Annotated in this window: 102 protein-coding genes and 3 tRNA genes (1 of these 105 only partly in view); 52 read left to right on the forward strand and 53 right to left on the reverse strand. The window is 68.3% G+C overall.

The features are described 5' to 3' along the window. Window positions 1–148 precede the first annotated feature (148 nt). The 8 genes from KOF26_RS16055 to KOF26_RS16090 form a co-directional block, all read right to left on the reverse strand. The gene (locus KOF26_RS16055; RefSeq protein WP_216327484.1) at window positions 149–367 is read right to left on the reverse strand and encodes a hypothetical protein; all 219 of its coding nucleotides are present in this window, start codon (window positions 365–367) and stop codon (window positions 149–151) included. 98 nt (window positions 368–465) lie between these two features. Next, window positions 466–1,152 (reverse strand): fumarylacetoacetate hydrolase family protein, encoded by a 687-nt coding sequence (locus tag KOF26_RS16060; RefSeq protein WP_216327486.1) that lies wholly within the window; start codon window positions 1,150–1,152, stop codon window positions 466–468. 34 nt (window positions 1,153–1,186) lie between these two features. Continuing rightward, window positions 1,187–2,200: an inorganic phosphate transporter gene (locus KOF26_RS16065; protein WP_216327489.1), complete on the reverse strand. Its 1,014-nt coding sequence runs from the start codon at window positions 2,198–2,200 to the stop codon at window positions 1,187–1,189. 7 nt (window positions 2,201–2,207) lie between these two features. Then, window positions 2,208–3,308, reverse strand: a complete 1,101-nt coding sequence (locus KOF26_RS16070; RefSeq protein WP_253201529.1) for a DUF47 family protein — start codon at window positions 3,306–3,308, stop codon at window positions 2,208–2,210. Window positions 3,309–3,434: 126 nt separating this feature from the next. Next, the gene (locus KOF26_RS16075; protein WP_216327492.1) at window positions 3,435–3,704 is read right to left on the reverse strand and encodes a hypothetical protein; all 270 of its coding nucleotides are present in this window, start codon (window positions 3,702–3,704) and stop codon (window positions 3,435–3,437) included. Window positions 3,705–3,792: 88 nt separating this feature from the next. After that, complete coding sequence (locus KOF26_RS16080; RefSeq protein ID WP_216327495.1) at window positions 3,793–4,680, reverse strand: NAD(P)H-hydrate dehydratase; 888 nt, start codon at window positions 4,678–4,680, stop codon at window positions 3,793–3,795. Beyond that, complete coding sequence (locus tag KOF26_RS16085; RefSeq protein WP_216327774.1) at window positions 4,677–5,450, reverse strand: histidine phosphatase family protein; 774 nt, start codon at window positions 5,448–5,450, stop codon at window positions 4,677–4,679. Before KOF26_RS16085 ends, KOF26_RS16080 begins: the two co-directional genes overlap by 4 nt. Window positions 5,451–5,452: 2 nt before the next feature. Next, complete coding sequence (locus tag KOF26_RS16090; RefSeq protein WP_216327498.1) at window positions 5,453–6,361, reverse strand: iron-containing redox enzyme family protein; 909 nt, start codon at window positions 6,359–6,361, stop codon at window positions 5,453–5,455. Between the two features lie 275 nt (window positions 6,362–6,636). Here KOF26_RS16090 and mazG point away from each other — a divergent pair, with 275 nt between their 5' ends. Further along, a complete protein-coding gene (gene mazG, locus KOF26_RS16095) occupies window positions 6,637–7,392 on the forward strand; it encodes a nucleoside triphosphate pyrophosphohydrolase (protein WP_363182280.1) in 756 nt (251 codons plus the stop codon). 133 nt (window positions 7,393–7,525) lie between these two features. On the opposite strand, the gene hflX is transcribed toward mazG, so the two are convergent. The 7 genes from hflX to dusB all read right to left on the reverse strand — a co-directional run bounded on the left by hflX (window position 7,526) and on the right by dusB (window position 16,716). Next, window positions 7,526–8,830, reverse strand: coding sequence for a GTPase HflX (gene hflX, locus KOF26_RS16100; protein WP_216327504.1), 1,305 nt, complete (start codon window positions 8,828–8,830; stop codon window positions 7,526–7,528). Beyond that, the gene (gene hfq, locus KOF26_RS16105; protein ID WP_216327506.1) at window positions 8,827–9,345 is read right to left on the reverse strand and encodes an RNA chaperone Hfq; all 519 of its coding nucleotides are present in this window, start codon (window positions 9,343–9,345) and stop codon (window positions 8,827–8,829) included. Before hfq ends, hflX begins: the two co-directional genes overlap by 4 nt. Before the next feature lie 78 nt (window positions 9,346–9,423). Continuing rightward, entirely contained in the window at window positions 9,424–10,812 is a 1,389-nt protein-coding gene (gene ntrX, locus KOF26_RS16110; protein WP_216327508.1) for a nitrogen assimilation response regulator NtrX, read from the reverse strand. A gap of 1 nt (window position 10,813) precedes the next feature. Continuing rightward, on the reverse strand, window positions 10,814–13,081 hold the full coding sequence (locus tag KOF26_RS16115; protein WP_253201530.1) for a sensor histidine kinase: 2,268 nt from the start codon (window positions 13,079–13,081) through the stop codon (window positions 10,814–10,816). Between the two features lie 73 nt (window positions 13,082–13,154). Beyond that, complete coding sequence (gene ntrC / locus KOF26_RS16120) at window positions 13,155–14,624, reverse strand: nitrogen regulation protein NR(I) (RefSeq protein ID WP_216327513.1); 1,470 nt, start codon at window positions 14,622–14,624, stop codon at window positions 13,155–13,157. Next, window positions 14,624–15,739 carry a two-component system sensor histidine kinase NtrB gene (locus KOF26_RS16125; protein ID WP_216327515.1) on the reverse strand — a complete coding sequence of 372 codons (1,116 nt, stop codon included), beginning with the start codon at window positions 15,737–15,739 and terminating at the stop codon, window positions 14,624–14,626. Before KOF26_RS16125 ends, ntrC begins: the two co-directional genes overlap by 1 nt. After that, entirely contained in the window at window positions 15,715–16,716 is a 1,002-nt protein-coding gene (gene dusB / locus KOF26_RS16130; protein WP_216327517.1) for a tRNA dihydrouridine synthase DusB, read from the reverse strand. The genes KOF26_RS16125 and dusB overlap by 25 nt, the downstream gene beginning before the upstream one ends. A 101-nt stretch (window positions 16,717–16,817) precedes the next feature. Between dusB and KOF26_RS16135 the strand changes: the two genes are divergently transcribed. Next, window positions 16,818–17,981 (forward strand): bifunctional 2-C-methyl-D-erythritol 4-phosphate cytidylyltransferase/2-C-methyl-D-erythritol 2,4-cyclodiphosphate synthase, encoded by a 1,164-nt coding sequence (locus KOF26_RS16135; RefSeq protein ID WP_216327519.1) that lies wholly within the window; start codon window positions 16,818–16,820, stop codon window positions 17,979–17,981. Continuing rightward, entirely contained in the window at window positions 17,974–18,510 is a 537-nt protein-coding gene (locus tag KOF26_RS16140) for a CinA family protein (protein WP_216327521.1), read from the forward strand. Before KOF26_RS16135 ends, KOF26_RS16140 begins: the two co-directional genes overlap by 8 nt. Here the strand turns inward: KOF26_RS16140 and KOF26_RS16145 are convergent. After that, window positions 18,435–18,932, reverse strand: a complete 498-nt coding sequence (locus KOF26_RS16145) for a type II toxin-antitoxin system RatA family toxin (RefSeq protein WP_216327524.1) — start codon at window positions 18,930–18,932, stop codon at window positions 18,435–18,437. The two genes, KOF26_RS16140 and KOF26_RS16145, sit on opposite strands and share 76 nt — an antisense overlap. 1 nt (window position 18,933) lies before the next feature. Beyond that, entirely contained in the window at window positions 18,934–19,851 is a 918-nt protein-coding gene (gene lipA, locus KOF26_RS16150; RefSeq protein WP_216327526.1) for a lipoyl synthase, read from the reverse strand. 62 nt (window positions 19,852–19,913) lie between these two features. Between lipA and KOF26_RS16155 the strand changes: the two genes are divergently transcribed. Beyond that, entirely contained in the window at window positions 19,914–20,546 is a 633-nt protein-coding gene (locus KOF26_RS16155; protein WP_216327529.1) for a carbonic anhydrase, read from the forward strand. Between the two features lie 70 nt (window positions 20,547–20,616). Continuing rightward, window positions 20,617–21,060: a hypothetical protein gene (locus KOF26_RS16160; RefSeq protein ID WP_216327532.1), complete on the forward strand. Its 444-nt coding sequence runs from the start codon at window positions 20,617–20,619 to the stop codon at window positions 21,058–21,060. A 147-nt stretch (window positions 21,061–21,207) separates the two neighbouring features. Here KOF26_RS16160 and ettA read toward each other — a convergent pair whose 3' ends face one another. The 3 genes from ettA to KOF26_RS16175 form a co-directional block, all read right to left on the reverse strand. Beyond that, complete coding sequence (gene ettA / locus KOF26_RS16165) at window positions 21,208–22,887, reverse strand: energy-dependent translational throttle protein EttA (protein ID WP_216327535.1); 1,680 nt, start codon at window positions 22,885–22,887, stop codon at window positions 21,208–21,210. Between the two features lie 129 nt (window positions 22,888–23,016). Next, the gene (locus tag KOF26_RS16170; RefSeq protein ID WP_435876868.1) at window positions 23,017–24,297 is read right to left on the reverse strand and encodes a glycoside hydrolase family 130 protein; all 1,281 of its coding nucleotides are present in this window, start codon (window positions 24,295–24,297) and stop codon (window positions 23,017–23,019) included. Between the two features lie 97 nt (window positions 24,298–24,394). Further along, window positions 24,395–26,710 carry a glycosyltransferase family 4 protein gene (locus KOF26_RS16175; protein WP_253201532.1) on the reverse strand — a complete coding sequence of 772 codons (2,316 nt, stop codon included), beginning with the start codon at window positions 26,708–26,710 and terminating at the stop codon, window positions 24,395–24,397. A 259-nt stretch (window positions 26,711–26,969) separates the two neighbouring features. On the opposite strand from KOF26_RS16175, the gene KOF26_RS16180 reads away from it, so the two are divergent. Beyond that, window positions 26,970–27,215, forward strand: coding sequence for a hypothetical protein (locus KOF26_RS16180; protein WP_216327538.1), 246 nt, complete (start codon window positions 26,970–26,972; stop codon window positions 27,213–27,215). Window positions 27,216–27,307: 92 nt separating this feature from the next. Here the strand turns inward: KOF26_RS16180 and KOF26_RS16185 are convergent. Both KOF26_RS16185 and KOF26_RS16190 read right to left on the reverse strand, forming a co-directional pair. Then, window positions 27,308–27,384 (reverse strand) — tRNA-Pro (locus KOF26_RS16185). Window positions 27,385–27,431: 47 nt separating this feature from the next. Next, a tRNA-Ile gene (locus KOF26_RS16190) sits at window positions 27,432–27,506 on the reverse strand. Window positions 27,507–27,619: 113 nt separating this feature from the next. Here KOF26_RS16190 and KOF26_RS16195 point away from each other — a divergent pair. Beyond that, window positions 27,620–28,099 carry an Lrp/AsnC family transcriptional regulator gene (locus KOF26_RS16195; protein ID WP_216327540.1) on the forward strand — a complete coding sequence of 160 codons (480 nt, stop codon included), beginning with the start codon at window positions 27,620–27,622 and terminating at the stop codon, window positions 28,097–28,099. A 121-nt stretch (window positions 28,100–28,220) separates the two neighbouring features. Here KOF26_RS16195 and KOF26_RS16200 read toward each other — a convergent pair whose 3' ends face one another. Then, the gene (locus tag KOF26_RS16200) at window positions 28,221–29,477 is read right to left on the reverse strand and encodes a tetratricopeptide repeat protein (protein WP_216327542.1); all 1,257 of its coding nucleotides are present in this window, start codon (window positions 29,475–29,477) and stop codon (window positions 28,221–28,223) included. Window positions 29,478–29,640: 163 nt separating this feature from the next. Here KOF26_RS16200 and yaaA point away from each other — a divergent pair, with 163 nt between their 5' ends. After that, window positions 29,641–30,396: a peroxide stress protein YaaA gene (gene yaaA, locus KOF26_RS16205; RefSeq protein WP_216327543.1), complete on the forward strand. Its 756-nt coding sequence runs from the start codon at window positions 29,641–29,643 to the stop codon at window positions 30,394–30,396. Here the strand turns inward: yaaA and hisI are convergent. Next, window positions 30,393–30,749, reverse strand: coding sequence for a phosphoribosyl-AMP cyclohydrolase (gene hisI, locus KOF26_RS16210; RefSeq protein WP_216327545.1), 357 nt, complete (start codon window positions 30,747–30,749; stop codon window positions 30,393–30,395). The genes yaaA and hisI overlap by 4 nt on opposite strands. A 93-nt stretch (window positions 30,750–30,842) precedes the next feature. On the opposite strand from hisI, the gene purF reads away from it, so the two are divergent. Beyond that, complete coding sequence (gene purF / locus KOF26_RS16215) at window positions 30,843–32,300, forward strand: amidophosphoribosyltransferase (protein ID WP_216327547.1); 1,458 nt, start codon at window positions 30,843–30,845, stop codon at window positions 32,298–32,300. After that, a complete protein-coding gene (locus KOF26_RS16220; RefSeq protein WP_216327549.1) occupies window positions 32,300–33,043 on the forward strand; it encodes an SDR family NAD(P)-dependent oxidoreductase in 744 nt (247 codons plus the stop codon). Before purF ends, KOF26_RS16220 begins: the two co-directional genes overlap by 1 nt. Window positions 33,044–33,097: 54 nt before the next feature. Here KOF26_RS16220 and KOF26_RS16225 read toward each other — a convergent pair whose 3' ends face one another. Together KOF26_RS16225 and KOF26_RS16230 are read right to left on the reverse strand one after the other, a co-directional pair. Then, window positions 33,098–34,342 (reverse strand): SAM-dependent methyltransferase, encoded by a 1,245-nt coding sequence (locus tag KOF26_RS16225; protein WP_216327551.1) that lies wholly within the window; start codon window positions 34,340–34,342, stop codon window positions 33,098–33,100. 43 nt (window positions 34,343–34,385) lie between these two features. Beyond that, complete coding sequence (locus tag KOF26_RS16230) at window positions 34,386–34,808, reverse strand: hypothetical protein (RefSeq protein ID WP_216327554.1); 423 nt, start codon at window positions 34,806–34,808, stop codon at window positions 34,386–34,388. 139 nt (window positions 34,809–34,947) lie between these two features. Between KOF26_RS16230 and KOF26_RS16235 the strand changes: the two genes are divergently transcribed. The 3 genes from KOF26_RS16235 to KOF26_RS16245 all read left to right on the forward strand — a co-directional run bounded on the left by KOF26_RS16235 (window position 34,948) and on the right by KOF26_RS16245 (window position 37,595). Beyond that, window positions 34,948–35,430, forward strand: a complete 483-nt coding sequence (locus tag KOF26_RS16235; protein ID WP_216327557.1) for an RNA pyrophosphohydrolase — start codon at window positions 34,948–34,950, stop codon at window positions 35,428–35,430. A 3-nt stretch (window positions 35,431–35,433) separates the two neighbouring features. Further along, window positions 35,434–36,534 carry a DUF481 domain-containing protein gene (locus KOF26_RS16240; RefSeq protein WP_216327560.1) on the forward strand — a complete coding sequence of 367 codons (1,101 nt, stop codon included), beginning with the start codon at window positions 35,434–35,436 and terminating at the stop codon, window positions 36,532–36,534. Window positions 36,535–36,596: 62 nt separating this feature from the next. Continuing rightward, a complete protein-coding gene (locus KOF26_RS16245; RefSeq protein ID WP_216327564.1) occupies window positions 36,597–37,595 on the forward strand; it encodes an arginine N-succinyltransferase in 999 nt (332 codons plus the stop codon). 12 nt (window positions 37,596–37,607) lie between these two features. Here KOF26_RS16245 and KOF26_RS16250 read toward each other — a convergent pair whose 3' ends face one another. Beyond that, a complete protein-coding gene (locus KOF26_RS16250; protein WP_216327567.1) occupies window positions 37,608–38,027 on the reverse strand; it encodes a response regulator in 420 nt (139 codons plus the stop codon). Between the two features lie 192 nt (window positions 38,028–38,219). On the opposite strand from KOF26_RS16250, the gene KOF26_RS16255 reads away from it, so the two are divergent. From KOF26_RS16255 to cysK, 6 genes are all read left to right on the forward strand, one after another. Next, window positions 38,220–38,996, forward strand: coding sequence for a pseudouridine synthase (locus KOF26_RS16255; protein ID WP_435876869.1), 777 nt, complete (start codon window positions 38,220–38,222; stop codon window positions 38,994–38,996). Then, window positions 38,993–39,538, forward strand: a complete 546-nt coding sequence (gene rsmD / locus KOF26_RS16260; RefSeq protein ID WP_216327585.1) for a 16S rRNA (guanine(966)-N(2))-methyltransferase RsmD — start codon at window positions 38,993–38,995, stop codon at window positions 39,536–39,538. The genes KOF26_RS16255 and rsmD overlap by 4 nt, the downstream gene beginning before the upstream one ends. Window positions 39,539–39,722: 184 nt before the next feature. Beyond that, window positions 39,723–41,999: an ATP-dependent helicase gene (locus KOF26_RS16265; RefSeq protein ID WP_216327587.1), complete on the forward strand. Its 2,277-nt coding sequence runs from the start codon at window positions 39,723–39,725 to the stop codon at window positions 41,997–41,999. A gap of 39 nt (window positions 42,000–42,038) precedes the next feature. Further along, the gene (locus tag KOF26_RS16270) at window positions 42,039–42,218 is read left to right on the forward strand and encodes a hypothetical protein (protein ID WP_216327590.1); all 180 of its coding nucleotides are present in this window, start codon (window positions 42,039–42,041) and stop codon (window positions 42,216–42,218) included. A gap of 54 nt (window positions 42,219–42,272) precedes the next feature. Continuing rightward, window positions 42,273–43,547, forward strand: a complete 1,275-nt coding sequence (locus KOF26_RS16275; protein WP_216327592.1) for an MFS transporter — start codon at window positions 42,273–42,275, stop codon at window positions 43,545–43,547. Then, the gene (gene cysK / locus KOF26_RS16280; protein ID WP_216327594.1) at window positions 43,544–44,464 is read left to right on the forward strand and encodes a cysteine synthase A; all 921 of its coding nucleotides are present in this window, start codon (window positions 43,544–43,546) and stop codon (window positions 44,462–44,464) included. Before KOF26_RS16275 ends, cysK begins: the two co-directional genes overlap by 4 nt. A 222-nt stretch (window positions 44,465–44,686) precedes the next feature. Here the strand turns inward: cysK and KOF26_RS16285 are convergent, their stop codons facing one another. Genes KOF26_RS16285 through KOF26_RS16295 form a run of 3 tightly spaced genes read right to left on the reverse strand, consistent with a single transcriptional unit; the run spans window position 44,687 to window position 48,011 of the window. Next, entirely contained in the window at window positions 44,687–45,748 is a 1,062-nt protein-coding gene (locus tag KOF26_RS16285) for a radical SAM protein (RefSeq protein ID WP_216327596.1), read from the reverse strand. A gap of 49 nt (window positions 45,749–45,797) precedes the next feature. Continuing rightward, entirely contained in the window at window positions 45,798–47,588 is a 1,791-nt protein-coding gene (locus KOF26_RS16290; protein WP_216327598.1) for an acyl-CoA dehydrogenase C-terminal domain-containing protein, read from the reverse strand. Window positions 47,589–47,606: 18 nt separating this feature from the next. After that, window positions 47,607–48,011 carry a MerR family transcriptional regulator gene (locus KOF26_RS16295; RefSeq protein WP_216327600.1) on the reverse strand — a complete coding sequence of 135 codons (405 nt, stop codon included), beginning with the start codon at window positions 48,009–48,011 and terminating at the stop codon, window positions 47,607–47,609. A 167-nt stretch (window positions 48,012–48,178) separates the two neighbouring features. Here KOF26_RS16295 and gyrA point away from each other — a divergent pair, with 167 nt between their 5' ends. Next, window positions 48,179–50,896, forward strand: a complete 2,718-nt coding sequence (gene gyrA, locus KOF26_RS16300) for a DNA gyrase subunit A (RefSeq protein ID WP_216327601.1) — start codon at window positions 48,179–48,181, stop codon at window positions 50,894–50,896. Window positions 50,897–50,929: 33 nt separating this feature from the next. Here gyrA and KOF26_RS16305 read toward each other — a convergent pair whose 3' ends face one another. The 4 genes from KOF26_RS16305 to KOF26_RS16320 all read right to left on the reverse strand — a co-directional run bounded on the left by KOF26_RS16305 (window position 50,930) and on the right by KOF26_RS16320 (window position 55,651). Beyond that, complete coding sequence (locus tag KOF26_RS16305; protein WP_216327780.1) at window positions 50,930–51,799, reverse strand: SGNH/GDSL hydrolase family protein; 870 nt, start codon at window positions 51,797–51,799, stop codon at window positions 50,930–50,932. Window positions 51,800–52,293: 494 nt separating this feature from the next. Beyond that, window positions 52,294–52,968, reverse strand: coding sequence for an orotidine-5'-phosphate decarboxylase (pyrF, locus tag KOF26_RS16310; RefSeq protein WP_216327604.1), 675 nt, complete (start codon window positions 52,966–52,968; stop codon window positions 52,294–52,296). Continuing rightward, window positions 52,968–53,291: a hypothetical protein gene (locus KOF26_RS16315; protein ID WP_216327608.1), complete on the reverse strand. Its 324-nt coding sequence runs from the start codon at window positions 53,289–53,291 to the stop codon at window positions 52,968–52,970. Before KOF26_RS16315 ends, pyrF begins: the two co-directional genes overlap by 1 nt. Window positions 53,292–53,344: 53 nt before the next feature. Next, the gene (locus KOF26_RS16320) at window positions 53,345–55,651 is read right to left on the reverse strand and encodes a patatin-like protein (RefSeq protein WP_216327782.1); all 2,307 of its coding nucleotides are present in this window, start codon (window positions 55,649–55,651) and stop codon (window positions 53,345–53,347) included. 183 nt (window positions 55,652–55,834) lie between these two features. On the opposite strand from KOF26_RS16320, the gene KOF26_RS16325 reads away from it, so the two are divergent. Together KOF26_RS16325 and radA are read left to right on the forward strand one after the other, a co-directional pair. Further along, window positions 55,835–56,539: a fatty acid desaturase CarF family protein gene (locus tag KOF26_RS16325; protein WP_363182283.1), complete on the forward strand. Its 705-nt coding sequence runs from the start codon at window positions 55,835–55,837 to the stop codon at window positions 56,537–56,539. A gap of 134 nt (window positions 56,540–56,673) precedes the next feature. Next, window positions 56,674–58,044, forward strand: coding sequence for a DNA repair protein RadA (radA, locus tag KOF26_RS16330; protein ID WP_216327610.1), 1,371 nt, complete (start codon window positions 56,674–56,676; stop codon window positions 58,042–58,044). Between the two features lie 33 nt (window positions 58,045–58,077). On the opposite strand, the gene KOF26_RS16335 is transcribed toward radA, so the two are convergent. Then, window positions 58,078–58,380 (reverse strand): hypothetical protein, encoded by a 303-nt coding sequence (locus tag KOF26_RS16335; protein WP_216327613.1) that lies wholly within the window; start codon window positions 58,378–58,380, stop codon window positions 58,078–58,080. Window positions 58,381–58,750: 370 nt separating this feature from the next. Here KOF26_RS16335 and KOF26_RS16340 point away from each other — a divergent pair, with 370 nt between their 5' ends. The 5 genes from KOF26_RS16340 (at window position 58,751) to KOF26_RS16360 (ending at window position 63,767) form a co-directional block, all read left to right on the forward strand. Further along, window positions 58,751–59,392: a phosphoribosylanthranilate isomerase gene (locus tag KOF26_RS16340; protein WP_216327615.1), complete on the forward strand. Its 642-nt coding sequence runs from the start codon at window positions 58,751–58,753 to the stop codon at window positions 59,390–59,392. Further along, window positions 59,389–60,621 (forward strand): tryptophan synthase subunit beta, encoded by a 1,233-nt coding sequence (gene trpB, locus KOF26_RS16345; RefSeq protein ID WP_216327617.1) that lies wholly within the window; start codon window positions 59,389–59,391, stop codon window positions 60,619–60,621. The genes KOF26_RS16340 and trpB overlap by 4 nt, the downstream gene beginning before the upstream one ends. Then, the gene (gene trpA, locus KOF26_RS16350) at window positions 60,618–61,442 is read left to right on the forward strand and encodes a tryptophan synthase subunit alpha (protein WP_216327619.1); all 825 of its coding nucleotides are present in this window, start codon (window positions 60,618–60,620) and stop codon (window positions 61,440–61,442) included. The genes trpB and trpA overlap by 4 nt, the downstream gene beginning before the upstream one ends. Further along, a complete protein-coding gene (gene accD, locus KOF26_RS16355) occupies window positions 61,439–62,293 on the forward strand; it encodes an acetyl-CoA carboxylase, carboxyltransferase subunit beta (RefSeq protein ID WP_216327621.1) in 855 nt (284 codons plus the stop codon). Before trpA ends, accD begins: the two co-directional genes overlap by 4 nt. A gap of 145 nt (window positions 62,294–62,438) precedes the next feature. Next, window positions 62,439–63,767 carry a bifunctional folylpolyglutamate synthase/dihydrofolate synthase gene (locus KOF26_RS16360; RefSeq protein WP_216327625.1) on the forward strand — a complete coding sequence of 443 codons (1,329 nt, stop codon included), beginning with the start codon at window positions 62,439–62,441 and terminating at the stop codon, window positions 63,765–63,767. Here KOF26_RS16360 and KOF26_RS16365 read toward each other — a convergent pair. Continuing rightward, window positions 63,752–65,068: an AmpG family muropeptide MFS transporter gene (locus KOF26_RS16365; protein ID WP_216327627.1), complete on the reverse strand. Its 1,317-nt coding sequence runs from the start codon at window positions 65,066–65,068 to the stop codon at window positions 63,752–63,754. The two genes, KOF26_RS16360 and KOF26_RS16365, sit on opposite strands and share 16 nt — an antisense overlap. 128 nt (window positions 65,069–65,196) lie before the next feature. On the opposite strand from KOF26_RS16365, the gene KOF26_RS16370 reads away from it, so the two are divergent. From KOF26_RS16370 to KOF26_RS16390, 5 genes are all read left to right on the forward strand, one after another. After that, entirely contained in the window at window positions 65,197–66,147 is a 951-nt protein-coding gene (locus KOF26_RS16370) for an EAL domain-containing protein (protein ID WP_216327629.1), read from the forward strand. 195 nt (window positions 66,148–66,342) lie between these two features. Further along, on the forward strand, window positions 66,343–69,216 hold the full coding sequence (locus KOF26_RS16375; RefSeq protein ID WP_216327631.1) for a S8 family peptidase: 2,874 nt from the start codon (window positions 66,343–66,345) through the stop codon (window positions 69,214–69,216). A gap of 82 nt (window positions 69,217–69,298) precedes the next feature. Further along, window positions 69,299–71,737: an ATP-binding protein gene (locus KOF26_RS16380; RefSeq protein ID WP_216327633.1), complete on the forward strand. Its 2,439-nt coding sequence runs from the start codon at window positions 69,299–69,301 to the stop codon at window positions 71,735–71,737. A 52-nt stretch (window positions 71,738–71,789) separates the two neighbouring features. Then, entirely contained in the window at window positions 71,790–72,179 is a 390-nt protein-coding gene (locus KOF26_RS16385; RefSeq protein ID WP_216327636.1) for a response regulator, read from the forward strand. A gap of 98 nt (window positions 72,180–72,277) precedes the next feature. After that, a complete protein-coding gene (locus KOF26_RS16390) occupies window positions 72,278–73,711 on the forward strand; it encodes a GGDEF domain-containing protein (protein WP_216327639.1) in 1,434 nt (477 codons plus the stop codon). Window positions 73,712–73,739: 28 nt separating this feature from the next. Here the strand turns inward: KOF26_RS16390 and KOF26_RS16395 are convergent, their stop codons facing one another. The 3 genes from KOF26_RS16395 to otsB are packed head-to-tail and all read right to left on the reverse strand — an operon-like array spanning window position 73,740 to window position 77,658. Next, window positions 73,740–75,128, reverse strand: coding sequence for an alpha,alpha-trehalose-phosphate synthase (UDP-forming) (locus KOF26_RS16395; protein WP_216327643.1), 1,389 nt, complete (start codon window positions 75,126–75,128; stop codon window positions 73,740–73,742). Then, window positions 75,125–76,921 (reverse strand): glycoside hydrolase family 15 protein, encoded by a 1,797-nt coding sequence (locus KOF26_RS16400; protein ID WP_216327646.1) that lies wholly within the window; start codon window positions 76,919–76,921, stop codon window positions 75,125–75,127. Before KOF26_RS16400 ends, KOF26_RS16395 begins: the two co-directional genes overlap by 4 nt. Further along, entirely contained in the window at window positions 76,918–77,658 is a 741-nt protein-coding gene (gene otsB / locus KOF26_RS16405; protein WP_216327648.1) for a trehalose-phosphatase, read from the reverse strand. Before otsB ends, KOF26_RS16400 begins: the two co-directional genes overlap by 4 nt. 211 nt (window positions 77,659–77,869) lie before the next feature. Here otsB and KOF26_RS16410 point away from each other — a divergent pair, with 211 nt between their 5' ends. Both KOF26_RS16410 and hpnN read left to right on the forward strand, forming a co-directional pair. Next, a complete protein-coding gene (locus KOF26_RS16410) occupies window positions 77,870–78,310 on the forward strand; it encodes a DUF2141 domain-containing protein (RefSeq protein WP_216327651.1) in 441 nt (146 codons plus the stop codon). A 4-nt stretch (window positions 78,311–78,314) separates the two neighbouring features. Next, the gene (gene hpnN / locus KOF26_RS16415; RefSeq protein ID WP_253201533.1) at window positions 78,315–80,936 is read left to right on the forward strand and encodes a hopanoid transporter HpnN; all 2,622 of its coding nucleotides are present in this window, start codon (window positions 78,315–78,317) and stop codon (window positions 80,934–80,936) included. Window positions 80,937–80,983: 47 nt separating this feature from the next. On the opposite strand, the gene KOF26_RS16420 is transcribed toward hpnN, so the two are convergent. Together KOF26_RS16420 and KOF26_RS16425 are read right to left on the reverse strand one after the other, a co-directional pair. Continuing rightward, window positions 80,984–81,793 (reverse strand): MlaA family lipoprotein, encoded by an 810-nt coding sequence (locus tag KOF26_RS16420; protein WP_253201534.1) that lies wholly within the window; start codon window positions 81,791–81,793, stop codon window positions 80,984–80,986. Beyond that, window positions 81,790–82,389 (reverse strand): ABC transporter substrate-binding protein, encoded by a 600-nt coding sequence (locus KOF26_RS16425; protein WP_216327658.1) that lies wholly within the window; start codon window positions 82,387–82,389, stop codon window positions 81,790–81,792. The genes KOF26_RS16420 and KOF26_RS16425 overlap by 4 nt, the downstream gene beginning before the upstream one ends. A 218-nt stretch (window positions 82,390–82,607) precedes the next feature. Here KOF26_RS16425 and ispH point away from each other — a divergent pair, with 218 nt between their 5' ends. Both ispH and hpnH read left to right on the forward strand, forming a co-directional pair. Further along, window positions 82,608–83,618, forward strand: a complete 1,011-nt coding sequence (gene ispH, locus KOF26_RS16430) for a 4-hydroxy-3-methylbut-2-enyl diphosphate reductase (protein ID WP_216327661.1) — start codon at window positions 82,608–82,610, stop codon at window positions 83,616–83,618. An 18-nt stretch (window positions 83,619–83,636) separates the two neighbouring features. Then, window positions 83,637–84,773, forward strand: a complete 1,137-nt coding sequence (hpnH, locus tag KOF26_RS16435; RefSeq protein ID WP_216327677.1) for an adenosyl-hopene transferase HpnH — start codon at window positions 83,637–83,639, stop codon at window positions 84,771–84,773. Here hpnH and KOF26_RS16440 read toward each other — a convergent pair. The 7 genes from KOF26_RS16440 to hpnA form a co-directional block, all read right to left on the reverse strand. Beyond that, window positions 84,708–85,346: a phosphorylase family protein gene (locus tag KOF26_RS16440; RefSeq protein ID WP_363182285.1), complete on the reverse strand. Its 639-nt coding sequence runs from the start codon at window positions 85,344–85,346 to the stop codon at window positions 84,708–84,710. The genes hpnH and KOF26_RS16440 overlap by 66 nt on opposite strands. A 138-nt stretch (window positions 85,347–85,484) precedes the next feature. Then, complete coding sequence (gene shc, locus KOF26_RS16445; protein WP_435876870.1) at window positions 85,485–87,452, reverse strand: squalene--hopene cyclase; 1,968 nt, start codon at window positions 87,450–87,452, stop codon at window positions 85,485–85,487. A gap of 9 nt (window positions 87,453–87,461) precedes the next feature. Continuing rightward, complete coding sequence (gene hpnE, locus KOF26_RS16450) at window positions 87,462–88,715, reverse strand: hydroxysqualene dehydroxylase HpnE (RefSeq protein WP_216327679.1); 1,254 nt, start codon at window positions 88,713–88,715, stop codon at window positions 87,462–87,464. Further along, the gene (hpnD, locus tag KOF26_RS16455) at window positions 88,712–89,554 is read right to left on the reverse strand and encodes a presqualene diphosphate synthase HpnD (protein WP_216327682.1); all 843 of its coding nucleotides are present in this window, start codon (window positions 89,552–89,554) and stop codon (window positions 88,712–88,714) included. Before hpnD ends, hpnE begins: the two co-directional genes overlap by 4 nt. Beyond that, window positions 89,551–90,381, reverse strand: a complete 831-nt coding sequence (hpnC, locus tag KOF26_RS16460; protein ID WP_216327685.1) for a squalene synthase HpnC — start codon at window positions 90,379–90,381, stop codon at window positions 89,551–89,553. Before hpnC ends, hpnD begins: the two co-directional genes overlap by 4 nt. Further along, window positions 90,381–91,508, reverse strand: coding sequence for a glycosyltransferase (locus KOF26_RS16465; protein ID WP_216327689.1), 1,128 nt, complete (start codon window positions 91,506–91,508; stop codon window positions 90,381–90,383). Before KOF26_RS16465 ends, hpnC begins: the two co-directional genes overlap by 1 nt. Beyond that, window positions 91,505–92,500 carry a hopanoid-associated sugar epimerase gene (gene hpnA / locus KOF26_RS16470; RefSeq protein WP_216327692.1) on the reverse strand — a complete coding sequence of 332 codons (996 nt, stop codon included), beginning with the start codon at window positions 92,498–92,500 and terminating at the stop codon, window positions 91,505–91,507. The genes KOF26_RS16465 and hpnA overlap by 4 nt, the downstream gene beginning before the upstream one ends. A gap of 62 nt (window positions 92,501–92,562) precedes the next feature. On the opposite strand from hpnA, the gene hpnI reads away from it, so the two are divergent. The 5 genes from hpnI (at window position 92,563) to KOF26_RS16495 (ending at window position 98,123) form a co-directional block, all read left to right on the forward strand. Beyond that, on the forward strand, window positions 92,563–93,723 hold the full coding sequence (gene hpnI, locus KOF26_RS16475) for a bacteriohopanetetrol glucosamine biosynthesis glycosyltransferase HpnI (protein ID WP_216327695.1): 1,161 nt from the start codon (window positions 92,563–92,565) through the stop codon (window positions 93,721–93,723). Beyond that, on the forward strand, window positions 93,720–95,147 hold the full coding sequence (hpnJ, locus tag KOF26_RS16480; protein ID WP_216327698.1) for a hopanoid biosynthesis associated radical SAM protein HpnJ: 1,428 nt from the start codon (window positions 93,720–93,722) through the stop codon (window positions 95,145–95,147). The genes hpnI and hpnJ overlap by 4 nt, the downstream gene beginning before the upstream one ends. A 245-nt stretch (window positions 95,148–95,392) precedes the next feature. Beyond that, window positions 95,393–96,220 (forward strand): hopanoid biosynthesis-associated protein HpnK, encoded by an 828-nt coding sequence (gene hpnK / locus KOF26_RS16485; RefSeq protein ID WP_253201535.1) that lies wholly within the window; start codon window positions 95,393–95,395, stop codon window positions 96,218–96,220. Further along, window positions 96,217–97,131 carry a ferritin-like domain-containing protein gene (locus tag KOF26_RS16490; protein WP_216327701.1) on the forward strand — a complete coding sequence of 305 codons (915 nt, stop codon included), beginning with the start codon at window positions 96,217–96,219 and terminating at the stop codon, window positions 97,129–97,131. Before hpnK ends, KOF26_RS16490 begins: the two co-directional genes overlap by 4 nt. Further along, window positions 97,128–98,123: a lysylphosphatidylglycerol synthase domain-containing protein gene (locus KOF26_RS16495; protein ID WP_216327704.1), complete on the forward strand. Its 996-nt coding sequence runs from the start codon at window positions 97,128–97,130 to the stop codon at window positions 98,121–98,123. Before KOF26_RS16490 ends, KOF26_RS16495 begins: the two co-directional genes overlap by 4 nt. A gap of 5 nt (window positions 98,124–98,128) precedes the next feature. Here the strand turns inward: KOF26_RS16495 and KOF26_RS16500 are convergent, their stop codons facing one another. Beyond that, window positions 98,129–99,532 (reverse strand): aldehyde dehydrogenase family protein, encoded by a 1,404-nt coding sequence (locus KOF26_RS16500; RefSeq protein WP_216327708.1) that lies wholly within the window; start codon window positions 99,530–99,532, stop codon window positions 98,129–98,131. 132 nt (window positions 99,533–99,664) lie between these two features. Between KOF26_RS16500 and dxs the strand changes: the two genes are divergently transcribed. From dxs to proC, 7 genes are all read left to right on the forward strand, one after another. Then, window positions 99,665–101,593, forward strand: a complete 1,929-nt coding sequence (gene dxs / locus KOF26_RS16505; RefSeq protein WP_216327710.1) for a 1-deoxy-D-xylulose-5-phosphate synthase — start codon at window positions 99,665–99,667, stop codon at window positions 101,591–101,593. A 24-nt stretch (window positions 101,594–101,617) separates the two neighbouring features. Next, the gene (locus tag KOF26_RS16510; protein WP_216327712.1) at window positions 101,618–102,964 is read left to right on the forward strand and encodes a pyridoxal phosphate-dependent decarboxylase family protein; all 1,347 of its coding nucleotides are present in this window, start codon (window positions 101,618–101,620) and stop codon (window positions 102,962–102,964) included. A gap of 6 nt (window positions 102,965–102,970) precedes the next feature. Then, on the forward strand, window positions 102,971–103,300 hold the full coding sequence (locus KOF26_RS16515; protein WP_216327714.1) for a hypothetical protein: 330 nt from the start codon (window positions 102,971–102,973) through the stop codon (window positions 103,298–103,300). Further along, window positions 103,297–104,031, forward strand: coding sequence for a TlyA family RNA methyltransferase (locus KOF26_RS16520; protein WP_216327716.1), 735 nt, complete (start codon window positions 103,297–103,299; stop codon window positions 104,029–104,031). Before KOF26_RS16515 ends, KOF26_RS16520 begins: the two co-directional genes overlap by 4 nt. Window positions 104,032–104,087: 56 nt before the next feature. Beyond that, entirely contained in the window at window positions 104,088–104,345 is a 258-nt protein-coding gene (locus KOF26_RS16525; protein ID WP_216327731.1) for an accessory factor UbiK family protein, read from the forward strand. A gap of 103 nt (window positions 104,346–104,448) precedes the next feature. Further along, window positions 104,449–104,964 (forward strand): type III secretion system chaperone family protein, encoded by a 516-nt coding sequence (locus tag KOF26_RS16530; RefSeq protein ID WP_216327734.1) that lies wholly within the window; start codon window positions 104,449–104,451, stop codon window positions 104,962–104,964. Beyond that, window positions 104,964–105,770, forward strand: coding sequence for a pyrroline-5-carboxylate reductase (gene proC / locus KOF26_RS16535; RefSeq protein ID WP_216327737.1), 807 nt, complete (start codon window positions 104,964–104,966; stop codon window positions 105,768–105,770). The genes KOF26_RS16530 and proC overlap by 1 nt, the downstream gene beginning before the upstream one ends. Before the next feature lie 87 nt (window positions 105,771–105,857). On the opposite strand, the gene KOF26_RS16540 is transcribed toward proC, so the two are convergent. After that, window positions 105,858–106,343, reverse strand: a complete 486-nt coding sequence (locus KOF26_RS16540; RefSeq protein ID WP_216327740.1) for a MarR family winged helix-turn-helix transcriptional regulator — start codon at window positions 106,341–106,343, stop codon at window positions 105,858–105,860. A gap of 76 nt (window positions 106,344–106,419) precedes the next feature. Between KOF26_RS16540 and KOF26_RS16545 the strand changes: the two genes are divergently transcribed. The 4 genes from KOF26_RS16545 to KOF26_RS16560 all read left to right on the forward strand — a co-directional run bounded on the left by KOF26_RS16545 (window position 106,420) and on the right by KOF26_RS16560 (window position 108,639). Further along, a complete protein-coding gene (locus KOF26_RS16545; protein WP_216327743.1) occupies window positions 106,420–107,517 on the forward strand; it encodes a branched-chain amino acid aminotransferase in 1,098 nt (365 codons plus the stop codon). A gap of 48 nt (window positions 107,518–107,565) precedes the next feature. After that, window positions 107,566–107,640, forward strand: a tRNA-Gln gene (locus KOF26_RS16550). A 201-nt stretch (window positions 107,641–107,841) separates the two neighbouring features. Next, window positions 107,842–108,084, forward strand: a complete 243-nt coding sequence (locus KOF26_RS16555) for a DUF6894 family protein (RefSeq protein ID WP_216327745.1) — start codon at window positions 107,842–107,844, stop codon at window positions 108,082–108,084. 99 nt (window positions 108,085–108,183) lie between these two features. After that, window positions 108,184–108,639, forward strand: a complete 456-nt coding sequence (locus KOF26_RS16560) for a hypothetical protein (RefSeq protein ID WP_216327748.1) — start codon at window positions 108,184–108,186, stop codon at window positions 108,637–108,639. A 111-nt stretch (window positions 108,640–108,750) separates the two neighbouring features. Here the strand turns inward: KOF26_RS16560 and KOF26_RS16565 are convergent, their stop codons facing one another. The 3 genes from KOF26_RS16565 to KOF26_RS16575 form a co-directional block, all read right to left on the reverse strand. Then, window positions 108,751–110,697: a glycoside hydrolase family 127 protein gene (locus tag KOF26_RS16565; protein ID WP_216327751.1), complete on the reverse strand. Its 1,947-nt coding sequence runs from the start codon at window positions 110,695–110,697 to the stop codon at window positions 108,751–108,753. A gap of 369 nt (window positions 110,698–111,066) precedes the next feature. Continuing rightward, a complete protein-coding gene (locus KOF26_RS16570) occupies window positions 111,067–112,752 on the reverse strand; it encodes a GH39 family glycosyl hydrolase (protein WP_253201536.1) in 1,686 nt (561 codons plus the stop codon). After that, window positions 112,752–113,721, reverse strand: the 3' portion of a protein-coding gene (locus KOF26_RS16575) for a glycoside hydrolase family 95 protein (RefSeq protein WP_216327754.1). It continues 1,373 nt past the right edge of the window; only the last 970 of its 2,343 coding nucleotides appear in the window; its start codon lies beyond the right edge, outside the window; it ends in the stop codon at window positions 112,752–112,754. Before KOF26_RS16575 ends, KOF26_RS16570 begins: the two co-directional genes overlap by 1 nt.

Consider the following 113,721-nt stretch of genomic DNA (forward strand, 5'->3'; position numbering starts at 1 on the left):
ACTACGACCCCGCCAAATACCCGACCTACCTCGACCAGCTCGGCATCAAATACCCCAATCTCGGCACCACCGCCGGCGATTGACCCACGACAACACACGCAGAACCACGCGGGTCGGACGGCGGGGGGGGGGCTGGGCCCCCTCCCCGTTACCGCGCCTGAGAGGCGTTGGTCGGTTCGCCGCTGGTATTGTCCTGAACCATCGCCGGATCCATGCCGCTGTTGAGCTGGCCGGCCTGATTGAAGTCGTCGCTACCTTCCGCGCCGGCCTGAACCTGGGCGTTGTTCGCCGCACCGCTGTTGCTGCCGCTGCATCCACACAATGTTATCGCTGCCGCGCCGATGCCTATGAAAACCAGTTTCGACATGCTGCTCTCCCTCGTTCCGACGATCTCTACGTCGAGAACCGTCCGGCGCGCCGAGGGTTGCCGTCGCTGCGTGCGGATATCCGCGGCACCGGGTTTCGTCAGCCCGCGATGGTCAGGCGCAGGTCGCCAACCGCATCGACATGGCCGGTGACCACGTCCCCCGGCACCAGCGCGCCGACGCCCTCCGGCGTGCCGGTGTAGATGAGGTCGCCCGGTTGCAATTCCATATAGGTCGACAGGAAGCTGATCACTTCCGCGACGCTCCAGATCAGCTTGGCGAGGTCGCTGTGCTGGCGGCGCTCGCCATTCACCTCCAGCCAGATCGCGCCGCGCGTCGGATCGACGCGATCCGCCGGCACCAGCGCGCTGCACGGCGCCGACCGATCGAAGCCCTTGCCCATGTCCCACGGCCGCCCCAGGTCGCGCGCCTGGATCTGGACGTCGCGCCGGGTCAGGTCGAGGCCGACGGCGTAGCCGAAGACATGGCCGAGCGCCTGCTCGACCGGAATGTCGCGCCCGCCGTGGCCGATCGCGACGACCAGCTCGATCTCGTGATGAAGGTTCGCGGTCCGCGGCGGATAGGGAATGGTGGCGCCGTCGGCGACGATGGCGTCGGCCGGCTTCATGAAGAAGAACGGCGGCTCGCGATCCGGGTCGAAGCCCATCTCGCGCGCATGGTCGGCGTAGTTCCGCCCCACGCAATAGATGCGGCGCACCGGGAACACGGCGTCGTCGCCGACGATCGACAGCGACGGCTGCGGCGGAGCGGGGATCGCGTAGGTCATCGGCACCTCATCCCTTGGCTGTGGTCGACACGCCCTAGAATAACCGCGTCAGCAGGTAGAACAGCGCGCCGACCGCCGCCGAAGCCGGAATGGTGATCACCCATGCGACCATGACATTGCCCGCCACCCCCCAGCGCACCGCGCTGGCGCGCCGCGCCACGCCGGCGCCGATCACGCAGCCGGTGATGGTGTGGGTGGTCGAGACGGGAATACCGAGCAGGGATGCGGTGAACACCATGATCGTGCCGCCGGCGGACGCGCTGAAGCCCTGATGCTGCGACAATTTGGTGATGCGCGAGCCCATCGTCTCGATGATCTTCCAGCCGCCGGTCAGCGTACCGAGCCCCATCGCCACATAGCAGCTGATCGCCACCCAGTGCGGCACCGCGAACTCGCCGTGCAGATAGCCGGTGGAGAAGAGCAGCACGGTGATGATGCCCATCGTCTTCTGCGCGTCGTTGAGGCCGTGGCTGATCGAATAGGTGCCCGAAGAAAGCAGGTGGAGGAAGCGGAAGGAGCGTTCCGCGGTGCGATTGGAGGCGCGAGCGAACAGCCAGCTCGAGATCAGCATGATCAGCATCGACAGGATCATGCCGAGCACCGGCGACAACACGATCGCAACCAGCGTCTTGTTAAGCCCGCTCCACTGGATGCCGCTGACGCCGGCATGGGCGACGCCGGCACCGATGATGCCGCCGACCAGCGCGTGGCTCGAGGATGAGGGGATGCCCTTCAGCCAGGTCACCACGTTCCAGAACATCGCGCCGACCAGCGCCCCGAATACCACGCCGGGCGTCACCAGATTCTTGTCGATCAGCCCCTGCCCCACCGTCGAGGCGACCGCGTGGAGGCTCGGAAAGGCGATGGTCAGGAAATAGGCGGCGAAGTTGAACACGCCGGCAAACAGCACCGCCTGCACCGGCTTGAGCAGCCGCGTGGACACGACGGTGGCGATGGAGTTGGCGGCGTCGTGCAGGCCGTTGAGGAAGTCGAACGCCAGCGCGACGACGATCAGGCCGACGAGCAGCGGAAGGGCGATCTGGTGCATCGGGTGATCAGGCGTTGTCGATCACGATGCCGTCGATCTCGTTGGCGACATCTTCGAACGCGTCGACGATCCGCTCGAGATGCTTGTAGATTTCCCGCGCGACGAGAAAGCGCAGCGTCTCCGTCTGGCCGAGCTCGACGAAAGCGCGCTTGACGCCGGCGGCGTGGAGATCGTCGGCATGGCCCTCCATGCGCACCAGTCGCTCGGTCAACTCGTGCAATCGCGTGGCGTTGCGGCCGACATCGCGGAGCAACGGAATCGCCTCGGCGGTGAGGCGGGCGGCATCGACGATGATCGCCGCCATGTCCTTCATCTCCTGCTCGAACACCCGCACTTCGTAGAGATCGATGGCGCGGGCGGTGGCCTGCATCTCGTCGATGGCGTCGTCCATCGAGCCGATCAGCGCGGTGATGGCGCTCCGATCAAACGGGGTGAGGAAGGTCTCGCGCACCGTCTTCAAGACCGCGCGGGTGATCTCGTCGGCGTCATGCTCGCGCTCGGTCACCTCGCGGATATGATCCGATGCCGCCGCCCCGCCCTGGATCAGCCGGGTCAGCGCATCGGCCGCGGCGGTGATCGTGCGCGAATGCGCATCGAACAGCTCGAAGAAATTGCCAGCCTTGGGAAGGAGGCGCTGGAACCAGGCGAACATGGGACTGATCCTCGATCGGGTGACGGCCGCGAAGCCGGTGCGGAGCGCGGCGGCCTTGAATTCGGTGGGGCCGAAGGAGCTGATGAGATCGCTGAGGTCGGCTTCCTCGACCATCCTGGCGGCCTCGGCCAGGGCCACCCAGCGGCGCTTGCGCTGTCCCTGCTCCTTCCAGGAGGGAAGCTCGCGGTGGACGGCGAGCGGGAAGACGTCGACGTCGATCATCAGCGACGCGCCATTCTTGCGGCGCTTGCGGTAGCGATAGGAGCCGAGCGGCGTCGGGCAGACCAGCCCCTGCACGCCGGCCTCCTCCTCCGCCTCCACGGCGGCGGCGTTATGCGCGGCAAGGCCCGGCAACGGATTGCCCTTCGGGATCACCCAGCGGCCGCTCTCGCGGGAAGTTATCAGCAGGACTTGGATGGGAGAGTCGCTGATCGCGCCCTCGAACCTGTACGGCAATGCCGCGATCTGCCGAATCTGACGATCCCATCCTGCGAGCCAATGACCGGAACGCGCTAGCCCAGCGAAGGGGGTTTTTCCAGTGTTACTCCGCGCCGCGCCCGGCACGCGACGTTGTGGCGCCGATCAATCCTCGTCCTCGCTCATCTCGCGGGCGGCGGCGTCCATGAAATCGCGCGCGGCTTCGCGATCATCCTCATCCTCGAAGGCGTCGTCGAGATCAGGCGCGACATCGAGCATATACATCAGGCACCACAGGGCGAAGCGCCGCCCGCTGTCCTTCTCCAGGCCGAACTGGAGACGCAGCGCCTCGACGCCGGTCACGATCCGTTCCGGCGGGAGCGTGGTGAAATCATCGGTTCCGAAGAAGCGCACGAGAAGCTGATCAAAGTCCATGCCCGCCACCCTAGCCGCCACGCGCGGCGCGGCCAAGCGTTCCCGCCGACCATCGACATCAGCGACAACTCCGCCGCGCCAGGCCTGCTCAGGGCGCCGACCTTGCCTCTTCGATGAGCGCCGGGACTTCGGCGGGCAACTCGCGAGCGAGGAAGCCGATCTCGCCGGAGAGCGCGCCGCGGCGCCGGCCGGCCTCGCCGTGCAGCCACACCGCCCAGGCGGCGGCGTCCTCGGGAGCCGTTCCGCGTGCGAGCAGGCCGCCCACTATGCCGGCGAGCACATCGCCCGACCCCGCCGTCGCCAGCCCCGGCCCGCCACCGGGAAAACGCAGTGGCTCCGCGCCCGGCGCGCAAACCCAGGTCTGCGCCTGTTTGAGGATCACCACCGCGCCGAAGCGATCGGCGGCCTCCCGGACGATCCCGCGCGGATCGGCCTTCACCTCATCCTCGTCGCGGTCCATCAGCCCGGCCATCTCGCCTGCGTGCGGCGTCATCACCCTTTTGCATGGGTGTCGACGCAGCGCCGCGGCGCAATCGCGCGCGCCCGCGATCGCCGCGGCATCGATGACCATCGCGCCGATCTCCTCGTCCGATGCCAGCAGCCGGCCGAGGATCGCCGCGGCGGCGGAGCCCCTGCCCATGCCCGGCCCGAGCACGATGCAATCACAACGGCCGATCAGCGGCACCAGCCGGTCGCCCGCTTCCTCGGCCAGCTCGCCCTCTTCGTTGGCGGGCAGGCCGAACACCGCCGCCTCCGGCATCGCCACGCCGAGCGCGATCGTCGCGGCCGCAACCGTGGCGAGCTGAATCTTGCCCGCCCCGGCGCGCAGCGCGGCCTCGCCGGTCAGCGCGATCGCGCCCGGCACGATTGACGACCCGCCGGCGATGAGCACCCGGCCGCGCGCATTCTTGTCGGTGTCGGTCGCGACGGGCGGCAGCGGATGCGCGGCCAGCCAGTCGCGGTCGATCGGGATCATCCGCGCGCCGCCACGATCGGATCGGGCGCCCGCGTCACCTCTGCCACCGGATCCTCCACGATCGGTGCCACCTCGTTATAACGGACCAGCACCAGCCCGCCGTCCTTGCCGGCGGCCGGATCGAAGCGATATTCGGTGACCGAGCAATTTGCGACGTCCGCTGCCCGGTCGATCGCGAGGATTTCTTCCTCGCCAAGATTCTCGATGATGTAGCGCAGGCACAGCACCACCACCTGATGGCCGACGATCATCACCCGCCGCCCGCCATAATGGAGCGACACGGTGTCGAGCAGGCTGCGCAGACGGAAGATCACGTCGCACCAGCTCTCGCCTCCCGGCGGCCGGTGATAGAATTTTCCGAGCAGCCGCCGGAACTCGGCCTGCTGCGGCTCGTGCGCGGCGATGCCGGCGGTGGTGAGCCCGTCGAGGATGCCGAATTCCTTTTCCCGCAGCCGCTCGTCCGAGCAGATCCGCTCGTCCGGCTCGGCGCCGCCGGCGTCGCGGAAGCGACGGGCGGTGTCCCGCGCCCGCAGATAAGGGCTCGCCAGGATCACGTCGGGCCGGCCATTGCCCGCCCCGCCTGCGAACCAGCGGCCAAGGGCGTCGGCCTGCTGCTCGCCGAGCCGCGACAGCGGCACGTCGACGTCGCGCACCGCGATCGGGATGCGTTCCAGCCCGGCGGCATGCGCCTCGTCGCGGGCGACGTTGCCGGCGCTCTGGCCATGGCGGACCAGCCAGAGACGCGCCGGCCAGCGGCTCGCACCCGACATGCTCACCTCTCGCCGTGATCGTTCCAAAGCGCCTCCCGATAGCGGGCGAAACATCGCGCGCCGCACGCCAGCCGGATCAACGCGCCTTCGGCCATTGCGGTCGCACGCGCCGGATCTTCTTCCACTGCCGGGCGGATCGCCTCGCGGTTCCAGTCGGCGCTGTGCTTCACGTCAAGGACTGCGTGGAGCGTGAAATAGCGCGCTTCCTTCGGCGTCAAGCCGACCCGCTTCAGGCCTTCGGCGACTTGCTCGGCGCGTCCCGGCGCGGTCAGCTCGATGACGCCGAGGGCGCCCACCGAATGCCAGGCATAGCGGCGGCTGGTGGCCATCGCCGTCATGGCATTGGCGAGGCACAGGCTCTCCCATACCGTGTTCTCGATCACCGGTTCGACGGCGAGCGTCTCGACAAGCGCGTCGAGCATCGGCCCGTGCATGCCCTTGGCGGTGCCGTGGCCCATCTCGTCCCAATAATTGCGGGCGAGCTCAAGCTTGGGGCGGACCGGCAACTTGACCTGCGTCATCGCGACGAGGTCGTCGAAGCCAGCTTCGCCGGCCGCCTCCTGTTCGAAGAACCAGCGCAGCTCGTCGCGGCTCGCCTCCTGCGCCAGCCATGGAAACAGCGCATCGCCCTGGCCGGGGCCGGTGGCGCTGAGATCTTCGAACCAGGCGATGAAGCCGTCCGCGTCGGTTGGCGCCTGAGCGGCCTGGGCGGCGACCTCGGCGCGCAGCTCCTCGAGAAACGCGCCTTCCAGCCGCAACATCTTCACGTCTCGCTCGAGACGCTTTTGCCAATCGTCGGAAGGAAAGCCCGGCGCCAGCCGCTCGCGATTCCAATGGGCAAGGCCGCGCTGAAAGCTGTCGGTGAGAAACTGGGAGGTCCGTTCGGGGCGTCGGTTGACCGAAGCCAGCATGATCATCTCCTGATGAGGAGCTCGCAAAACGACCCACCCACCCCCGGCGTTCCCGATTTAACCTTGATCAACAATTTGATAATGTTCGATTATCGCGGGAACGATCGCGGGCGCTCTGCATTGCGGGGCGCGATCCGAAGTCTGGGCCGTCCCGGCACTTGCCGAAATCCTCGCCCGCAATCCCGCCTATCCGCCAGCCGGTCGCAAGCGGCTTCCCCTATTCTGCGATTCCGCCATCGGCTATGGCCGCGGCGACCAGCGAGGAGCGAGGAACAGTGAGCGAAACGCCTGCCGCCGCGATCACGCGGCTGGCCGCGATCATGGCGCGGCTGCGCGATCCGGCAACCGGCTGCCCATGGGACGTCGCGCAGGATTTCGCGACCATTGCGCCCTATACGATCGAGGAGGCCTATGAGGTCGCCGATGCCATCGAGCGGCACGACATGGCGGCGTTGCGCGACGAGCTTGGCGATCTCGCCCTGCAGGTCGTCTTCCACGCCCGCATGGCGGAGGAGGCCGGCCATTTCGCGTTGACGCAAGTTCTGGACGGCATCGCCGACAAGATGGAACGCCGCCACCCCCATGTCTTCGGCGATGGCACCGGCGGGCATGAAAGCTGGGAGGCGATCAAGGCCGAGGAGCGCGCCGGCAGCGGCGTCGAAGGCGCGCTCGGCGGCGTCGCCCTGTCGCTACCCGCCCTGCTCCGCGCCGAGAAATTGCAGAAGCGCGCCGCCCGCACCGGCTTCGACTGGCCCGACGCGAATGGCCCGCGCGCCAAGATCGCCGAAGAACTGGCCGAGATAGAGGCGGCGACGGACGGTGCCGCCCGCGCCGAGGAGATGGGCGACCTGCTTTTCTCTGTGGTGAACTGGGCCCGCCACCTCGGCATCGACCCGGAGGCCGCGCTGCGCGCCGCCAACGGCAAGTTCGAACGGCGCTTCGCCGCGATGGAACGGGCGGCCGGCGGCGCGTTCGCAGAGCTGACGCTGGCGGAGAAGGAACGGCTGTGGGAGCGGGCAAAGAAACTCTGAGCCCGCTGCCGGGATTATCTTCGCCCTGAACCTGGTTCAGGGTTGATCCGGCCCCGAACTCTGCAGCCAGTGGCCGGCGGGAATGCGGAGACAGGCCTGTCCTGACCGAGTCGAACGCGTGGGCAAAACCGGCCTATTCCCGCGCCTCGAACCGGGCCCAGTCCCGCGGCGGCATGCGCACGTCGAGATGCAGCACGCCCTCGGCCTCGCTCTGGCCGATCACCTCGCCATGACGGTGAAGCCAGGCCAGCGCCGCGCCGTCCGTCACCGCGACCTCGACTTGCCGCCGCTCGGAGCCGCTGGTCAGCCGGTCGGACATGCGGCGCTGCAACGCCTCCAGCCCGTCGCCGGTCAACGCCGAGACGGCGACGACATCGTCCCGCCGTGCGGCCTCGCCGAGCACCGCCTCGAGGCCGTCCGCGTCGAGCGCGTCGATCTTGTTCCACACCTCGAGCACGGGGACGTCCGTGCCCTCCCCCTCGCCGATCGCGCCGATCTCGGTGAGGACGTGGACGACGTCGGCGGCCTGAGCGTCGCTGTCGGGATGGGCGATGTCGCGGACATGGACGATGAGGTCCGCGGCCGTCACCTCTTCCAGCGTGGCGCGGAAGGCGGCGACGAGCTGGGTCGGCAAGTCCGAGACGAAGCCGACCGTGTCCGACAGGATCGCCTTGTCGAGCCCCGGCAAGGCGATCTGCCGCATGGTCGGGTCGAGGGTCGCGAACAGCAGGTCCTCGGCCATCACCGCGGCCCCGGTCATGCGGTTAAACAGGGTCGACTTGCCGGCATTGGTATAGCCGACGAGAGCGATGGTCGGCCATGGCGCCTTGTGCCGGCGATGGCGGTGCAGCCCGCGCGTGCGGCTGACCTGCTCCAGCTCGCGGCGCAGCTTGGCCATGCGATCACGGATCATGCGGCGGTCGGCCTCGATCTGCGTCTCGCCGGGGCCTCCGAGGAAGCCGAAGCCGCCGCGCTGCCGCTCAAGGTGGGTCCAGCTACGCACCAGCCGGCCCTGCTGGTAATCGAGATGGGCAAGCTCGACCTGCAGGCGACCCTCGGCCGTCGCCGCGCGCTCGCCGAAAATCTCCAGGATCAGGCCGGTACGGTCGATGACCTTGGCCGACAGCGCCTTTTCGAGATTGCGCTGCTGGATCGGCGTCACCGCCGCATCGATGATGACCAGCTCCGCCTCGGCCATTCGCGCGGCAGTGGCCAGTGCCTCGACCTGACCGGAGCCGAGCAGGGTCGCAGGCTTCGGCTGGCGCACGCGATAGGCGATGCGCTCCACCACTTCCACGCCGATCGCCTCGGCCAGCCCCGCGGCCTCGTCGAGCCGGGCGCTGGCGGAGCGCCGATCATTGTCGCCGCGATCGGGCAGTGCGACGATGGCCTTTGCGCCCCGGGCAAAGCCCTCGTCTTCTCGCTGGAAACCGCTCAATCGCCCTCCGCCTCGTCATCAACCTCGGCGAGGTTGACGGGGTTGGCCGGCTGCACCGTCGAGATGGCGTGCTTGTAGACGAGCTGGCTCTGGCCGTCGCGACGCAGCAGCAGGCAGAACAGGTCGAACGCGGCGATTTCGCCTTGCAGCATCACGCCATTGACCAGAAACATCGTCACCGGCTCGCGCGCGCGGCGCACCGCCCCCAGGAATATCTCCTGCAACAAGGTCGCCTTGCGCTCCTCGGAGAAGCTCTTCTCGATCGCGGTCAGGTCCAGCGAATGGGCCGGCATCACCGTCGAGATGGCGTGCTTGTAGATGAGCTGGCTCTGGCCGTCGCGGCGGAGCAGCACGGAGAAATTGTCGAACCAGGTGATGATCCCCTGCAGCTTCACGCCCTTGACGAGGAACATCGTCACTGGAATCTTGGATTTGCGCAGGGTATTCAGGAACATATCCTGAAGATTGTTGACCTTGTCGGCCATATTGCCGGTCTCCGGTTCTTGGCGGGACATGGCCCGCTGGCTTGCGCCTTGTCGACGTCGCGCGTCTTCTAGCTTGAGCCGGGGCGGGCGTCCACCGCCCCGGCCGCGTCACTCGCCCTCGTCGCGCGCCTCGACAAGGCCAAGCGTCTTGAGCTTGCGGTGGAGCGCCGAGCGTTCCATCCCAATAAACGTCGCCGTGCGGGAGATGTTGCCGGAGAAGCGCCGGATCTGCACGCGCAGATATTCGCGCTCGAACGTCTCGCGCGCCTCGCGCAGCGGCGTGCCCATGATCGATCGGCTCGCCTCGCCGCCGGGCGCGAGCCGCGCCTGATCGGACAGCACCTCCGGCGGCAGCATGTCGGCGTCGATCGTCGCCAGCCGGTCACCCGGCGCCATGATGATCGTACGCTCGACGATGTTGCGCAGCTGGCGGACATTGCCCGGCCAGTCATAGGCCTGGAGCGCGGCAATCGCCTCATTGGCGATGGCCGGCGTCGGCACGCGGCGCTCGGCGGCATAGCGGGTGGCGAAATGCATGGTCAGCGGCGGGATGTCCTCGCGGCGCTCGGACAGCGGCGGCAGATGCACGGGCACCACGTTCAGCCGGTAATAAAGGTCCTCGCGGAAACGGCCGGCGGCGATCTCGTCCGCCAGATTGCGCGAGGAGGCGGAGACGACGCGCACGTCGACCTTGACCATCCGCTGACCGCCGACGCGCGTGAAGCTCTGGTCGGTCAGCACTCGCAAGATCTTCGCCTGGGCGGTGAGCGGCATGTCCGCGATCTCGTCCAGGAACAGGGTGCCGCCATGCGCCTGTTCGAGCAGGCCGGCGCGCGTCATGCCGGCGGCGTCCTCAAGGCCGAACAGCTCCTCCTCCACCCGCTCCGGCGTCATCCGCGCAGCAGAGACGACGACGAACGGCGCTGCGGCGCGCGGGCTCCAATTGTGCAGCAGGCGCGCGGCCACTTCCTTGCCGACGCCGGCGGGCCCCGAGATCAGCACGCGGCTGCCGGTCGGCGCCACCCGTTTCAGCGTGGCGCGGATGCCGTTGATCGCCGCCGACTGGCCGGTCAGCTCGTCCTCCTGGCCGATCTGCGCCTTGAGATGGGCGTTTTCGCGCCGCAGCCGCTCCGTCTCGGTGGCGCGCGCGACGAGGAGGAGCAGGCGCTCGGCCTCGAACGGCTTCTCGATGAAATCGGCCGCGCCCCGGCGAACGGCGGCGACGGCGGTGTCGATATTGCCATGGCCGGAGATGACCAGCACCGGCAATGACGGGTCGCGGCGCTTGATCTCGTCCAGCAGGTCCAGCCCGTCGAGCCGGGAGCCCTGCAGCCATACGTCGAGCAGCACGAGGCTCGGCCGCCGCTCTGTGATGGCGTTCAGCGCCTCGTCGCTATTGGCCGCGGTGCGCGGCGCGTAGCCCTCGTCCTCGAGCACGCCGGCCACCAGCTCGCGGATGTCCTTCTCATCGTCGACGATCAATACGTCCAGTGCCATCTCAGCCCGCCTTTATGCGTGTCAGTTCGGGAAGCCGCCCTTCCCCGTCGGTGACGCCGGCCGCGCTTCCGGCGAGCGGCGCGAGCTTCCCCGGGTCGAGCGTGATGCGCACGATCGCGCCCCCGCCCGGCCTGTCGGAAAAGCTCATAATTCCATAATGTTCTTCAACGATCTTCTTGACGATCGCGAGGCCGAGGCCAGTGCCCCTGGCGCGCGTCGTCATATAGGGCTCGGTCAGCCGCTCGCGCTCGGGCGGCAGCCCGACGCCATTGTCGCTGATCGTGATCGTCAGCCGATCCTGCTCCTCGGCCAGGGCCAGCGTGATCAGGCCGGCCGGCGCTTCGCCGCTTGCGGCAGGCGGCTTGGCGTCGATCGCCTCGACCGCGTTCTTGACGAGGTTGATGATCGCCTGCCCGATCTGCCGCCGGTCGCAGACGAGCAGTGGCGCGGGCTCCGGAGCGTCGAGCACGAAGCGGATATTGGGATGCGCGACCTCGTGCAGGAACAGCGAGTGGCGGGCGATGTCGACGATCGGTTCAGGCGCGAACTCCGGCTTCGGCATGCGCGCGAAGGACGAGAATTCATCGACCATCCGCCGGAGGTCGCCGACCTGGCGCACGATCGTCTCGGTCAGCCGCTCGAACGTCGCCGGATCGCTCTGCACCTCCTTGCCGTAGCGGCGCTGCAACCGTTCGGCGGCGAGTTGGATCGGGGTTAGCGGGTTCTTGATTTCATGGGCGATGCGCCGGGCCACGTCGGCCCAGGCGGCGCGGCGCTGGTCGGCGAGCTGATCGGTGATGTCGTCGAAGGTGATGACGTTGCCGTCGTCGGAGCGGACCAGCTTCACCGCCAGCGTGCGCGGCTCTCCGGCCGACGAGAATTGCACCACGGCCTCGCGATCCGGCCCGGCGAACAGCTGGTCGAGTTCCGGCGCCACCTCGCTGAGCGCCGCGCCGATCGGAACGTCCGTCTTGAGCAGTGCCGCCGCCGAGCTGTTGATGAGGCGGATGCGCCCCTCGCCATTTACGGAGATCACCCCCGCCGTCACCCCGGACAGCACCGCCTCGATGAACGCGCGGCGGCTGTCGAGCTGGGCATTGGCGGTGACCAGGGCGCTGGTCTGTTCCTCCAGCCGGCGGGTCATGCGGTTGAAGGCGAAGCCCAATATGCCGACCTCGTCCTGCACGCGCGGCCGATCGACCCGCACCGACAGATCGCCCGCCGTCACCCGCCGCGCCGCATCGACCAGCTCGCCCACCGGCCGTACCAGCCGGTCGGCGACCATCAGCGCGATGACGATCGCCGCCCCGACGATCAGCAGCGACACCACCAGCAGCGCCGCGTTGAATTGCAGCTGCAGCGTCCGCGATCGCACCAGCAGGCTATTATAATCGCCCAGCGCCGCCTGGGTGCGCCGCACCTGGGCAAGCACGTTCCCGTCGACGAAGCGCGACGCGTAGAGATAAGTGTGGGTGCGCGGGTTGAGAGCGATCACCGCCTCGGCACGATCGCCGGAATTGGCACTGACCCAGATCTGCCCGGCGTCCAGGGGCCCCAGCGCCTCGGCAGGCAGGCGGTTTTCCAGCGCGCGGGTGTCGGCCAGCGCCACGAGCGGCGCGCGCCGTACCCCGTCGGTGCCGACCTCGATCAGGGCGATCTCCGACAGGTTGCGCGTGCGCCCCTGCACGGCGACGAAGCCGGAGATGCGCGGATCGTTGATCGGCGCCCGATTGAGCGCATAGCGGAAATCCTCGGCCATCGGGATCATCTCCCGCTGCAGCCGTTCCTCATTCTCGGTGACATAGGCGCGTGCCACCCGGTCGGAATTCTCCAGCACCTTGCGCGCTGAGTCGGAGAACCAGAATTCGACGCCATACTGAAAGAGCAGCGAGGCGAAGATCACCACCAGCAGGGTCGGCACCGCTGCGATCGCCGAGAAGATGGCGACGAGGCGGACATGCAGCCGGCCATTTCCCGCCCCCGGCCGCCGGGCCGAGCGCTGGCGGGCGACACGCCGCGCGAACAGCACCATCAAGGCCATCGCCGGCACCAGATTGGCGACCAGCAGCAGCGCCACGATCGGCGGCGTCAGCAGGCGGGAGGGATATTGGCCGCCGGTGACGATGAAATAGCTGGCGGTGAAAATGCAGATCGCGGCGAGCAGCGTGCCGCCTTCGATGGCCGTCACCAGTCCGCGCTGCCTGGCCAGCACGAACCTGCGCCACCAGCGGGGGCTATGAGCTGTCACATTCGCCCGATCGGCCTTCATCGTGGCTGTGATATCACGATGCCGTTGCATCTAAAACACAGTTTGATGCGGCTGGGCGCAGCTGTGGCGCGGATCAACCCGGGCTTCCGCCGGAGCCGCCCATCCGCCGGACATCGCCTGCGTCGATGCCGCGATCGCCGAGCTTTTTGCGCAGCGTGTTGCGGTTGATGCCGAGCAGGCGCGCGGCGCGGAGCTGATTGCCCTTGCACGCCGCCAGGGTCAGGCGGAGCAGCGGGCGTTCCACCTCGTCCATCAGGCGGTCGAGCAGGCCGTCGGGCGGCAATTCGCGGCCGAAGGCGGCGAAATAGCGCGTCAGATGATGCTCGACGGCTTCGCCGAGACTGTCCTGTCCGCCATCCCCGGACAGCGCCGGTGCGGGCAGGTCGCGCGCGCCGAGCTGTCGCGCCACCTGCGTGCTGCCGATCACATCCTCGCGCGTCAGCGCGGCGAGGCGGCGCATGAGATTCTCCAGCTCGCGGACATTGCCCGGCCAGCTGTGTGCGGCGAGGGCCGCCGCGCCGTCCTCGGACAACGCCTTGCGCGGCAGCCCGTCGGCGGCGGCGCGATCGAGGAAATGGCGTGCCAGCTCCCCGATATCGGCGCCGCGCTCGCGCAGCGGCGGCAGCGTCATCGGCACCACGTTCAGCCGATAGAACAGGTCCTCGCGGAACAGCCCCTCAGCGATCAGCCGCGGCAGGTCTTTGTGGGTCGCAGCGATGATCCGCACATCGGCGCGGATGGCCCGCGTGCCGCCCACGGGCGAATATTCGCCGGACTGGAGCACGCGCAGCAGCCGCGTCTGGGCGTCGGCCGGCATGTCGCCAATCTCGTCGAGGAACAGGGTGCCGCCCTGCGCCTGCTCGAAGCGGCCGGCGGTGCGCGCCTGCGCGCCGGTGAAGGCGCCACGCTCGTGGCCGAACAGCTCGCTCTCGATCAGCTCGCGCGGGATCGCGGCCATGTTGATCGCCACGAACGGCCTTGTCCGGCGCGAACCGAGGTCGTGGATGGCCCGCGCCACCAGCTCCTTGCCGGTGCCGCTCTCGCCCAGCACCAGCACGGTGAGGTCGTTCGAGACGACGCGCGCGATCGTCCGGTAGACGTCCTGCATCGGCGGCGAGCGCCCGATCAGCGGCAGCTCCTCCCCGGCCGCCTCGCTGTCCGGCATCGCCACCGCGCCCCGGCTGGCGATCGCCGCCGCCACGGCGCGGGCCAGCTCGTCGAGGTCGAACGGCTTGGGAAGATATTCGAACGCGCCCTGCTCGTTGGCGCGCACCGCCGTCGCCAGCGTGTTCTGCGCGGACAGCACGATCACTGGCAGGTCGGGCTGGGCGGCGAACGTCTCGGTCAGCGCGTCGAGGCCGTTGCCGTCGGGCAGCACCACGTCGGTCACCAGCACGTGCGGCCGGAAACTGGCGAGCGCGGCGCGCTGGGCGGCGAGCGAGGTGGCCGTCTCCACCACATAGCCTTCGCGGCGCAGCGCCTCGCGCACCACGGTGCGGATGGCGGCGTCGTCATCGACGACGAGGATGCGGTGCGGCGCCATCAATCCTTCACCCGCGGCAGGAGCAGGCGGAACACGGTGCGCTCCGGATCGCCCTCGCGGCGATATTCGATGACGCCATCATGATCGCCGACCAGCTTGTCGACCAGTGTCAGCCCCAGCCCGCCGCCGCTGCGCTTGGAGGAGATGAACGGATCGAACAGGTGCGCACCGATCGCCTGCGGCGCGCCCGGCCCCTCGTCGATCACGCACACCTCGATCGGCAGGTTAATGCGCGTCCGTGCGCTCTTCGACGAACCCATCGAGATGCCGTGGCGATAGGCGGTGGTGAGCGTGATCGTGCCGTTCATGATCCCTTCGCGCTCCATCGCTTCGACGGCGTTCTTCACAAGGTTCATGAAGATCTGGACGAGTGAATCGCGATGGCCGTAGACCTCGGGCAGGGAGGGATCGTATATTTCGCGCACGGTGCAGCCGGCGGCAAAGCCCTGCCGTGCTACATCGCGGACATGGCCGAGGATGGCGTGGATATTCTGCGGCCCGCGCTCCAGCGGGCGTGTGTCGGTGAAGCCTTCCATCCGGTCGATCAGCGCGGTGATGCGGTCCACCTCGTTGCGGATCAGCGCGGTCAGCGCTCGCCCACCCTCGTCGGCCCCACTCTCGAGGAGCTGGGCGGCGCCACGGATGCCGGACAGCGGATTCTTGATCTCGTGGGCGAGCATCGCCGCCGCGCCAACGGCGGTGAGCGTGCCGGCCTCGCGTTCGGTGCGTCGCCCGGCCAGCGCCTGGGGAGTGCGGCCATGGATGGTGATCGCGCGCCAGCCGGGCCGCTCCGGCAACGGCGCCGCCATCAGATCGACCTGCGCCTTGCGCCGACCGGGCAGCGCCACTTCGAGATCATAGGCGGCGAACGGCTGGTCGACCGGCATCGAGGTCAGAGGGTGGCCGATCAGCTCCTCCACCGGCCGTCCGACCAGCGCCGGACGGCTGAGGTTGAGCAGCGCCTCCGCGGCGATATTCGCCTCCGCGATGAGACCGTCGGGATCGAGCACCAGCACCGCCGTCGGCAGCGTGGCGAACACGTCCGCGAATGGCTGCGCGCCCGGGCCGGCAGCACCCCGGCGGAAGCGGATCAGGCCGCTGCCCGGGAGAGCCACGGGGCGTAGAACCCTTCGAGAAGCCCGAGCACCCGGGCGGGATCGGCGACCTGGTTGACGCCGTTGCGGAATTCGGCCGAGCCGTGCAGACCGCGCGTGTACCAGCCGATATGCTTGCGCATCATATTGACGCCGACGTCGCGGCCATAATGGTCCAGCGTCTCGTTATAATGGTCGACGATCAGCGCATATTGCTCGTCCAGCGTCGGGTCGGCGCGCCGTTCGCCGGTTTCCAGCCAGTGCATCACCTGCGCCAGCAGCCACGGCCGGCCATAGGCGCCACGGCCGATCATCACCCCGTCCGCGCCGGACTGGTCGAGCGCGGTATCGGCGTCCTCGATCGAGCAGATGTCGCCATTGACGATCACCGGGATCGCCACCGCGTCCCTGACCCGGCGCACGAACGACCAGTCGGCCGAGCCCTTGTACATCTGGTTGCGGGTGCGGCCGTGGACGGTGACCAGCTTCGCGCCGATATCCTCGGCGATGTGGGCAAGCTCCGGCGCGTTGAGGCTGTCATGGCACCAGCCCATGCGCATCTTCACCGTCACCGGCACGTCCACCGCCTTCACCACCGCCTTGATCAGGCTGGCGGCGAGCGGCAGGTCGCGCATCAGGGCGGAGCCCGCCTCGCCGTTGACGACCTTGCGCACCGGGCACCCCATGTTGATGTCGACGATCGCCGCCCCGCGGTCGGCGACCAGCTTCGCCGCCTCCCCCATCTCGTAGGGCGTGCAGCCGACGAGCTGCATCGAAACCGGCTCCTCGATGCGATCCCACATCGCCTTCTGTACGGATTGGCGCGTCTCGCGGATCGCGGCCTGGCTGGCGATCATCTCGGTGACGTTGAGCCCCGAGCCGAAGCGGCGCACCGCGCGGCGGAACGGCAGATCGGTGACGCCCGTCATCGGCGCCAGGATCACCGGCGTAGAGACCGTCACCGGTCCGATCGAGAGGGGCTTGAGACGCGGAGCCATAAAAATCTGCCTATAAATTAAGCACGCCCTATCCCATGCCGGGCGCCGCGACAAGCGCGGGGGCTTCCCCCCGGGCTCTTCCGCGTCTAGTGGGCGCCGCGATGCAACAGGGGAAGCGCATCGTCGCCCTGGTGGTGGCCGCCGGACAGGGCGTCCGTGCCGGGGGCGGCGTGCCCAAGCAATATGCGCCGATCGGCGGCAAGGCGATGATCGCCCACGCTGTCGACGCGCTCATCGCCCATCCGGCGATCGACGCCGTGCAGGTGGTGATCGCTGCCGGTCAGGACAAGATGTTCGCCGAGGCGATAGGCGATCGAGCCCTGCCCGCGCCGATCATCGGCGGCGCGCTGCGCCAGGATTCGGTGCGGCGCGGACTGGCGGCGATCGACGCCGACATCGTCCTCATCCACGATGCCGCCCGCCCGTTCGTACCGGCCGCGGTCATCGACCGGCTGCTCGCCGCGCTCGATGCGGCGCCCGGCGCCATTCCCACCCTGCCGGTGGTCGACACGCTCGCGCGCGGCAGCGCCGATCGCCTGCTCGGCGCGCCGGTGTCGCGAGAAGGGCTGCACCGGGTACAGACGCCGCAGGCGTTCCACGCCAGGGCGATTCGCGACGCTCATCAGCGCTGGCCCGGCGGCGAGGCGACCGACGACGCACAGGTCGCCCGCACCGCCGGCTATGAGGTGGCGCTGGTGACCGGCGACGCCGCGCTCGACAAGCTCACCCACGCCGCCGATCTTTCCGAGGCACGACGCCGCATGACCCTGATCCCCGATGTGCGCACCGGCAGCGGCTATGACGTCCATGCCTTCGTGGCTGGCGATCATATCTGGCTATGCGGCCTGAAGATTCCGCACGTCGCCGGCCTCGCCGGCCACTCCGACGCCGATGTCGCCCTGCACGCGATCACCGACGCCTTGCTCGGCGCCATCGGCGACGGCGATATCGGCATGCACTTCCCGCCCTCCGACCCGCAATGGAAGGGCGCCCCCTCGCACCGTTTCGTCAGTCATGCGCGGGACCTCGTCCTCGCAAAGGGCGGGCGGATCACCCATATAGATGTCACCATCATCTGCGAGGCCCCGAAGGTCGGCCCTCACCGCGCGGCGATGCGCGGCGAGGTCGCGCGCCTGCTCGGTATCGCGGAGGATCGGGTGAGCGTAAAAGCCACCACAACCGAAGGTCTCGGCTTCGCCGGGCGGCGCGAGGGGATCGCGGCCCAGGCTACGGCGACCATAGTCCTGGAGAATTCCCTTGTCTGACCTGATCGATCCGAGCCTTATCGCCGCCGCGCTCAAGGTGATCGACACCAATCGCGAGGCCGGCCGCCGTGTCGCCATCGCGGAAAGCTGCACCGGCGGCCTCGTCTCCTCCGCGATCACCGAGATTCCCGGCGCGTCCGACGTGTTCGATGCCGGCTTCGTCACCTACGCCAACGACGCCAAGCTGAAGATGCTCGGCGTGGCCAGCGACCTGCTCGAGACGTTCGGCGCGGTCTCGGTCGCCGTGGCATGGGCGATGGCGCAGGGCGCGCTCAACAAGAGCGACGCCGATGTCGCCGTTGCCATCACCGGCATCGCCGGTCCGTCCGGCGGGTCGGAGAAGAAGCCGGTCGGCACCGTCGTCTTCGCGCGCGCGGTGCGTGGCGCCGATCCCACCGATGTCGTCGCCGAGATGCGGCAGTTCGGCGACCTCGGCCGCAGCGAGATCCGCCGTCAGGCCGCGCTGTGCGCGCTGGAGCTGCTGGTTCCGGCCGAAGAGCCGCGTCCGGCATCGGTGCCGGTGCCGTAAAGCGCCTGGGCGCGGGCTTCGAACGCGCCGATCATGCGGCGGAGCGCCAGGTCGAACACCTGGCCCGCCAGCGCCTCGAAGATGCGCGAGCGGAAGGCGAAGTCGACCGAGAAATCGACCAGCGTGCCGCCCTTCCCGTCCGGCCGGAACTGCCAGTCGTTGCGCAGATATTTGAGCGGGCCGTCGAGATAATCGACATGGATCTCGCCCGGCCGCTGCTTGATCACGCGGGAGGTGAAGCGCTCCCGCAACGCCTTGAAACCGACGATGAGGTCGGCGACCATCTCGGTCTCGCTGTCCGAGCGGACGCGCACCGCCGACACCCAGGGCAGGAACTCGCCGTAGCGGGAGACATCCGCCACCAGCTCGAACATCTGCTCCGGCGTATAGGGCAGCGCCCGGGTTTCCGCATGACGGGGCATGTCAGCGCCCGAGCTTCGCCTCGCGGGCGGCGCGCATCTTCTCGAAATCGTCGCCGGCATGATAGCTAGAACGGGTCAGCGGAGTCGCCGCCACCAGCAGGAAGCCCTTGGCGCGCGCGATCGCCCCATAGGCGGAGAATTGCTGCGGGGTGGTGAACTCCTCCACCTTGGCGTGCCTGGGCGTCGGCTGGAGATATTGGCCCATCGTCAGGAAATCGACATCGGCCGAGCGCATGTCGTCCATCACCTGATGGACCTCCAGCCGCTGCTCGCCGAGCCCGGTCATCAGGCCGGACTTGGTGAAGATGGAGGGATCATGCCGCTTCACGCTCTCCAGCAGACGGAGCGATGCGTAGTAGCGCGCGCCGGGCCGGATCGTCGGATAAAGCCTCGGCACGGTCTCCAGATTGTGATTGTAGACGTCCGGCCGCGCCGCGACGATCGACTCCACTGCCGCCTCCGCCTTGTTGCGGAAATCGGGGGTCAGGATTTCGACGGTGGTGGCCGGGGTGGTCCGCCTCAGCGCCTCGATCACCTTGACGAACTGCGAGGCGCCGCCGTCCGGCAGATCGTCCCGATCGACAGAGGTGATGACGATGTGGCTGAGCCCCATCTCGGCGGCCGCATCGGCGACATGCTGGGGCTCCAGATTGTCCACAGCGCGCGGCATGCCGGTCTTGACGTTGCAGAAGGCGCAGGCCCGCGTGCACACGTCGCCGAGGATCATCACGGTGGCGTGCTTCTTCGTCCAGCATTCCCCGATATTGGGGCAGGCCGCCTCCTCGCACACCGTGGCGAGGTTGAGTCGGCGCATCAGTTCGCGAGTCTCGCTGAAGCCCGCCGAGGTCGGCGCCTTCACTCGAATCCAGTCGGGCTTGCGCGTGCGGGCCGGACGCGCGGCGGGAAGCGGCTCTGTCATGTCAGCGCAAATAGCGATAGGCAGCGCGCGTTGCCACCCCCGCTGCCCCGAGGAGCAATTGCATGGCGGACTTTGCTGAGCTGATCACCGGATATCATCGTTTTCGCGACCATGGCTGGCGTGTCCAGCGCGAGCGCTGGGCCGAGCTGAGCGAAGGGCAGAGCCCGAAGGTGATGGTGATCGCATGCTCGGACAGCCGGGTCGATCCCGCTCAGATATTCGACACCTCGCCGGGCGAGATCTTCGTCGTGCGCAACATCGCCAATCTGGTGCCGCCGTTCGAGCTCGGCGGCGGCCGCCACGGCGTCTCCGCGGCGCTGGAATTCGCCGTAACCCAGCTTGAGGTGCCGGAGGTCGTGGTGCTCGGCCACGGCGCCTGTGGCGGCGTCAATGCCGCGCTGACCCGCAAATTCGCCGGGGCGCGGCCGGGCGAAGGCGGCTTTATCGACCATTGGGTGGACCTGCTCGATGAGGCGCGCGACCGGATCGTCGCCGAACATGGCCATGGCCCGGAAGCGACCCACCAGATGGAGCTGGAAACGGTGCGCGTCAGCCTCGCCAACCTGCGCACCTTCCCCTGCATCCCGGAACGCGAATCGGCGGGCAAGCTGACCCTGCGCGGCGCCTATTTCGCGATCGCCGAGGGCGTGCTCCACCTGCTCGATCCGGCTACGGACGAATTCCGCCCCGCCTGACCGGCGGGAACGAGACGCGACCTGCCCTCGTTCTCCGCTTCGGCGGGGGACGATTGCAGGAGAATGTCCCATGTCGTCTGCGAAGATGATGATCGGCGCCGTGCTCGCCATGCTCGCCGCGCCGCTGACCGCGCAGGCCCCTGCTCCGATGCAGGAGGGTGATACGCCGAAGCAGCGCGCCGTGAACGCCGTCGAGGCGCCGGTGACGCAGCACCTTAACCAGACCGTCGACGCGGCCACCGCCGCGCGCGACGCCCAGCGTGCCGACGCGGCCAACGCGGCGGCCGATCTCTCCGCGGCCCAGCAGGAGCAATATGCCGCCGACATGTCGGCCTATCGCAGCTCGGTGCAGGCGCATCGCATGGAGCTGGCCCGCGACGAGGTCCGCTACGCCCGCCAGCAGCGCGCCTATGCCGACGCCATGGCCGCCTGGCGCCTCCAGGCCCATGACTGCCAGAAAGGCAGCAAGGCCGCCTGCAACGCGCCCCCGCCCGATCCCGCCGCCTTCTATTGACGCCCTGATCGTGCCGGCCTCGTTTCAGCATCCACCCGGCCACAAGCGCCGCGATGCGCGGATGGGTGGACCCTGAAACGAGCCTGCCCTGAGCCTGTCGAAGGGTTCAGGGCGACGGTGCGGGTGTGGCGACCGGCTGCCGGTGCCTCAGCGGGTCAGCCGCTTGTAGGCCAGCCGGGTCGGCCGGTCGGCCTCGTCGCCGAGGCGGCGCCGCTTGTCCTCCTCATAAGCTTCGAAATTCCCTTCGAACCATTCGACATGGCTGTTGCCCTCGAAGGCGAGGATGTGGGTGGCGAGACGATCGAGGAAGAAGCGGTCGTGGCTGATCACCACGGCGCAGCCCGCGAAGCTCTCCAGCGCATCCTCGAGCGCGCGCAGCGTCTCGACGTCGAGATCGTTGGTCGGCTCGTCGAGCAGCAGCACGTTGCCGCCCTGCGCCAGCATCTTTGCCATGTGGACGCGGTTGCGCTCACCGCCCGAGAGCTGGCCGACCTTCTTCTGCTGGTCGGTGCCCTTGAAGTTGAACGCGCCGACATAGGCGCGGGTCGCGACCTCGTGCTTGCCGAAATAGAAGCGCTCATTGCCGCCCGACACTTCCTCCCAGACATTCTTGTTGGGATCGAGATGGTCGCGGCTCTGGTCGACATAGCCGAGATGGACGGTCTCGCCGATCTTGATCGAGCCGGCGTCGGGCTGCTCCTGGCCGGTGATCAGCTTGAACAGCGTCGACTTGCCCGCGCCGTTCGGCCCGATGACGCCGACGATGCCGCCCGGCGGCAGGGTAAAGCTCAGATCCTCGAACAGCAGCTTGTCGCCATAGGATTTGCTGAGGCTCTTCGCCTCGATGACGTTGCCGCCCAGGCGCTCGGGCACCTGGATGAGAATCTGCGCCTTGCCGGGGCCGCGCTCCGCCTGCCGCTCGACCAGCTCGTCGAACGCGCGGATACGCGCCTTGCTCTTGGTCTGGCGGGCTTTGGGCGTCTGCCGGATCCACTCCAGTTCCTCGCGGATCGCCTTCTGCCGGCCCTCCTCCTCGCGCTCCTCCTGCGACATGCGCTTGGCCTTGGCCTCGAGGAACCCGGAATAATTGGTGTTGTAGGTGTAGTAGCGACCGCGATCGAGCTCGAGCACCCAGGTCACGACATTGTCGAGGAAATAGCGGTCGTGCGTCACGAGGATGACGTTGCCGGCATATTCCTTGAGGTGATTTTCGAGCCAGGCGACGCTTTCGGCGTCGAGGTGGTTGGTCGGCTCGTCGAGCAGCAGGATGTCCGGCTTTTCCAGCAGCAGGCGGGTCAGTGCCACGCGGCGCTTCTCGCCGCCCGAAAGATTGTCGACCGCAGAGTCGCCCGGCGGGCAGCGCAGCGCCTCCATGGCGATCTCAAGCTGGTTGTCGAGCGTCCACCCGTCGACCGCGTCGATCTTCTCCTGGAGCGTGCCCATCTCCTCCATCAGCGCGTCGAAGTCCGTGGCGTCGGTCGGATCGGCCATTTCCGCCGAAATCGCGTTGAAGCGATCGACGAGATCGGCGACCGGCCGCACGCCGTCCATGACGTTCTGCTTCACGTTCTTGGTCGGATCGAGCTGCGGCTCCTGCGGCAGATAGCCGACGCGGATGCCTTCGGCCGCCCATGCCTCGCCGGAGAAATCCGTGTCGATGCCGCCCATGATCTTCATCAGCGTGGACTTGCCGGTGCCGTTGACGCCGATGATGGCGATCTTGGTGCCGGGCAGGAACTGCAGGCTGATGTTGTTGAGCACCGGCTTGGGCGCGCCGGGATAGGTCTTCGTCAGGTTCTTCATGACGAAGCTGTATTGGACGGCCATCGGCCTGGGGCTCCATGTCTGGGGTGTCTCGGTCGCCGCGGGGCCTAGCCCAGCACCCACGGCTTTGGCAAACAGGTGGGAGGCGCCGGCCTGCTTTGCAATCCGGTGATTGGCGTTGCGATGCGCCGGTCAGGCGGGCCGAACGCGGCGCGGACGCCGGCGGCGGTGATGCGCCGGCTCGTCAGGCGAGTGCATCGCGGCGAGCAGCGCATCGATCGGCACGAACGCGAAGCCGACCGAGCTGTCCGCCACGCCATAGGGCATGAACAGCAGGTCGCCATGGCGGATCGCGCCGCAGGTATAGACCACGTTCGGCACATAGCCCTCGCGATCCTCGTCCGCGGCCGACAGCAGCGGCTCGGCCAGCCGCCCGATGACCCGCGCCGGATTGTCCTTGTCGAGGAGGATCGCGCCGATCGAGTATTTGCGCATCGCGCCGACGCCGTGGGTGAGCAGCAACCACCCTTCGTCCAGCTCGATCGGCGATCCGCAATTGCCGATCTGCACCTGCTCCCACGGATATTTGGGGGTGAGCAGCAGCTCGCCCTCGCCCCATCTGTCGATGGAGTCGGAGCGCAGCAGGAACAGATTCTCCCCGTCCTGCCGGCCGATCATCATATATTCGCCGTTCACCGTGCGCGGGAACAGCGCCATGCCCTTGTTGCGCGCGGCCGGCCCGCCGAGCGGCGCCAGCACAAAGCTGCGGAAATCGCGCGTGCGCAGCAGCTCGGAGCGGATCGTCGTGCCCGAATAGGCGGTGTAGGTGCCCAGCCACTCGACCGAGCCGTCGTCATGGGTGAACTGGACGAGGCGGAGGTCCTCCAGCCCGTTGCGCTGCGCCGCGGTGATCGGGAACAGCACGGTGCCGGACAGCGTGCTATCGTGATGGCGATGGACCTCGATCGCCCCGTCCATGAGTTCGGTGGCGCTGTCGGCGGCGGTGGCGAAGGGCGGCTCCGGCGCCAGCTCGAAATGGACGCCGGGGCTCAATATCCCCTCGCGAAACGAGACGGACGAGATATGCCCCTCACCCACCGCGCGCAGCGACATGACGATGCGCGTCGATCCTTCCGAGAGACCGCTCTGGTCGGGGTGGGCGATGATGCTCGGGTTCATCAGCGCGGCGGCGGCATAGCTGTATTCGTGGCAGAAATAGGCGCCGATCAGCTGGCGCTTGGTCTCTGAGATGAAGGATTCGTCGAGGCCCAGCACCTCGCGGATCTGCAGATAGCGCGTCATGAACACGCCGCGCGTCTGCCAGTGGCGCGCCTCGAAATCCTTCAGCACATGATCGAGCTCGGCCGCCGCTGCGTCGTCATCGAGGGCGAGCACGGAATCGGCGATGCGCCGCACCCGGCTCGGCCCCATGCCGAACGAGCGCGCCTCGATCGGGATATGGAAAGGACGCACCACAACCCGGGACGGATCGGCCTGTAAGCGAAGCGGCCAGTGAATCGTCTCGTTAAGCAAGCAGCTCTGACCCCCCGGGCGCCAAGCCAGCGAATCGTCAGCCTGTGGCTGCGTCCACCGATTCCACCCGATCAACTGTCTCGGTGGACAGAGCATTGCCCGCTGCACGCGCCATAGCGCAACAGCCAAATTGATAGGCGAGGATGGATTCGGCACCCTGGTTGAGGTTGGTTCGATCGCTCATCAGCCCGTCATGGCAGCCACCATCGGCGAGGCTGGCGATCGGGGTGCCCAGATCATTGGCGCCGAGGAACCAGGAATAGGCCCGCTGCGCCGCCTCGCGCCAGCGCGCTGCGCCGGTCGCGCCATGTGCGTGAAGCATCGCCTCGATCGTCGCCCACGCCTCGACCGGCTGCTGATCGAACGGCAGCGGCGGCATGAAATGGCGCCCGAAGCTGTCGGTGCCGACCGGGCGGAACTGGCCGTCGGCATTGGTCTGGATGGTGTCGAGCCAGCCGAGCGCGGCGAGCGCGTCCGCCTCCATATCGGCATCGCCCAGCCGTCGCGCCGCGCGCAGCATCGCCTCCGGCAGGCGGGCATTGTCGTAGCCGAGCACCGGCTCGAACCATTGCCACCCTTCACGCCGCACAGCCCGGAACTGGGCATGGATGCGGCGTCCGAAATCGGCGACGAAGGTCCGCGCCAGATCATGGCCCGGATGCGCCTCCAGCACCGCGTCGCAGCCGAGGACGGCGAACGCCAGGGTGCGCAGGCTGCGCAGCTCCTGCGCATGGGGCAGAACCTGGTTGAACAGATGGAGCGCCCAGGCGCGCATCTCGCGGCGCCTCGCCTCGGCGACGGTGACGCCGATCGCCCAGAGCGAGCGGCCGAAGCTGTCCTCCGACCCGGCCTCTTCCAGCCAGCGGCGATCATAGCTCATGAAGTTGCGGAACCGGCCCCGATCGCCATTCCAGGCATGCTGCATGAACGATGCGTAGATGGTCGCGAGCTGGTCGGCGCGGGCCGCCTCCTCCCCGGTGATGCGGTGCATCAGCATCAGCGCCCGGCAATTATCGTCGACGCAATAGCCATGGTCGCGATCGGGCACGGTGAAGATGGCGTGCTGGGCGATGCCGCAGCTGTCGGTCATCCGCTCGACGGCGTCGAGCCGTGGCGGCAGCGGCGCGAAGGTGTGGACGCGCATCTGCGGGCGGCCGAACCGGCGCGGGCGCTGGGTGATCGCGGCGGCGAACACCGCGACATAGGCGATGGCCAGCCGGCTCCACGTCATGCCGCGACCGAGCAGCCAGGCGGCGCGGCGCATCTCGTCGAGCCGCGCCGGATCGTCGAGCATGCCGACAATGGCTTCGGCAAAGCCGTCCGCATCGCCGACCCTGACGAGCCTTCCGATCGCGTCGCTCACCAGTTCGGCGGCATGCCAATAAGGCGTCGATACGACCGGCTTGCCCAGCGCCACCGCGTAGGACAGCGTCCCCGAGGTGATCTGCGCCTCGTTGACATAGGGCGTCACGTAGATGTCGGCCGCGGTGAGATATTCCATCAACAGTTCGTGCGGCACGAACCCGTCGACGAAGCGGATGTGATCCGCCACGCCAAGTTCCGCGGCAAGCGCCTGGAGGCTTTCGCGATAACGCTCGCCCTCGCGCAGTACGAGGTGCGGATGGGTCGCGCCGAGCACGACGTAAAGCGAGTCCGGGTGCGCGGCGACGATCCGCGGCATGGCGCGGATCATCGTCTCCAGCCCCTTGTTCGGAGACAGCAGGCCAAAGGTCAGCAGCACCTTGCGGCCGTCGAGATCAAAGGCGCGCTTCTCGGCCAGCCCGTCGGTCAGCGGCCGGTCGGGCACGCCATGGGGAATGACGGCGATGCGGTTGTCGGCGACCCCATGGACGCGCCGCAGAATGTCGCGGCCCTTCTCGGCCATCACGATCAACCGCGCCGCGCGCCGCACAAGCGCCTCGATGACCGCGCGCTGATCGGCGTTCGGGCTTTCCAGCACGGTGTGCAGCGTGACCACCACCGGCGCCTCGACGCGGTCTAGCAGGCGCAGCAAATGGGCGCCGGCCGGGCCGCCATAGATGCCATATTCGTGCTGGACGCAGACGATGTCGGCGCCGCTCTCGTTGATGCGACGGGCCGCCTCCCGATAGGAATCGATGTCGTCGCGCGCGATCGTCATCGTCACTTCCGGCGGATAGGCGTGGTCGACGCCCGGGTCTTCCATCGCATAGACGTCGACTGCGGTGTCCGGATAGGCGTTGGTCAGCGCGGCGCGGACATCGGCGGTGAAGGTGGCGATGCCGCAAAGCCGCGGGGGATGATTGCCGACAAGGGCGATGCGTCGCGGCGGCGGCGATGCCTTGCCGACGCTCACGTCCATGCTGGCGCTCATCTCCATCTCACATCCCCGGAAAATGGCTGCAATCCGGGCGGATTGCGGCGGTTTTGCTTGCCGGTCTAAATGCTTCGCGGGGGAGAAAGTTTCGCCGCTCGTGTTGCATTGCGGTAAGCGGAGTGCAACCTTTGCCCGGCGGGGCGCGTTCATCGGTCGGTAATTTATCGTTGACGGTTACCAAGCCGCCGCTATGGGGTGCGCGCCGGGACGGCATTCGGGCCGGCCCCGTTATGGATTCACTTTGGGAGCTGCTCGAATGAAGAAGCTTAGCTTTGTTCTCGCTGCCGCCGGCCTGATCACTCTGGCCGCCTGCAACAAGTCGCCGGAGGCTGCTGCCGCCGACAATGCCGCCGACAACACCGCCGCCGCGATCGAGAACCAGGCCGATAACCTCGAGGCCGCCGCCGATAACGCGACGAACGAGGCCAGCGAGCAGGCGCTCGAGAACGCCGCTGACAATGCGCATGCCGCGGCCGATGCCGTTCAGGACAACGCGCACTGAGCTGACCCGGCCTGACGGCCGATCGGATGAACGGGCGCCTCCCCCTGTGGGTGGCGCCCGTTTCATTTGCCGGCCTCGATCATCGGACGAAATGGTCGGGGAGACAGGATTCGAACCTGCGACCCTCTGCTCCCAAAGCAGATGCGCTACCAGACTGCGCCACTCCCCGTCGCGGGCCGCCCTAGCCGCTCATGCGCGGAAAGGCCAGCATGCGGATGGTGGGCCCGGCAGGATTCGAACCCGCAACCAAGCCGTTATGAGCGGCCAGCTCTACCCTTGAGCTACAGGCCCCATCATCCGGAATGGTGGCGATAGGCAGCGCCGCGGCGAGTGGCAAGCGGCTTCGACAATTGCACGGCCCTGAAACTTTCTTATGATGCTCGTCATCCTGGAGGAAGATTCGCATGGCATTGACCGCCCCACTTGATCCAATCGACCGAATTATCCTCGCCGAGCTGCAGGACGAGGGCCGCATCACCAATGTCGAGCTGGCGCGCCGCGCCGGCCTGACCGCCCCGCCCTGCCTGCGCCGCGTCCGCGCGCTGGAGGAGAATGGCGTTATCGATGGCTACCACGCCCGCCTGAACGCTGCCTCGCTTGGCTATGGGATCATGGTGTTCGCGCTGGTCAGCCTGAAGAGTCAGGCCGAAGATGATCTGCGCGCCTTCGAAACGCATGTCGCCAGCCTGCCCGACGTGCGCGAATGCCATATGCTGAATGGCGAGATCGACTTCATCCTGAAGATCGTCGCCCATGACCTGCAAAGCTTTCAGGCCTTCCTGACCTCGAAGCTGACCACCGCGCCCAACGTCGCCAGCGTCAAGACTTCGCTCACCATCCGCACGTCGAAGGATTTGCCTGGCGTGCCGGTGGACAACGAATAGAGCGCCCTCGGCTCGGGGGCGCGCGATCATCCGTCCCGTCGGTTCGCCGGAAATGGCCCTGGCAGCAAAAAGGGCGGCGACCCTCGCGGGTGCCGCCCTCTTCGCATCTGCCGAATAAGGATCAGGCCTGCTGGCTGATCCAGATCGTCCAATATTCGGCGATCGGCTTGCGCGCGCCGGTGACCTGCGCGAAGGCGGCGATCGCCGCCTCCTTCTGGCCGCTGCGCGCCAGCGCGATGCCGAGGCGGGTATTGGCCGTCGACGCATCGACGCCGCCCTTGGTCAGCGCCAGCTTGTACAGCTCCGCCGCCTTGGCATAGTCGCCATAGCCGAGATAGGCGTCGGCGGTGTTCATCGCCGGGCGGCCATCGGCCGCGGAGGCCGCGCGCGTCGCCGAAGCCGGGAGCGACGCCTTGTCGGCGGCGATCTTCGGCGAGGCCAGCGCCTTCACTTCGCCCAGCGGCTTGCTGCTGGCGTCGACCATCTTCGAGTTGAAGCCTTCGTCGATCACCGCCTCGGCCTCGCCGGGGAGGCCGCGGTCGAGCGCGGCGGAGGCATATTCGAAGAAGTCGCGCTCGCCATTGAGTGCCTTCGCGGCGCGGGCGAGGCGATAGAGGTCGAGCGTGGCGTTATCGTCGAGCGGGTTGTCCTGACGATAGATCTGGAGCGCCGTGCGCCAGCTGGTCGGCGTCGGATATGCCTTCACATATTCCTCGCTCCACTTCAGCGTCTCCGGCTTGAGCTTGGAATCATAGGCGATGCCGAGGCCGCGCTTATACCAGTTCTCATTCACCGGCTGGCCGCTCGCCTTCTGCGCCGCCACGGCCTTGTCGAGGGCGTCGAGCGCCTCCTGCGGCTTCTTGTTCTGATATTTGATCTCGGCCAGCGCGACGAGGTTGTCGGGCTTGTTCGGGTCGATCTCGTTGAGCTTGGCATAGGCGGCCTCGGCCTTGGCCATGTCCTTCGCCTGGGCGGCAAGCGCGCCCTGATTCTTGTAGAGCGTCGGCAGGTCGGCGGCCGGCGCGCTGCCGCTGCCGATCACCTGGTCGATCGCGGCGGCGATCTTGGCATTGTCGTTCTGCTTCGCCGCGATGTTCAGCTTGGTGATGCCGATGACATATTTGTCGTCATTGGTCTGGGCCAGCGGATCGGCGGCGGTCAGCTTCGCCTCGGCCGTGGCGAAATCATTCTTGCCGGCGGCTTCCTGCGCCGCGCCGACATTCTCGCGCACGCCCTTGCTCAGCTTGAATTGCGGCTGCGCGGGCTGCTCCTCTTTTTCCTTCTTGTTGCGCTGGGCGTCCGCAGGAGCAACGGCGACGACCCCCGCGACCCCAAGGGCCAGGGCGGCGCCGAGCGTCATCGACGATATCTTACGCATGGAAATCAAACCTCCTCCTATCGGGCCCCGCAGGACGCCACACGACCGCACAGCTATAGCCTAGGCGGGCGGGTGACAAGCGTTCCGGGGTGTTCCGAAATATGTCCCGGGCCGCCTGAACCTGGCCTTGACCGGGCCCGCACCGCTGCTACCCGCTGCGCGGATGCTCGCCCTCATCTCACCTGCCAAGACGCTTGATTTCAAGTCCCCTTTGCCGCCGTTGGAGGCCAGCCGGCCGCGTTTCGCGACGGAGGCCGAAACGCTCGCCGCCGCCGCCGCCAGGCTCGGGCCGAAGAAGCTCGGCCAGCTCATGCACATCTCGGACAAGCTCGCCACGCTCAACGCCGAGCGTTATCGCGGCTTCGTGGATCAGGCGGAGCGGCCGGCGCTCTTCGCCTTTGCCGGGGACGTCTATACCGGGTTCGAGGCGAAGACGCTGGACGATCCCGCGATCGCCTTCGCGCAGGACCATGTCCGTATCCTCTCGGGCCTTTACGGTCTTTTGCGCCCGCTCGACCTGATCCGCCCTTATCGGCTGGAGATGGGCACGCGCTGGGCGCCGCGTCGCAAAAGCCTGATCGACTGGTGGGGCCGGCGCATCGCGGCCCTGCTCGCCGAGGATATGGAGGAGGTCGGGACGAAGGTGATCGTCAACCTCGCCAGCCAGGAATATTGGGCGGCGATCGCCCCCTTCCCGCCCAGGGGCGCGCGCATCGTCACCATCGATTTCCGCGAGCAAGGCCCGGACGGCCTGCGCTTCAACAGCTTCGCTGCCAAGCGGGCGCGGGGCATGATGGCGCGCTACCTGAGCGAGCATCGGCTGGACGACGTCGAGGCGCTGAAAGGCTTCGACAGCGACGGCTATCGCTGGCACGCCGCCGAATCGGACGGCGACAGGTGGCTGTTCGCGCGGGGCTAGTCCCGCACCAGCGCCCCGCCCTCGATCCGCCGGTAGAAGCAGCTGCGCTCGCCGGTGTGGCACGCCGGCCCGGCGGCATCGACCTTCAGCCAAAGCGCGTCCTGATCGCAGTCGATGCGCATCTCGACGACGCGCAGCACGTGGCCGGAGGTCTCCCCCTTCTTCCACAGCCGCCCGCGCGAACGGGACCAGAAATGCGCTTCCCCGGTCTGCATCGTCGCTGCGAGCGCGTCGGCATTCATATGGGCCAGCATCAGCAGCTCGCCGGTGCGGTGATCCGTGGCCACCGCCGTGACCAGCCCGGCCGCGTCCCATTTCGGCGCAAGCGCCGTACCCTGTTCGATATCCGTCATGATTTCGTCATCTAGCCCATGCTTGGGGGGCGACAAGCCCCCCGCCCATCCCTATATGCGCGCCCATTCCTCAGCCACCGGGTTCCGCGATCGATGCTCACCACCCATCCGTTCGACGACGACAAGCTGCACGAGGAGTGCGGCGTTTTCGGAGTGTGGGGGGCAGATGCCGCCTCCGCCATCGCCGCGCTTGGCCTGCACGCGCTCCAGCATCGCGGCCAGGAGGCAGCCGGCATCACCAGCTGGGATGGGCATCAGTTCCACACCCATCGCGCGATGGGCCATGTCGCCGGCAATTTCGATCGGGACGACATCATCCGCGGCCTGCCCGGCAAGGTGGCGATCGGCCATGTCCGCTATTCCACCACCGGCGAGACGGCGCTGCGCAACGTCCAGCCGCTGTTTGCCGAGCTGTCCTCGGGCGGCTTCGCCGTGGCCCATAACGGCAACATCTCCAACGCGATGAAGCTGCGCCGGGACCTCGTCCGCCGCGGGTCGATCTTCCAGTCCACCTCGGACACCGAGACGATCATCCATCTCGTCGCCACCTCCAGCTACCGCACGCTGCTCGATCGCTTCATCGACGCGCTGAAGCAGATCGAAGGCGCCTATTCGCTGATCTGCCTGACCAGCGAAGGCATGATCGTGTGCCGCGATCCGCTCGGCATCCGCCCGCTGGTCATGGGCCGGCTCGGCGACAGCTACATCTTCGCCTCGGAGACGGTCGGCCTCGACGTCGTCGGCGCTTCCTATATCCGCTCGGTCGAGCCGGGCGAGCTGATCATCGTCTCGGACAAGGGCCTGCGCTCGCACCGGCCGTTCGCGCCGGTCCGTCCGCGTCCGTGCATCTTCGAGCATGTCTATTTCTCGCGGCCCGACTCGATCGTCGATGGCTCGTCGGTCTATTCGGTGCGCAAGCGCATCGGCGCCGAGCTGGCGATCGAGGATCCGATCGACGCCGATCTCGTCATCCCGGTGCCGGACAGCGGCACGCCGGCCGCCATCGGCTATGCCCAGCAGTCCGGCATCCCGTTCGAGCTGGGCATCATCCGCTCGCACTATGTCGGGCGCACCTTCATCCAGCCGGGCGATCAGGTCCGCCATCTCGGCGTCAAGCTGAAGCACAATGCGAATCGGGCGCTCATCCAGGGCAAGCGCGTGGTGCTGATCGACGATTCGATCGTGCGCGGAACGACCAGCCTCAAGATCGTGCAGATGGTGCGCGATGCCGGCGCCGAGGAGATCCATATGCGGATCGCCAGCCCGCCGACGCGGCACAGCTGCTATTACGGCGTCGACACGCCCGAGCGGGCCAAGCTGCTCGCCGCCCAGATGTCGGTTGCCGAGATGCGGGATTACATCAAGGTGGACAGCCTCGCCTTCCTGTCGATCGAGGGGCTTTATCGCGCTCTCGGCGAGGACGCGCGGGAGGAAGCGCATCCGCAATATTGCGACGCGTGCTTCACTGGCTCCTACCCCACTCACCTCACCGATCAGGAGGATCTGGCGCCAGCGGACCAGCTCTCCATGCTTGCCGAGCGGATTGCCTGATGTCGCGCGCTTATGAGGGAAAGCTGGCGCTCGTCACGGGCGCCTCGCGTGGGATTGGCGCGGCGGTGGCCGAGGCGCTGGGCGCTGCCGGCGCGCATGTCGTGCTCGTCGCCCGCACCGCCGCCGGGCTTGAGGAAGTCGAGGAGCGCATTCATCAGGCCGGCGGCTCGGCGACCATCGCCCCGCTCGATCTCGCCGCCGGTGACGGCGTCGCCCGGCTGGCGGCGGCGGTCGGCGAACGCTGGAAGTCGCTCGACATCCTCGTCCTTAACGCCGCCATGCTCGGTTCGCTGACCCCGGTTCCGGCGATCGACGGCAAGGAATTCGGCCGGGTGATGACGCTCAACGTCATCGCCCAGCAGGCGCTGCTCGCCGCCTTCGATCCGCTGCTGCGCGCGTCTGCCGAGGCGAAGATCATCGGCATCACCTCGTCGGTGGCGGCCTCCCCGCGCGCCTATTGGGGTGCCTATGGCGCGTCCAAGGCGGCTTTCGAGACGCTGCTCCTCGCCTATGGCGACGAGATGAGCAACATCTCCGCGATCCGCGTGGCCATCGTCGATCCGGGCGCCACCGCCACCCAGATGCGCGCCCGCGCCTATCCCGGCGAGGATCCAGCAACGATCCAGAGCCCGGCGCAAACGGCGGACAAGCTGATGGCCCTCTTGGCGGAGGATTTCCCGACCGGCGCCCGCCGCCGGCTGGCCGGCTCCGCGCGCGGACAGAAGGAAGCGGTGGGGGCCTGAGCCGGGGCCAAACCCGAAGTCTTTGCAGCTGTGGATGACGAAGGGGCGGGCTGCTCAGTTCTTGACCAAGGTTACCTGCGCCACATCGATTCCGCCGCCGCGGAAGCCGCCTTCGCAATACATCAGGTAATAGCGCCATAGCCGGACGAACCGCGCGTCGAAGCCGGCGGGCAGCTTCCCCGCCGCAGCCGCCGCATCGAAGCGGACGCGCCATTGCTTCAGCGTTTCGGCATAATCGGGGCCGAAGCCGCGGCGGTCCTGCCATGACAGGCCGAGCCGCCCGGCGATCGCCCGGAAGCGGCTTTCCGAGATCAGCAGCCCGCCGGGAAAGATGTAGGTCTGGATGAAATCGGCATTGGCGGCATAGGCTTCGAAGATCGTGTCATCGATCGAGATGAACTGGATTGCCGCCCGCCCGCCCGGCTTCAGCACGCGGGCGATGGTGCCGAGATAGGCCGGCCAATATTCCTCGCCGACCGCCTCGACCATCTCGACGCTGGCGACGGCGTCGAACCGCCCGGCCACATCGCGATAGTCGACGAGCTCGATCACCGCGCCGGTACCGGCGAGCCGCGCCTCGGCGAACGCCTTTTGCTCCTCGGAAAGGGTGATGCCGAGCACATCCGCGCCGCGCCCCGCCGCCCGCTCGGCGAGCCCGCCCCAGCCGCAGCCTATCTCCAGCAAGCGGTCGCCGGCGGCCAGCTCCAGTCGATCGAGCAGCAGGTCGATCTTGCGATGCTGGGCGGCCTCCAGATCGTCGCCCGCGCTCCACACCGCGCTGGAATAGGTCATCGAGGGATCGAGCCAGGCGGCGTAGAAATCATTGCCGAGGTCATAGTGGAAGGCGATGTTACGCCGCGCCCCCGCGCGATCGTTGCGGCGCAGCGCGGTAAGCCGCCGGTTCAGCCACCGCACGACGCCGCGCGAGCGTCCGGCGCCGCCCAGCGTATGGCGATTGCGCATGAACAGGTCGAATAGCGGCACCGGGTCGGGGCTGGTCCATTCCCCCTTTTCCCACGCTTCATACCAGCCGACCGAGCCCCCCACCGCGAGACGCACCAGCGCACGCCAATCCTTGAGCTCGACATCGGCGACCGGCCCGGCGCGCCGCCCGCCGAGGCGGCGGCGCGATCCCTCCGGCAAGGTGAGGTCGATCGCGCCCTCGGCCAGCCCGGCGTCGATCCGGTCCAGCAGCCGGCGGAACCCCGGCGCCACCAGCCGTGCAAGCCAGCCTTCGCCCGTGGCGAACAGCCGGCCCGCCCTCAGCAAATGATGTCCGCGATGGACGGGCGCATGCATGGCATCAATATGCGCTCGTTACGGCGGAAAGAAAGCCCGCGCGTCAGGGCTTCTGGGTCGCCGCCGGCGCCGGCGCCGCCCGGGCGCTCTGGGCCAGCACGACGCGCGCGAAAATCTGCCGATCCTCGGGCGGCAGGGCGCGCATCGTCTCGGCGATTTTTTCCGCGACGCGCACCCGCGCCTCCCCTTCCGCCTGCGCCTCGGCCTTGAGCAGGCCCGCAAAGCCCTCGACGTCGATCGGGTTTGCGGTGGCGATGGTGCGCAGCCGGTCGCGCAACGCCTGTCGCCGCGCGGCATAGGCCGGCGCGTCCGGATCGGGCGCGGACAGGCGCTGAAGCACGGCGATTCCCGCCTCGGTCATGCCGAACTGGCGCATCTGCTGGAGGTAGCGGGGCGGCGGGCCGGGCGCGGCGGCCGGCGCCGCAGGTGTGGCGGCCTGGAGGGCGATCATCAGGGCGAGAAGCATGGCCACCGATGTACCAGCCGCCGCCCCCGTCCGCCAGCGTCCGCCGCCGCCCTCGCCCGCCACGCCGCGCCGATGCTTTTCACCCGGACGGGGGGCGGCTAGGGGCTGTGTCCCGCGACATCCCCGCAGGAGACCGGCAATGAGCGAACTTCCCTATCGGCCAGCGGCCGCGATCATGCTGCTCAATGCGGAGGGCAAGGTGTGGGTCGGCCAGCGCCTCGATAATGCGCTGGAAGCCTGGCAGATGCCGCAGGGCGGGCTCGATCCCGGCGAGAATCCCCGTGCCGCCGCGCTGCGCGAGCTGGAGGAGGAAACCGGCATCCGCGCCGATCTGGTCAGCATCATCGCGGAAGCGCCCGAACCCCTGCTCTACGATCTGCCGGCCGACCTCGTCGGCAAGGTGTGGCGCGGTCGCTATCGCGGGCAGCGCCAATATTGGTTCCTCTGCCGCTTTCTCGGCACTGATGCGGATGTGAACATCGCCACGCCCGAGCCTGAGTTTCGGGCCTGGCGCTGGGCCGAGCCCGCCGAGCTGCCCGACATGATCGTGCCGTTCAAACGCGCCCTTTACGAAGATGTGCTGAAGCTCTTCGCCGATCACCTCACCTTGCCCGAGGCCTGAATTATGAAGTCGTCGCCGATCGCCGCCGCGCTGCTCTGCGCCACCCTGGTCTGCGCCGCGTCGCCCGCCGACGCCGCCAAGCGCCCGGTGCGCCGCTCCGCGCGGCAGCGTGTCGCCACGCCGCCCCCGCCGCCGCCCATCCCCGTGGTCTGGGCGCAGGCGCCGCAGCCGGCGCCGCTGCCGATCCTGATCGTCGCCCCGCCCGAGCCGCCGGCCCCGCCGGTGGTCATCGCCGCGCCGCCGACGGTGGCGCTGCCCGACGCGGTGAAGGCGCTGCTTGCCGAAGCCGCGAAAACGGACGATCCGGCGATTCTGGCTTCGGTCGCCAAGGTGGCGCGCGCCGCCAATCCGCAGAATGCCGGCCAGATCGATGCCGTCGTCGCCCAGAACGACGCCAAGCTCGCCGAGGAAAAAGCCCGCGCCGCGCGCGAAAAGGCCGATCGCCTCGCCAGCGCCGCCTTTCTCGATCTCCTGAAGGGCGAGGTCGAGCTCGGCGCTTCGCTGGCCGCCGGCAACAGCAACTATCTTGGCCTCTATTCGGCGGTGTCGCTGACCCGCGAGGGGCTGAAATGGCGGCACAGCTTCAGCGGCCGCGTCGATTATCAGCGTACCGACGGTACCACCACCACCGAGCGCGCCACCGCGGCCTGGCAACCGCAATACAAGATCGACGACCGGCTCTATATCTTCGGCCTCGCCCAGTACGAGCATGATCGCTTCCTGGGCTATGATCTGCGTCTCACCAGCGGCGCCGGCCTCGGCTACACGCTGGTCAACCGACCCGGACTCAAGATCGACGTCACCGGCGGCCCGGCGCTGCGCTACACCCGCGGCTTCGAGACCGAGGACCGCAGGACGGTGGCCGGCCGCGGCTCGCTGGCCGTGCGATGGACGATCGCGCCCGGCATCTCGTTCAGCCAGGACGCTGCCGTCTTCTACGAGGAGGAGGACAGCAACGCGACCGCCACCACCAGCCTCGATACCAAGCTGATCGGTGCGCTCAAGGCCCGGCTTTCCTACAACATCACCTTCGAGCAGGACTCGCCCGACACCCGCAAGAAGGTCGACACGCTGAGCCGCGCGACGCTGGTCTACGCATTCTGAGGGGGGTGGCGGGGCGTCGCCTTCCGCCCTATCCTCTGCATGTGGTGAGGGAGGACCCGGCAATGAGCTGGCTGGTCCGCGCGGCGCGGGAAAGCGATCTCGGCGCGCTCTACGAGATGGCCAAGCTGACCGGCGGCGGCTTCACCAACCTGCCTGCCGATCGGGCCGCGCTCGCCGCCAAGCTTGCCCGTTCCGCAGAGGCCTATGCCAGCAGCGAGGAAGCGCCGGGCGATCATCTCTACGTGCTGGTGCTCGAGAACGCGCAGACCGGCGCGGTGCGCGGCACGGCCCAGCTATTCTCCGGCGTCGGCCGTAGCTCTCCCTTCTACAGCTACCGGCTCGGCACGCTGAGCCAGATCAGCCGCGAGCTCGGCCGCACCTTCCGGGCCGAGATGCTGACGCTGACCACCGACTATGAGGGCTGCTCGGAGGTGGGCGGCCTGTTCCTCCACCCGCGCGAGCGGGCCGGCGGGCTCGGCATGCTGCTGGCGCGCAGCCGCTACCTGTTCATCGCCGGCCACCGCGCCCGTTTCGCCGCACGGATCATCGCCGAACTGCGCGGCGTCATCGACGAAGGGGGCGGCTCCCCCTTCTGGGACGGCCTGGGCGCCAAATTCTTCGGCATGAGCTTCCAGGAGGCGGACGAGTTCAACGCCATCAACGGCAGTCAGGTGATCGCCGATCTCATGCCCCGCCACCCCGTCTATACCGCGATGCTGCCGGAGCCCGCCCGTGCGGCGATCGGCCGCCCGCATCCCGGCGGCCGCGCGGCGATGCGCATGCTGGAGGCGGAAGGCTTCGCGCATGAGGGCTATGTCGATCTGTTCGATGGCGGCCCGACGATGGTCGCGGCGACCGATGCGCTGCGCTCGATCCGGCTGGCGGAGCGCAGCGTCCTCGCCGGCATCGCCCCCGGCGGCGCACGCAGCCTGATCGCCTCAGGCCGGCTGGCCGATTTCCGTGCCTGCTGGGGCCTTTCCGGCGAGGGCATGATCGATGCCGGGGCGGCGGCCCTGCTCGATGTCGCGCCGGGGGACGAGGTGATCCGGGTCGCGGCCTAGCGCGCCGGCGGGTTACACGAACAGCTTGAGCGCGCGCGGCACCCGCCTCGGCTCGCGGCCGGTGGCGATCGCCTCGATCACCTCCAGCGCATCCATCAGGTCGCGCGCGGCATAGGGTTTGCCGAGACAGCCGACCGAATAGGATTCCGTGCCGCTCGGGCATTGTCCGGCCACGAACAGCACGCGCACGCCCTTGTTGGCGGCGGCGTGGGCGACATCGATGCCGGTGCCGCCGCCCCTCAGGCTGATGTCTGCGAGCACCAGATCCAGTTCCTGCTCGGCGATCACCGCCAGCGCGTCGACCACCCGGTCGACCGTCGCCACCACCTCATAGCCGGCTTCGGCGAGCATATGTTCGTTGTCGAACGCGACCAACGGCTCGTCCTCGACGATCAAGACCTTGCGAATGATCCGTACACGCTTACTGAACAAGCCGTCCTCCGTACCGCTCCGCCTGGCGGATCGCTGCGCTTGACCCCATATCGTTTCGGCTTGATGCGGGTTCCATCGCCGCACCGGAGACAGGATTTGCCCACTCGGAAACCCTCGGGCGGCGCGCCGCGTTCCGCGGCCCCGCCGAAGAAAAGCCCGGCTGCCGCCCTCGCCCGCGAGCCGGATCGTCCGTTGCGCGCGCGCGCCGGCAAGGAGGAGCAGCGCATCGCCAAGCTTCTCGCCCGCGCGGGCATCGCCTCGCGCCGCGAAATCGAGCGGATGATCGCCGAGGGGCGCATCGCCGTGAACGGCACCGCCATCGACACGCCCGCGACCTTGCTGACCTCGCTCCACGGCGTCACCGTCGACGGCAAGCCGGTACAGGCGGCAGCGCCGGCGCGGCTGTTCCGCTTCCACAAGCCGGCCGGTTTCCTCACCACCGAGCGCGATCCGCGCGGACGGCCGACCATCTATGACAAGCTTCCGCCCGGTCTGCCGCGGCTGGTGCCGGTCGGCCGGCTCGACATGAACACCGAGGGGCTGCTGCTTCTCACCACCGATGGCGGGTTGAAGCGGCAGCTGGAGCTGCCCGCCACCGGTGTGCCGCGCACCTACCGCGCCCGCGCTTATGGCGAGATCAGCCAGGCCCAGCTTGAGGAACTGATCCTCGGCATCGAGATCGACGGCATCCGCTATGGCCAGATCGACGCCAATATGGAGCGCCGCACCGGCCGCAATGTGTGGATCGAAATGACGCTGACCGAGGGCAAGAATCGCGAGGTGCGCCGCGTGCTGGAGCATCTCGGCCTGCAAGTGTCGCGACTGATCCGTACCGCCTACGGCCCCTTCCCGCTGGCGGACCTGCCCGCCGGCGCGGTCGACGAGGTCCGCCAGCACGACCTGATCATGTTCCGCAAATCGCTCGAGCAGGGCCGGCCGCGCCCGCCCAAGGCGGAACGCCCGGCATGAGGATCATCGCCGGGCAATGGCGCGGCCGCCCGCTGCTGGCGCCGGCCGGCGCCGCGACGCGACCGACCGCGGACCGCGTGCGCGAGGCGCTGTTTTCGATGCTGGCGAGCCGGCTGGGCAGCTTCGAGGGGCTGCGCGTCGCGGATTTCTTCTCCGGTACCGGCGCGCTCGGGCTGGAGGCGCTGTCGCGTGGCGCCGCCCACTGCACTTTCGTCGAGCAGGATCGCGCCGCGCTGGATGCACTCCGCCGCAACGTGACGACGCTGGGCGCCGCCGCCGACATTCGCGCCCAGCCCGTCTCGTCGCTGGCCGCCAGCGCGGTGGCCGCCGACCTGATGCTGTTCGATCCGCCCTATCAAAGCGGCGGCTGCGGCGCGCTTCTCGAGCGGCTGACGCGGCTCGGCTGGGCGGCGCCGGGCGCCTGGGCCAGTGTGGAGACGGCGGTCGACGAGCCGGTCTCGGCCGGCGGCTGGGCGGTGGATGCCGAGCGCGTCTACGGCAAGGCGAAGCTGACCCTGCTCAGGCGGGACGACGCGGAATAGGTCGCCTCCCGCGCGCCGACCGACATGCTTTCTCAATTCCGGCCCGGCCTAGGCCGTACGAGTGCTGTCGCCTTGGTGGCGACCGGCGTGGGCGGGCCTTGCGCAACGGATTCCGCGCCTGCGGCAACGACCGCAGCCGACGTCGCGCTTGCCCCGGGCGGCGGCGTTCCCTAACTGTTCACCGGTGAGCCAGACCCCCGCCCCGACGCCGGAGCCGCCCTATTTGCGCGGCCTCAACGCTGAACAGCGCGCCGCCGTGCTGACGGTCGACGGGCCGGTGCTGGTGCTGGCCGGCGCCGGTACCGGCAAGACCGCGGCGCTGACAGCGCGGCTCGCCCACATCATCGCCACACGCCGCGCCTGGCCGTCGGAGATCCTCGCCGTCACCTTTACCAACAAGGCGGCGCGCGAGATGCGCGAGCGGGTCGGCCGGCTGATCGGCGACGCGGTGGAGGGCATGCCGTGGCTCGGCACCTTCCACGCCATCGCCGCGCGCATGCTGCGCCGTCACGCCGAGCTGGTCGGCCTGCAATCGAACTTCACGATCCTCGATACCGACGATCAGCTCCGCCTGCTCCGCCAGCTCATCGTCGCCGCCGAGATCGACGAGAAGCGCTGGCCCGCCCGCCAGCTCGCCGGGCTGATCGATCGCTGGAAGAACCGCGGCTGGGTGCCGGCGGATGTCGATGCCGGCGAGAGCGAGGCCTATGCCAATGGCCGTGGCGGTGAGCTTTACGCTGCCTATCAGGAGCGGCTGCGTGCCGTGAATGCGTGCGATTTCGGTGACCTGCTCCTCCACATGCTCACCATCCTGAAGCAGGAACGTGAGGTTTTATCGCAGTATCAGAACCGCTTCCGCTACATTCTTGTCGACGAATATCAGGACACCAACTCCGCACAATATCTGTGGCTGCGCCTGCTCGCGCAGGAGCGGAAGAATATCTGCTGCGTCGGCGATGACGACCAGTCCATCTATTCCTGGCGCGGCGCTGAGGTCGCCAACATCCTGCGGTTCGAACGCGATTTCCCCGGTGCGGTGACGATCCGGCTGGAGCAGAATTACCGCTCCACCCCCGATATCCTCGCCGCCGCCTCGGGCGTCATCGCGCATAATGGCGGGCGCCTCGGCAAGACCTTGTGGACCGAGGCGACCGCCGGTGAAAAAGTCCAGGTCATCGGCGTGTGGGATGGGCCGGAGGAGGCGCGGCGCGTCGGCGAGGAGGTCGAGGCGCATGAGCGGCGCGGCGGCACGGCAGCCGATTGCGCCGTCCTCGTCCGCGCCCAGCATCAGACCCGCGAGTTCGAGGACCGGTTCATCGCCATCGGCCTGCCCTATCGCATCGTCGGCGGCTTCCGCTTCTACGAGCGCGCCGAGATACGCGATGCGCTCGCCTATCTGCGCGTTATCCAGCAGCCGGCTGACGATCTCGCCTTCGAACGCATCGTCAACACGCCGAAGCGCGGGCTGGGCGACAAGGCGGTGGCCCAGGTCCATCAGCTGGCCCGCGCCCGTGGCGTGCCGCTGACCATGGCGGCCGCCCTCATCCTCGATACAGACGAGCTGACAGGAGCGGCCCGTAAGTCATTGGGAAGGCTGGTCGGCGACATCGCCCGTTGGCGCGATCTGGCCGGTAGCATGGCCCATCCCGATCTCGCCCGCCAGGTGCTCGACGAAAGCGGCTATACCGCCATGCTGCAGGCCGATCGCTCGGCGGAAAGCGCCGGCCGGCTGGAAAACCTTACCGAGCTTGTCCGCGCCATGGAGGATTATGAGACGCTCGGCGGTTTCCTCGAACATGTCAGCCTGGTCATGGACAATGACGCCGCCGAGGATGCGCCCAAGCTGACCATCATGACCATCCACGCCGCGAAGGGGCTGGAATTCGACACGGTGTTCCTCGCGGGCTGGGAGGAAGGCATCTTCCCGTCGCAACGCGCGCTCGACGAGGGCGGCACTGCCAGTCTCGAGGAGGAGCGCCGCCTCGCCTATGTCGCGATCACAAGAGCGCGGCGCAAGTGCTTCATATTCCACGCTGCAAATCGCCGAATCTATGGCCAGTGGACCTCGTCCATCCCGTCGCGCTTCGTCGGCGAGCTGCCCGCTGCCCATGTCGAGGCGGAGACGACGATGTCCGGCGGGGAATCGCTCTGGCGGGCCAACTGGTCTGAGCGTGCCGATCCGTTCGCCGATGTCGGTCGTGGCACCGGGCGCGGCCCCGGCTGGCAGCGCGCCGCCACCTCCGGCGCCTTCACAACGGCGCCGGCACGCGTCGTCGAGAGCCGTGTCAGCGCCGCCAGCTTCGCCGCCAAGCCGCGCGGCGACATCAGCGAGGGCCGCCGGGTGTTCCATACCAAGTTCGGCTATGGCGTCGTCGCCGAGATCGAGGGCAACAAGCTCGAAATCGACTTCGAGCATGCCGGCCGCAAGCGCGTCCTCGACAGTTTCGTGAGCCTCGCCTGATCCTTCGTGCGTTCCGCCTCCACATCAGGAGGCTGCACGATGAACGACAACACCCGTAGCGACGGCGTATCCGACACCAGGGGCGGCGGCGAATCCCAGGGCGGCCCCTGGCCGGGCAAGCAGGATGCGCCTGCCCATCCGGACAAGGGCGTCGTCACCCACGTCGTCCGCGAAACGGAGCATGCCGTGAACCGCGGCAAGGACGACAAGCCCGGCTGATAATGGCGGTCCCCCGTTGCCCTCGCCCGATTCCCTGACCTATGCGCAGGGGAAATGGCCGATGCCCCTCACCCGCTCCGCATCCGCGACTATCGGCTCTACCTGCTATCGCGATTCTCGACGACGGTGGGACAGCTGGCGATGGTCATCGTCATCGGCTGGCAGGTCTACGACATCGCCCGGCGCACCATGCCGCTCAAGCAGGCGGCGTTGCAGCTGGGCTATGTCGGCCTGATCCAGTTCGCGCCGCTGGCCCTGCTGACGCTGGTCGTCGGGTGGACGGCCGATCGGGTGGACCGGCGCTGGGTGGCGCGCGCCGCAGTCACGCTGGAAATCGTCTGCGCGGTGATGCTGGCCGAGATGTCGTGGCGCGGCACGACGACGTTGCCGGCGCTGTTCATCATTGCTGCGCTGCTCGGCGTGGCGCGCGCCTTCGCCGGCCCGGCGCTCAGCGCCATCGCACCCAATCTCGTGCCGCGCGCGGTACTTCCGACGGCGATCGCGCTCAGCTCGATCGCCTGGCAGTCGGGCTCGGTGATCGGGCCGGCGCTGGGTGGCTATCTCTACGCCATCGATCGCTGGGTGCCCTATGCGGTGTCGACGGTCCTGTTCACGGTTTCGCTGACGGCGCTGATGCTGCTCCGTCCGCTGCCCCGGCGGGAGGCGGCGCGGGGCAATCCGTGGCGCCAGGCGATCGAAGGCCTCGCCTATGTCCGCCGCAACAAGCTGGTGCTGGGCGCGATCTCGCTCGATCTGTTCGCGGTGCTGCTCGGCGGGGCGACGGCGATGCTGCCGGTGTTCGCGCGCGACGTTCTGCATGTCGGGCCGGAAGGGCTCGGGGATCTGCGCGCTGCGCCGGCCTTCGGTTCTGCGGTGACGGCGCTGTGGTTCGCGTTCCGCCCGCTCAAGCATAATGTCGGGCGCAAGATGCTCGGCGCGGTCGCGGTGTTTGGCGGCGGCACGGTGTTGTTCGGCCTGTCGCGCTGGATGCCGCTGTCGCTCGGCTGCCTGGCGCTGGTCGGCGCGGCCGACATGTTCTCGGTCTATGTCCGCCAGTCGTTGATCCAGCTCCACACGCCCGACGAGATGCGCGGCCGCGTTGGCGCCGTCTCCTCGCTGTTCGTGTCCGGCTCGAACGAATTGGGCGAAGCGGAATCCGGCCTGCTCGGCGCAGTGATCGGGCCGGTGCCGGCGGTGATCGCCGGCGGATTCGGCGCCGTCATCGTGGTTCTGCTATGGACCAGGCTGTTTCCGGAGCTTCGCAATGCGCGCAATTTCGATCCGCCCGAAAATCTGGACCATGCCCCGACCGAGGAGAAGCTAGCATGAAGGCCGACAACGTCCTCGCCACCATCGGCAACACGCCCCATATCCGCCTCAGCCGCCTGTTCCCGGACGCCGAGGTGTGGATCAAGTCCGAGCGGGCCAATCCCGGCGGCTCGATCAAGGATCGCATCGCGCTGGCGATGATCGAGGATGCCGAGGCGTCGGGCCGGCTCCGCCCCGGCGGCACCATCGTCGAGCCGACCTCCGGCAACACCGGCATCGGCCTTGCCATGGTGGCGGCGGTGAAGGGCTATAAGCTCATCCTGGTCATGCCGGAAAGCATGAGCGTCGAGCGCCGCCGCCTGATGCTCGCCTATGGCGCCAGCTTCGATCTGACGCCCAAGGAAAAGGGCATGAAGGGCGCGATCGAGCGCGGCATGGAACTCGTCTCCCAGATCGACGGCGCGTGGATGCCGCAGCAGTTCGAGAACCCGGCCAATATCGCCGTGCATGTGAAGACCACCGCAGAGGAGATCTTCGCCGACTTCCGGGATGCGCCGCCCACCGCGATCATCACCGGCGTCGGCACCGGCGGCCACATCACCGGCGTCGCGCAGGTGCTGAAGGGCCGCTGGCCGATGCTCAAGGTGTTCGCCGTCGAGCCGACGCTGTCACCGGTCATCTCCGGCGGCCAGCCGGGGCCTCACGCCATTCAGGGTATCGGCGCGGGCTTCATCCCCGCCAATCTCCACACCGATCTTCTCGACGGCGTCATCCAGGTCGATCCTGGCGAGGCCAAGGAGATGGCCCGCCGTTCGGCCCGCGAGGAAGGGCTGCTCGTCGGCATCTCCTCCGGCGCGACGCTGCAGGCGATCCGACAGAAGCTTCCGGAACTGGGTGACAGTCCGCGCGTCATCGGTTTCAATTACGACACGGGCGAACGCTATCTCTCCGTGCCGGATTTCCTGCCGGAAAGCTGAGCGAGCTCTCCCCGGAACACGGCGCCGCCCTTCGCCTGGCCGCCCCGACGGGGCGCCGGGCGGGGCTGGCCCCTGCGCATCAGGATGACCGCGGCGACATCCGCCTCAGCACGCCGTCACGCAAAGCCGTCACGACTGACTCCAAAGGAGAATCCGTCGAGGACCGGACAATGGCGGCGCCCCATGGGCATGCGCTCCGTATTGCCCCCGGAGCGCTCCGGGTCAGGCGGCGGCGAGCTGGTCGAAGGGGAAGTCCGGTGTCCGCATATCCCCCCGGCAGCCGCCGCAGGTCGTCTTCTCGCAATGACGGCCCTCGGCCAGCACGGCGTTCAAGGCCGCGCGGCTGGCTGAACGCAGCGTATCGGCGACGCTTTCGTGGAGCAGGTTTCCGACAGGCTCCAGCCGCCGGAAATCCTGGCAGCAGGCAAGCACGAGGCCGTCGCAATCGACGATCAGGTCGTTGGTGATGTCCGGCCCGCAGCGCACCGGGGCCGGCGCCAGCGCGAGGCTGTCGAACAGCGTCTGATCCTCGGCGCAGCGATTGGAGAGCGGATCGAACACGACGCATTGCGCGCCGCGCTCCATGAACCATGCGCGGATCGCCTCCAGCTCGCCGAGATTGCGGCGGCTTACCGGCACGCTGACATGCACCTTGCCGGGGAAATCGCGCAGGATCGCCTCCAGCTTGGGCTTCACGCGCGCCAGCCGCAGGGGCTGCATCAGCAGGTTGTAGGTTTCCTCGACCAGGGATTCGCAGTGCAGGCCCACCACGTCAACCAGCCCGGCCAGCTCGGCATGGCGGGGCGCATAGGCGGCGCCGTTGGTGTTCACCGACAACTGCACCTCGGGCAGCCGCTCCTTCAGATAGCGGGCGCGCTCGATGACCTGGCGGTCGACCAGCCCGTCTCCAAACAGGCCGAAGCTGATCTGGTCGGTCACGGTCAGGCCGGCCTCGGCGATGCCGTCGATCAGCTTGCGAAACAGCTCCATCGGCATCTCGCCGCGCGGGACGTGCGCGGTTTCCGCCTTGCCGGTCGGGCAATGGATGCACGATGCGTTGCAGGTGCCGGTGGTGCCGATCGCCATGAACCGCAGGGCCGCCGGCAACCCGTCCGCCCGCGGCACGGGGACGGACCTGCGCAGTTCGCGCGCGGCCTCGCCATTGGCCGGGTCGGCCAGCGCGGCGAGCTGGAACAGGGGGCGCCAGCCGAACCTGTCGCGATGCCGCTGATAGCGCGCCGCCCGCAACAGGTGATCGGAAACTCGCGCACGCAACATCGTCATTCCTGGTCCTCGACGCCTCCTGCCATGACGGGGCAGAACGAAGCCTCCCTTAGAACGCTTCCATCGGCAAGGCCATCACCGCCTCTGCTCCGCCCTCGATCTTGCGACGGAGCGCACCGGCGTCCGGCAGGATGCGCTCGGCGTAGAAACGCGCGGTGATCAGCTTCGCTTCATGAAAGGCACGATCATCGGTGCCGCCATCGAGCGCCGCCTGGCTGGCACGCGCCATCTTCAACCACATCCAGCCGAGCGCGACGATGCCGGCCAGTTCCATGTAGCTATAGGCGGCAGCGCCGGCATTGTCCGGGTTGGCGAGTCCGTTCTGCATCAGCCACATCGTCGCCGCCTGCAGTTCGCCAAGCGCCTTGGCCATGCGCGCGGCGAGGTCGGCCTGCGGGCTATCCTTCGCCGCCTCGATGTCGGCGGAGACCAGGGCCAGCCAGCTCATCGCCGCGCGACCGCCGTTCATGCCGAGCTTGCGGCCGACCAGGTCCATCGCCTGCACGCCGTTGGTGCCTTCGTAGATCTGGGCGATACGCGCGTCGCGGACATACTGCTCGACGCCGGTCTCGCGGATATAGCCATGGCCGCCGAACACCTGCTGCGCCCTGGTGGCGACCGCATAGCCGATATCGGTGACATAGCCCTTGATCACCGGCGTGAGCAGGGAAATCAGATCGCTCGCGGTCTGCCGCTCGGCCTCGGTCGCGCCCTTCTCCTCGAGATCGACCTGCAGCCCGCCCCACAGGCAGAGAGCGCGCGCGCCTTCCAGCAGCGCGCGGCACTCCATCAGCATCCGCCGCACGTCGGGGTGGACGAACAGCAGGTCCGCCTTCTCGCCGGGCTCGGCAGCGCCGGTCAGCGCCCGGCCCTGGCGCCGCTCGCGCGCATAGGCGACGGCGTTCTGATAGGCGACCTCGCCCACGCCGAGCCCCTGAAGCCCGACGCCGAGCCGCGCCGCGTTCATCATGATGAACATCGCGGCGAGGCCCTTATTCTCCTCACCGACCAGCCAGCCGGTCGCCCCGTCATAGTTCATGACGCAGGTGGCGTTGCCGTGAATGCCCATCTTCTCCTCGATCGAGCCGCAGGAGACGGCGTTGCGCGCGCCCGGGTTGCCGGCCTCGTCGGGCAGGAATTTGGGGCAGACGAACAGCGAGATGCCCTTCGATCCTTCCGGCGCGCCCGGCGTGCGGGCGAGCACGAGATGGATGATGTTTTCGGCAAGGTCATGCTCGCCGGCGGAGATGAAGATCTTGGTGCCGCTGATGCGATAGCTGCCGTCGGCCTGCGGTTCGGCGCGGGTGCGGATCAGGCCGAGATCGGTGCCGCAATGCGGCTCGGTGAGGTTCATCGTGCCGGACCAGGTGCCGGCCACCATCTTCGGCAGATAGAGCGATTTCTGCTGCTCGGATCCCTTGGCGATCAGCGCCCGGATCGCGCCGCCGGTCAGCCCCGGATACATGGCGAAGGCCATGTTGGCGGAGATCATATATTCCTCGAACGCGGTCGCCAGATAATGGGGCAACGCTTGCCCGCCATAGGCTTCGGGCGCGTCGAGCGTGCCCCAGCCGGCGGCGACGAACTGGTCGTAGGCAGCCTTGAACCCGGCCGGGGTCGTCACCGATCCGTCGGCATGGCGGGTGCAGCCCTCATGGTCGCCGGACTGGTTGAGCGGGAACACGATCTCCTCGCAGAAGCGCGCGCCCTCGCCGAGCACGGCCTCGACCATGTCCGGCGTGGCGCCCTGGAACCCCGGAAGATTGGCCAGCCGCTCCACCCCCAGCACCGCTTCCAGCACATAGCGCGTATCGCGCACCGGCGCGGAATAGGTGGGCATCGGGATCGTCTCCTTCGGTTATGGCTCGGACTGGCGGGCGAGCGCGATGAAATCGGTAAGCTCCACGATCGCGGCGTCGATATCGTCGCGCTGGCGCTTGAGCAGCGCGATCCGTTCGGTACAGCGCGCGATCGCCACGCGCCGCTGGATGTCGTGCGCCTCGTCGGCCTCGTAAAGGTCGATCATCTCGCGGATCTCGGCGAGGCTGAAGCCGACCCGCTTGCCACGCAGGATCCATGCGAGCCTCGCCCGGTCCCGCCGCGAATAGATGCGCGCCAGCCCGCGCCTGGTCGGCGCGATCAGCCCCTCATCCTCGTAGAAGCGCAGCGCCCGCGCCGTCACGCCGAACTCCTCGGACAGGTCCGAGATGGTGTAGGCTTGCCGGTCACTGGCATCCGGTGTCTCGATCACGGCGCGCGACATGGCCGCCACGCTATGTCCGCCTTACGTAAGCGTCAATATGAGGCGGCATTCGATCACCCCGCGCACGCGTACACGCGCATACGCACGCGTGTACGCGAGGGGTGGCGCTCCCCCGGGGGGTGCGCTAGAGCCCCGTGACATATTCCTGACAGCAATCGGACCATCCCTTGGCCAGCAGCCCGCCGACCATCGACAACAGCGACATCTCCCCCATCTCGATCGTCGACGAGATGAAGTCGAGCTATCTCGACTATGCCATGTCCGTCATCGTCGCCCGCGCCCTGCCCGACGTGCGCGACGGGCTGAAACCGGTGCATCGCCGCATCCTCTATGCCTGCCAGGAAGGCGGCTTCGTCGCCGGCCGGCCCTATCGCAAATCGGCCAAGATCGTCGGCGACGTGATGGGCAATTACCATCCGCACGGCGATTCCTCGATCTATGACGCGCTCGCCCGCCTCGCCCAGGATTGGGCGATGCGCGTGCCGCTGATCGACGGCCAGGGCAATTTCGGCTCGATGGACCCGGATCCGCCCGCGTCGATGCGCTACACCGAGGCGCGGCTCGCCAAGGTCGCCAATGCGCTGCTCGACGATCTCGACAAGGACACGGTCGATTTCACGCCGAACTACGATGCCTCGCGCGAAGAACCGCAGGTGTTGCCGGCGCGCTTCCCCAATCTGCTCGTCAACGGCGCGGGCGGCATCGCCGTCGGCATGGCGACCAACGTACCGCCGCATAATCTCGGCGAAGTGATCGCGGCCTGCAAAGCCTATGTCGCCGATCCCGCCATCACGTCCGAACAACTGCACGAGATCATCCCCGGCCCGGATTTCCCGACCGGCGCGCTGATCCTGGGACAAGGCGGCGCGCGCAACGCCTACACCACCGGGCGCGGATCGATCATCATGCGCTCCGCCCACAAGGTGGAGGAAGGGCGCGGCGATCGCCGCTCGATCGTGCTCACCGCCATTCCTTATCAGGTCGGCAAGAACGGGCTGGTCGAGAAGATCGCCGAGGCCGCCAAGGACAAGCGCGTCGAAGGCGTTTCCGACATCCGCGACGAAAGCAATCGCGAAGGCGTGCGCATCGTCATCGACCTGAAGCGGGATGCCACGCCCGACGTGGTGCTGAACCAGCTCTGGCGGCACACGCCGGCGCAGACCAGCTTCCCGGCCAACATGCTCGCCATTCGCGGCGGCCGGCCGGAGCTGCTGACGCTGCGCGACATCATCGAGGCGTTCGTCCGCTTCCGCGAGGAAGTGATCACGCGGCGCTCCAAGTTCGAGCTGCTCAAGGCCCGCGAGCGCGCCCATATCCTGCTCGGCCTCGTCATCGCCGTCACCAATATGGACGAGGTGGTGCGGATCATCCGCGCCTCGGCGAGCCCGGTGGAGGCGCGCGTCTCGCTTGCCGCGCGCGAATGGCCGATCGCCGAGATCCTCCCCTATATCCGCCTCGTCGAGGCGGTGGAGAGCGAGATCGAGGGCGACACCTATCGCCTCACCGACACCCAGATCCGCGCCATTCTCGACTTGCGCCTGCATCGCCTCACCGCGCTCGGCCGCGACGAGATCGGCGACGAGCTCGCCAAGCTCGCCGCCTCGATCGGCGAGCTGCTCGAAATCCTCGGCAATCGCGCCCGCCTCTACGAGGTGATGGTCGAGGAATTCGACGCCATCGCCGATGCCTTCGCCACGCCGCGCAAGACGCTGATCGCGCCGGCCGGCGACGACATCGACGACGAGGACCTGATCGAGCGCGAGGAGATGGTCGTCACCGTCACCATGGGCGGCTACATCAAGCGCACGCCGCTCGACTCCTTCCGCACTCAGGCGCGCGGCGGCAAGGGCCGCTCCGGCATGGCGACCAAGGACGAGGACGCCGTCACCAAGCTGTTCGTCACCTCGACGCACACGCCGGTGCTGTTCTTCTCAACCCACGGCAAGGTCTACCGCATGAAAGTGTGGAAGCTGCCCGAGGGCGCTCCGCAGGCGCGCGGCCGGCCGATGGTCAATCTGCTGCCGCTGGCCGATGGGGAGATCATCTCCACCGTGCTGCCGCTGCCGGAGGACGAGGCCGAGTGGGGCAAGCTCCACGTCGTCTTCGCCACCGCCCATGGCCGCATCCGCCGCAACTCGATGGACGCCTTCGCCAACGTGCCGTCCAACGGCAAGTTCGCGATGCGCTTCGACGAGGACGCGACCGATCGCCTGATCGGCGTGGCGCTGCTTACCGAGAGCGACGACGTGCTGCTGGCGACCCGCGGCGGCAAGGCGATCCGCTTCGCCGCCACCGAGGTGCGCGAATTCCAGAGCCGCACCTCCACCGGCGTGCGCGGCATCACCCTGCTCGGCGACGATGAGGTCATCTCGCTATCCATCCTCGCCGGCTTCGATGCCTCCACCGAGGAGCGCGACGCCTATTTGCGCGGCGACGAGGCGATGTCCGCCGAGCGACGCGCGGAGTTCGCCGGGGCGGAGGAATTCATCCTCACCGTCACCGCCAATGGCTATGGCAAGCGCACGTCCGCCTTCGCCTATCGCCGCACGGGGCGCGGCGGCCAGGGCATCACCAACATCATCACGTCCGAGCGCAACGGCCCGGTGGTGGCCAGCTTCCCGGCGCATAATGGCGAGCAGCTGATGCTCGTCACCGATCAGGCCAAGCTGATCCGCACCACTGTCGGCGATATCCGCATCGCCGGCCGCTCGACCCAGGGCGTCACCCTGTTCCGGGTCGCCGACGGCGAGCATGTCGTCTCCGCCGCGCGCATCGAGGAGAGCGAGGAGGAGGCAGAAGTCGATATCCGCGAGGGCATCGAGCCGGAGACCGCGCCCGTCCCTGACGCGGAGATCGGCGAGGATCTGGCCGACGGCGGGGAGTGATCCCCCCGCCCGGCCACTCCTGCCCGGGGTAGCTCACCGCACCGGCCGCCCCTTCGCCTCGACCGTCTCCCACGCCACCTGCTGCAATCGCTCGGCCACGTCGGGGGCGATGCCGAGATCGGCCGCCGCCTTCTCCTCCCGCCCGAAGGCGCGCGGATCGCGGCCGGTGATCGCGGCATAGGCGACCAGCGCCTCGAGATAATAGCCGTGGGCGCTGGCGTGGTAATGGTCATACGTCCACAGGTCGACCTGGCCATAGCTGATCCCGTCATAAGGGTCGGGATCGGCGATGCCCGCATCGATCGCGGCGTTGAACGCCTCGCCCACCGGCAACACCCGCTTCACGCCGGACGTGGCTGCCGCGGCGCGATCATAGCCGCGCCGCAAATCCTCGGCCATGGCGCGGATATCCCTGCCGTGCCACGGCTTGCCCTCCGGGTAGGTGAGGTCGGGGCGCGACCATGTCGCATCGAGGCTGATGTCGACCGCCGGATTGGCGCGCACGAACATCGCCGCGAAGCGGGGCGCATTCTCGATCAGCTCCGCCGGATCGCCGGGATTGCTCTGGCTGAGCGTGCTATAGTCCTGCAGCACGACATGGTCCCAGTGTCGATCGAGCATGGGAGCCTTGTTCGCCCAGTGCCAGGCCAGATCCTTGCCGCCGGCGGTCTCCAGGCTCACATGATAATCGAGCCCGGCCTGCTCGGTGAGCCGCTTGAAGATCGCCGGCATCCCGCCGACGCCCTCGCCGTTCAGGTCGGTGACGCTATCGGGCCGATAATGCCATGCCGCCGAACTGGCGCCGTAGGTGAAGCTGTTGCCGACGAACAGGATCGTCTCCGCCTGCGCCCCGGCGCTGACCAGAGCCGCCGCGCTCGCCCACAACAGCCGCCACATCCGCATCCCCGCCACCCGACCCTCCCTGGCTGATTTTGCCCACGCACGAATAGCAGCCCCGGAATAGGCCGTCGCGGTCAATGATAGACTAGCCGCTCTGGTGAATTATCCTTCATTCTTCGGCTGATAGAGTGGATATCTCAGAACGGCCATCAGGTCAGGGCTGCTTCGTGCACCGCGAACGAGGCCCACGCTGATAGCCGCCCGAGCCGCGCGATGAGCAGCCGCAAAGCAAGTTCCTCGCTTGCCGCGCACAGGCGCGACGACGCGGCGAGCCACTCTCGACCGGGTTAGAAAATAAATTATCATTATATATCAGCGCAGAGGCACTAGGCTCTTACATCCGGCCCGAGCATGGATTGCTCCCAATGCAGATATACATACACTTAACGGCACAGGGAAATTCCTATGACACGATAAGTGAATCGAGTTTCATGCCGATCTCAACTCACATCTCGCGGCGACTCGATAGGATATTTCCGTCGCGCGTCCGGGGTCTCCTAGAGCGTTGCCTCGATGGTGCGGGCGGCGGCGTCGGGATCCTCGGCCTGAGTGATCGGACGGCCGACGACAAGGACGGAGGCCCCGGCATCCAGGGCCGCACGCGGCGTCATCATTCGTTTCTGGTCGCCGGCGTCGCTGCCGGCAGGACGCACGCCGGGCACGACGAAGAAGCCGCCTGGCCAATGCTGCTTGGCGGCCTTCACTTCCTGTCCGGAGCAGACGATGCCGTCGATGCCGGCCTCGCGCGCGAGGTCGGCGAGGCGCAACACCTGATCATGCGGATCGCCCCCGACGCCGATCGCGGCGAGGTCGTCGCCGTCGAGACTGGTGAGCACGGTGACGCCGACGACCTTGCAGCCTTCCGGCGCGGCCGCCTTGGCGTCCTCCATCATCGCCCGCCCGCCGGCGGCATGGACGGTGATGATCGCCGGGTTGAGCGGGCGCAGCGCCTGCACGGCCTTGGCGACGGTGTTGGGAATGTCATGCAGCTTGAGATCGAGGAAGATCGGCAGATCGAGCGCGGCCATGTCGCGCACGCCGGAGCGGCCATTGGCGCAGAAGAATTCGAGGCCGAGCTTGATGCCGCCGACATGGTGGCGAACCTTGGCGGCGAGCGCCTTGGCGCGGTCGAGATCGGGGGTGTCGATGGCGACGAAAAGAGGACGGGTCATCAGCTCTGCACCGGAGAAACGGAAAGGTTAGCCGGGTGGTCCGCGGCAACGACGGTTGGCGTGGCCGTATCGGCGAGGCGGACATCGGCCAGCGCGCGCTCCGCGGCGTCGAGCCGGCGCCGCAGCCGCCAGCGCGTTGCCTGCAGTACGCCCAGCGTCGGCAACAGGCCGGCGAGGAAGGCGACCATCAGCAGCACCGGCAGCTTGGCGTCCAGCCGCAGGCCGCTCCACAGCGTCAGCGTCACCACCGTCCAGTTGCGCAGCGAGAAAATGACGATGGCGACCGCCAGGATCACCCAGAACAGGGTCTTCAGGAATTGCATCGCACTGTCTCCCCACGCGACCTTAGGCGAGACAGGGCCGTCATGGCCAGTGCTCAACCGATCTCCCGCGCCAGCGCCGTGAAAAGCTCGGGAATGGCGGCGAGCCGACCCTGCTCCTCGGCGAGAATGGCGCGGAACAGGTCGCGCTTGGCGGTGGCGACCGTGCCCGGCGGCAACGCCCGGCCCTCGGGAATGGCGGAAACGAGGATGTCGATCATCCGCTCGGCGCCGTGCAACCGGCCCCAGAGATAGTCATTCTCTCGCCATGCCCTGCTAAAGAATGCTCCGAAGCTATTGAACTGAATGCCCTTGAGTGTCGCAGCCGCGCCCCCCTTTCGGATCGAGGTGGCGTCGTCCGGGGCGATGCGATCAACCTTGATCGGATCGAATTCTTCCAGCCCCTCACCCCGCAGCAGCGCCAGCGTGGCGATGTCGTAAAAGGGGTAGCCGAGATAGGCGAGCAGCATCTCGCGCCGGTCCGCCTTGCCGAGGCCGGCGAGCGCGTCGGCGAGCAGCGCGTCGGCCTCGTCGTCGACCGCCCGCAAATTCCTGAGATCGCCGAGCCAGTCGAGTGTCGCCTGCGGCTGGGTGCGGCAGATGCGGGCGGCGGCGCGGGCCGTCTCGTCGTAGAAGCCCGGCCGCTGCCGGTCGAGATAGGGCGCCAGCGCCGCGAAGATGGCGACGCGGAAGGCGTCGAGGTGCGGCTCGTCCCTGCCGCGCCGCTCCTCCACCGCCTGCACGCTGCGCGCCAGGAAACGCAGGCGGCGGATGCGGAAACCCAGGTCATGGGTGCGGAAGAACGTCTTGGCGGCCTCGTTGGCGCCGCCCGCGGAAAGCGCGCCGGGCGCGTCGACGCCAGCGGCGTGCACCGCCGACAGGATGGCGGCGCGCAATGCGTCGCGCCCTCCGGCATCGCGCCCGCCGGCGAGCGTGTGGATCAGCGCGGCAAGCTCGCCGCACACCGCGGCGAGCTTGAGGTGGCCATAGCTCGCATAGGCATAGCCGGCGCCGCGCGCGGCGGCGTCATGCGCCCGCGCCCGCCACGCCGCGAGGCGCGCCGGCGTCGGCCGGTCAAGCAACAGCGGCTGGCCGAAACCGCTCTCGATCGCCGCATCCACCTCCGGCCGCAGCCCCTCCACCACCTGGCGCAGCGCGGTGATGCGCGCCGAGCGCCGGTCGACGCGCTCGAGATTGTCGCGGATCGGCTGGCTGCGCGGGAGGTCGGACAGCGCGGCGAGGATCGTGGTGAAGAAACCGGGCGGCCGCGCCCGATCGCCGGTCCGCATGCCGATCGAGCGGATGTTCGGCTTGGGATCGATATAGACGATCCGCCGGTCGACCTCGCGGCGCGCCGGCCGGTCGACCAGCGCGTCGATCGCCGGCTGGAACGGCGCGTTGGCCAATACCGATCCGTCGATCAGCACGGCGCTTTCGGCCGCGCCGATCGCGGCATGATCGGGCAGCACCCGGGCGAGGAACTCGTCGCGGCCGGGCCAGCGCGCGCCGCGATCGGCAAGCACGCGATCGAGTTCGTCGACGCGGAAGGGCGGGAAGGCACCGGGGAAGCTCGCCGTGGCGCGCGCCGCGAAGGCCAGCTCGGCGGCGGCGCCGAGGTGGCGCGGCGCGGCGCCGCGATCGGAGAAATTCGCCATCAGCCGATGCTCGGTCTCCAGCACCTCCGGCGGCGAATGGAGCTGGATGCGCTCGGCATGGCCATGGAAATCGGTGAGCGTCACGGTGAGGTCGAGCGGCTGGCCGTTCGGCAGCAGCGCCGGGCCGGCCGGCGCTTCGGCCATCGCGTCCAGCGCATCGAGGATCATGTGGGTGAAGCCCTCGCCGGTGAAGGGCGGCTCGAACCAGCGCGATCGCATGAAGCCGGAGAGCTTGGCGCGCACCTCCGCGCGCGTATCGGGCTCCACCGTCTCGTCGACCGTGTCGCCGCGCCGGGCGGCTGCCCACACCAGCGGCTGCGCCCAGAATTTGGCGAAGCGCGAGCCCGGCCGCGCCTCCGGATCAATCAGCTTCTCGATATCGGCGAGTTCCAGCCACAGATCGGTCAACGGCTCCAGCGACTGGCCGCTGGCGATGGCCTGGGCGAGGAAGATGGCGTTGATGCCGCCGGCACTGGCCCCGGTCAGGATATCGCACAGCACGCGCAGCCTGGTGTCGGTGGTCGTCGCGATCTGATCCATCAGCCGCAGATAGACCGCCTCGCTGCCGCCCTCCGGCCATTCGCCGGCATGCAGCGCACGGCTCGCCCGGCAGAGGCGCCACACCTCCTTGGTGATGCCGTGCATGTAGACGGCCAGGCTGATCCCGCCATAGCAGACCAGCGCGAGCCGCAGCTCCTTCTCCCGCATGCCCAGCGGGTTGGCACAGGCCGGCCTCTGCGCCAACCCCTTTGATTTCATCCCGTTTTGGAAACTGTTCCGCAACTAGGGCCGTTGGGCGCTATGGCCAAGCGCGGTTCGTTCCGTCATAGAGCCGAGCGTTCGAGGCGGCCCTGACGGGTGCCGGCGCGATCGGACAGGGAGCCCGGGCGAGTGAAGATACGGATAGCGATCATCGCATTCGTGCTCTCGATGCTGCTGAACCTTGTCCTCGCCGGCTGGGCTCTCGACTGGCGGATCGTGCCGGCGCTGCTCGCCGGCTGGTTCCTGGCGGATCTCGCCTCGGGCGTGATCCACATGCTGATGGATTATGTGCCGTGCCCCGAAGGCGTCGGCCTCGGCACGCTCTATTTCTACGGCGAGGGGCGCGACACCCCGGAATATGCGGCGCTTCGTCGCCAGGTGTTCGCGCGGATCAGCCCGCTCGATCGCATCCTGTTCGATTTCAAGGTGCATCATCCGCGCCCGGATTCGCTGGGCCGGCGCAGCATGCATTACCAGATCTGGTCGACGATCGTGTTCGCCGCCCTGCCGGTGTCGCTGCTGCTCAACGCCTGGGCGCTGCTGTGGCCGGCGCCGGGCTGGGTGATGGCCGGCGCGCTGGCCTTCGTTATCGGCGGCACATTCTCGCAATATTTCCACGGCGCGCTGCATCGCCGCGACAATCCGCCAGTGGTGAACGTGATGCGCCGCCTGCATCTGCTGATGACGCCCGAGATGCATGACCGGCATCATCGCTCGCTCCAGCGCGATTTCGCGACGATCAGCGGCTGGTCGAATCCGCTGCTCAACCATGTCTTCCACTGGCTGCGCGCCCGCGGCCATCTCCGCGACGAGGGGCTCGAGCCGGTCGGCTAGGCCGGGGCGGCATCCGCCGTTGACGACGCGCCCGCCGGAAAACCCCCGCCTCGGGGGGACGACGAATCGCGGATATTGAATTTCTGCTGCCGGAGCGGCTATGTTCCTGTTTCGTTCGTAGGAGTGGGAAGCAAGTGGCGAAGGTCCAGAAGCGCTATGTCTGCCAGGCCTGCGGCGGGTTGAGCCACCGCTGGCAGGGCCAATGCCCCGACTGCGCGGAGTGGAACACGCTCTCCGAGGAGCTGCCGCAGGTCGTCACGCCCTTTTCAGCTCGGCATGATCTGCGCAGCGGCGGCCGGGCGCTGGCGCTGGACGGGCTGGACGCCGACATCCCCTCCCCGAAGCGGCTGACGACCGGCATCGATGAGCTCGATCGCGCCATTGGCGGCGGGCTGGTGCCGGGCTCGGCGACGCTGATCGGCGGCGATCCCGGCATCGGCAAGTCCACCCTGCTGCTCCAGGCCGCCGCCCGGCTGGCCCTCGCCGGACAGCCAGTCGCCTATATCTCGGGGGAGGAGGCGGCCGATCAGGTCCGGCTGCGCGCGCGCCGGCTCGGCCTCGGCAAGGCACCGGTCCGGCTCGGCGCGGCGACGTCGGTGCGCGACATCCTGCACACGCTCGGACAGGGCGCGCCCCCGGCGCTGCTGGTGATCGATTCGATCCAGACCATGTATTCCGATCAGATCGAAGGCGCCCCCGGCACGGTCAGCCAGGTGCGCGCCTCGGCCCACGAGCTGATCCGCTTCGCCAAGGAGACGGGCACGGCGCTGGTGCTGGTCGGCCATGTCACCAAGGACGGGTCGATCGCCGGTCCGCGCGTGCTGGAGCATATGGTCGACACGGTGCTCGCCTTCGAGGGCGAGCGATCGCATCAGTACCGCATCCTGCGCGTCGTCAAGAACCGGTTCGGCGGCACCGACGAGATCGGCGTGTTCGCAATGGACGAAGGCGGCCTGTCCGAGGTCGCCAACCCCTCCAGCCTGTTCCTCACCGCCCGCGGCGACGGCGTGTCGGGGGCGGTGGTGTTCCCGGCGCTGGAGGGCACCCGGCCGATCCTCGTCGAGATCCAGGCGCTCACCGTCCGCCTCGCCTCCGGGGCGACGCCGAGGCGCGCGGTGGTCGGCTGGGACAGCGGGCGGCTGGCGATGATCCTCGCTGTGCTCGAGGCTCGCTGCGGGCTGAGCTTCTCGACGGCGGAGGTCTATCTGAATGTGGCGGGCGGCTATCGGGTGAGCGATCCGGCCTGCGATGTCGCGGTGGCGGCGGCGCTCGTCTCGGCGCTGGCCGAGCGGCCGGTGCCGGCGGACGCGGTGGCGTTTGGCGAAGTGGCGCTCTCCGGCGAGGTGCGCCCGGTGGCGCACGCCAATATCCGCCTCAAGGAATCAGCCAAGCTGGGCTTCGGCCGCGCGCTGGCGCCGGCGGGGGTGGCGCCGCAAGGCGGCATGACGCTGTCAGGCTTCGCCACCCTCGGTGCGCTGGTCGATCATCTGCTCGCGCGCGGATAACGCCCGGCCGCATCCCGCCACACCGACGCCGGTTCAGCGCAACGGCGCCGGCTCCGGTCCCGCCCTGCCCCGGCCAAAGGCGTCGATCGCCAGTTGCAGATGGTGGGCGGCGAGATCGTCGCCGCGCCGGTCGAGCAGGCTGTGCGAAACCTCCATCAGGGTACGGATGGCGTCGTCGTCGATGTCAGCCTCGCGCAACATGCCGAGCACGCGGGCCATCGCGGCGATTTGCCGCTTCAAGTCGATGACAGAATCGAGTGCGTGCTGCGTGAGCGTGTTCGCGATGCTCAATGCCTGGTCAGTCTGCCCGGCCATAGCGCTCTCCGAAATGGCCATCGGCACGCCCTCGGGGCGCGCCGTGGCTCGAAAACCGGGTGCTAGAAACCAAAAGCAAGTTTGGCGCGACGCCTTTAAGCCCAAGGCTCTGGACATACGCGGTCGCCACCCGGTTATCGAGAACCGGCGCTCTTGCTTTCGGGCTTCCTAGGACCCGTCCTGCGTCTCCGCAGGCGCCCAGTTCCTACTACGCAAATTGCGCAGCACAAGCTGCGCACAGCATGCAGCGCGGCTACCGGCGAGGACAAGTGCGCCACGCCTCCGGCCCGAATTTTGCGCGCCTGTCGCTGAGTTTGCGTAAAATGAGTGATTACTTCTCTGCCCGACAAGTTCGGGGTGACGATCCATCCAAATTGCCTATATGCCGCCCATGCCCCGCGTCGCCGCCAAGATCTGTGGCCTGTCCACGCCCGAGACGCTGGATGCTGCGCTCGCCGCACGCGCGGCCCATGTCGGCTTCGTGTTCTTCGCGAAGAGCCCGCGCAACGTCACTCCCGATCAGGCACGCGCCCTCGCCACCCGCGCCGAGGGCGTGGCACGGCGCGTCGGCGTGTTCGTCGATCCGGACGACGCGCTGCTGGCCGTCGCCATCGCCGCCGGCCTCGATGCCGTGCAGCTTCACGGTGACGAGACGCCGGAGCGCACCGCCGCCATCCGCCAGCGCTTCTCCGTCGAGACTTGGAAGGCGATCCCCGTCCGCACGGCCGCCGATCTCACCGCCGCCGGGCGTTATCGCGGCGCTGCCGACCGGCTGCTGTTCGATGCCAAGACGCCCCGTGGCGCGGACCTTCCCGGCGGGCTCGGCCTGCGTTTCGACTGGCGGCTGCTGGAGGGCTATCGGCATGCGGCGCCCTGGGCGCTATCCGGCGGGCTGGATGCCGACAATGTCGCTGAAGCCGCCGGCATCACGGGGGCGACCCTGGTCGATGTCTCGTCCGGCGTCGAAAGCGCCGCGGGCGTCAAGGATGTCGACAGGATCGCCGCCTTCTGCCAAGCGGTCGGGCGTCTATGAGCATCCAGAACTCCCTCCGGGCCCAGCCCGACGCGCGCGGTCATTTCGGCGAATTCGGCGGACGCTATGTCGCCGAGACGCTGATGCCGTTGATCCTCGACCTGGAGCGCGAATATCGCGCCGCCCGCGCCGACCCGGCCTTCGCCGATGAGCTCAACGGGCTGATGACCCATTATGTCGGCCGCCCCAGTCCGCTTTATTATGCCGAGCGGCTGACCGAGATGCTCCGCGCCGAAGCGCCGGCCGGCATGGGCGCGAAAATCTATTTCAAGCGCGAGGAGCTGAACCACACCGGCGCGCACAAGATCAACAATTGCATCGGCCAGATCCTGCTCGCCATCCGCATGGGCAAGACGCGGATCATCGCCGAGACCGGCGCCGGCCAGCATGGCGTCGCCACCGCCACGGTCGCGGCCCGCTTCGGGCTGCCCTGCACGATCTTCATGGGCGCCAAGGACGTCGAGCGGCAGCAGCCCAACGTGTTCCGCATGAAGCTGCTCGGCGCCGAGGTCCGCCCGGTGGTCTCGGGCGCGCAGACGCTCAAGGACGCGATGAACGAGGCGCTGCGCGACTGGGTCGCCAACGTCCACGACACCTTCTACATCATCGGCACCGCGGCCGGCCCGCATCCTTATCCGGAGCTGGTCCGCGATTTCCAGTCGGTGATCGGGCACGAGACCCGCGCGCAGATCATGGCGGCGGAAGGCCGCCTGCCCGATCTGCTGGTGGCGGCGGTGGGCGGGGGATCGAACGCCATCGGCATGTTCCACCCGTTCCTGGACGATCCGGAGGTGGCGATGCTCGGCATCGAGGCCGCCGGCCATGGCGTCGACACCGACAAGCACGCCGCGAGCCTCAACGGCGGCACGCCGGGCATCCTTCATGGCAACCGCACCTATCTGCTGCAGGACGAGGACGGCCAGATCACCGAGGCCCATTCCATCTCGGCGGGGCTCGATTATCCTGGCATCGGCCCCGAGCACAGCTGGCTGCACGAGATCGGGCGGGTCAAGTATGAAGGCGTGACGGACCGGGAGGCGCTCGACGCCTTCCAGCTCTGCTGCCGTGCCGAGGGCATTATCCCGGCGCTCGAATCCTCGCACGGGCTGGCCGCGATCATCCGCAACGCGCGCGATTATCGCGAGGACCAGATCATCGTCCTCAACCTGTCCGGGCGCGGCGACAAGGACATCTTCACCGTTGCCGACGCACTGGGGGTGGCGCTGTGAGCCGCATCGCCTCTGCCTTTGCCCGCGCCGCCGCCGAAGATCGCGCCGCGCTCGTCGCCTTCATCACCGCCGGCGATCCGGCGCCTGCGGTCACGCCCGCCATCCTCGATGCCGCGGTGGCGGGGGGCGCCGACGTCATCGAGCTCGGCATGCCGTTCACCGATCCGATGGCGGACGGCCCCGCCATCCAGCTCGCCAATCTCCGCGCGCTCGCCGCGGGCACGACGACCTCGGCGGTCCTCGACATCGCCGCCGGCTTCCGCGCCCGCCACCCGCAGGTGCCGCTGATCCTGATGGGCTATGCCAATCCGATGGTCCGCCGCGGGCCGGACTGGTTCGCCTCGGCCTGCGCGGAAGCCGGCGTCGATGGCGTGATCTGCGTCGATATCCCGGCCGAGGAGGATGACGCGCTCGGCGCCTCGTTGCGCGCGGCAGGAGTCGCCGTCATCCGCCTCGCCACGCCGACCACCGACAGCACCCGCCTGCCGGTCGTGCTCGATGGCGCGGGCGGCTTCCTTTATTATGTTTCGGTCGCCGGCATCACCGGGATGCAGCAGGCGGCGCAAGCCTCGATCGCCGACGCCGTCGCGCGTCTGAAGCAGGGCACGGCGCTGCCCGTCGCCGTAGGCTTCGGCGTGCGCGCGCCCGAACAGGCCGCCGAGATCGGCCGCGTCGCCGATGGCGTCGTCGTCGGCTCGGCGATCATCGACGCCATCGCCAAGGCGGGCGCCGCGGGTGAAGACCCCGCTCCCGCCGTCCGTTCGTTCGTAGATAGCCTCGCCGCCGCGCTGCGGGGCGCCCGCCAGGAGATCGCCGCATGAGCTGGCTCGATCGTGTCCGCCAGAGTATCCCGTTCATCGCCAAGCGCGAGACGCCGGACAATCTCTGGCACAAATGCCCGTCGTGCGGGCAGATGGTGTTCATGAAGGAGTGGGAGGAGAATCTCTCCGTCTGCCCGAAATGCGGCCATCATGGCCGCATCGGCCCGGCGGCGCGCTTCGCCCAGGTGTTCGATGCGGCGACCTACACCTTGCTGCCGCGTCCGACGGTGCGCGAAGATCCACTCAAGTTCCGCGACACCAAGCCCTATGCCGCGCGCATCAAGGCCGCCCGCGCCGCCACCGCCGAGAATGACGCGCTGGTCAACGCCCGCGGCATGATCGAGGGGCTGAAGGCGGTGGTCGGCGTGCAGGACTTCGCCTTCATGGGCGGATCGATGGGCATGGGCGTCGGCGCTGCCTTTCTCGCCGGCGTCGAGGCGGCGATCGCGGATCATTGCCCCTACATCATCTTCACCGCCGCGGGCGGCGCGCGCATGCAGGAGGGCATCCTCTCGCTGATGCAGATGCCGCGCACCACCGTCGCCATCGCCAGGCTGCACGAGGCGGGGCTGCCCTATATCGTGGTGATGACCGATCCGACCACCGGCGGCGTCACCGCGAGCTACGCGATGCTCGGCGACGTCCAGATCGCCGAGCCCAACGCGCTGATCGGTTTCGCCGGCCAGCGCGTGATCGAGAGCACGATCCGCGAAAAGCTCCCCGAAGGCTTTCAGCGCGCCGAATATCTGCTCGATCACGGCATGCTCGACATGGTCGTGCGCCGCCACGATCTGCGCGCGATGCTCGCCCAGCTGATCGGCTATCTCGCGCCGGAGAAGGCGGCGGCGTAAGGCACGGGCCGACCTTCGTCACCTTGAACCTGTTTTCCAGGGCCCACCCCTCCGCGCGCTCCGCAGCGTGTGGAGAAGAGGATGCTGAAACCGGTTCACATGACGAGACCGGCAGCGAGCGCGGAACAGGCAGGCTCTGAATATCATGGCGGATCACGCGGTTTCCGATCATCCGGGCGTCCAGCATCAGCTCGATCGGCTGGCGACCCTGTCCCCCGGCGCGGACGTGCTCGGGCTGGATCGCATCGCCCGGCTGCTCGATCGCCTCGGCAATCCGCAGCGCCGCCTGCCGCCGGTGCTGCATGTCGCCGGCACCAACGGCAAGGGCTCGACCTGCGCCTTCCTGCGCGCCGCGCTGGATGCGTCAGGCCTCGCCGTCCACGCCTATACCAGCCCGCACCTTGTCCGCTTCAATGAGCGCATCCGCCTGGCCGGCCGGCTGATCGGAGACGAGGCGCTCGCCGATTATCTCGCGCGCGTCCTCGACATCGCCGACGGCATCGGCCCCAGCTTCTTCGAGGTGACCACTGCCGCCGCCTTCCTCGCCTTCGCCGAGAGGCCGGCGGACGCCTGCGTGATCGAGGTCGGGCTCGGCGGCCGGCTCGATGCGACCAACGTGCTGGAGGCGCCGGCGGTGTGCGGCATCACCCAGCTCGGCATCGATCATCAGGCCTTCCTCGGCGATCGGCTGGAGGATATCGCCGCCGAGAAGGCCGGCATCGCCAAGCGCGGGGTGCCGCTCATCACCCAGCATTATACCCGCACCGTCGCCGATCGCGTCGGCCAGGTCGCGGCCGAGCGCGGCGCCGTGTGGCTGCCCAAGGGCGGCGTGTGGGAAGCGACCGCCTACCAGGGCCGGCTGCGCTATCGCGACGCCGACGGGGCGCTTGAGCTCCCCCTCCCCCGTCTGCCCGGCGCGCATCAGGCCAGCAACGCCGCGCTTGCCGTGGCCATGCTGCGCCACCAGCAGGCGCTCGCCGTGCCGGCATCGGCGCTGCGTGCCGCGATGGGATGGGCGGACTGGCCGGCCCGATTGCAGCGGCTCGGCGCCGGCCCGCTCGCCGATCTGCTGCCGGCCGGCAGCGAGCTATGGCTGGACGGCGGGCATAATCCGGCGGCGGCGCGCGTCGTCGCCGACTGGTTTCGCGGCCATGTCCCGGCGGGACGGCCGTTCCACATCGTCCTCGGCCTGCTCGCCAACAAGGATCCCGCCGGCATCCTGCGCGCGCTGTCCGGTCGCGCCGCCACGATCCATGCCGTGCCGGTGCCCGGCCACGCGCATCACGAGCCTGCGGAACTGGCCCAGATGGCGGGCGCTGCGGGCCTGTCCGGCATCGCCCAGGAAAGCCCGGCGGCGGCGCTGGGCTGGATCGCCCGCCATGCCGACCGCATCCAGCCGCCGGTGGTGCTGATCATGGGCTCGCTCTATCTCGCCGGCACGGTGCTGGCGGAGAATGATCAGCTGCCGGACTGAACCTCCCCGGCGTCGCCGATCGAACGGTCGATCAGGCCGCTGCGCATCATCATCCAGAAGATAGCGATCCCCGGCAGCGCGAGCAGCGCCGTGAACAGGTAGAATGCCGGATATCCCATCGCCTCGATCAGCGCGCCGGCGGTGGTCCCGGTGATCAGCCGTCCGGCGATGCTGGCCGTCGCCGACAGCAGCGCATATTGGGTTGCCGTGAAGCGCAGGTCGGTCAGCGCCGAGAGATATGCGACCACCGTCACCCCGCCGATGCCGCTCGCGAAATTCTCGAAGCCGATCGCCGCGGCCATACCGATATTGCTCGGCCCCGATGCCGCCAGCAGCGCGAAGCCGATATTGGTCACGCCCATCAGCACCAGGCTGATCATCACCGATCGTTTGAGCCCGAGCTTCGAATAGATGATGCCGCCGACGAACACGCCGGCCAGCAACGCCCAGAAACCCACTCCAACATCGAATACCGCGATCTGATCATTGGTGAAGCCGAGATCGTCGAACAATAAGCGCAGCGTCAGATTGGCGAGCGTATCGCCAATCTTGTGCAGCAGCACGAACACCAGGATCAGCGCCGCGCCCTCGCGCCGGAAGAATTCCGAGAGCGGGCCGACAAAGGCGTCGACCATCTCGGCCAGGCCACGCTGCTTTGCCGGTTCGCGTCGCCGCGTCGGCTCGCCCATCACCAGAGCGGTTATGATTGCCGGCAGCCCGAACAGCGCGCACAGCCAATAGGCGCCGGTCCAGCCGATGCGCACCGCCATCACCAGCGCCAGCGCACCCGCCGCAGCGGATCCGATCCGCCAGCCATATTGCGACATGCCCGAACCGACGCCGAGCTGGCGCGGCTCGAGCAGCTCGATGCGATAGCCGTCGATGACGATGTCGTAGGTGGCGCCGGCCACGCCGACCAGCACCGCGGCCACCGCCACCTGGCCAAGATGGGCGGCCGGATCGAGCCCGCCGAGGAGGAGCACCGCCGCAATCGAAAGCACTCCAGCGACAAGCATCCAGGAGACGCGTTGTCCCAAGCGATGCAGTAGCGGCAAGTGCATCCGATCCACGATCGGCGCCCAGAGAAACTTGACATTATAAACGAGGAAAGCAAGCGCGAAGGCCGTTACGCTCTTCTTGTCTATTCCTGCCTGGGCCAACCGCGTGGTGAGCGTCGAGGCGATCATCGTGAACGGAAACGCTGACGAAATGCCCAAGAAAAATGCGGCAAGCGGCGCCGCTTCGGTGTAAGGTCGAATGACGGCTGGAACCTTGGCGCGCCAGCCCACGGGAGAGACCATGTCGTTCATAGCGTTTTTGTGTAGCGTACCCTCCCCAAAGGTCGAGGGGGCGGGGCCGCAAAATTCGGCCACGGCTCCTGGACAGGATTAACTCCCTCTTTAGCCTCGTGCGTTTATCCCGGCGAAATATGAGCAAATATTCGCTCCCCTCGGTTCGCTCCCGCCTCGGCCGTGCGCTGCACGGTCTCGCTGCACGCATGCTGCACCAGGAGGCACGGGAACGCTGGCACGAGGCCGCTCTCCATCCCTCCATCCCGGACGCGGTGCTGCTGGCGGATCTGATCGCGGCGGTCGAAAATGACAGGCTCGCCCTCGTATACCAGCCCAAGCTCAATGCCCGCAGCAATCAGATCGAGGCGGTCGAAGCCTTGCTGCGCTGGCAGCATCCGGTGGCAGGCGCGATCGGCCCGGCCGATTTCATCCCCTGGGCGGAGCGGCACGGCCTGATCCGTCAGGTCACGCAATGGGTGCTGCGCACCGCGATCCGCGACCAGGCCGATCTCGCCGCCAGTGGCCACGCGCTGGCCGTCAGCGTGAATCTCTCCGGACGGCTGGTCGGCGACCGCAGCTTCACCCGCTGGGCGCTCGAGGCATGCAAGGAGGCCGTCGGCCCGATCGGCATGGAGATCACCGAGACGGCAGTCATCGACGGCACCGAGAATGCGCTGGAGAATCTCCACGCCTATGCCGATGCCGGCATCCGTGTGGCGATCGACGACTATGGCGCGGGCCTTTCGTCCCTCGCCTATCTTCGCAAGTTACCGGCAAGCGAGCTGAAGATCGACAAGATGTTCATCTCCACCCTCGTCTCGAGCCACCGCGATCCGTTGCTGGTGCGATCGACGATTGATCTTGCTCACGCCCTGGAAATGGAAGTCACCGCCGAGGGTGTCGAGACCCCGATCGCGCTGTCGCTGCTGCGCGTCATGGGTTGTGATCTTATCCAGGGCTATGAAATTTCCCGTCCGCTGCCTCTGGACGAGCTCCGCCACTTCCTCGATACACGGAATGCGGAGTCTGGGGTGACGGCGACTACCCGGTCGCCTGTCTCAATTACCCAATTCGCGGGTCGCTTGTAGCTTAGTCTAAACAATCAGTGCTAACTGATTGTAAACCATGGGCCTGTACCCACTGGTAACCCTGCCCTGTCAGTTTCGTTGACGGGAATGGACGGGGCGGATTGTCAAAAGGGAATAGAGATGTCGCTGCGCGCACGTCGGATCCGGATCGCCGCCTTGGCGGCTTCGCTTGGAACGCTTTCTCTCGCCGCCGGAATGGCGTCCGCGCAGGGCACGAACCCCGCGCCCCGTCCCGTCAGGCCACAAGGCATCGTCACGCCGTCATGGGGCAGTGTCAGTCCGTTCTGGGGTAGCGTCAGTCCGTTCTGGGGCAGCGTCAGCCCGTTCTGGGGTAGCGTCAGCCCGTTCTGGGGTAGCGTCAGTCCGTTCTGGGGTAGCGTCAGCCCGTTCTGGGGTAGCGTCAGTCCGTTCTGGGGCAGCGTCAGCCCGTTCTGGGGCAGCGTCAGTCCGTTCTGGGGTAGCGTCAGCCCGTTCGGCGGCGCCGCGCCGGCGGATGGCATCATACCGCAATGGGGTAACATCAACGCCTTTTGGGGCGACGTGAACACGCGCTGGGGCAGCGTCAGCCCGTTCTGGGGCAGCATCAGCCCGTTCGCCGATCCCTCCGCCTATCAGCCGGTGGCCGATCAGCTGAAGGAGATGATGCAGCATTCGGCCGACTTCTGGGGCGCCACCGTCCAGCAGAAGACCGGCAAGTCCTTCCAGGATGGTTTCGCCCAGCCGCTGCTCGTCAAATACGGCATCGATCTCAACGATCCGTCGACGCTCGCCAAGCTCGACGTCGGCCAGCGCAACCAGTTCTTCGTCGACTGGTATGATGGCCTGATGAACCTCTCCGGCACGGACCGCGTCGATCACTGGATGGGTGCGGTGCATTGGAACCCGGCGCTCAGCCAGGTCCAGGGGGCAGGCTCCGGCACGGTGATCGGCCTGCTCGACTTCACCGTCAAGGATCCTGACCTCACCCAGAGCATCAGCAAATATACCGGCGTGTCCGATTTCTCGAACGGTCACGGCGCCGCCGTCGCCAGCCTGATGATCTCGGCGCAGGACGGCAAGGGCGTGATGGGCATCGCGCCGCGCGCCACCGTCGTCGCTTACAATCCGTTCGACGCGACCGGCACCGCCAACTGGGCGGACATCACCAATGGCGTGAAAATGCTCGTCCAGAACAGGGCGAGCATCGTCAACATGTCGCTGGGCGTGCCCGGCTACACGCTGCATCCGGACTGGAACGGCGTGTTCACCGATGCCTCACTGGCCGGGAAGATCGCCAAGACCGTGTTCGTCATCGCCGCCGGCAACGAGGGCGCCAGCCAGACCGGCAAGATCCTGTGGAATCCGGCCAATCCCTACTTCCTCGTCGTCGGCTCGGTCGACCCGTCCGGCACGATCTCCAGCTTCTCGAACCGGCCGGGCGACGCCTGCCTCGTGTCCAGTGCCACCGCGACATGCGCGGCGGGCAACGCGCTGCGCGATCGCTTCATCGTCGCGCCCGGCGAGCTGATCCTCGTCTCGGACGACAAGGGCGGCACGATGCGCATGTCCGGCACTTCGCTGGCGGCGCCTCTGGTGTCGGCGACGATCGCCCTGCTGCACGATCGCTGGCCGTGGCTCGCCACCAATCCCAAGGCGACGACCAACATCATCCTGCGCTCCGCGCGTGATCTCGGCGCGCCGGGTGTCGACGATGTCTATGGCGTCGGCCTGCTCGACGTCACCGCCTCGCAGTCGCCGATCGACATGAATGCGCTGCGTCTCTACCAGATGGTCAACGGCAAGCTGACCCAGCAGCCGCTGTCCTCCGTGCAGGGAGCGACGCAGGAAACGCTGACCAAGTGGGAAGCCGACGGCGCCTTCTTCTACGCCTATGAGGATATCGACGGCACGTTCCGCGACTTCTCGATCCCGCTGTCGACCCGCTTGGTCGGCGGCGCCACCCTGTCGCCGACCGGCCGGCAGGAGAAGTTCCAGCAATATCTCTACAGCCGCTTCATCGATTGGGTCGGCAAGACCGGCACGAGCGGCGGCGCGGCGGGCTTCGCCTCGTTCACCAGCATGTCGGCGCCGGTCGGCAACCCCTATGGCGTCAACATGACCATGTCGATGGCGCCGCGGACGCTGATGCAGGGCTATCGCCAGTCGGGTATGCCCTATCAGACGGCGTTGCAGATCGCCGATCAGGACAATCGCTTCGCGATCACCGCCGGCGACGGCGACGGCGCGATCACGCTCGGCCAGCATGCCGGCTTCGGCCTCGCTTCGGATTATGACAGCGACACCGGCGGCGCCAACCCGCTGCTCGGCCTCGCCTCGGGCGGCGCCTATGCGGCGGCGCGCTATGCGCTCAGCGATCGGGTGCAGATGTCGTTCGGCGTGACGGAGCGTTCGCTGCGCCGCGACACCCGCGGCATGTCGGTGGGCGACCAGCTGATGCTCGGCGGCATTCCGGACAACCGCAGCTCGGCCGAACATGTCGCGATCAGCTATCGCATGTCGCCGGCGATCACCGTCAATGCGGGCTATACCCGCCTGCGGGAGAACACCGCGCTGCTCGGCACCCAGTCTGTCGATCGCGCCGATCTCGCCGGCGGCTCGACCACCGACGGCGCCACCATCGGCATGAACGTGGCGGTCACGAGCGATCTCAACATCGCCGCCTCGGGCACCGTCGGCCGCACCCAGGCCAATGGCCGGCAGAACATCGCCGTCGGCAATGGCGGCCTGCTCACTTCGTCCTACGAGGTCGCGCTGACCAAGAACAAGCTGTTCGACGCCCGCGATCGCATCCGCTTCACGTTCAGCCAGCCCATGTATCTGGAGCAAGGCAAGATTGATTACACGACCGTGCAGGTGATCGATCGCCAGACCGGCGAACTCGGAAATGTCACCCAGTCCTTCGACATTTCCGGCAAGAATCGCCAGTTCATCGGCGAGATGCTCTACGGCCGCAGCCTCGGCATCAATCGGGAGGTGAGCCTGTTCGGCCGCGCCCGGCTGAAGCAGGGCGTCACCACCGATGCGCTGCCGGCCTATATCGCCGGCGCTCGCTTCCGCATGGGTTTCTGATCTCGTTATGCGCGTTGTAAATCCTTAGAGATTCCTTAGCCGTGTTGTGCCATGCTCATTCCCGTGGCGGGGAGAGGCATTGGTGCGTTACGTCCCGGAAATATTGGCGCTTTTCTCGGCAATCTGTGCGCCGCTCGTCCTGAGCGGCGCGCAGGCCGCCGATGTGCCCGCCGCACGACAGGCCGCTCCCTCCTCGTTCGATGCTCTTATCGCCGCCGCCAAGCAGGCGATGATGGCCGATCCGGCCGCCGCGCTCGGCCGCGCTCGCGAGGCCGGGGCGCTCGCGCCCTCCGCCCCCTCCCCCGAGATCGCGCTGGCTACCGCAGGGTGGCTGGAGGGCGAGGCCCTGACCCGACTCAATCGTGTCGTCGAGGCGACGCCGGTCCTCGAAAAGGCGCTGGCGATCGTCGCCCGGCGCGCACCCAACACCAAGCTCCATGGCGACCTGATGCGCGCCAAGGGCACCGCTGATACCATTTCCGGGCGGGTGTCGGAGGCGTTGCGGGATTTCCAGCAGGCCCTCGAAATCTATCGCGCCGCCGGCGAGCCGCGCGGACAGGCGATGGCGCTGCAGAATATCGGCATCATCTACACCGACGCCGGCGAATATGAGCGGGTGCTGCGCTATTACGAGCAGGCGAACGAGGCCTATGGCGGCGACCCCATGCTCACCGCCACCGCCCATAACAATATCGGCCGCGCGTGGCGCGAGCTGGGCCGGCTCGATCGCGCCGAGCAGGAATTCAAGCGCGCCCTCGATCTTGCTCGCGAGGCCAGGGCCCCGGCGTTCGAGCAGGAGATCCTGGAAAACCTTGCCTGGACCCAGCTTGCCGCCGGCCGCCTCGCTGATGGTGATCTCGCCATCGCCCGGGCGATGCAGCTCGGGACCCGGGGCGATGGCGGGATCAGCCCGTTCTTGTGGGGCGTGGCGGCGAAGAGCGCCGTCATGCACGGCGATCTTCCGCGTGCCCGGGCACTGATCCAGCGCACCATGCAGGCGCCCGGCGCCAATGACGAGCCGGCGTTCCGCGAGTTCCAGAAGACCGCCTATGAAATCTACAAGCGCAGCGGTGACGAGCGCCAGGCGCTCGCCCATTTCGAAATCTTCAAGCGGCTGGACGATCGTGCGCGCGAGCTGACCACCTCGACCAGCGCCGCGCTGATGGCGGCTCGATTCGACTTCGCCAACCAGAATATGCGCATCACCTCGCTCAAGGCCGGCCAGATTGAGCGCGACGCCAAGCTCGCCGTATCGCGGGCGCGGCTGCGTACCACGCTGATCACCGGCGCGCTCGGCATCGCGGTGATCGTGTCCGGCCTCAGCCTGATCGCCTTCTTCTCGATTCGCCGCAGCCGCAACGAGACGCGCGACGCCAATGCCAGCCTGAGCACCGCCAATGTCGCGCTGGAAAAGGCGCTGCGGGCCAAGACCGAATTCCTCGCCACCACCAGCCACGAGATCCGCACGCCGCTGAACGGCATTCTCGGCATGACCCAGGTGATCCTCGCGGATCGCAGCGTCGAGCCGGGCCTGCACGACCGCATCAAGCTGGTGCACAACGCCGGCGAGACGATGCGCGCGCTGGTCGACGACCTGCTCGATGTCGCGAAGATGGAGACCGGCAACCTCACCATCGAGAGCGCGCCGGCCAGCCTGCACGAGATTCTGCGCCACGCCGTCCAGCTGTGGGCGGACCACGGCGCCGCCAAGAACGTCGCCGTCACCCTCGATCTGGGTGACACGCCGGACGGCATCGTCACCGACGAGGCGCGGCTGCGGCAGGTAGTGTTCAACCTCATGTCGAACGCGGTCAAATTCACCGACAAGGGCTCGGTCGGGCTGTGCGCTCGCGTCCTGCCCGGCGATCCGGAGATGCTGGCCATCACCGTTGCCGATACCGGCATCGGCATCCCCGAGGACAAGTTCGCCGACATCTTCGAATCCTTCCGCCAGGTCGATGGCGGCACCACCCGCCAGTTCGGCGGCACCGGCCTCGGCCTCACCATCTGCCGGCAGATCGTCGATGCGATGGGCGGTTCGGTGACGCTGGAAAGCGTGCTCGGCGAGGGCTCGGCCTTCACGATAATGCTGCCGCTCAAGCGGGCCGAAGGCTTTGCCGGCCGCCGCGACAAGGATGGCGAGCCCGACGCGATCCTCCTCATCGAGGCAAATCCGCTGACCCGCAGCGTGCTCAGCGCGCTGCTCGCCAAGGCATTCCCGCGCGTCGTCGCGGTCGAGGACGTGCGCGAGGCGATTTCGGCGCTGGATGCGGAACGTTATGCCGCGATCCTCGTCGATGGCGAAGGTCTGGTCGAGCCCGGGGAACTGGTGATGACGCTGCGTGATCTGTGCGATATGTCGCGCGGTGCGCCGATCACGCTCCTCCATCCGACCCCCGGGCCGGACGATCCCACCGATCTGAAACAAGCCGGCGCGACCCAGCTGATGGTCAAGCCGGTCTCCGGTCAGGCGCTGCTCCGTCTGCTCGCTCCCCTCTCTACAAAGGCAAAGGCAGCGTGATGTTGTCTATAGTCCTTGAATCGGGGAAAATGCGTACGAAGGGAATGCTCTGATGCAGGTGCTGTTCATTGAAGACGACGCAATGAACCGGCGCGTGGTCAAGGACATGCTGCGCGTGGCGGGCGCGACGATGGACGAGGCCGACAATGCCGAGACGGGGCTGCGCATGATCGTCGAGGGCGATTATGACGTAGTGCTGATGGATCTGCGCATGCCGGGCATGGACGGGCTGACCGCGATCCGCCAGCTCCGCGCACGCACCGATGCCAAGGGCAGCATCCCGGTCATCGTCGTCACCGCCGACACCGCGCTCAACATCCAGCAGCATTGCCTGGAACAGGGCGCCGACGACGTGATCATGAAGCCCGTGTCAATGAAGGTGCTGTTCGAATCCATCGGCCGCATGATCGCCCGTTCCGAGGAAGGCGATATCGTCATCTGAGCGGCGCGGACCCGCCCCCCCAAGTCCCCGAACGGGACAGATAATACGTAAAAAAAGACAGCGAAAACATGAATCTGATTGGCTAGACTTGCCCTGAGATGGGGGCTTTCGGACGAACCTCGACAGGCAACGCCCGCGATGAGGGCCTTGGGGTCGTTGCCGCGCTGGCGGTGGCGGCGCTCGTCTTCTTCGCCGCGCTATTCGGCATCGTGACGCGGCCCCTGGGCCTGCTCGCCGCGATCTGGCCGGTCAACGCGCTGCTGCTCGGCCTGTTCGTGCGCAGGCGCGATCTCGCCCGCCCGGCAAACTGGCTGGCGGCGGCGTCCGGGTTGATGCTGGCCGGCCATGTCACCGGCGACAGCTTCGTCCAGAACATCTTCATGACCGTCGCCAATCTCATGGGGGTGGTCACCGGCTATCTGCTGCTGCGCTCGCTGGATGCCGAGGATCGGGCGCTGCGCCGGCCGCTTTCCACCCTTTATCTGCTGCTGATCTGCACCGCCGCCGCACTCGCCTCGACGATCGTCGGCGGCAGCCTCGCGGCGGAGATGATCGGCCAGTCGCTGCCGCTGGGTTTCGCCTTCTGGTTCGCGACGGAGTTCTGCAATTACGCGATCATCCTGCCGGTGCTGCTCGCGGTGCCCCATGATCTCACCCGCCGTTCCACCGAGGCGGTGCGGCGCATCGCGTCCGATCGCGAGCGGATCGCGCCGCTGGCGGTGCTGGCGGTGTCGATCACCGCGGCGATTCTCGTCGGCGGGGCCGGCGCCATCGCCTTCCCGGTGCCGGCGCTGCTGTGGTGCTCGCTGTCCTACGGGCTGTTTCCGATGAGCCTGCTGATGCTGACGTTCAGCGTGACGATGATGAGCGCCCAGTCGCTCGGCCTGCTGGTCACCGCCGATCACCCCGGCATGCTGGCCGACACGATCTCGTTCCGCCTCGGTATCGCGTTGATCACGATCGGCCCGCTCACCGTGTCGAGCATCACCATCGCCCGCAAGGAGCTGATCGAGCGCCTGGATCGCGCGAACAGCCTCGACAGCCTGACCCGCGTGCTCGCCCGTCACGCCTATCTCGATCGCACCACCCGGATGCTCAACCGCCCGGTGCAGGCGGCGCGGGGCGTGGCGGTGATGATGATCGACATCGATCACTTCAAGCGCTTCAACGATCTCCACGGGCACGCCGCCGGTGACGCGGTGCTCATCGGCGTCACCACGGCGATCGGGCAGGAACTGCGCAAGTCGGACCTGTTCGGGCGCCTCGGCGGCGAGGAGTTCGCGATCACCCTCTTCGATATCGACCGCGACAGCGCGATGGCCATGGCCGAGCGGCTGCGCCTTGCTGTCGAAGGTCACGCCATCGCCGACCCCGGAAAGGCGCCGCTCAAGGTGACGATCAGCATCGGCCTCGTTCACCACGCGGACAGCGAGGCGGCGCGGCTCGCCAATCTGTTGCCGCTCGCCGATGCGGAACTCTATCGGGCCAAGGCCGCGGGGCGGAACCGCGTCTCGGTCTGCGAGCAGCTTTAGGTCTCTCCCCAGCTCATCCCGGGGAAGATCAGGCGTCCTGCAGCCGCTTTGCCGACATCAGCGAATCCGTGAACCGCTGGCGCCACCACAGCACGTCCTGCTCCTCGATATTATCCATCATCGCCCGCCAGCGGCGCACGCGCTCGTCACGCGGCATGCGCAGCGCCAGCATGATCGCGTCGGATAGTTCTTCGGCACTGTAGGGATTGACGAGCACGGCCTCGCTCAGCTGCTGCGCGGCGCCGGCGAAGCGCGACAGGATCAGCACGCCGGGGTCTTCCGGATCCTGGGCGGCGACATATTCCTTGGCGACAAGGTTCATGCCGTCGCGGAGCGGCGTGACCAGGCCGATCCTGGCGGCGCGATAGACGCCGGCCAGCTCGTCGCGCGAATAGCCACGGTTCACATAGCGGATCGGCACCCAGTCGAGGTCGGCGAAGGCGCCGTTGATGCGGCCGGAAAGCCCTTCCAGCGTGGTGCGGATCTTGCGATAGCTGCTCACATCGCCGCGCGACGGCGGCGCGATCTGGAGCAGGAAGACCTCCTTGCACTCCTCCGGATGCTCGCGGAGAAACCGTTCATATCCGAGGAAACGCTCTTCCAGTCCCTTCGAATAATCGAGCCGGTCGACGCCGATGATCATGTCCCGCCCGACGGCGCTGTCCCGCATCCGCCGAAAGGCCAGCCGTGCCCTCGTGCTGCCGGCAAGCGCGCGGAACTCGGCCGCGTCGATGCCGATCGGGCACGCGATCGCCGTTACCCGCCGGCCGTCGAGGATGACATCGTCGCCGTCGATCTCCGCGCCCATCTCCTTGGAGACGAAGTCGCGGAACGCCTCCAGCCACTCCTCGGTCTGGAAACCGATCACGTCGTAGGCGAACAGGCCGCGCGCCAGTTCGTCCGCCTCCGGCAGGGTCGACAGCAGGCGGCGCGGCGGCCACGGGATGTGGAGGAAGAAGCCGATCCGGTTGGTGACGTTGCGGCGGCGCAGCTCGGTGCCGAGCGGCAACAGGTGGTAATCCTGGATCCACACCACGTCGTCCGCCTCGATCAGCGGGAACACCGTCTCGGCGAAGCGCTCGTTGACCCGCTGATAGCCGCCGGCGAACCCGCGCTCATATTCCGCAAGGTCGATGCGGTAATGGAAGAGCGGCCACAGCGTGCGATTGGCGTAGCCGTTATAATATTCCTCGACGTCCTGCTCCTCCAGGTCGATCGTGGCGGTGGTCACATCCTCCTCGCGCTGGAAGTTGATATGGCCGGTGAACTGGTCGGTGATGTCGCCGGACCAGCCGAACCAGATGCCGCGATGCTCGCGCAACGCCGCCGACAGCGCGACGGCAAGCCCGCCCTGCGCGCCGGAATGCGATCCGCGCGGCGCGGAGACGCGGTTGGAGATGACAATCAGGCGGCTCATCGGATGGCGCTCCAGGGTTTGCTGAGCAGCGCGGCACAGTTGATCATGCCGACGAGGGAATAGGTCTGCGGATAATTGCCCCACAGCTCGCCCGTGCTGGGGTCGATGTCCTCGGAGAGCAAGCCGGATGCGGTACGCCGTTCCAGAACCTCCGTGAACAGAGCCCGCGCATCGTCGCTGCGGCCGGTGAGGTGCAAGGCCTCGATCAGCCAGAAGGTGCACACGTTGAACGCCGTCTGGGGCAGGCCGAAATCATCCTCGGTGGCATAGCGCAGCATGTGCGAGCCGCGCCGCAGCCCCTGCTCCACCGCCTCGAGCGTGCCGCGGAAACGCGGATCGTCCGGCGCCAGGAAGCGCAGGTCGAGCAGCTGGATCAGGCTGGCGTCGAGATCGTCGCCGGAGAAGGTCGCCGACATCCGGTTGGTGTCCGGCCGCCACGCTGCGGCGACGATGCGCTGGCGGATATCGGCGGCGCGCGCCGCCCAGAACTGCCGGCGCTCCTCCAGGCCCAGCGCCTCGGCCGCGTTGGCCAGCCGATCGCAGGCCGCCCAGCACATCGCCGACGAATAGGTGTGGACGCTCTGCCGTGTGCGCAGCTCCCACAGCCCGGCGTCGGGCTGGTCGTGGAACTGCCAGGCGCGCTCGCCCACCTTTTCGAGGGCGTGGAAATCCTCGATCCCGGCGATGCGATAGAGCCGCTGGTCGACAAAGGCCTGCACGTTGCACAGCACGATCTGGCCATAGGCGTCATGCTGGACCTGGGTGTAGGCGGCATTGCCGGCCCGCACCGGTCCCATGCCGCGATAGCCGGGCAGCGCCTCCTCGATCCGCTCTTCCAGCACGGCCTCGCCGAGCACGCCGTAGAGCGGCTGGATATGGCCGCCGCGCGCCGCGTCGACGATGTTGCGCAGATAGCCGAGATAGGTCTCGAGGACGTCGAGCGCGCCGAGCCGGTTGAGCGCCTGCACCGTGTAATAGGCATCCCTGATCCAGCAATAGCGATAGTCCCAGTTGCGCTGCGACCCGGCATGCTCGGGGATCGACGTGGTCAGCGCGGCGACGATCGCGCCGGTCTCCTCATGCTGGCACAGCTTGAGCGCGATCGCCGAGCGGATCACCACTTCCTGCCACTCCAGCGGGATGGCGAGGCCGCGCACCCAATGCTGCCATTCGTCGATCGTCTGGGCGAGCATCTGGTCGAGCGTTGCGGCGACGTCGCCCGAAAAGCCCTCGTCCGGGCCGAGGAAGAAGTGCAGCGGCCGCTCGACGCGGAACACACGCTCCGCCTCGATCAGCCCGACCGCCGCGGTCGTCGTCAGCCGCAGCGTCACGTCGCCGGTCACATAGCGGATATGGTTGGAGCCACCGACGAACTGGCCGCACGGCCGCCCCCAGTTGCAGGTCGGGCGCAGCCGCACGCGGATACGCGGGCTGCCCGCCACGGGCCGCACGATCCGCGCGAAGGCGACCGGGCGGTAGCTCCGCCCCAGCCGCTGGAAGCGCGGGCAAAAATCAATCACCTCGATGGCATTGCCGGCAGCGTCGCTGTGCCGGCTGACCAGTACCGGCGTGTTGCGAATATAATGCTGCTCGATCGTCACCCCGTCCTCGAGGGCGATCTCCCAGAAACCAAAGCCCTCGTCGCCCGCGGGATCCTCGCCGCCGAGCAAGGCAGAGAACAGGGGATCGCCGTCGACCCGCGGCACGCAGGCCCACACGAAGCGGCCGGCGCGATCGACCAGCGCACTCACCTGGCAATTGCCGATCGGCCAGAGATCGAGCGTCGTCGTCATGCCGCCACTCCCGCCAGCGCCTCCAGCCAGCCATGCACCGCCGCGACGTCGGGCAGGCGATAGCGCGCCGCCGTCCTGCGTTCCGGGCCGACCAGCACACCCGCCCCGCCGAGTTCCGCCACGGCCGCGAAGGCCGATTCGTCGGTGAGGTCGTCGCCGAGGAAGAAGGGCACGCCCGCGGCCATCGCCGGCTCGGCCATGAAGGCGCGGACCGCGTCGCCCTTGTCGGCGCCCGCCTCGCGCAGCTCGACCATCATCTTGCCGTGCTGGAGGCGAAGCCCGTCCGCCGCCGCCAGCTCGTCGGCCAGAGCGTGCACGGCCGGGCCGGCCTCCGGCGCCAGTCGGTAATGCAGCGCCACGCCGAACGGCTTCACCTCCACCAGCACGCCGGGATGGGACTCGGCAAAGGGGGTGACCTGCGCGATGACCCGCTGGCGCCACCGCGGCTCTCCGGGCGCGACATTGCGCCCGTCCGGCCACGCCATCTCGACGCCGTGGCTGCCGCCGATCGCGAAGCCGGCGATGCCGAAGAACTGCCGGATGCGCGCCACCGACCGGCCGCTGACCACCGCCAGCCGCCCGTCCAGACGTGCGGACAGCGTGCCCATCAACGTCTGCAAACCAGCATCGACCGCCACGGCATCGGGCCGTGGCGCCATCTCCACCAACGTCCCGTCGAAATCGAGGAACAGGCTGAGGCGATCGGGAAGGTCGGTCGGCGGCGGCGACAGGCTCATGCAAATCCTTTCTCGGGGTAACGGACAAATGGCCGAAATCCCTCAATCGTTCCCCCGGCCTTCGCAAATGCAGCACGAATGGACCCGCGAATTCCCCACGCGCGCGCGAGGAAGGGCCGCCGCGCCCGGTGGAGACCGATCAAGTCGGCAGCCCGTCATGACGAACTTGTTTCAGCATGACGAAGCGCCCGACAGAACCTAGGAATAGCGCATGGCCCGCTTCCTCCCGTCGCTGCTCGCGCTCGCCGCCACGGCCGCCCCTGCGGCGCCGCTCGAAATCCGCGTCACCAACGTCCGCGACGCGACCGGCACGGTGCATGTCGACATCTGCCCCGAGGCGAAATTCCTCAAGGATGGCTGTCCCTGGTCGGCCGAGGCGCCGGCCACCGCCGGCACGACAGTGGTGACGATCGCCGATCTTCCCCCCGGCCATTACGCGGCCCAGGCCTTCCACGACGAGAATCGCAACGGCAAGGCCGACCGCAACCTCATCGGCATTCCCACCGAGGGCGTCGGCTTTTCCAACGACGCGCCGATCCGCCTCGCCCCGCCGAAATTCGCCGATGCTGCTTTCGATCAGGGGCCGGCCGCGCAGGCGATCACGTTCCGGATGCGCTATTTCAGCGGCCCTTCCGGCCCAACCGCGCGCTGAGCCGTTGCGCCTCGTCTCCCGCATCGTCGCCGCCAGTATCGCGCGGCCCTGGCTCACCATCGGCCTCGCGCTTGCGCTGACGCTGGCCGGCATCGTCTTTGCGTCGGGTCATTTCGACATGACTACCGACACCGCCGCGCTGATCTCGCCGGACGTCGACTGGCGCCGCCAGGAACGCGCGATGGAAAATGCCTTCCCGCAACTGCGCGACGCCACGCTGATCGTCATCGACGGAGCCACGCCCGAGCTTGCCGAGGACGGCGCCGCCCGCCTCGCCGAGCGGCTCGCGGCTGACAAGCGACATTTCCGCCGAGTCACCCGCCCGGACGGCGGCGCCTTCTTCAACAGCGAAGGTCTGCTCTTCGCCTCCACCGGCGAAGTGCGGGCGGCGACCGCCGCGCTCGTCGACGCCCAGCCGCTGCTCGGCCCGCTTGCCGCCGACCCAGGTCTCGGCGGCACCCTCACCGCGCTCGGGGCGATGCTGGACGGCGTCGAGCATGGCGACGCCACCCTCGATCGTATCGACAGGCCGGTGCGCGCGCTCGCCGACGCCATCGACGCCAAGCTCGCCGGCAGGCCCGCTTTCTTCTCGTGGCAGGCGCTGTTTGCCGGTGATCACGGCGCCACCCGCCCGCCGCTCCGCCGCCTCATCCTTGCCCAGCCGGTGCTCGATCACACCGCCCTCATGCCCGGCGAGGCGGCGGCCGGCGCCGTCGACGCCGCCGCCCGTGAACTCGGCCTCGATCCCGCCCACGGCGTCACCATCCGCCTGACCGGCGAAGTGCCGCTTGCGGACGAGGAGTTCGCCACCCTCTCGGAGAATATGGGGCTGGTCGGCCTCGTCATGCTGCTCGCCATGCTCGCGACCTTGTGGTTCGCGGTGCGCTCGGTGCGGCTGGTCGCGATCATCCTCGCCACGATCGTCGCCGGGCTGGTCGTGACCTGTGCGATCGGGCTGGCGGCGGTCGGACGGTTCAATCTGATCTCGGTGGCCTTCATTCCCCTGTTCGTCGGGCTCGGCGTCGATTTCGGCATCCAGATCTGCGTGCGCTTCAATGCCGAGCGCGCAGGCGGCGCCGATCCGGCCACCGCGCTCCGCGCCGCCGCTGCCGCGCTCGGCGCGCCGCTGTTGCTCGCGGCGGGCGCGATTTTCCTCGGTTTCGGCGCCTTCCTGCCGACCGCTTATGTCGGCATCGCCGAACTCGGCGTGATCGCGGGCCTCGGCATGATCGTCGCCCTCGCCTTCAGCCTGACCCTCCTCCCGGCGCTGGTCATGGTCCTGCCCCCCGGGCCGCCGAGGCGCGAGGTCGGGTTTGCAGGCATGGCGCCGGTGGATCGCTTCCTCGAGCGCCGCCGCGCCGCCGTGCTATGGGCGTTTGCGCTGTCGATGGCGGTCAGCATCGCGCTGCTGCCGCTGGTCCGCTTCGATTTCAACCCGCTCCACCTGCGCGACCCGCACGCCCCGGCGATGCGCGCGCTCGCGGATCTCACCCGCGATCCCGATCGCACGCCCAACACCATCGACGTCCTCGCCCGCGATCCGGTCGAGGCGCATGCCCTCGCCGCGCGCCTGACGGCGCTGCCCGAGGTCGGGCAGGTCGTCACCCTCGACAGCTTCGTGCCGGAGGATCAGCCCGCCAAGCTCGCGCTGATCGGCGATGCGTCGATGCTGCTCGATCTCACCCTCAACCCCTTCGAGACCGCGCCGCCCGCCGCCGACGAGGCGCTCGCCGCCCCGCTTCCGGGGCTCGCGGCGCGGCTCCGCGCGGCGGCCGCCGGAGCGCCCGGCAAGGGTGCCGCCGACGCCGTGCGGCTGGCCGACGCGCTCCAGCGTCTCGCCGCCGCCGGCCCCGCCACCCGCGCCGCGGTCAGCGCCATGCTCAGCCAGCCTCTGAAGGTGATGCTCGGCCAGACCCGCGCGGCGCTGGGCGCCCAGCCGGTGACGCTGGATAGCTTGCCGGCCGATCTGCGGCGGGACTGGATCGCGCCGGACGGCCGCGTCCGCATGCAGGTCTTCCCGAAGGGCGACGGCAATGACAATCGCGTCATCACCCGCTTCCGCGCCGCCGTCGCCGCCGTCACGCCGGCGATTTCCGGCTTGCCCGTCGCCACCCAGGCCGCGGCCGGCACCGTCGCCGGCGCGTTCATCCAGGCCGGGCTTATCGCGCTGGCGCTGGTCAGCCTGTTGCTCTTCCTCGTGTTGCGCGACGTGCGCGAGGTGGCCTTCACGCTGGCGCCGGTGGTGCTGTCCGGGTTCCTCACGCTCGGCACCTGCGTGATCATCGGCCAGCCGATCAACTTCGCCAACATCATCGCCTTTCCCCTGTTGTTCGGGGTGGGGGTGGCGTTCCACATCTATTTCGTCATGGCGTGGCGAGGGGGCGCCACCGCGCTCCTGCAATCGAGCCTTGCCCGCGCCGTCCTGTTCAGCGCGCTCGCCACCGGCACGGCGTTCGGCAGCCTGTGGCTTTCCCATCACCCCGGGACGGCGAGCATGGGCAAGATTCTGATGATCTCGCTCGCCTGGACCCTGGTCTGCGCGCTGATCTTCGAGCCGGCGCTGCTCGGCCCGCCCCGGCGCAAGGGCGACATCCGGCCGATGCCGTTCCCCCCGGCCAGCCGCTGAGCCTGTCGAACGGCTGTCAGGGGCGGACGGAGATCATCCCGGCGGCGCTAAGGCTTTTTCTCAGGCTCGGGCGCCGCGGGCTGGGCGCCGGGGTCGTCCAGCTCGTCGAGCTGGATATCGTCCGGCGCGGCGATGCCCCGGCCCCTGGCCTTCAGAGTGGCGATCTCGCTCGCCCGATTCTGCAGATAGACGGAGCGCAAGGTTGCGTAGGGATCGACCGCGCCCTGGAACAGCGCCCGCAACTCTGCGTCCACCTCGGCGCGCGTGTCGAGGCCGACCGTCACGCCCTGTGTCACCTGATATTGCCACGTGTCGAACGGCGTTCCGACCGCTACCGGCAACAGCGCGTTGTCGCCCTGCCCGCCGATCAGATCGCGCAGCGTAGTCGGCCCGATCAGCGGCACGAAGATATAAGGGCCCGGCTTCACCCCATAATAAGCGAAGGTGCCGCCGAAGCCGTTGGCGCGATGCGGCAGCCCCTCGCCCTTGGCGACGTCGATCAGCCCGCCGACGCCCAGGGTGCTGTTGATCGTGAACCGCCCGAAAGTGCGCAAGGCGCGCCCCGGCCGGAGCTGGAGCAGGTCGTTCAGAAAGACGATCGGCTCGCCGAGGTTGGAGAAGAAATGGCGCAAGCCGGCGCGCACCGGCTTCGGCACCACCGTCCGATAGCCCATCGCCGCCGGCCGCAATACCGCCTTGTCCACCGCCTGATGGACGGAGAACATGTCGCGGTTGAAGCCTTCCAGCGGATCGCCTCTGGTACGCTCACGATGACCTGCAACTGTGGGCGCGGGGACGGCCGGCGGCAGCTCCGGCACGGCCTGCGCCGCCAGCAGCAATGCCGGCAACAGGCTCAAGCCGCGGCTTTCGCCGCGAGGTCGTTGAGGTGGCCGATCAAGGCCCTGGCGCCGCCATTGGCCATGACGCGCGAAAAGTCGGCGCGCCGGGTGGCGAGCTGGCTGATGGCGTTGCGGTAGAACACATCGACTATCCGCCAGCCATTGGCGCCCGAGCGCAGCCGATAGGCGATCGCCACCGGCGCCTCGCCCGGCTGGACGAGGCTGGTGCGCACCAGCCGATCGGCGCCGCGCACCTCGACATTGGGGTCGATGGTGAATTTCTGGCCGCCGAAGCTGTCGAAATTGCCGGCATATTCGGCGATCGTCATCTTGCGGAACGCCGCCACCAGCGCCGCCTGGTCGGCCGCCGACAGCCCCGTCCAGGCCGGGCCGACCGCCACCCGCGTCATCATCGCCAGATCGAAGCTGCGGTCGATGATCGGCGCGATCGCCGCCGATCGCCCGGCAAAGCCCATCTTCTGGCCGCCCTGCATGATCCCGATCAGCCCGTCGCTCAGCGCCTGCACGGGCGCGCGCGCCGCATCCGGCGCCTGCGCCTGCGCCAGTGCGGGGATCGCCGCGCCGAAAAGGGTGAAGGCGAGGATTGGCCGCATATCCGATTCCGCTTCCGTGCCCGGGGCCTTATCGCCGCCCGCCGGCCGGGTCCATCCCGGCCCTGCCGGAGATGGGCGGGAGCGGGCATGATTGCAACGGCTCCGGTCCAATTCGCCGGCCGATGAATTTTGTACCGCTTTGCATCTTTTTCGGGAGGCGTCGGGCCGCTATGTCCTGACCTTGCCCAGGGTCGTCAAGGTCACCGGGTACAGGAGGGATGTCACGAAGCCGGCGAACCAGTGGGGGCATTGTTTCAGCCGCGGTCCAGGAGAAGTTCGTGCACGTCATTCTCGCTCAGCCACGCGGCTTTTGTGCCGGCGTCGTCCGCGCCATCGAGATCGTCGAGCGTGCGCTCGATATGCACAAGGCCCCCGTCTATGTCCGCCACGAGATCGTTCATAACCGCCACGTCGTCGACAAGCTGCGCAGCAAGGGCGCGATCTTCGTCGAGGATCTGGCCGATGTGCCCCAGGGCGCGCTGACCATCTTCAGCGCCCATGGCGTCGCCCGTTCCGTGCAGGACGAGGCGCGCGAACGCGGCCTGCCGGTGCTTGACGCGACCTGCCCGCTGGTCACCAAGGTGCATGTGCAGGGCCGGCGCTACATGAAGATGGGGCGCACCCTGGTGCTGATCGGTCATGAGGGCCACGCCGAGGTGATCGGCACGATGGGCCAGATCGACGGGCCGATCCACCTCGTCTCCACCGCCGAGGATGTCGACGCGCTCGATCTCGCCGCCGACACCCCTGTCGCCTATGTCACCCAGACGACGCTAAGCGTGGACGATACCCGCGGCGTCATCGCCGCGCTCCATGCCCGCTTCGCGGACGTCGTCGGCCCGGACGTATCCGACATCTGCTACGCCACCCAGAACCGCCAGACCGCAGTGCGCGATCTCTGTCGGGTCGTCGACCTGCTGCTGGTCGTGGGCTCGGCGAACAGCTCCAACTCCAATCGCCTGCGCGAGATCGGCGTCGAGATGGGCGTGCCGAGCCATCTCGTCGCGGATGGCGATGCGCTCGATCCGGCGTGGCTGGCCGGCGTCGACAAGGTCGGCCTCACTGCGGGCGCGTCCGCGCCGGACGAGCTGGTCGAGACGGTGATCGCCGCCTTGCGCCGCATCGGCCCGGTTCAAATCTCCTCGCTCGATGGCGTGGAGGAGAATATCGAGTTCAGCCTTCCGCCCGAGCTCAAAAGCGTTTCATCTCCGAGCCTGACGGCCGCTTGAGAAGACAGGATTGGTTTCATGGGTATCCCCGCCTCGCAAGTCCTGCGGATCGGCCGCTATATCGTCGGCAAGCACCTCAGCGGCGCCAAGCGCTACCCGCTGGTGCTGATGCTGGAGCCGTTGTTCCGCTGCAACCTCGCCTGCTCGGGCTGCGGCAAGATCGACTATCCCGATCCGATCCTCAACAAGCGGCTCAGCTATGACGAGTGCATGGAGGCGATCGACGAATGCGGCGCGCCCGTCGTCTCGATCGCCGGTGGCGAGCCGCTGCTCCACCGCGAGATGCCGAAGATCGTGCAGGGCTTCCTCTCCCGCAAGAAGTTCGTCATCCTCTGCACCAACGCGCTGCTCCTGAAGAAGAAGATCGACGATTATACGCCCGATCCCGGCTTCACCTGGTCGATCCATCTCGACGGCGACAAGGGCATGCACGATCGCGCCGTCAGCCAGGACGGGGTTTACGAGACAGCGGTGGAGGCGATCCGCCTCGCCAAGTCGAAGGGCTTCCGGGTCAGCATCAACACCACCTTGTTCAACGACGCCGATCCGGAGCGGACGGCGGCCTTCCTCGACACGGTGACGGCGCTCGGCCTCGACGGCATCACGTTGTCGCCCGGCTACGCCTATGAGCGCGCGCCCGATCAGGAGCATTTCCTCAACCGCGAGAAGACCAGGCAGCTGTTCCGCGGCATCCTCGCCCGCGGCAATGGCGGGCGGAAATGGCCATTCAGCCAATCCACCCTGTTCCTCAATTTCCTCGCCGGCAACGAGACCTACAAATGCACGCCCTGGGGCAATCCGACGCGCACCGTGTTCGGCTGGCAAAAGCCCTGCTACCTGCTCGGCGAAGGCTATGTGAAGAGCTTCAGGGAGCTGATGGACGCCACCGAATGGGATAAATACGGCGTCGGCAATTATGAGAAATGCGCCAATTGCATGGTCCATTCCGGCTTCGAGGCGACGGCCGTGAAGGACACTGTGCGCCACCCGATCAAGGCGGCTCTGGTCGCGCTGCGCGGGGTGAAGACCGAAGGCCCGATGGCCCCGGAGATCGACCTGTCGCAGCAGCGTCCGGCCGAGTTCGTCTTTTCAGGCCATGTCCAGCGCATGCTCAACGACATCCATGACGCCAAGGACGCGGTAGCAGCGGAATAGGGCGCGAAACCCCCGCTCCGCCTCGCGGCCGGTGCGGATCAGCGCAGGCAGCTGTCCCGGCCGGCGGACGAGCGACGCCAGCACCGCGCCGATCGCCATCCGCCCATCCGGCGCCATTCCGGCCAGCGCCGCCGGCGGCAGCGCGTGATCGGCCGCGTCGGAGACGGCGCGCAGGGTCGCGAACGGCAGGCCGTGGCGCGCCGCGACCCGCGCGGCGACATGGCCTTCCATCTCGACCGCAATCGCGCCTGTGCGTTGACGAAGCGCCGCCTTGGCCGCGACGCTGGCGACGGGACTGTCGGTGCCGACGACCCGGCCCGCCACCGCGCCGGGGAGCGCGCCGCGCAAGGCCGAGACCAGCCGTTCGTCGCCGTCGACGACGATGTCGCCGGCCCGCAATGCCGGATCGAGCGCGCCGGCGAGCCCGCTCGACAGGATGGCGCGCGCATTGCCGACGGCCGCTTCAATGTCTCGTTCGAGCCGCGCGAGATCGCCGCCGCCAGCGATGACGGCCACGCCCGGACCAGCCATGATACGTGCCTCGCGCCCGAGGCCAGTGGCGATGAGGATCACGCGGAACGCACCCTCAACACCCCCGCGTCATGCCGAAACTGTTCCCGCATCCACGTCTTCCCGAACTGCGGCGCCAAAAACCGGACAGGTGGGCCCGGAAACGGGTTCAGCGTGAGGGCTCAGGCACGGCGCCAGCCATCACATGCCCCATGCCACGCGCCGCGCATTGGAGCGACGCAGATTGCGGTATCGCGCCATCGCCCAGAGCGGAAAATATTTCGGATAGCCGTGATAGCGCAGATAGAAGACGCGCGGGAAACCGCCGCCGGTATATTGTTCCTGCCCCCACAGGCCGTCGGCGTCCTGATGCCGGGCGAGCCAGCCGATGCCGCGCTCCACCGCGGGCGATTCGACCTCGCCCGCCGCCATCAGGCCGAGCAGTGCCCAGGCTGTCTGCGAGGCGGTGGAGGGGGCGGGCATGTAGCCGGCATAGTCGAGCGCGTAGCTCTCGCAATCCTCCCCCCAGCCGCCGTCCGGGTTCTGGATCGACTTCAGCCAGCCGACCGCCTTCGCCACCGACGGATGATCCCCGCCCCGCCCCGCCGCGTTGAGCGCGCATAGCGCCGACCATGTCCCATAGACATAATTGACGCCCCAGCGGCCGAACCAGCTTCCGTCCGCCTCCTGCTCCGCATCGAGATAGGCGAGCGCCGCCGTCATGCGCGCGCTGCCATCGGCCTCGCCGATCTGCGCCAGCATCGACACACAGCGCGCGCTGACGTCGGCGGTCGGCGGATCGAGCAGCGCGCCGTGGTCGGCAAACGGCAGGTTGTTGAGATAATGATAGCTGTTGTCGGCGTCGAACGCCCCCCAGCCGCCATCGCGGCTCTGGAGGCCCGCCGTCCATTCCACGCCGCGCGCGATCGCCTCGTCATGGACGGCGCCGGCACGCCCCCGTGCCCGGTCCATCGCCATCACCACCACGGCGGTGTCGTCGAGATCGGGATAATGGGCGTTGTTATACTGGAAGGCCCAGCCGCCCGGCCGCACGCCCGGCCGCTCCTCCGCCCAGTCGCCCTCGACGTCGAGCACCTGTCGCGGCCCAAGCCACTGAAGTGCGCGCGCGGCGCGATCCTCGGCAGGCGGATCGCCGACCTCCATCATCGCATGAGCGGCGAGCGCCGTGTCCCACACCGGCGAGACGCAGGGCTGGCAATAGGCTTCGTCCTCCTTGATGACGAGCAGCTTCTCGACCGACAGCCGGGCGACGGCGCGGGCCGGATGAACGGCCGGATAGCCGAGCGCGTCGAACATCATCACGCTGTTGGCCATGGCGGGATAGATGGCGCCGAGCCCGTCCTCGCCATTCAGCCGCTCGACCACGAAGTCGACGCAGGCCTGCATCGCCCGCTTGCGGAGGCCCTTCGGCCACAATCCGTCCCCGGCCTTGAGCAGGCGGTCCAGCGTGGTGAAGCCCGCCGTCCACAGGAATTTCCGGTCGGCGGCCTTGCTGCCCGCCTTCACCGGGCGGCCGGTGTAAAGCTCGTCCACCTTCACGCCCAGCGGGTTGCGCGCCACCGGCTTCAGCGCCCCAAGCACCAACAGCGGCACCACCACCGTCCGCGCCCAGTAGGACATTTTCGAGAGGTGGATCGGGAACCAGCGCGGCAGCAGGATCAGCTCCGGCGGCATGGTCGGCACGGTCGACCACGGCCCCGCCTCGTAGAGAGCCAGCTGGATGCGGGTGAAGACATTGCTGGCCGCCGCGCCGCCCGCCGCCAGGATCGCCGCGCGCGCCCGCGCCATGTGCGGCGCGTCGGGCAGGTCGCCGATCATCTTCAGCGCGTAATAGGCCTTCACCGAGGCGCTGACATCGAAGGCGCCGCCGTGGAACAGCCCCCAGCCGTCATGCCCCGCCGACTGGATGCGCCGCAGATAGCGGCCGATCTTCGCCTCCAGCCCGGCGTCGACCGGTTCGCCCAGATAGTGGCGGAGCAGCACATATTCGGCGGGGATGGTGGCGTCGGCCTCAAGTTCGAACACCCAATGCCCGTCATCGCGCTGGGCGGCGGCGAGCGCGGCGGCGGCGCGCGCCACCGCCTGCTCGACCATGGCCAGCGGCACGATCGGCGCCTCGGACGCCTGCGGGTCGATCGGCAGATGCATGGGGATGCCTTACCGCGCGCCCGCGCCGATCGCCAGCCGCGCCGCCGCCTCGCCGGAGCGCAAGGCGCCTTCGATGGTGGCGGGCAGGCCGGTGTCGATCCAGTCTCCGGCCAGGAACAGGTTGCGCCAGCGGGTCCGCGCCGGCGGCCGCTTCGCCTCCTGCTCCGGCGTGGCGGCGAAGGTGGCGCGTTTCTCCTTGACGATTTGCCAGCGCGGCATCGGCGCGTCGAGCCCGTGGGCGGCACAGATATCCGCCCAGAAGATGCGCGCCAGCGCCTCGCGATCACGATCGACCAGCCGGTCCGCCGCGCTCACCGTCACCGAAAGCCGGTCCGGAAAGGCGAACACCCATTCCGCCGTCCCGCCGATCAGGCCGAGCATCGCCGGCCGGCCGGCCGCCGGGGCACAGGCGAAATGGCCGTTGACGATCGCGCGGAACTCGTCGGGCGCGGACAGGCCCGGCACCAGCCCCGCCGCGATCCATGGCGGCACGGCGAGGATCACCGCCTCGTCGACAGCCACCGGCTCCGGCCCGTCGCCCCAGTCGAGCGCGACGACCCGCTCGCCGTCGAACGTCATCGCACGCAGCCGCCGGGCGAGCCGCACCGCACTGCCCCGGCCTTCCAGCCACGCCAGCGCCGGGTCGATGAAGGCGGCGGAAAGGCTCGGCTCGGCGATGCGCGGCCGCGTGGCGAGGCCGCCCCGGGCGATCGTCTCGCGCAGCACGGCGGCGGCCAGCCTCAGCGAGGATTCCGCCGGCTCGGTATTGAGCGCGGCGAGCAGCACCGGCCGGATCAGCCCATCCCACGCCGCGCCCCTGGCGGCGACATGGGCATCGATCCGCTCGTTGCGATCGCGCAGCAGGCGGACGAGCGCAAGATATTCGCGCAGGCCGCTGCCCGGCACGCGCCGCGTGCGGGCCGCCACCCACCAGGGCAAGGGCCCGTCATTGATGCGGATCGTCCAGTCCCGCCCGTCACGCAGGTCGCGAAAGGCGAAATCGGCATGGTCCGGCCCGGCCAGCGGCGTCGCGGCGCCCACCGCCGCACGGAACCGCGCCACCGCCGGATTGCCGGACAGCACCAGATGATTGCCATTGTCGATGGTCAGGCCGAGTTGCGGGTCGTCGTAGGATCGGCAGCGCCCGCCCGCCTGCGCAGCGGCATCCGAGATGGCGACGGCAACGCCCGCCTCGCATAGCGCCACCGCCGCCGACAGCCCGGCCAGCCCCGCACCGGCAATGGTCGCGCGCGCGAAGCTCAACGCGTCAGACCCAGCCTTATCACCGTCCACAGGATCGCCCGCTTGGATACCCGCACCCGCGTGCGCGGCGGCGCCCAGCCGATCTGCTCCATGCGCGCGAGCAGCTTGCCATAGGCCGCCGACATCAGTCGCGGCGCCACCCGATGGCCGCGCGGGCGGGTGGAGAGGATCGCGTCCGCCTCGCGGAAATGACGATGGGCGAGCGCCGCGAGCGGCCGGCAGGCGGCGTCGACGCGGGGGTCCGCCGCGACCTCGGCCGGCGTGGTCAGCGGCACGCCCGCCGCTTCCAGCGCGTCCCGCGACAGATAGACGCGGCCGATCGCCGCATCCTCGTCGATGTCGCGCAGGATGTTGGTGAGTTGCAGCGCGCGGCCGAGATGATGGGCCAGCACCAGCCCGACATGGCGCTCCATGCCGAACACGAGCACCGACAGCCGCCCGACCGCCGACGCCACCCGGTCGCAATAAAGGTCGAGGGTCGCCGCATCGGGCCAGCGCATATCCGCCTCGACGTCCATCATCATGCCGTCGATGACGGCGTGGAAATCCGCCTGGTCCAGCCGGAAGCGCGCGACGGCCGGCGCCAGGAACGCCGCCTGCCCGCCCTCGCCGCCGGCATAGAGCGCGTCGATGTCCGCCCGCCACCGGTTGAGCGCCGCCGCCCGCTCGGACCGCCCGCCCTGCTGATCGTCGGCGATGTCGTCGACCAGCCGGCAGAAGCCGTAAATGGCGTACATCGCCTCGCGCTCCGCCTTGGGCAGGATGCGCATCCCCGCGTAGAAGGAACTGCCCGAGGCCTGCGTCCCCAGCGCCGCCGCACCACCGCCGCCCGTGCTCATCCGCGCGCCCTCCCGAGGAAATGCCCGGCCACCGCCCGAAGCGCGATCATCGCCGTCTCCGCCTTGCCGTGATGCACTCGCTCCGCCAGCGGATCGCGCGTCATCAGCATCGCGTCAAGCCGCTCGGCCAGCCGCTGGATGATCGCCACCTCGGCGGCCAGCCGCCGGTCGCGGATACGCGCCGCGAATGGCGCGCTCTCGCGAAGCAGCCCGTTGGTCCGCTCCGCAAGCTGCACGATCGCCGCGCGCAGGCCCGGCGTGGCGCGGTCGCCGCCGAGGTCTTCGATCCTGCCGCCCGTCGCCGCCAGCGTCTCGGCCGGAACATAGACCCGGTCGAGCGCGCGATAATCCTTCCCGCAATCCTGGAGATGGTTGATGATCTGGAGCGCGGCGCACAGCGCGTCGTTGGCCGGCCACAGGCCGCGATCCTCGCCATGCACGTCGAGCACGAAGCGGCCGACCGGCATCGCCGACAGGCGGCAATAGCCGATCAGCCCCTCCCATGTCGCGTAGCGCCTGACGGTGACGTCCTGCACGAAGGCGTCGAGCAGCTCGTGGGCGTGGACGTCGTCGAGCCCGCGCTCGCGCATCACCGCCGCCAGCGCCATCGCCTCCGGCCGGCCGTCGCCGCCAAGGCCCGCACGCATTGCCTCCAGCTGGCGAAGCTTCTCCTCCGGGCCGGCGGCGGGATGGTCGGCAATGTCGTCGGCGGCGCGCGCGAAGCGGTAGAAATGCATGATCGGCGCGCGATGGGCCGGCGCGATCAGCGCCGAGGCGACCGGGAAATTCTCGTCCCGATGGCCCTTGCCGGAGGCGAGGTCCGCCATCAGCGCCCGCCCGCCGCCGCCTGGGCGCGGCCCTTCCACATGCCGCCCCGCCCGCGATGATGTTGCCAGCCCGAAAGCAGGGTGCAGCCCGCATAGAAGCCGGCGATCAGCGGCAGGGCCGCGCCCCACAAGGGCGATCGCCGGTAAAAGCGCAGCATCGGCTGGAAGCTCAGCGCCATCAGCGCCCACGCTGCCGCGCCCGCCAGCCGCGCCCAGCCCTCCCCGAACAGCGCCAGCGCCGGCGGCACCGCATAGACCAGCGCCATGCCGAGCATGGTGCCCGCCAGCAGCAGCGGCGAATAGCGAAGTTGCGCATAGGCCGAACGCGAGATCATCGCCGCCACCGAGCCGGGCGTGTCATAGGGCCGAATGCTGACGGCGCGGTCGGTCAGGCCCAGCCAGACCGGCCCTTGCCGCTTGATCAGCGCCCCGAACGCGCAATCGTCGATCAGCGCGCCGCGAATCGCCGCGATCCCGCCGGCCGCCTCCAGCGCCGCGCGCCGCACCAGCATGCAACCGCCCGCGGCCGCGCCCGGGCCGCCCGGCCGGTTCACCCGCGCGAACGGGTAGAGCATCTGGAAGAAGAACACGAACGCCGGCACCAGCGCGCGTTCCGCCCATGCCTCGCACCTCAGCCGCGCCATCAGCGACACCAGCGACGATCGCCCCGCCTCCGCCCTCGCCACCAATGACCGCAGCGTATCCGGCGCATGCGCGATGTCCGCGTCGGTCAGCCACAGATATTCGGGGGTGCCGGCCCGCGCGACGCCCTGCGACACCGCCCACAGCTTTCCCGTCCATCCCGCCGGCAGGGTCGCGCCCGCCAGGATCGTCAGCCGCGCGCCGCCAGCCTCACGGGCGATGGCGGCGGTACCGTCGCTGCTGCCGTCGTCGACGAGGATGATGCGGAACGGCCCCGGATAATCCTGTGCTGCGAGACTGGCGACGGCGCGCGCGATGACCTGCGCCTCGTCCCGGGCCGGCACCACGGCCACCACCGCCGGCCACGCATCCGGCACTGGCAGCGGGCCGTCATCGCGCTCGCGCGCCAGCCAGAAGCCGCCATGGCCGAACACCAGCCCCAGCCACACCGCCAGCGCCGCCCCGCCGAGCGCAAGCCCGATCATCGGATCATCCCCGCCGCGCGAAACCAGCCAACCGCATCGGCCAGCGCCTCCGCGAACGGCCGCGCCCGATAGCCCAGCGCCCGCTGCGCCTTGGCGGAGGAATAATACATGCGATGCCGCGCCATGCGCAGGCCGTCGATGGTCAGGAACGGCTCGCGCCCGGTCACCCGGGCGAGCCGCTCGTTCACCCAGGCGAGCGGCATCAGCGGCCCGCGCGGAAGGCGCACCGACGGCGGTCGCCGCCCGGTCAGCCGCGCGATTTCACCCAGAAGCTCGGCCAGCGTCGCGTCCTGCCCGCCCAGCACATAGCGCTCGCCGATGGCGCCCAGCTCCAGCGCCGCGACATGTCCCTCGGCGACATCGTCGACATGGACGAGGTTCAGCCCGCTGTCGACGAAGGCCGGCATCCGCCCGTTGGCCGCCTCGACGATGATCCGTCCCGTCGGCGTCGGCCGCACGTCGCGCGGGCCGATCGGCGTCGAGGGATTGACGATTACCGCCGGCAGGCCGTTCGTCGCGACCATCTCCTCCACCAGCCGCTCGGCGACGACCTTGCTTCGCTTATAGGCGCCGGTCACCTGTTCCGGCCGGGCGGCGGCGCGCTCGTCGGATGGACCGACGTCGCCCGGCAGCAGCGTGGCGACGCTGCTCGTATAGATCACCCGCTCGACGCCATGGGCCAGCGCCGCCTCCATCACCGCGCGCGTGCTGGCGAGATTGTTGCGCACGATCTCCTCCGGGTCAGGCGCCCAGATGCGATAATCGGCGGCGACATGGAAGACGTGGCGCGCGCCGCGCATCGCCCGCGCCACCGCCGCCGGATCGCGCGCGTCGCCCTCGACCAGCTCACCCGGGAAGTCGGCGAGATTGCCGCGCGGCGAGCTTGCCCGCACCAGCCCGGTGATCGCCCGGCCGCGTGCGGCCAGCGCGCGGGCCACGGCCGAGCCGACGAAACCGGATACGCCCGTGACGAAAATCCTGTCCTCGGCCACACCGCCTCCGCTCCTGGCCGATGCGCTCTACACAGGATGACGCAGGGACGATAGGGAGCCGTATGGCTTCGCTCGCCCTGATCGGACACGCGCTCGGCTGGGTGCTGCTCGGCCTTTCGGCGCTTGGCACGGCCTATATGGTCGCCGCCGGCCTGCTCCTCCGCCGCCATTTCCGCGATGCGTCCGCCGGCGCCGCCCCGCGTGCCGAGGCCGTCACCCTTCTGAAGCCCCTCCACGGCGCCGAGCCCCGTCTGTACGAAAATCTCGCGAGCTTCCTCGACCAGCATCATGCCGGCCCGATCCAGCTGCTCTGCGGCGTGCAGCGGCCCGACGATCCGGCGATCGCCATCGTCAAACGGCTCCGCCGCGAGCGCGCCGGCGTCCGCATCGATCTCGTCGTCGATGCCACGCCCCACGGCGCCAACCGCAAGGTGGCCAACCTCATCAATCTGGCGCCGCACATCGCCCACCCGATCATCGTGCTGAGCGACAGCGACATCGTCGCCCCGCGCGACTATCTCGCCCGCCTTCTCGCCACGCTCGACCTGCCGGGCGTCGGCGCCGTCACCTGCCTCTATCATGGGCGCGGCGATGCGGGGTTCTGGTCGCGGCTGGGAGCGGCCGGGCTGAGCTGGCAATTCCTGCCCGGGGCGCTGTTCGCCGTCGCCAATGGTCTCGCCCGGCCGTGCATGGGCTCGACCATCGCGCTCCGGCAGGAAATGCTGGCCGCGATCGGCGGCTTCCGGCCTTTCGCCGACATGCTCGCCGACGATTATGCGATCGGCGAGGCGATCCATGCCCTCGGCCAGCGCGTCGCCGTGCCGGACATGCTCGTCACCCATGCCTCGGACGAACCCAGCCTCGCCGCGCTGTGGCGCCACGAGCTGCGCTGGGGCGCCACGCTCAAGGAGATCGTGCCGGCCGCCTATATCGCCGGCGTCATCGGCATCCCGTTGCCGACCGCGCTCGCCGGCTGGGTGCTGGTACCGGCCGGACTGTGGTTCGTGCTCGGCGCGCTGGCCGTGCGGGTCGCGGTGGCCGGGGTCGCCGATCGCGAGGCCGGGGCCCGCACCGCGCCGCTCTGGCTCCTGCCGTTGCGGGATTGCTTCACCTTCGCGATTTTCATCGGCAGCCTTTTCGCGCGCTCGGTTGATTGGCGGGGCGCGAAGCTTAAAATGTCCCGCAACGGTCGTGTCACGGCCGGCCAGGAGTTGTTCCCATGATGCGTTCGCTGTTCCTTCAGGCCCCCTCGTTCGACGGCTATGACGGCGGCGCCGGCGCGCGCTACCAGATGAAGCGCGAGGTCCGCTCCTTCTGGTATCCGACGTGGCTGGCCCAGCCGGCGGCGATGGTGCCGGGCTCCAAGCTGATCGACGCGCCGGCCCATGATCTCGGCTGGGACGACATCAAAAGCGAGGCGTTCGAGCGCGACCTGATCGTGCTGCACACCTCCACCCCCTCCTTCCGCCAGGATCTGCACACCGCCGAGCTGTTCAAGGCGCTCAATCCGAAGCTGAAGATCGGCCTGATCGGCGCCAAGGTGGCGGTCGACGCGCAGGGCGCGCTCGAGGCTTCGACCGCGATCGACTTCGTCTGCCGCAACGAGTTCGATTTCACGGTGAAGGAGGTCGCCGAAGAGCGGCCGTGGAGCGAGATCGAAGGCATCAGCTATCGCAACGAGGCCGGCGAGATCGTCCATAATCCGGATCGCGCGATCCTGACGGACATGGATCAGCTGCCCTTCGTCTCCCCGATCTACAAGCGCGACCTCACCGTCGAGAAATATTTCGGGGGCTATCTCAAGCACCCTTATGTCAGCTTCTACACCGGCCGCGGCTGCAAGAGCCGCTGCACCTTCTGCCTGTGGCCGCAGACCGTCGGCGGCCATAATTACCGCGTCCGCTCGATCCCCCATGTGATCGAGGAAGTGAAATATGTGATGCGCGAGATGCCGGAGGTGAAGGAGATCTTCTTCGACGACGATACCCTCACCGACAACCTGCCCCGCGTCGAGGAGCTGGCGCGCGAACTCGGCAAGCTCGGCGTCACCTGGTCCTGCAACGCCAAGGCAAATGTGCCGTACAAGACATTGAAAGTGATGAAGGAAGGCGGCTGCCGGCTGCTTCTCGTCGGCTATGAGAGCGGCAACCAGCAGATCCTGCACAACATCAAGAAGGGCCTGCGCGTCGATGTCGCGCGCCAGTTCACCAAGGACTGCCACGCGCTCGGCATCGTCATCCACGGCACCTTCATCCTCGGCCTGCCCGGCGAGACGCTGGAGACGATCGAGGAGACGATCAACTACGCCAAGGAGATCGACCCGCACACCATCCAGGTGTCGCTGGCCGCGCCCTATCCGGGCACCTTCCTCTACAAGCAGGCGACCGAGAATGGCTGGTTCGACGGCACCGATCACCTGCTCACCGACGCCGGCACCCAGCTCGCCCAGCTCAGCTACCCGCATCTGCCGGCGGAGGTGATCTTCGACAAGGTCGAGGAATTCTACAAACGCTTCTACTTCCGCCCCCGCAAGATCGGCGCGATCGTCGCCGAGATGCTGCGCGACTTCGACATGTTGAAGCGTCGCCTGCGCGAGGGCGTGGAATTCTTCACCTTCCTGCGCATGCGCAAGGTGAAGGAGGCGTAGGGCCGCCGCCCGCCCGAACGTCATGCTGGACCTGATCCAGCATCCATGCCGCCCCCAGCGCGTGCGCGCGCGGACGGATGGACCCGGATCAAGTCCGCGGTGACGTCGTCGGCTGGGCATCTGCTTGCCACCCTCAACCCCTTTCCTTGCGGGCGCGCATCTGCCACCTCCGGGCCCATGCTGACCGCTACCCTCTCTCCCCTTCGGCGAAAGGCGTCCGCTATCGTCAGCTTCGGCCTGCACTGATGGTGACGAAGCTCGTCGTCACCGCCGATGATTTCGGCGCCGACATCGCCGTAAACGAGGCGGTCGAGGCCGCGCATCAGGACGGCATCCTTACCGCTGCCAGCCTGATGGTCGGCGCGCCCGCCGTCGCCGACGCCGTGGCGCGCGCCCGGCGCAACCCGGGCCTCGGCGTCGGCCTCCATCTCGTGCTGGTCGAAGGCCGCCCGGTGCTGCCCGCTGGCGAGGTCCGCGATCTCGTCGGCCCGGACGGGCTGTTCCGCACCGACATGGCGCGGCTCGGCCTCGCCATCGCGCTCAGCCCCGCCGTCCGCCGTCAGGTCCGCGCCGAGATCGCTGCCCAGTTCGCCGCCTTCGCCGCGACCGGCCTCGCCTGCGATCATGTCAACGCGCACAAGCATTTCCACGTCCACCCGATGATCGGCGCGATCCTGCTCGACGAGGCGGCGCGTCATGGCGTCCGCGCGATCCGGGCGCCGGTCGAGCCGGGGCGGCCGCGCGGCTCGGGCTGGCTCGCAGCACCGTTCGCGCGGGCGCTGCGCAGTCGCGCGCGGGCAAGGGGGCTGACGGCGCCGGATCAGGTCTATGGCCTGGCCCATTCCGGCCACATGACCGCGGCGCGCATTGCCGATGCCGTCGCCGCCCTTCCCGAGGGCTTGAGCGAGCTCTATCTCCATCCCGCCATGCTTGATGATTTCCCCGGCCACGGCCCCGGCTACCGCCACCGCGCGGAGTTCGACGGCCTCGTCACTCCCGCCGCCCGGGAGGCCGTTGCGGCGCGCGGCGCCCGCCTCGGCAGCTTCACCGATTTTCTGGAGGTCGCCGCATGACGACGCTCGCCGCGCTCATCATCTCGCCCGCCTCGGCCAATCCGGCACCGGCGCCGGGGGACCATGTGCCGCTCGGCTCGGACGCGCATCGGCGGCTGTTCTGCCGCATGCTGCTCGACAGCCATGACCCCTATCGCCCGGCAGTGATCGACTGGCCGAAGCTCGACGAGGAGACGCGCGACCGCATTGTCTCGCTGCCGATCTGGGACATCGCCGTGGCGACGGAGGGCCGCGCCGGCATCAATGTCGGCACCTATGGGGAGGGCATCGCCGACCCGCTGCTCGCCGAGGCGATCGCCATGGATGCTTATGAGGAGCGGCGCCACAAGCTGGTGCTGTCCCATATGGTGCGGGCCTATGGCATCGAACTGCAGCCCGAGCCGCCCTATCCAAGGCCCCGCGACCCGGAATGGGCGTTCACCCGCACCGGCTATTCGGAGTGCATCGACAGCTTCTTCGGCTTCGGCCTGTTCAAGCTGGCCAAGGACTCCGGCTTCTTCCCGGAAGAACTGGTCGACACGTTCGAGCCGGTGATGCGCGAGGAAGGCCGCCATATCCTGTTCTTCGTGAACTGGGTGGCGTGGTGGCGTCGCAACATGCCGTGGTGGCGGCGGCCGTGGTTCGAGCTGAAGGTGATCGCGATCTGGATCGCGCTGATCTGGGAACGGATCGACATGGCCAGGGGGCTGGGCGAGGACAACACCAAGGCTCAGGAGAACAACTTCACCCTCAACGGCTCCAGGGAGCTGGGCGTGGAGATCAGCTTCCCGGAACTGGCGCGCATCTGCCTCGCCGAGAATGACCGCCGCCTCGCCCCTTATGACCAGCGGCTGATCCGTCCGCGATTCGTGCCCGGTGCCATGCGGCTGATCCTGCGCTTCATCGGGCGGGGGAAGAAGGCGGGCGCGTGACGCCTTCACTCGCGCGGGCCGGCATCCTCCTCGCCACGCTTTGCGGGCTGGCGGCGGCGGTGTGGGCGTTCGACCGCACCGGCCTTGGCGAGATTCTGGCCGTGGCGAAGCGCGTCGGCGTTGGTGGCTTCCTGCTCTACTGCCTCTATTCGCTGGGCGTGTTCGCGGTGCTGGGCGGGGCCTGGCTGGCCTCGGCGCCGGACGAGCCTGTCGGCCGGATCGGGCTGTTCGCCTGGGCCCGGCTGGTGCGCGAGGCGGTGGCCGACCTGCTGCCCTTCTCCCAGATCGGCGGCATCGTCGTGGCGACGCGATTGCTGGCGGCCGATGGCGTCGCCGGCGCCCGCGTCTACGCCTCGCTGATCGTCGACATGACCACTGAAATGGCCGGTCAGCTCGTCTTCACCCTCTTCGGCGCGGCGTTGCTGGTGACCATCGTCAGCGGCGGCGGCGCGCAGACGCTGCGGCCGATGATCCTCTCCGGCGCAGTGGCGATGATCGCGCTGATGATCGCCTTCTTCGTCGCCCAGCGCTCGCTGCTCGGGCTGGCGACGCGGCTTGCCGGCCACGTCCTGCCGCAATCGGCGCTGGCGATGGAGGGCGTCGAGGCGGAGTTGCGCCGCATCTATGGCCGGCGGCGCGCGGTGCTGGCGGCGTTCCTGCTCAACCTCGTCGGCTGGGTGGGGAGTGCCGCCGGGGCGTGGATCGTGCTGCGGCTGATGGGCGTGGAGCTGTCCTTCCGGGCGGCGCTGTCGATCGAGAGCCTGATCTTCATGCTCCGCTCGGTCGCCTTCGCCGTTCCCGGCGCGATCGGGGTTCAGGAGGCGGCCTATGCCCTGATCGGACCGCTGTTCGGCCTGCCGGCGGAATCGGCGCTTGCCCTCTCCCTCGCCAAGCGCGCCCGGGATCTTGCCATCGGCCTGCCGACCCTCGCCATCTGGCAGTTCGGCGAGGGCCGCGCCCTGTTGCGTGGCCTGCGCCCCAGCCGGAAATGACGGGGTCAGCCCAGCGCGGCGTTGATGATGCGCGCCTGGGTGAAGTCCTCCAATCCTTCGATGCCTTGCTGGCGGCCGATGCCGGATTGCCTGGCGCCGCCGAACGGGACGTCGAACGGCAGGTCGAGATTGCGGTTCACCCACACCGTCCCGCTTTCGATGCGCGCCGCCACCGCGAGGCCGCGGGCGACATCGCCGGTCCAGATCGTCGCGCCGAGGCCATATTCGCTGGCATTGGCGCGGGCGATGGCGTCATCGAGATCGTCATAGGCGAGCACCGGCAGCACCGGGCCGAACTGCTCTTCGCGCACCAGCCGGGCATCGTCGGGCAGGTCGCGCACGATCGTCGGCGGGATGAAATAGCCCTCGCCCGCGGGCACGACGCCGCCGGCGACGATATTGCCCTGCGCGCGGGTCTCCTCGATGAGGGCGACGAGCCTGTCATATTGGGCGCGATTCTGGATCGGACCGATGGTCGTCCCCTGCTCCAGCCCGTCGCCGACCACCGCCGCCTCGGCCAGCCGGGCGAGCGCGGCGCACAGCGCATCGACGTGCGGGCGCGGCGCATAGACGCGCTTGACCGCGAGGCACACCTGCCCGGCATTCATCATCGCGCCCTCGAAGATACGTGGCGCCACCGCCGCGATATCGGCGTCGTCGAGGATGATGGCCGGATCATTGCCGCCCAGCTCCAGCGTGAAGCGCTTGAGCGTGTCGGCGGCGCTCGCCAGCACCTTCTTGCCGGTGGCGGTGGAGCCGGTGAAGCTGACATGTGCGATGCCGGGATGGCCGGTGAGGAGCGGCCCGAGATCATTGTCGTCGACCAGCGTCTGGAACACCCCCGGGGGCAGCACCTTCGCCGCGACCTCGCCGAGCAGCAGCGTGGTGAGCGGCGTCGTCGGCGCCGGCTTGGCGATGACGGTGTTGCCGGTGATCAGGGCCGGGGCCAGCTTTACCATCAACAGCAGCAGCGGATAATTCCACGGCGTGATCGCCGCCACCACGCCGAGTGGATAGCGATCCTCGACGATGCGCTCGGCGGCCGTGTCGCGCAGCAGACGGGGGCCGAGTTCCTGCCGGGCGAACCAGCGCAGCGCCGATAGCGCCGCCGATACCTCGCCGCTCGCCTGATCGAGCGGCTTGCCCTGCTCCTCGGTGATCAGCCGGGCGAACTCCGCCGCCCGTGCGGCGATGGCGCTGCCCAGCGACTCGAGCTGACGCCGCCGCCCGGCATAGCCGAGCCCCGCCCAGCCCGGAAAGGCACGTCCCGCCGCCGCGATGGCGCGTTCGGCCTGGGCGGAGTCAGCACGCGGTGCGCGCGCGAAGACCTTGCCCGTCGCCGGGTTCACGACGTCCAGCCGGGCGGCGCCGGGAATCAGCGCGCCGTCGATGAGAAGCCCGAAATCCATGCCGATCCTCACGCCCGAAAAGCCTAATTTCCCTGCATCTAGGCCCGGTCGCGCGGAATGCGAGGGCAAGTGTGGCGCCTGCGCCATAGAGGAACAATCGACTTGGCTCCGAGGCTTGGTTAAAGAAGGGCCATGGTTGATCTGCCCGCCACTCCCCTGCTCGATGCGGCCTCTACTCCCGACGACCTTCGCAAGCTGAAGCCCGAGCAGCTCGGCCAGCTGGCCGAGGAGCTGCGTGCCGAGATGATCTCCGCCGTCGGCACCACCGGCGGCCACCTCGGTTCCGGCCTCGGCGTCGTCGAGCTGACGGTCGCCCTCCATTATGTGTTCGACACGCCGCGCGACGTGCTGATCTGGGACGTCGGCCATCAGGCCTATCCCCACAAGATCCTGACTGGTCGGCGCGATCGCATCCGCACGCTGCGGCAGGGCGGCGGCCTGTCCGGCTTCACCAAGCGCAGCGAGAGCGAATACGACCCCTTCGGCGCGGCGCATTCCTCAACGTCGATTTCGGCGGCGCTGGGCTTTGCCGTCGCCAACAAGCTGGCCGACCGGCCCGGCAAGGCGATCGCGGTGATCGGTGACGGCGCGATGTCGGCAGGCATGGCCTATGAGGCGATGAACAACGCCGAGGCGGCGGGCAATCGCCTGATCGTCATCCTCAACGACAACGACATGTCGATCGCGCCGCCGGTGGGCGGGCTTTCGGCCTATCTGGCGCGGATCGTATCCAGCCGCGAGTTCCTGGGCCTGCGCGATCTCGCCAAGCGCCTTGCCCGGCGCCTGCCCCGGCCGCTTCATTCGGCCGCCCGCAAGACCGACGAGTTCGCGCGCGGCCTCGCCATGGGCGGCACGCTGTTCGAGGAGCTGGGCTTCTATTATGTCGGCCCGATCGACGGGCACGACATCGCCCGGCTGGTGCCGGTGCTGGAGAATGTGCGGGATGCGGCCGAGGGGCCGATCCTCGTCCATGTCGTCACCAAGAAGGGCAAGGGCTATGGCCCGGCCGAGGCCGCCGCCGACAAATATCACGGCGTCCAGAAGTTCGACGTGGTGACGGGCGCGCAGGACAAGGCGCCCCCCGGCCCGCCCAGCTATACCGCGGTGTTCGCCAATGCCCTGCTCGCCGAGGCGGCGCGCGATCCCACCATCTGTGCGATCACCGCGGCGATGCCGTCCGGCACCGGGCTCGACAAGTTCCAGGAGAAATTCCCGGAGCGCTTCTTCGACGTCGGCATCGCCGAGCAGCACGCCGTCACCTTCGCCGCCGGGCTGGCGGCGCAGGGCTATCGGCCGTTCGCCGCGATCTATTCCACGTTCCTGCAGCGCGCTTATGACCAGGTGGTGCATGATGTCGCCATCCAGAATCTGCCGGTGCGCTTCGCGATTGACCGCGCCGGGCTGGTTGGCGCCGATGGTGCCACCCATGCCGGCAGCTTCGACGTCACCTATCTCGCCACTCTGCCCAACATGGTGGTGATGGCCGCCGCCGACGAGGCGGAACTGGTCCATATGGTCCACACCATGGCGGTGCATGATGCCGGGCCGATCGCCTGCCGCTATCCACGTGGCAACGGCACCGGCGTCGCCATGCCCACGACGCCCGAAGCGCTCGAAATCGGCAAGGGCCGCATCGTCCGCGAGGGCAAGACGGTGGCGATCCTTTCGCTCGGCACGCGGCTGGAGGAATCGCTCAAGGCGGCAGACCGGCTCGAGGCACGCGGGCTTTCGACCAGCGTCGTCGACCTGCGCTTCGCCAAGCCGCTCGACGAGGCGCTGATCCGGCGCATGCTGACCGGCCATGAAGTGGCGGTGACGATCGAGGAAGGCGCCATTGGCGGCCTCGGCGCGCATGTGCTGACGCTCGCTTCCGACGAAGGGTTGATCGATGCCGGCCTCAAGCTGCGCACGATGCGCCTCCCTGACGTCTTCCAGGATCAGGACAAGCCCGACCTGCAATATGCCGAGGCCGGGCTCGACGCCGATCATATCGTGGCGACGGTGCTCAAGGCGCTGCGCTACAATAGCGATGGGGTGGTGGAAGGCGCGCGCGCATCCTGAGAACATCGCATGGAAGGGCGTCTTTTGATCGATGAGATCGAGCTGCTCGCGCAGGCCGACGCGCGGGCCCGTCATTATCTTGAAGGCATCGATACCCGCCCGCCCTTCCCCGGCGCCGCCGCCCGCGAGGCGCTCGGCGCCTTCGCCGAGGCCTTGCCGGATCACGCCACCGACCCGGCGGAAATGCTCGAGATGCTCGATCGCTTCGGCTCGCCCGCGACGACCGCCTCGAACGGCCCGCGCTATTTCGGCTTCGTCATCGGAGCCGCGCTTCCCGGCGCCGCGGCGGCTGAGCGGCTGATGCTGGCGTGGGACCAATGCGCCTCCACGCCCGACAACTCTCCCGCCGCCGCCGCGATCGAGAAAGTCGCCGCGGGCTGGGTGCTCGACATATTGGACCTGCCGAGGGAAAGCGCGGTCGGCTTCGGCACCAGCGCCACCGCCTGCACCCTCGCCTGCCTTGCCGCCGCCCGCCGGTCCATGCTCGGCCGGCTTGGCTGGGATTTCGACGAGGACGGGCTGATCGGCGCGCCGGAGATCAAGGTGGTGGTGTCGGAGACCGTCCACATCACCGTGCGCAAGGCGCTCCGCCTGCTCGGTTTCGGCATGCGGCGCGTGATCGCGGCGCCGGTGGACGAGCATGGCCGGATCGATCCTGCGCGCCTGCCCGCGCTCGATGATCGCACCATCCTCTGTCTTCAGGCCGGCGAGGTGAACACGGGAGAATTCGATCCCTTCGCCACGCTGATCCCGATGGCGCATGCCGCAGGCGCGTGGGTGCATGTCGACGGCGCCTTCGGCATCTGGGCGCGCGCCTCGTCACGACGCGCGCTGACGAACGGCGTGGAGCAGGCCGACAGCTGGACGACCGACGGGCATAAATGGCTCAACACCCCCTATGACGGCGCGATGTCGATCTGCCGCGACGCCGAGGCGCTGGCCGGCGCGATGAACAGCGATGCCGCCTATGCGACGGCGGCCAAGGATGCCCAGAAGAACCTGACACTGGAATTCTCGCGCCGGCCGCGTGGCATCCCGATCTGGGCGGCCCTCCGCACGCTCGGCCGGTCCGGCGTGGCGGCGATGGTCGACCGGCATTGCGATCAGGCTTCCCATCTCGCCGAGCGGCTTCGCGGCAGCCGGCTGGACGTGCTCAACCGCGTCGTCATCAATCAGGTGCTGGTGCGCGGCACCGACGATGCAGAGACGGCGCGCGTGCGGCAGGCGGCGCTTGCCTCGGAGGATGGCTGGTTCGGAACGACGATATGGCAGGGCAGACCGGCATTTCGTGTCAGCCTGTCGTCGTGGCGGACGACCGAGGCCGATGTCGCGCGGCTGGCCGACCGCCTTATTGCAGCTGCGAACGGCTGAATTCGCATGTGCAAGAAACACGAAAGCCGCCGGACCGAGGTCGGCGGCTTGCGTTTTATCAGCCTCGAATGGCGGCGATCAGATCAGGATCGCGGCAACCACAAGGGCCTGAGCCGAGACGGCAAGCGCCGTCAGCGCAGCGGTTTCGAACAGACGCATGTCACTGGTTCCCTCATCTACCGGCCCGTTGGACCGACCGCTCGATTGTGCGGTGCAGCGCAAATAGGCTCACGACAGATTATTTCAAACGCAAACAACGAAAGTGCGATTGCAGATTTTGCAACTCGCTTCGCCGACGGATCGGCACGGCTCACCGGCGAAAAGGGCCGTAAATGACCATGCGTGCAGATCAGCTACTCGTCGAACGTGGGCTGGTGGAATCGCGCGCCCGCGCCCAGGCGCTGATCCTCGCCGGCCTCGTCTTCTCGGGTGAGCGGCGGATCGACAAGGCCGGCCAGTCGCTCGCCGACGATGCGCCGCTGGACGTGCGTGGCCGCGATCACCCCTGGGTATCGCGCGGCGGACTGAAGCTCGATCATGCGCTGGATATCTTCGGCTGGGACGTCGCGGGTGCACGGGCGCTGGACGTCGGCGCCTCCACCGGCGGCTTCACCGATGTGCTGCTCGCCCGCGGCGCCGCGCATGTCGTGGCGGTCGATGTCGGCCATGGCCAGCTTGCCTGGAAGCTGCGCAACGATTCGCGCGTGACGGTGATGGAACGGACCAACGCCCGCCACCTCACTGCCGCCGATCTGCCCTATGCCCCGGAGCTGATCGTGTGCGACGCGAGCTTCATCTCGCTGGCCAAGGTGCTGGCGACGCCGCTGGCGCTCGCTGCTCCGCAGGCGCGGCTGGCGGCGCTGATCAAGCCGCAGTTCGAGGCCGAGCGGCACGAGATCGGCAAGGGCGGCGTGGTGCGTGACGCCGCCGTCCACGCCCGCGTCTGCGAGGCGGCGCGCTCATGGGTGGAGCAACTCGGCTGGACGGCGATCGGGGTGACGCAAAGCCCGATCACCGGACCGGAAGGCAATGTCGAATATGTGCTCGGCGCGGTGCGCGGCAGCTGAGCACGCTTGCGTCGCGGCGCCGACCGCACCAGATAGGCGCCGACACGGAGACCAAGATGCAGACCGAAAACCGTTTTTTCGACGATTTCGCCAAGATCCTGAATGGCGCTGCCGGGACGCTGGCCGGCGTCGGCCGCGAGGCGGAAGCCTCGGCGCGCGCGCGGGCGCGGGAGTGGATCGGCGGGCTCGACTTCGTCAGCCGTGACGAGTTCGAGGCGATGAAGGCCATGGCTGCTGCAGCGCGGGACGAGGCGGACGCGTTGCGCGCCCGGCTTGACGCGCTGGAGGCGAAGCTGGCGGACGGAGCCGTCTGATCCCCAGCTTATCCACAGCTTTGTCACCCGGTTTCTCCCGCGCGCTTTGCGCAAGCGCGAGCGTGGTCTATTCCTGTGCCCGCCGCGTTGCGGGAGAACGGCAATGAGGGTGGATGATTACGAGGCCGGCCGTGAGGCCAGCGCCCCCATCGAGATGCTCGAGCAGTATTTCGCCGCCCATGGCTGGCCCCACGAGCGGACCGGCGAGGAGGAGATCGCGGCGACGGTCCAGGGCAGCTGGACTCAATATGAGCTTCGCGCCGTGTGGCGGGAGGATGATGCCGTTCTCCAGTTCCTCGCGCTGCCCGACATCCGCGTCGGCACCGACAAGCGCGCGGCCGTGTATGAGACGATCGGGCTGATCAACGAGCAATTGTGGATTGGCCATTTCGAGCTGTGGGCGGCGTCCGGCCTCGTCCTTTATCGCTACGCGACGCTGCTGGGCCAGGATTCGGATGGCGAGACCGGGCTCACCATGGAGCAGGCGGAAACGATGGTCGATGCCGCGATCGACGAGTGCGAGCGCTTCTACCCGGTGTTCCAGTTCATCCTGTGGGGCGACAAGAGCCCGGCCGAGGCGATCGCCTCCGCATTGATCGAGACGCAGGGCGAGGCCTGATGGCGGTTCCCGAAACGGGGCCAGTGCTGCTCGTCGGCTGCGGCAACATGGCCGGATCGATGCTGCGTGGCTGGCTCGCTGCCGGTCTTGATCCCGCGCAGGTGACGGCGGTGGAGCCCAATGCCGCGAGCGTGCCGGCCGGCGTCACCCATCTGTCGATGCTGCCGCCGGACGGCGCATCGCCGGCGATCGTGATGCTCGGCGTGAAGCCGCAGAAGCTGGACGAGGTCGCCCCTGCCCTCGCTCCGCTGCTGGCGCCGGAGACGATCCTGTTATCGATCCTCGCCGGCACCGAGCTTGGGTCGCTGCGCGCCCGCTTCCCGGCGCCGCGGGCGATCGTGCGCGTCATGCCGAACATGCCGGCCGCCATCGGCAGGGGCGTCCTCGCCCTCCATGCCGACGGGCTGGAGCCGGCCGGCCGCGAACTGGTGGCGGCGATGATGGGTGCACTCGGCCTGGTCGAATGGATCGGGGACGAGCGGCTGTTCGATGCGGTGACGGCGCTGTCCGGCTCCGGCCCCGCCTTCCTGTTCCGCTTCATCGATGCGCTGGGCAAGGCGGGCGCCGCCCTCGGCCTGCCGGCAGATCAGGCGGCCCGCATGGCGCTGGCCACGGTCGGCGGCGCGGCGGCGCTGGCCGAGGCCTCCGATGCGGATCCCGGCACGCTTGCCGAACGTGTCGCGAGCCCCGGCGGCTCGACGCGCAAGGGGCTGGATGTGCTGGACAGGACGCTCGATACGCTGCTCGAGGACACGCTGGTCGCCGCCGAGCGACGCAATGCGGAGTTGGCGGCGGAGACGCGATAGGGTTTGGGCGGGCCGCCCGGCTCCCCCTTCTGCCGAGACGACGAGGCATCGTCGCTCGACCCATCAATGTCCCGGAACCGTGCCCAGTCAGCCTCGGGCGAGCGCTGCCACCATGTCGCGCTCGCTTTCCGGCACCAGCCCTTCCAGCACCTGCCAGAAGCCACCGACCGCCTCGCGGCCCGCGGCCTGATAGGCGGCCGAGACCTTTTCGCGCATCTCCTGGAACAGCTCCACCTCCAGCGCGCGGCCTGCCGGGGTCAGGCGCAGCAGCCGCTGCCGCCGATCCACCAGGCCGGTGCGCGATTCCAGCAGGCCGCGGTCGCTCAGCTCGGTGATCACCCGGCCGAGCGATTGCTTGGTGATGCCGAGCAGTCGCAGGAGCGCCGAGACGGTGAGATCCGGCTGGCGCGCGATGAAATAGAGTGCGCGGTGATGCGCCCGGCCCAACCCCTGATCCGCCAGCCGTTCGTCTATCGAGCGGATCAGGTTGCTATAGCCGAAATAGAGCAGCTCCACGCCCCGTCTGATCTCCGGTTCGCGCAGGAAGAGAGGAGAAGAAGTCAGGACAGCCATGTTGACGCATCTTGGCATCGCCCCTAGTCGTGCGCAACCCGGCGCCGCCATCTTCGGGCGCGGGCAAGGAGCATCCATGGCCGCCGATTCCAACCTCAGCTTCGCCTTCGATCCGCATGCCGATCCGGTGCCGGTGAGCGAGCGCGACCAGCTGCTGGCCAACCCCGGGTTCGGGCGCGTGTTCACCGACCATATGGTCACGATCCGCTATGCGGACGGCCGTGGCTGGCATGATGCGAAGGTGCATCCGCGCGTCCCGCTGCAGATCGATCCGGCCTGCTCCGTGCTCCATTATGCGCAGGAGATTTTCGAGGGGCTGAAGGCCTATCGCCTCGCCGATGGCGGCGCGGCGCTGTTCCGTCCCGAGGCCAATGCCCGCCGTTTCCGCGAGTCCGCCGAGCGGCTGGCGATGGCGCAGCTGCCGGAAGAGCTGTTCCTCGAATCCTGCCGCCAGCTGGTCAAGGCCGACCGGGACTGGTTCCCCCAGATCGAGGGCGGCTCGCTCTACCTGCGTCCGTTCATGATCGCGAGCGAGGTGTTCCTCGGCGTGAAGCCGTCCTCGGAATATCTCTACATGGTGATCGCATCGGCGGTCGGCGCCTATTTCAAGGGCGGCGCCCCGGCGGTGTCGCTCTGGGTCAGCCAGGACTTCACCCGCGCCGCGCCGGGCGGCACCGGCGCTGCCAAGTGCGGCGGCAATTACGCCGCCAGCCTGCTCGCCCAATCCGAAGCGATCCGCAATGGCTGCGACCAGGTGGTGTTTCTCGACGCGGCCGAGCGCCGCTGGATCGAGGAGCTGGGCGGGATGAACGTGTTCTTCGTGATGGATGACGGCTCGCTGGTGACGCCGCCGCTTTCCGGCACGATCCTGCCCGGCATCACCCGCGACAGCCTGATTACGCTGGCGCGGGGCATGGGCCTCACCGTGCGCGAGGAGCGCTACGGCATCGATCAGTGGCGCGCCGACGCCGGGAGCGGCAGGCTGCGCGAGGCGTTCGCTTGCGGCACCGCGGCAGTGGTGACGCCGATCGGCACCGTTCGCGCGCCGGGGGTCGAGTTCACCATCGGCAATGCCGGCCCGGGCCTCGTCACCGAAAAGCTGCGCAGCGCGCTGGTCGATATCCAGCGCGGCATCGCCCCCGATCCGCATGGCTGGGTCGAACGCCTGTTCTGATCCCTTCCATCGCCGGAAGAGCGGGCTATAAGCCCCTCTCCCGGCTGTTGGGGCGTCGCCAAGTGGTAAGGCACCGGTTTTTGGTACCGGCATTCGCAGGTTCGAATCCTGCCGCCCCAGCCAGTTAGCTGGCACATCCTGATCTTGCTTGATTCGTTTGCATGGCTGCGGCGCTTTGAGGCGGCACTGTGTCAGGGCGGTGGAGCAGCATCGGATGACGGGCGGGAGGTCGCAAACGGGACGACCCGTTCGGCTCTGCGGTGATTTATTGGGAACGGCTCGCAACAGCCGCCCGTTAAGGGCCCCTGTTGGGAGAGGCTCACCATGCCCCGGTACAATATTCACACCGTGGAAAGAGGGACCATCCAGACCCCTGAGACCGTGGATTTGCCGGACAGAGACGCTGTTCGTGGAATGGCTGTCCAGTTCGCAAGCGAGTTGCTGGGGGCTTGCGGTGGCGACATCTTCGAACACGACCTGGAGATACGGGTGGTGGATGACACCGGGCTGATGCTTTTTGCCATTACCGTCGCCGCGATCGAGGCACCCGCCATCCCACGCCGATGATTCCCCGTGCTGGGTCGTAGCGGGACAGATTCTCCTTCCTAACGCAGGTTAGCACCGAATCCGTTGCGCGCCGTGTTCTCCGTATGTTCTGCGTCGCCTATGGGTAGCGGCCGGAAAATCGAGTGCCTTTTCGACCTGCACAGCATCCAGTGCGACGCCGCGGTGGTGTGCATGAGCTGCGGCAGGACCGCCGTCTATGATCCGGACTCCCTTGCCGGCTACCTGCGGACCGCGCGACGGCCCGAGAGGCTGGAGGATATCGGGCAGCACTTCTCGTGTCGGCGCTGCCGGTCCCGGGAAATCGAGGTGAAGCCATTCCCGCGGGCGCACAGGCCCGAGCCGCTGCCGGTCCCGGACAGGCCGGTTCCCCTCTATGTATTGCCGCCGGGCAGATGCGCCCGCGAGCTTGCCGAGGCCGAGAAGGCGCTCACCGAGGCGCTGAAGGAGGTCCCCGCCATTATGCCTGTCCTGGTTCGGCAGGCGGACGCCCGTGAGAGGGTGAGGCGGGCGAGATATATGCTGCGGCAAACGCTTCATCGCGGAGTGGACTATTGAGCGGCCTGCGGCTCGTCCACGATCGCCCGCATTCGAGCCGCTCAACCAGGCGTTCCCGTCCCCGTTCGAGCACATCTGCTACTGGCCGCCGGCACCGCGTGGCACCGGATTTCAGTGCAATTGCCAATAGGTCGCATAGCGTTGATGTGCGATCCGATGGTAGGGAATGAGGCGCACCGCCGCCTGCTCGGCCGACATGATCGTAAACTCCAGCGGCTGGTCGCCGGCCCGGATCAGCGCAGGGAGCGCCTCCGTGTCACCGGCGAGACGGGGCGGCGTGAACGGCCCGTCATTGTAGCTCCCATATCTTCGCTCGTTGACGACGATGTCCGAGCCGGGCGCGAGCCCGTCGCGGCCCAGCGCCCCGGCCAACACCAAAGGGCCATAGGTGAAGGCGACGATGTCGGGCGCCGTCGGCGCACGCTCGATCGAGACCTCGAGAGCCAGCCGGAGTTCCACCTCGTCCCCGCTCCGCCACAGGCTGGCATGCTCGACATAGCTGCCGGGCGTGGTCGATCGCACCACCTCCACCCCGTTGACCAGCACGGTGGCCAGTTTGCTCCAGCGCGGGTGGCGCAGCTTCAGTGTCAGTTCCACCGGATGCTTCAGCGTCCAGCGCAATGTGGTCGATGACGCTTCGGGAAACGCAGTCGTCTGCGTCAGCACCGCCTCATGCTCCGCCCAGCGCACGGCCGAGGGAATGAACAGGTTGACATATAACGTCCGGTCGTCGCTGAAATAGATCGAGTCACGATATTTGACGTGATTTTCCATGCCCGTCCCGGTGCAGCACCAGAAAGAATCCTCGGGCGTGTGGTACAGCTTCATATATCCGGGGCGTGCGCCCTGAAAATAGGTCGCCATGCCGCTGTCCGGATCCTGCGACGCGAGAATGCCGTTATAGAGGGTGCGCTCATAATAATCGGCATAGTCCGCGCGCGGATCCTGCATGAACAGAGCGCGGGTGAGCCGAAGCATGTTGTGCTGGCAGCAGGTCTCTGATCCTTTCGCCGAAAAGACATGCTTGTCGAATTCCGCGACGGGAAAGAAATGCTCGTTATCGCCATGGCCTCCGGTCACGAATGAGCGGGTCTGCGCCACCGTTCTCCAAAAGAAGATCGCGGCGTCGCGAAAGGCGACATCCCCGGTGGCCTCGTAAACCCGCTCAAAGCCGACGATCTTGGGTATTTGGGTATTTGCATGAAGACCGTCGAGATGATCGCGGTGCTGCGACAGAGGCTCGAGGATGGCCTTGTGCGAAAAGCGGCGGGCGAGGTCGCGATAGCTGGTGTTCCCCGTCATGAAATAGAGGTCGGCAAGGACCTCGTTCATGCCGCCATGCTCGGTGTCCAGCATTGCTTCAAACTGTGCGTCGGACAAGGGCCTGGTTGCCGCATCAGCCCAGTCGGCAAGCCGGATCAGCACTGCGCGCGATGTATCGCTATCGGCGAGCAGCGCGCCGTCGCGCAGGCCCGCGAAGATCTTGTGCAATGTATACCACGGAACGCCCGTGATCTTCTCGCCGCGCAGATGCGCCGCCACCAGCGCCCCCCCCTTGGGGAAGGCGCAGACCAGGCCCGTCCCGGCTGCCTGCTGACAGGCGGCGAGTTCGCCCGCGATATACTCCACGCGCTGCCGGAAACGGACGTCGCCCGTCGAGCGCCAGGCAAGCGAGCAAGCCGAGAGATAGTGGCCGAGCGTATGGCCGTGGCAATTTATCTCTTCCCAGATGGGATCGGATTCCCATCCTCCATAAACCGGGGCCTTCGGCGGGAGGTTGGCATTGACCCGGAAATTATGCAGCATGCGATCAGGCTGTAACCTGAGCAGATAGGCCTCGGTCATGCGCTGGGCATGCAGGAACGGGCTCTCATGCAGATCGACGTCAGCGAGGTCGAAGGGCCGCAGCGCCGCCCGCGTAGCGCCGGGCGGCGGCACCGGCGCCGCAGCGGCTGGCGCGAGCGGCGCCAACACGCCCCCCGCCGCGAGCGCGGTGACGCCCGCCGAGGCGAGAAAATCCCTTCGGGAATGGCCGTTACAGCAAGAAACGCCGGTCAAGGCTCCCTCCCTTCATCGCGGACCCCCGAGGCCCTGCCGCGGGGGTGGTCGGCGCCCGACGAGACGCGGTGCCGCGTGCACCAATGCCGTTGCGGGCCAGGCAGCAGGCGGAGCATGGCACCGGGCCAGGCTCCGGTCGGAAAGGCACGGTCCACGTCATCTGACCTCATCACCGGTTTCTATCCGGACGACCGGGCTTGTTCAATAGTCCGAGTATTGCAGAAGGTCCGATGCCGACCAGCGTCCCCCTGCCGCCCCGGATTCAATCAGCCGTGACGGGCACGACCCTGCATATCGCGCACGTAAAATCGACCGGGGCCGAGGACCCATCGCTCGGCGTCGGCGGATCATCGCGTGGGTGTTCCGCGATCAGCCCGGAGTCAGCACCAGCAGCGACACGCCTTGACGGGGCAGTCGGAAGCGCAGCTCCGCCCGGTTCTTCGCGACCTGCACGGTCTGCTGCGGCGCCCCACCCGCGAGCGTGGCAGCCTTGAGCAACGCTGCGCGCTGCTGGTCGTCAGGCGCGATCGGGGAGCCCATGGCAAGCCAGGCAGTATAGCTGTTCGAATGATCGTGATCCACGCGGTATTGAACCACGGTCGCGCCGCGCCGAAAGGCGGCGGGCAGTCCGCCCACCTGCAGATGCACGTCCGCATCCGGGCCGGGAAGGTCGTCATCATGATAGTGCCACACTAATATCGCCAGCCGCTTACCGTCGGCGCTGGCCACGCTGCCGACATCGGGCGTGGCGCGCACGCCATCGGCCATCATGCGCTCGACCGTCAGCTGGTGGTCGGAACGGCTCGTGACCACTCGGCCTTTCATCATCGCGAACATCTTGAAGACATTCATCACCGGCAGATCGATGCCCGCCGAGGTCAGTTGGCGGAAGCCCGCGAAATAGGGCTGGTCCTCATATTCGAAGGCCCAGCTGAGCACGCCTTCCAGATTGAGCTGCCGTCGCGCCGCCAGCGCCTGAAGGCGGGGGAATATGGCAGCGGTGTAGCTCGAATACATCGTGCCGTTGCGATAGGCATTGGCAGGGCCCTGGCACGCGGCGCAACCCTCAGGATCAGACTCGCCGATCACGATCGGCCGCGACTTGAACACAGGGTCGGCGCCAATCAGCGCAAATTCGTGGTCCGCTGCCTTGAGGTGCTTGTCGATACCCATCCGCACATGGCCGCCAGCGGGGCCGGGTACGAAGCTGGGCTGCCCCTTGGCGTGGAACGACAGGAAATCGGTCGGCGTCCCTGCCCGCTTAACATGATCGAGGAAGCGGGTCATGAAATCATCGCCCGCACCGGCAATGTCCGGTCCGCCGACCCGCGCATCCGGCAAGGCGCGGCGCACCCCGCGCACGGCGGCATCGTGGAGGAGGAAGAACTCTTCTGCTGTCCCACCCCAGTAATATTGCGGCAGATTGGCCTCGTTCCAGGTCTCGAAATACCAGCTGGCGACCTCGGCTCGCCCGTAACGCGCGATGCAATGGCGCACCCACTGGAAGATCAGCTCTTCCCATTTGGCATAGCTGGTTGGCGGATAGGCCCAGCCCGTACGCAGATTGCCGCTCCCCGGCCGAAAATCATGCTGATAGGGCTGAGGATGGGTCGAGAGCGCTTCGGGCATGAACCCCAGTTCGACGTAGGGCTTCACACCCCGCGCGCGATAGGTGTCGAAGATTCGGTCGACGATCGTCCAATCATAGACGGGGCGCCCCTGCGCGTCCTCGGTATAGACGTTGGTCGAGCCCCATTTCAGCGCCGGGGTGCCGTCGCCCGTCGTCAGCAGGTTATGCGCGCGGAAATAGACCTGGTCAGGTGCCAGCTGGCCCAATGTCGCAAGCGTCGTGCGGCCATCCTTCATCGTCGCATAATTGGGCTCATCGGCGCCGAAGAAACGCCACACCTGCCTTACCGGCCCCTCGTCGCGCGACGCATCGACGGTGATCTCGACAGGAAACGGCGCGTCCTGCGCGGATGCGGGTGTCGCCGCGCCGCCTGCCGATGTGGCGAGGAAGGTCGCCAGCAATAGACGGCCGAGTCTCGTCATCATCACACCTCCAGATTGGGCCCGCGCAAGCGAAGCTGACGTCCAGGACGCAGTTCCACCGTACGTTCGACTGTCCCATGACGCAGCATGCGACGGCCGCCGAGCGCCGGCCGGATCACCACCTCGTCAAGCCTGCCCGACGTCCAGGCGAGATCAACCTCGGCGGCACCGCGCACGCGGATGCCGGTGAGCCTGCCTTCCGGCCAGGCCGCGGGCAGCGCCGGCAGCAGGTCGATCAGCGCGCCCCGACTCTGCACCAGCATTTCGGCCATGGCATTCGCGCCACCGAAATTTCCGTCAATCTGGAACGGCGGATGAGCGTCGAACAGATTGGGGTAAGTGCGGTCGGACGACAGCAGGGCGACCAGCAGGCGGTGGGCATGATCGCCCTGGCGCAGGCGCGCCCAGACATTCGCGCGCCAGGCGAGCCCCCATCCGGTCGCGGCGTCGCCGCGAAGCTCCAGGGACCTGCGGCCAGCAGCCGCAAGCGCCGGCGTTTCATCCAGGTTGATCTGATGGCTGGGAAAGATTCCAAACAGGTGCGAGATGTGCCGATGGTGGACGTCGCGGGCGGTCAGATCCCAGTCTTCCAGCCACTCCCTGAGCTGTCCGGCAGCGCCGATCCGGTTGGGAACCAGCCGCGCACGGGCGGCGGCGAATTGACGGCAGAGCTCGACGTCCCGCTTCAGGAGCGTGCCGGCAGCGACGCAGCGGTCGAACAAATCGCGCAGCATCTGCATGTCCATGGTCGGCCCGGCGCAGACGCTGCCGCCGCGGCCATGGTCGTTCTCCGGAGAAAGGGACGGGTTGGTGACGAGGTACGCCGTGCCCGGCAGCGGCACCAGCGTGTCGAGGAAGAACAGCGCTGCGTCGCGCATTACCGGCCAGACGCGCTGGAGGAAGCGCCGGTCGCGGCCGTAATCATAATGCTCCCAAAGATGCAGCGCGAGCCAGGCACCGCCGGTCGGCCAC

Source organism: Sphingomonas quercus (assembly GCF_018863195.1).
Classification (GTDB): domain Bacteria; phylum Pseudomonadota; class Alphaproteobacteria; order Sphingomonadales; family Sphingomonadaceae; genus Solisphingomonas; species Solisphingomonas quercus.

What these genes read in the sequence shown, in the direction of transcription:
- KOF26_RS16055 (WP_216327484.1), bottom strand. Translation starts at nt 367, where the DNA reads ATGTCGAAACTGGTTTTCATAGGCATCGGCGCGGCAGCGATAACATTG.
- KOF26_RS16060 (WP_216327486.1), bottom strand. Translation starts at nt 1,152, where the DNA reads ATGACCTACGCGATCCCCGCTCCGCCGCAGCCGTCGCTGTCGATCGTC.
- KOF26_RS16065 (WP_216327489.1), bottom strand. Translation starts at nt 2,200, where the DNA reads ATGCACCAGATCGCCCTTCCGCTGCTCGTCGGCCTGATCGTCGTCGCG.
- KOF26_RS16075 (WP_216327492.1), bottom strand. Translation starts at nt 3,704, where the DNA reads ATGGACTTTGATCAGCTTCTCGTGCGCTTCTTCGGAACCGATGATTTC.
- KOF26_RS16080 (WP_216327495.1), bottom strand. Translation starts at nt 4,680, where the DNA reads ATGATCCCGATCGACCGCGACTGGCTGGCCGCGCATCCGCTGCCGCCC.
- KOF26_RS16085 (WP_216327774.1), bottom strand. Translation starts at nt 5,450, where the DNA reads ATGTCGGGTGCGAGCCGCTGGCCGGCGCGTCTCTGGCTGGTCCGCCAT.
- KOF26_RS16090 (WP_216327498.1), bottom strand. Translation starts at nt 6,361, where the DNA reads ATGCTGGCTTCGGTCAACCGACGCCCCGAACGGACCTCCCAGTTTCTC.
- hfq (WP_216327506.1), bottom strand. Translation starts at nt 9,345, where the DNA reads ATGTCCCGCCAAGAACCGGAGACCGGCAATATGGCCGACAAGGTCAAC.
- ntrX (WP_216327508.1), bottom strand. Translation starts at nt 10,812, where the DNA reads ATGGCACTGGACGTATTGATCGTCGACGATGAGAAGGACATCCGCGAG.
- KOF26_RS16115 (WP_253201530.1), bottom strand. Translation starts at nt 13,081, where the DNA reads ATGAAGGCCGATCGGGCGAATGTGACAGCTCATAGCCCCCGCTGGTGG.
- ntrC (WP_216327513.1), bottom strand. Translation starts at nt 14,624, where the DNA reads ATGGCGCCGCACCGCATCCTCGTCGTCGATGACGACGCCGCCATCCGC.
- dusB (WP_216327517.1), bottom strand. Translation starts at nt 16,716, where the DNA reads ATGGCTCCGCGTCTCAAGCCCCTCTCGATCGGACCGGTGACGGTCTCT.
- KOF26_RS16135 (WP_216327519.1), top strand. Translation starts at nt 16,818, where the DNA reads ATGCAACAGGGGAAGCGCATCGTCGCCCTGGTGGTGGCCGCCGGACAG.
- KOF26_RS16145 (WP_216327524.1), bottom strand. Translation starts at nt 18,932, where the DNA reads ATGCCCCGTCATGCGGAAACCCGGGCGCTGCCCTATACGCCGGAGCAG.
- lipA (WP_216327526.1), bottom strand. Translation starts at nt 19,851, where the DNA reads ATGACAGAGCCGCTTCCCGCCGCGCGTCCGGCCCGCACGCGCAAGCCC.
- KOF26_RS16155 (WP_216327529.1), top strand. Translation starts at nt 19,914, where the DNA reads ATGGCGGACTTTGCTGAGCTGATCACCGGATATCATCGTTTTCGCGAC.
- KOF26_RS16160 (WP_216327532.1), top strand. Translation starts at nt 20,617, where the DNA reads ATGTCGTCTGCGAAGATGATGATCGGCGCCGTGCTCGCCATGCTCGCC.
- ettA (WP_216327535.1), bottom strand. Translation starts at nt 22,887, where the DNA reads ATGGCCGTCCAATACAGCTTCGTCATGAAGAACCTGACGAAGACCTAT.
- KOF26_RS16175 (WP_253201532.1), bottom strand. Translation starts at nt 26,710, where the DNA reads ATGAGCGCCAGCATGGACGTGAGCGTCGGCAAGGCATCGCCGCCGCCG.
- KOF26_RS16180 (WP_216327538.1), top strand. Translation starts at nt 26,970, where the DNA reads ATGAAGAAGCTTAGCTTTGTTCTCGCTGCCGCCGGCCTGATCACTCTG.
- KOF26_RS16195 (WP_216327540.1), top strand. Translation starts at nt 27,620, where the DNA reads ATGGCATTGACCGCCCCACTTGATCCAATCGACCGAATTATCCTCGCC.
- KOF26_RS16200 (WP_216327542.1), bottom strand. Translation starts at nt 29,477, where the DNA reads ATGCGTAAGATATCGTCGATGACGCTCGGCGCCGCCCTGGCCCTTGGG.
- yaaA (WP_216327543.1), top strand. Translation starts at nt 29,641, where the DNA reads ATGCTCGCCCTCATCTCACCTGCCAAGACGCTTGATTTCAAGTCCCCT.
- hisI (WP_216327545.1), bottom strand. Translation starts at nt 30,749, where the DNA reads ATGACGGATATCGAACAGGGTACGGCGCTTGCGCCGAAATGGGACGCG.
- purF (WP_216327547.1), top strand. Translation starts at nt 30,843, where the DNA reads ATGCTCACCACCCATCCGTTCGACGACGACAAGCTGCACGAGGAGTGC.
- KOF26_RS16220 (WP_216327549.1), top strand. Translation starts at nt 32,300, where the DNA reads ATGTCGCGCGCTTATGAGGGAAAGCTGGCGCTCGTCACGGGCGCCTCG.
- KOF26_RS16225 (WP_216327551.1), bottom strand. Translation starts at nt 34,342, where the DNA reads ATGCATGCGCCCGTCCATCGCGGACATCATTTGCTGAGGGCGGGCCGG.
- KOF26_RS16230 (WP_216327554.1), bottom strand. Translation starts at nt 34,808, where the DNA reads ATGCTTCTCGCCCTGATGATCGCCCTCCAGGCCGCCACACCTGCGGCG.
- KOF26_RS16235 (WP_216327557.1), top strand. Translation starts at nt 34,948, where the DNA reads ATGAGCGAACTTCCCTATCGGCCAGCGGCCGCGATCATGCTGCTCAAT.
- KOF26_RS16240 (WP_216327560.1), top strand. Translation starts at nt 35,434, where the DNA reads ATGAAGTCGTCGCCGATCGCCGCCGCGCTGCTCTGCGCCACCCTGGTC.
- KOF26_RS16245 (WP_216327564.1), top strand. Translation starts at nt 36,597, where the DNA reads ATGAGCTGGCTGGTCCGCGCGGCGCGGGAAAGCGATCTCGGCGCGCTC.
- rsmD (WP_216327585.1), top strand. Translation starts at nt 38,993, where the DNA reads ATGAGGATCATCGCCGGGCAATGGCGCGGCCGCCCGCTGCTGGCGCCG.
- KOF26_RS16270 (WP_216327590.1), top strand. Translation starts at nt 42,039, where the DNA reads ATGAACGACAACACCCGTAGCGACGGCGTATCCGACACCAGGGGCGGC.
- KOF26_RS16275 (WP_216327592.1), top strand. Translation starts at nt 42,273, where the DNA reads ATGGCCGATGCCCCTCACCCGCTCCGCATCCGCGACTATCGGCTCTAC.
- cysK (WP_216327594.1), top strand. Translation starts at nt 43,544, where the DNA reads ATGAAGGCCGACAACGTCCTCGCCACCATCGGCAACACGCCCCATATC.
- KOF26_RS16285 (WP_216327596.1), bottom strand. Translation starts at nt 45,748, where the DNA reads ATGACGATGTTGCGTGCGCGAGTTTCCGATCACCTGTTGCGGGCGGCG.
- KOF26_RS16290 (WP_216327598.1), bottom strand. Translation starts at nt 47,588, where the DNA reads ATGCCCACCTATTCCGCGCCGGTGCGCGATACGCGCTATGTGCTGGAA.
- KOF26_RS16295 (WP_216327600.1), bottom strand. Translation starts at nt 48,011, where the DNA reads ATGTCGCGCGCCGTGATCGAGACACCGGATGCCAGTGACCGGCAAGCC.
- KOF26_RS16305 (WP_216327780.1), bottom strand. Translation starts at nt 51,799, where the DNA reads ATGCGGATGTGGCGGCTGTTGTGGGCGAGCGCGGCGGCTCTGGTCAGC.
- pyrF (WP_216327604.1), bottom strand. Translation starts at nt 52,968, where the DNA reads ATGACCCGTCCTCTTTTCGTCGCCATCGACACCCCCGATCTCGACCGC.
- KOF26_RS16315 (WP_216327608.1), bottom strand. Translation starts at nt 53,291, where the DNA reads ATGCAATTCCTGAAGACCCTGTTCTGGGTGATCCTGGCGGTCGCCATC.
- KOF26_RS16320 (WP_216327782.1), bottom strand. Translation starts at nt 55,651, where the DNA reads ATGCGGGAGAAGGAGCTGCGGCTCGCGCTGGTCTGCTATGGCGGGATC.
- KOF26_RS16335 (WP_216327613.1), bottom strand. Translation starts at nt 58,380, where the DNA reads ATGGCCATTTCGGAGAGCGCTATGGCCGGGCAGACTGACCAGGCATTG.
- KOF26_RS16340 (WP_216327615.1), top strand. Translation starts at nt 58,751, where the DNA reads ATGCCCCGCGTCGCCGCCAAGATCTGTGGCCTGTCCACGCCCGAGACG.
- trpB (WP_216327617.1), top strand. Translation starts at nt 59,389, where the DNA reads ATGAGCATCCAGAACTCCCTCCGGGCCCAGCCCGACGCGCGCGGTCAT.
- accD (WP_216327621.1), top strand. Translation starts at nt 61,439, where the DNA reads ATGAGCTGGCTCGATCGTGTCCGCCAGAGTATCCCGTTCATCGCCAAG.
- KOF26_RS16360 (WP_216327625.1), top strand. Translation starts at nt 62,439, where the DNA reads ATGGCGGATCACGCGGTTTCCGATCATCCGGGCGTCCAGCATCAGCTC.
- KOF26_RS16365 (WP_216327627.1), bottom strand. Translation starts at nt 65,068, where the DNA reads ATGGTCTCTCCCGTGGGCTGGCGCGCCAAGGTTCCAGCCGTCATTCGA.
- KOF26_RS16370 (WP_216327629.1), top strand. Translation starts at nt 65,197, where the DNA reads ATGAGCAAATATTCGCTCCCCTCGGTTCGCTCCCGCCTCGGCCGTGCG.
- KOF26_RS16375 (WP_216327631.1), top strand. Translation starts at nt 66,343, where the DNA reads ATGGCGTCCGCGCAGGGCACGAACCCCGCGCCCCGTCCCGTCAGGCCA.
- KOF26_RS16385 (WP_216327636.1), top strand. Translation starts at nt 71,790, where the DNA reads ATGCAGGTGCTGTTCATTGAAGACGACGCAATGAACCGGCGCGTGGTC.
- KOF26_RS16390 (WP_216327639.1), top strand. Translation starts at nt 72,278, where the DNA reads ATGGGGGCTTTCGGACGAACCTCGACAGGCAACGCCCGCGATGAGGGC.
- KOF26_RS16395 (WP_216327643.1), bottom strand. Translation starts at nt 75,128, where the DNA reads ATGAGCCGCCTGATTGTCATCTCCAACCGCGTCTCCGCGCCGCGCGGA.
- KOF26_RS16400 (WP_216327646.1), bottom strand. Translation starts at nt 76,921, where the DNA reads ATGACGACGACGCTCGATCTCTGGCCGATCGGCAATTGCCAGGTGAGT.
- otsB (WP_216327648.1), bottom strand. Translation starts at nt 77,658, where the DNA reads ATGAGCCTGTCGCCGCCGCCGACCGACCTTCCCGATCGCCTCAGCCTG.
- KOF26_RS16410 (WP_216327651.1), top strand. Translation starts at nt 77,870, where the DNA reads ATGGCCCGCTTCCTCCCGTCGCTGCTCGCGCTCGCCGCCACGGCCGCC.
- KOF26_RS16425 (WP_216327658.1), bottom strand. Translation starts at nt 82,389, where the DNA reads ATGCGGCCAATCCTCGCCTTCACCCTTTTCGGCGCGGCGATCCCCGCA.
- ispH (WP_216327661.1), top strand. Translation starts at nt 82,608, where the DNA reads ATGTCACGAAGCCGGCGAACCAGTGGGGGCATTGTTTCAGCCGCGGTC.
- hpnH (WP_216327677.1), top strand. Translation starts at nt 83,637, where the DNA reads ATGGGTATCCCCGCCTCGCAAGTCCTGCGGATCGGCCGCTATATCGTC.
- shc (WP_435876870.1), bottom strand. Translation starts at nt 87,452, where the DNA reads ATGCATCTGCCGATCGACCCGCAGGCGTCCGAGGCGCCGATCGTGCCG.
- hpnD (WP_216327682.1), bottom strand. Translation starts at nt 89,554, where the DNA reads ATGAGCACGGGCGGCGGTGGTGCGGCGGCGCTGGGGACGCAGGCCTCG.
- hpnC (WP_216327685.1), bottom strand. Translation starts at nt 90,381, where the DNA reads ATGGCGGACCTCGCCTCCGGCAAGGGCCATCGGGACGAGAATTTCCCG.
- KOF26_RS16465 (WP_216327689.1), bottom strand. Translation starts at nt 91,508, where the DNA reads ATGATCGGGCTTGCGCTCGGCGGGGCGGCGCTGGCGGTGTGGCTGGGG.
- hpnI (WP_216327695.1), top strand. Translation starts at nt 92,563, where the DNA reads ATGGCTTCGCTCGCCCTGATCGGACACGCGCTCGGCTGGGTGCTGCTC.
- hpnJ (WP_216327698.1), top strand. Translation starts at nt 93,720, where the DNA reads ATGATGCGTTCGCTGTTCCTTCAGGCCCCCTCGTTCGACGGCTATGAC.
- hpnK (WP_253201535.1), top strand. Translation starts at nt 95,393, where the DNA reads ATGGTGACGAAGCTCGTCGTCACCGCCGATGATTTCGGCGCCGACATC.
- KOF26_RS16490 (WP_216327701.1), top strand. Translation starts at nt 96,217, where the DNA reads ATGACGACGCTCGCCGCGCTCATCATCTCGCCCGCCTCGGCCAATCCG.
- KOF26_RS16500 (WP_216327708.1), bottom strand. Translation starts at nt 99,532, where the DNA reads ATGGATTTCGGGCTTCTCATCGACGGCGCGCTGATTCCCGGCGCCGCC.
- dxs (WP_216327710.1), top strand. Translation starts at nt 99,665, where the DNA reads ATGGTTGATCTGCCCGCCACTCCCCTGCTCGATGCGGCCTCTACTCCC.
- KOF26_RS16515 (WP_216327714.1), top strand. Translation starts at nt 102,971, where the DNA reads ATGTGCAAGAAACACGAAAGCCGCCGGACCGAGGTCGGCGGCTTGCGT.
- KOF26_RS16520 (WP_216327716.1), top strand. Translation starts at nt 103,297, where the DNA reads ATGACCATGCGTGCAGATCAGCTACTCGTCGAACGTGGGCTGGTGGAA.
- KOF26_RS16525 (WP_216327731.1), top strand. Translation starts at nt 104,088, where the DNA reads ATGCAGACCGAAAACCGTTTTTTCGACGATTTCGCCAAGATCCTGAAT.
- KOF26_RS16530 (WP_216327734.1), top strand. Translation starts at nt 104,449, where the DNA reads ATGAGGGTGGATGATTACGAGGCCGGCCGTGAGGCCAGCGCCCCCATC.
- proC (WP_216327737.1), top strand. Translation starts at nt 104,964, where the DNA reads ATGGCGGTTCCCGAAACGGGGCCAGTGCTGCTCGTCGGCTGCGGCAAC.
- KOF26_RS16540 (WP_216327740.1), bottom strand. Translation starts at nt 106,343, where the DNA reads ATGGCTGTCCTGACTTCTTCTCCTCTCTTCCTGCGCGAACCGGAGATC.
- KOF26_RS16545 (WP_216327743.1), top strand. Translation starts at nt 106,420, where the DNA reads ATGGCCGCCGATTCCAACCTCAGCTTCGCCTTCGATCCGCATGCCGAT.
- KOF26_RS16555 (WP_216327745.1), top strand. Translation starts at nt 107,842, where the DNA reads ATGCCCCGGTACAATATTCACACCGTGGAAAGAGGGACCATCCAGACC.
- KOF26_RS16560 (WP_216327748.1), top strand. Translation starts at nt 108,184, where the DNA reads ATGGGTAGCGGCCGGAAAATCGAGTGCCTTTTCGACCTGCACAGCATC.
- KOF26_RS16570 (WP_253201536.1), bottom strand. Translation starts at nt 112,752, where the DNA reads ATGATGACGAGACTCGGCCGTCTATTGCTGGCGACCTTCCTCGCCACA.